A 115,343-nucleotide genomic window follows, 5' to 3' on the forward strand; every position below is an offset into this window, starting at 1 on the left:
GTCGCTGACGCACACCTTCAGATAACTGCTGCAACACCGAGCGCATAGTGGCTTCGAGCAAACTGTTTTTACCACCGAAATAGTGGTTGATGATGGCAGGAGATACACCGGCATAACGGCTAATCATCGCAACACTGGCCTTCTGCAGTCCTACCTCATTAATCGCTTCCATAGTCGCGTCGATTAACTGGGGCTTTCTGATGGCAGGCATTCCGACTTTAGGCATGGGGTAACAGACTCGCTTTACTATTATTATTCTCAGACCTGATTAACCACATCTTTTAAACAGGCATTCAATAATAATTGCCTGTTTCCGCCGTGGTAGTCAAGTCTATGAATAAAATCAATCGCTTCCCGTCGCTCTTAGGCAGCTTTACACTGCCTAAAAACGATTCAGCATGGATGATTTTACTTAGCGGTTTTCTGACGCAGCTTTTTTAACTTACGTTTTTTCGCACGATTGCTTAAACCTTTCGACTGTTTTTTCGATAAGGTCATCAGCTCTTTCTCATCTTTACTGAGAGAAGCACGCACTGATTTTTTCTTCGGATTCACAGCAGGCACTTCAGAATTCACATCCTGATTTTTAGCCGGGCGTTTACGCGGAGCTTTTGCTTCTGCAACCTTACCTTTTGCCGCTTTGTTTTCCGACGGCCAGGCAGAAATCGACTTTTCTGATGCTTTTTCTACAGTGATCGACGGTGCTTCAGAAGCCAGCTGTCCATCACGATCTTCCCGCGCTTTAACAGCTCCCGGATGTGCACGCTTATGACGCTTTTTATCTGACAGCTTCGCCAGTTTAATATCGCCATCACGCAATAATTCCCGCTGACTCCGCTTCTTCTTTGCAGGCTTAGCATCCGGTCGCATGCTGCGGGCAGTTTCTAAAGTTTCACGTAATTCAAAATCAATCTTACGTTCATCAAGATCAACCCGAACAACCTGCACACGTAATTTATCACCCAGACGGAAGCTCTTACCGCTACGCTCACCCTGCAGCCGTTGATGGGCTGCATCATAATGATAATAATCACCCGGTAATGCAGAGATATGAATCAAACCTTCAACATAGGCTTCATCCAGCTCTACAAATAAACCAAAGCCAGTCACTGCCGAAATAACGCCGTCGAAGACGCCGCCTACCTGATCCTGCATGTACTCACATTTCAACCAGGACATTACATCTCGGGTAGCATCATCAGCCCGCCGCTCGGTCATAGAACAGTGTTCACCGAGCTCCAGCACCTGCTCCATAGTGTACTGATGCAGGAATGCTTTATTTTGCTCAAAACCTTCACAACGGTCCAGCTGCTTACTGTCTGTACCGTTATGAATCAGCGCGCGAATTGTGCGGTGTACCAACAGATCAGGATAACGGCGAATTGGCGAAGTAAAATGCGTATACGCAGGATAATTCAGACCAAAGTGACCTTTCTCTTCCGGGCTGTAAACAGCCTGCGACATAGAGCGCAGCATCATAATCTGAATAACATGCTTATCAGCACGACCTTCCAGAGCTTCTGTCAGCTCCTGATAGTCTGTTGGTGTCGGCTCATCGCCACCACCCAACATCAGACCTAACGGACCTAAATAGCTACGCAGCGCTTCAATACGGGCTTCTTTCGGGCCATCATGAACACGGTACAGCGCGGGTTGCTTCAGCTTACGCAATAAACGTGCAGAAGCGACGTTTGCACACAACATACATTCTTCAATGATCTTATGCGCATCATTACGTACCACAGGAATGATCTTTTCGATCTTGCGTTCATCACTGAACAGAATCCGGGTTTCAGTAGTCTCAAAATCAATAGCGCCACGCTCTACACGTGCTTTACGCAAGTCGTGATATAAACCGTACAAGTCTTCCAGATGCGGCACCACAGCAGCGTATTCTTCACGCAACGCTTTGCCGTCATCACTGTCAGCTTCCTGCAACATCGCGCCAACCTTGGTATAGGTCAGGCGAGCATGTGACTGAATTACAGCTTCATAGAATTTATATCCGCTAAGGTTACCAGTGGCACTGATGGTCATTTCACAAACCATTGCCAAACGGTCAACATGTGGATTCAGTGAGCACAGTCCATTGGACAGTAGTTCAGGTAACATAGGTACAACAAACTCAGGGAAATACACTGAGTTACCGCGCTTATGCGCTTCGACATCCAGTGGAGAGTCCGGGCGCACATACCAGGATACATCAGCAATCGCGACCCACAGACGCCAACCGCCAGACTTCTTGGCTTCACAGTAAACAGCATCATCAAAGTCTTTTGCATCTTCACCGTCGATGGTAACCAGTGGCAAATGCCGCAGGTCTATACGGTTACTTTTCGCAGACTCTTCAACTTCAGCGCTGAGCTCAGAGGTTGCCTGGCGAACATCGTCATTCCACTGATCAGGAATATCGTAATTATGAATCGCTACGGTGATTTCCATACCCGGCGCCATATGGTCACCCAGCACTTCCGTAACACGGCCGGTAGGCTTGTTCCGCTTACCTGGCGGCATCACTAATTCCGCAACAACTAACTGACCGTCGCGGTAATCTAATACAGTTTCTTCATTCGGAACTATCTGAATGTCCTGAGTAATACGCTGGTTCTCAGGCACCATATAACCGAAGCTGCCGTTACCCTGATAGCGGCCCACCAACTTGTGAGTATTTCGCTCCAGTACCTCAACGATGGCACCCTCTTTGCGGCCTTTGCGATCTTCACCGCCAACCCGTACTAACGCACGGTCACCATCAAACACCTGACGCATTTCACGGGCGCTGAGAAAAATATCATCTTTACCTTCATCAGGGATAAGAAAGCCAAAGCCGTCGCGGTGACCCTGGATACGCCCACCAACAAGGTCAAGCTTACTTAACAATACATACTGGGCTTTGCGGTTTCGCATCAACTGGCCATCACGCTCCATCGCACGTAGGCGTCGGCGCAGCGCTTCAGAAGCATCTTCGTCCTGAATTTCCAGCAAGGTTTCCAGCTGCCAGCGTGTCAGTGGCTCTCCCTGTTCGTTCAGGGTTTCCATAATCAGTTCGCGGCTTGCGATTGGCTTTTCGTATTTATCCGCTTCTCGGGCAGCGTGTGGGTCAGCCGACACGCCGGCTTCCGGCAATTCTTTTTTAGGCATTACAAGTCTTTAGGTAATTTTGTCTGCATATCAATATAACACCGATCAGCGCTGAAGGGCGTTTAACTTTCAAACAGAAAAACAAAACCGGCCATAGAAGGCCGGTTTGCAATTAATAGTGAAGGACTGGCTCAGGGCCGGTCGTCTTCCTCGTCATCTTCTTTCTCTGGTGGCATCAGATCTTCCTTACAGACACCCATTGCCAGCAGCACGTTAGCAGCTACATAAATAGATGAGTAAGTTCCGACTAACACACCGATCAGCAGTGCAATCGCAAAGCCATGGATCAGCTCGCCACCGAATATAGCCAGCGCACTCAATACCAGCAAGGTCGTCAAGGAAGTAACAATCGTCCGACCCAGCGTCTGGTTCAGAGAGATATTCATAACCTCAACCGACGTTGCCTTACGTATCTTACGGAAGTTCTCACGAATCCGGTCAGATACAACAATAGTATCGTTCAGCGAGTAACCGATAACCGCCAGCAACGCAGCCAGAACTGTCAGATCGAAGTCCAGCTGAAACACAGAGAAGATCCCGAGCACAATCAGTACATCGTGTGCCAATGCCGTTACAGCGCCAACCGAAAACTTCAGCTGGAAGCGGAATGCGACATAAACCATGACCATGAACAGCGCCAGCAACAGGCCTAAACCGCCCTGTTCACGAAGCTCTTCACCAACCTGCGCGCCAACGTATTCGTTACGGCGCAAAGTCAGATTCTGATCTTCTTCGGCTTGCAACGCAGACAGCACTTCGTCACCCAGCTTAGGATCGTGGCTCTGACCCAAACGGATCAGGATATCCACAGGAGAGCCAAAGGTCTGCACAACCGCATCTTCGTAACCCGCATCCTGTAAACGGCCACGAATCTGATTCAGATCCGGTGACTGTTCATAGCCTACTTCCACCAGTGAACCACCGGTAAAGTCGAGGCCGAATTTCAAACCATTAATTGCCAGTGAGGCAACTGATATCAGCAGTATTACAACCGACAGGCCTGCGGCAATCTTACGCAGGGCCATAAAGTTAAAGTTTTTTACACTTGCCATGTTATCCCCTTGGTCAGATCGACAGCTTGTTCAGCGTACGACCGCCGTAGGTTAAATTCACTAACGCACGGGTCACCATAATCGCGGTAAACATCGAGGTCACGATACCCACCGACAGGGTGATAGCAAAACCTTTCACCGGACCGGTACCCATAGCAAACAGGATAACCGCAGCCAGCAAGGTGGTGATGTTGGCATCAAAGATAGTGGTAAAGGCACGCTCAAAACCGGCATTGATTGCCGACTGTGGGGGCAGGCCATTCGCCAGCTCTTCTTTTATTCGCGAGAATATAAGCACGTTGGCATCTACCGCCATACCTACTGTCAGAACGATACCTGCAATACCAGGCAAGGTCAGCGTGGCAGACATAATAGACATCACCGCCAACAGTAATACCAAATTCAGCGTCAGCGCGACGTTTGCCAGCAAACCGAATACGCGGTAGTAAACCAGCATAAACAGCAACACCAGAGCAAAACCAATCTGTACAGAGGTAATACCCAATTCGATGTTTTGCTCACCTAAGCTAGGTCCGACTGTACGTTCTTCTACAAAGTAGATTGGCGCAGCCAGTGCACCGGCACGTAGCAACAGCGCAAGCTCAGATGCTTCACCTGCTCCATCGAGACCTGTAATACGGAAACTGGAACCAAGGATGCTCTGAATCGTCGCCAGAGAGATAATATTTTTCTCTACATAAGGCACACGCTCAGAAACCTGTTCACCGTCTACCGTTTTAATCAGCGTACGGCTCTTGTGCTCAACAAACAGTACCGCCATCCGACGCTTAACCGCGTTACGGGTGGTACGGTTCATCAGCTCACCACCTTTGGAATCCAGACTGATGGAAACCTGTGGCTGTCCATTTTCATCAAAGGCTGACTGCGCATTAGATACGCTGGAACCGGTGATGATGATGTCTTTTTCAAGCGTTGCTTTACGCGGCGAATCGCGGAAGCTGTAGGTTTCAGTTGATGCACTTGATGCATCGGTCTTAGCTTCTAAACGGAATTCCAGGTTCGCTGTTTTACCGATAATCCGCTTAGCTGCTGCTGCATCCTGAATACCTGGCAGCTGTACAACGATACGGTTACGGCCCTGACGCTGTACCAGTGGCTCTGCCACACCCAGCTCGTTCACTCGGTTACGCAGGGTGGTCAGGTTTTGCTTGATCGCATAGTCTTCAATTTCGCGAACTTTGCTTTCCAGAAGACTTACAACCACGTAATACGCGCCGTCAGCATCTTCATCGGTAAGCAAAAATTCTGTGTAATCTTGTTTCAGTAACTGGCTAGCCTGGTCACGTACATCAGCCTTGGAAAATTTTAGTTCCAAACTGCCGTCTTCACGGTGTACTACTGAACGGTAACGCAGTTTTTCAGCACGCAGCTGAGCTTTAATCTCACCTACATACACGTCCAGTCGCTGTGCTACAGCCTGTGCCATATCAACTTCCAGCAGGAAGTGCACACCGCCACGTAAGTCGAGACCCAGCTTCATCGGGCCTGCACCGACAGATGTCAGCCATTCAGGGGTGGTTGGCGCCAGGTTCAGGGCAACGACGTAGTTATCCCCTAAAATACGACTGATTGCTTCTTTTGCTTCCAGCTGGGTACTGCCATCAGCGAAACGTAGCAAACCACTTGCACCATTAATTTCACTGGCCTTAGACACCAGACCTTCGGCCTTCAGCTGCTTAGTCACGCGATCAAGCATTTGCTGATCAACGGTATAGCTGGCACGGGTGCCGGAAACCTGTACTGCAAAATCATCTGGATATAAGTTCGGCGCTGCATACAGACCACCGATAAGCAATATCAGAACGATCAGCGCGTTTTTCCATAACGGATATTTATTGAGCATGCTGCCCTTGCCTTCTGTAATCGAAAACGCCATTACCGGTCAGTAATGGCGTTGCAGTGAACGACTAGATTTCTTTGATAGTGCCTTTTGGCAGCGCCGCACTTACGTGGGTCTTTTGGAAAGTCAGCTCAGTATCACCAGAAACTTCCAGTACAACGTAATCGTCATTCAGACGAATTACCTTACCCAGAATGCCGCCAGCAGTGATTACTTCGTCACCTTTGCTCAGACCAGACAACAATGTTTTATGGTCTTTTGCACGCTTTGCCTGTGGACGCCACATGAAGAAGTAGAAAATCAGACCAAAGCCAACCAGAAAAACAAGGTTGAACATGCTTGGATCCATACCGCCCGGGGCTGCGCCTTCAGCGTATGCTGGTGAGATAAAAAAGCTCATTGGCTTCTCCTAGTTACTGACATTTAAATGTGAATTAATCGTTATTACTGGATTCTGTGTCGGCTATCGGCGGTGTTTCAAGCCCCCGTAACCGGTAGAATTCGTCGACAAAGTCGCTCAATTTACCTTCTTCTATAGCCTTTCGCAAACCGGCCATAAGTTCCTGATAGTAATGCAGGTTGTGGATAGTATTCAGCTGCGAACCCAGGATCTCTTTACACTTATCAAGATGGTGCAAATAAGCACGGCTAAAGTTCTGACAGGTATAGCAGGAACACTCTTCATCCAGCGGCCCGGTATTGGTTTTATTCGCAGCATTACGCAGCTTAACAATACCGTTACGGGTAAACAGGTAGCCGTTACGGGCGTTGCGGGTTGGCATCACGCAGTCAAACATATCCACACCGCGACGCACACCTTCAACCAGATCTTCCGGGCGGCCTACGCCCATCAGATAACGTGGTTTGTCTTCCGGCATTTTCCACGCCAGATGATCCAGAACCTTTTCCATTTCATCTTTTGGCTCACCGACAGACAATCCGCCAATCGCATAGCCATCGAATTCAATTTCGTTCAGCCCTTCCAGTGACTCATCACGCAAATGCGGATACATACCTCCCTGAATAATGCCGAACAGTGCAGACGGGTTATCACCGTGTGCATCTTTAGAGCGTTTCGCCCAGCGTAATGACAAGCGCATAGATTCAGCAGCCTGCACTTCTGTCGCCGGGTAAGGCGTACATTCGTCAAAAATCATCACGATGTCTGAGCCCAGGTCTTTCTGAACCTGCATTGATTCTTCCGGCCCCATAAATACTTTGGAACCATCAACAGGCGACTGAAATGTCACACCTGCTTCCGTGATTTTGCGCATCGCTCCCAGACTGAAAACCTGGAATCCACCGGAGTCGGTCAGAATCGGACCTTTCCAGTTAGTAAAGTCGTGCAGATCACCATGCTGTTTAATAATCTCTGTGCCCGGACGCAGCATCAGATGGAAAGTATTCCCGAGAATAATTTCTGCACCGGTAGCTTCGATATCCCGTGGTGTCATTCCTTTTACGGTGCCATAGGTACCAACAGGCATAAACGCTGGCGTTTCAACATCACCACGGGGAAAGCTCAGACGTCCGCGACGGGCTTTGCCCTCAGTCGCCAAACATTCAAACTTCATAAAACATTCTCTGCTCACGGCAATTCCTACTCGATTCATTGAGCCTGGGAACTTCATCGTCCCGGCAAACTTCCCTTAGATATAAGGGCATATTTATCAATCACAAGGCACCGCCGTAAATACAGCCAGCTGCGCCCTAACTTACAACACCGGGATGACAGTTAAATGGCTTTGATCACCGCCGCCATAAACAGTTTCATCATTCGGCTTAACTTTTATCCTGCTTCTGCAAAAACATCGCATCGCCATAACTGAAAAAACGATACTTTTCTGCCACTGCTTCACTATAAGCAGCCATCATATTGTCGTAACCTGCAAACGCAGACACCAACATTAGCAAGGTTGACTCTGGCAAATGAAAATTAGTCACCAGAGCGTCTACGGTTTTAAATTCATACCCAGGGAAAATGAAGATATCGGTGTCGCCAAAGTAAGGCTCAATCTCACCGTTACGGCTGGCAGTTTCCAAACAACGAACGCTGGTTGTACCTATGGCAATCACGCGGTTGCCCCGTGCTTTCGTTGCTTTTACTGCAGCACATACTTCTTCCGACACTTCGATGTATTCAGCATGCATCTTATGTTCGGCAATCGTATCAACCTTCACCGGACGAAACGTACCGGCACCCACATGCAGCGTCACGAAGGCTTTTTCTACGCCTTTGTCTGTCAGTTTAGCCAGCAGAGCATCATCAAAATGCAGGCCAGCGGTTGGCGCTGCCACAGCACCTGGCTTGACGTTATAAACCGTCTGATAACGTTCCCGGTCAGAAAGTTCGTCTTCACGCTTCATATATGGTGGCAGCGGCATATGGCCAAACTGTTCTAACGCTTCAATCAAATTACCTTCAGTAAGATCAAAGCACAGCTCGAACAAATCATCATGACGGCCAACCATCGTTGCCTTCAAACCACCTTCCAAGGTCAGCTCAGCACCTTCTTTAGGTGAGCGGCTGGAACGGATATGCGCCAGCGCTGACTGTTCATCAAGTACACGCTCAATCAAGACTTCAACTTTACCGCCGGATGCTTTCTGGCCAAACATACGCGCCGGAATAACCCGGGTATTGTTGAAAATCACCAGGTCGCCTTCGTTTAGCAGGTCCAGCACTTCATAGAAATGTCGGTGCGTACGGCTGCCACTATTACCATCAACACAAAGCAAACGGCTGGCGGTGCGGTCTGCCAGTGGATAACGGGCAATTAGCTCATCGGGAAGTTCGAAGTGAAAATCTTTAACTTGCATGACGGGATCTGTCGGAACTGAAAAAAGGACGGCTATCCTAACGGAAAACGAAGTATATTTCAGCGTTCCTGGATGCAAATACTGCAATTATCCGGGCCGGCCTGGCCGTACCCGGTCAATGTTTATCTTTTGACATAAAACTGCGCTTAACACTCGATAGACGGATCAGCCTGCAGGCGCAATAAATTCGACCCGAATTCCTCCCGGAATCAGACACATCATGTGTCGATAAGGTGCTTCTCCCAAGGGCTCCGGAGCAAACTCAACGGATACATCGCCACAGGCCTGAAGCCGCCTATTCAAGTCATCAAGGGTTGCTTCATCCGCTACGGCCAGCGCCACATGGTGTAATCCTATATTCTCATGGCGATTAAAACTCACAGGTGAATCTGTTTTCGCCTGCCAGAGCGTAATCATAGTATGCCCATCACTGACAAAAATGGCCGGATAATCCGGTTTCTCACCTACCTGCTGGAACCCAAGTACCTGCTGAAAAAATTCAGCTGCTGAAACTAAATCTGGCACAGTTAAACCCAAATGATTGATGCCTTGCGTTACCGCCCCAGTATTCTCACGCGTCATGACACACTACTGACTCTTACAACAAAACAAAATGAACAGATCTGTTCACAATAAAAACCAAACTATACTGAACAGATCAGTACACCTCCAGAGAAAAATAACCTCATAAGGGTAAATCAGGCACTGGAACGTACCGCGCGGCTGTCATACACTCTGGCAATCTAAAATACAGTGGACCCCAAAATGGCCAGGGACAAAAAGCAACATCTGATCGAAACAGCCCTGCAACTGTTCAATAAGCACGGATATCACGCCACAGGTATCGACACCATTATGACGGTCTCCGGCGTATCAAAAACCACACTGTATAAATACTTTCGCAGCAAAGAAATTTTGATTTTGGCAGTTCTGGAATATCGCCACCAAAGCTTAGTCGAACTCTTTGAAGCAACAATTCAGGCATCCCGAGAAGCCTACCCACAGGCAGATGAAAGCTATCACTTGCATGCTTTTTTTGATGCTTTACAAGCCTGGTTTAAAGACGACAATTTCTTTGGCTGTAACTTCATTAATGCCAGCGCAGAATTTGCCGACAAAGAACACCCTGTTCATAAGTATGCCTGCCAGCATAAGCACTGGCTTCGTAACTGTCTGAAAACACTTCTGCATGATGGATTACTTGCTGAGCAAGTCATGCTGTTGGTCGACGGTGCAATCGTCACCGCTCAGGTACAAAACGCCCCGCAAGCAGCTGAAACTGCCCGACAACTGGCCTGTCGATTATGTGAGTTGCCCGCACAGCAAGCCAGTACAGCTTAATAAATGAGTCTTAATAGATTGGTCTTAGCAGCTAAGTCTAAAGTCTCAACTAAATAATCTCGCCTTAATAGTTGCATCACTGTTCGTTGAACTACAACCTTATACACTCACTGCCAGCTCAGGCCAGATATGATATCTGCAGAGCAAGAAGCTCTGCATCAAAAGATTTGAAGCGTACTATCAACAACACTAAATCACGTGAAACTCAATCAGGCCCGCTATTGGGTGTTGGTATTATGTATCAGTTTGGTCAGTGGGATCTGCGAGCAGAATACGAACAGGCATAAGACAAAGACAAATTTCAGGTAACAACCCTGAGTGTTGCTTATCGTTTCTAACTCTTCCAAAGAAACTATCCAGGGCAGGTTTATACTTGTCCTATTACCTACTCAAGCCCCGCCTGCAATTCACCCTCAGGCAAAATCACAACTATAGCCTGCATAGCCTGATCTGAAATCGCCGAAATATTCTTCGCCTGCAAAGTCTTACTGTAATAAACACCATTCTGTTGCCAGCTGAGCTCAGCTAAACGCCCCTGTAGTGCCCGTTCAGGAAATCCCAGTGAACATTCACTGTTTTTTAAAATACTGCTACAGCTCACTATCTGCCCGGACTCTGGAATTTTTAGCTTTATCTCATATGCAATCTGAGCAGAGCGATTCTGAATAATCAGCTGATTCACCGTTTGCGGCTGATGTGCGCAGGCCGCTGTAATAACCAGAACAATAATTAACGGGAAATAACGCAGCATAAAAACTCCATGGCAGTCGGCCAACCAGAAACTTCAACAAAAAGTCATAAGTATTAATTTTAGCTGTTAAATCAACACTCTGCGACAATCCGCCACGCGACATCAAGTCACATCCTTCAATGGCAGTCACTTTGTTAGAGTGCCGCGCTGTTAATGTTCAACTCAGGATTCGTTATGTCGCACTCACCTTCACAGCCTGCACGCTATCGCGCTGCCTGGCGCTGGCATATGTATGCCGGTATTTACGTCATTCCTTTCATGCTTATGCTCAGTATCACCGGACTGATTATGTTGTTGTATCAACCAGTTATTGCACCAGCATTCCACAGCAATTTGCTAACAGTACAACCTGCCAACAATGAGTATGTCAGCTGGCAACAACAACTAAACAGAGTAAAAGCAGAATATCCTGAAGCGAGCATCACCCAATTCCGGCTACCTGAATCACCTAGCCAGAGCAGCCACTTCACGGTTAAAAATACCGCTGGTGAAAACATCAATGTTTATGTAAACCCTTATAACAGTGAAATTTTAGGCAGTAACAGTAAAGACCAGAGCCTGTATGCACTGGCAGACGAGATACACGGGACGTTTTTATTCGGCAAAACCGGCGATGCCTTAATCGAACTGGCTGCCGGATACACTCTGGTTCTGATTTTGACCGGATTATTTATGTGGTGGCCCCGTCAGCAAAAACATTGGTACCGCTTATTTTTACCGCAGCTGAATTCGAAAGGAAGATCTCTGTGGAAAGAACTGCACGTCAGCACCGGCGCCTGGCTGGCAGTAGCCTTACTCTTTTTAAGCATTACAGGGTTATCCTGGACAGGAATCTGGGGAGCAAAAATTATTCAACCCTGGAACACCTTTCCAACAGGTGTATTCGGAGGTGTTCCTACTTCTGATAAAACCCACGCCAGCCTTAACCCCGGAGTCATTGAAGAAATTCCATGGAATTTAGAACAGGCACCATTACCTCTTTCAGGCTCTCATGCCGGAACACAGGTTACTCCACCAGGTACAGCGGTGAACCTGGATTCAGTCACTAGTTTTGCGAAGCAACTAAATATGCAGTCTTTCCGGGTTAACCTGCCACGCGATAATGACGGCGTTTACTCCATTGTTGCCGCGACCATGAGTAAAGACCGTATTTCTCCGGTCGACGACCGCACGCTGCATATCGATCAGTACAGCGGTAAATTATTAATGGACATTCAGTTCAAGGACTACAGCCTGATAGCCAAAGCAATGGCAGTTGGTATCCCACTCCATATGGGACTATGGGGTACTGCTAACCTGATTCTGAATATTACTATCTGTGTACTCACTCTGTTCCTTTGCGTCAGTGGCATAGTACTCTGGTGGAAGCGTCGCCCTGCACAATCAGGCTTGAACCTGAATCCACCACCCGCGATTTCTGCAAGCAGATGGAATACAGCATTTGTCATCTGGACAATCATTGCTGTCTGTTTCCCACTGACAGGTGCCAGCCTTATTGTTATCTGGCTACTGGAGCAACTATTCAGCCGGTTATTCAAGCGAACATCGAAACTACAGCGCAGTTAGACATTCAGGGCAGGACTTACTGCTGCCTGTCCAGATTTATACAAATATCTGAATATTTAGGTTTTTTCGGATTATTTCAGTTTCGTGATTGACGCCTATGAAAGGATTCGTATAATACCGTGCACTTACTTACTGTCAGGTGGCTCACCTTAGTGAGTAAGTTGCGAAATGAGATGTGCCGGTGTGGTGAAATTGGTATACACGACGGATTCAAAATCCGTTGCCTTCGGGCGTGGCGGTTCAAGTCCGCCCACCGGTACCACAACTTGATCTCTTAATTGATCGTTGAATCAAACGAAGCGATATCGAAAGATAGTCGCTTTTTTTGTGTCTGAAATTTGTCAAAATACAATGCGGCTAAATTGCTATGCACGACGAATTCAGTTTTCCAAAAACATTTGGCGTGGCGGTTCAAGTCCGCCCACCGGTACCACGACTTAATCAAATCATCGATTAAGTATTAAAGCCCTATTTACGGGATATACAGAGAAGCGGAGCTTACCAGCGACCGCTTTTTTTTATGCCTGAAACTTCTGCGTCCTGTGCATATCCTATATTTTCATGTGGCGATTATGTGCGCAAGTAAATCTATTAAAATCCTCGATCCCCCCCGAATCACAAAGATTCTCTGATGAGATAACTCCCCCGGACACAGACAATCATTAAGGGCCGGCTCAAGCTACTCTTAACTGACTATCGGGGGGGGGGATCAGGGTAAAACCACCTGATTAGTTTCACTTACCGATTGAGCTTTCCGACAATGAATATTTAGCTAATAGCGATAATAAAAAAGCCCGGCTCATGCCGGGCAAAATGACAGCGAAGGGTTTAAGCTGCCATGGACCTTTAGATAAAAAACTATTTAGAGTAAAACCCCTAAATATTTAGCAATACCCCCAACCTTAGGTACAGACCACCCTTTATGTAAGAGTGATCCAAACGGCCTTAGTCTCAAGAAAATACTCAAGCTGCTCCGCACCTAGATCTTTACCTACACCTGACTGTTTATAGCCGCCAAAAGGCATTGCGGGATCAATAGTTCCGTGTCCATTGACATAGACAGACCCCGCTTTTAACTTGGGAATCACCCGGTGTACCCGGGAAAGGCTATTCGAGTAAATGGCAGCAGCTAAGCCGTATATTGAATCATTTGCCAAGTCGATTACCTCCTCCTCCGTCTCAAAAGGGGCTGTGACAAGCACTGGACCAAAGATCTCTTCCCTTACCACAGCCATATCATTACGGCAGTTCGCAAAGATCGTAGGCTCGACAAAAAAACCGGAACCTTCCACTGTTTTTCCACCACAGACGAGTTCTGCACCTTCCGTCTGTCCTGCCTCTATATACTTCATCACCGTTTCTTGTTGTCTGGCCGATACCATAGGGCCAATAAAGCACTCGGGATTAAGCCCTGACGCTATTTTTAACTGCTTGGTATACTTAATCAGTTCAGTAAGAAAACGATCGTATATTGAATGGTGAATATAGGCACGGGAACCAGCATCACACACCTGACCCGAGTTAAAAAAGATGCCGTTGGCTACAGCTTCCGCTGTTTGTTTAAGATCGACATCATCGAAAACAATAACAGGAGACTTTCCGCCTAGCTCCAGCGTCATATGCTTCATGCTCTGAAGCGCAGAGTTACCTACAGTGATCCCAACCTTAGTCGATCCTGTAAAAGTCACTTTATCTATACCCGAGTGAGAAGACATAGCAGCACCTACTTCTTCTCCTAAACCAGTAACAATATTAATCACGCCATCCGGGATACCCGCTTCTTTAGCTAGTTCAGCAAAGCGTAATGCACTCAAGGAGGTTATCTCTGACGGTTTAACAACAACTGTACAACCTACAGCTAAAGCCGCACCGAGCTTCCAAGCCATAGTCTGAAGCGGAAAGTTCCAGGGAATAATAGAACCTACAACACCGACTGCTTCTTTACGTGTATAAGCGACATATTCACCAGGTAACGAAGATTCGCCGGTCCGACCACTTATTTTCGAGGCCCAACCTGCAAAATAACGAAATGTGTCAATCGTACCTTGAATATCTATTTGAGATGCATCATTAACTGATTTTCCGACATCAATTGACTCAATTTCTGCCAACTCAAGTGCATGCTCCTGAAGTACGTCAACAAGCTTATGCAAACGAGTTTCACGCTCAAGCGGCTTCAAACGGCTCCACTCTCCACCGTCAAACTGAGCGCGTGCAGCAGACACTGCTCGATCAACATCCTGTGCAGAGCCTTGTGATATAGTCGTTAACATTCCACCTGTTGAAGGTTCCAATACTTCTAGTCTGGAGCCGTTACTGCCGGCACTCCAGTGCCCATCAATAAAATGTTCATGCTGCCGATTCAAAAACTCAAGCGTGGCATTCGACACTTGATATTGCTGAAGATAACTTTTGACCTTAGCATCCATTTCACTGGTATTTCGTTCTGGGGAGTTCATAGAATATTCCTCAATGCCTCTTATCAAGTGTAATTAGCAGAAAAACTCGCGATTAATTTTATTTTCTGAAAACCACTACACAATTTTCTAGATATCACTGATTCAGAATCAACGTATATCTGATATGAAATTTTGAAACACTTCTGTCTCTGGATGATTAAACATTTTCTCTGGACTGCCCTGCTCGGCAATTCGTCCCTGATTTAGAAAAACAACATTTGTGGAAACTTCACGTGCAAAAGCCATTTCATGAGTAACAACAATCATTGTCCGGCCTTCTTCTGCCAAAGATCGCATTACTTTTAAAACTTCACTGACAAGTTCAGGATCAAGAGCTGAAGTGGGCTCATCAAACAAAATCACATCGGGCTCCATTGCTAGTGCCCTTGCGATAGCCACCCGCTGCTGCTGTCCCCCGGAAAGATGAGCAGGGTACATATTCATACGTTCAGCAAGACCAACTCTCTCCAACAAAGATTCAGCCCTATCTCTAACCTCTGCCCTGTTCTGCTTTAAAACTTGCACAGGGCCTTCCATGACATTTTCGAGTACGGTTCTATGCGTCCATAAATTAAATTGCTGAAAAACCATCCCCATACGCTGACGTAATCTTTCGATTGCTTTACGGTTCACAGGTTTGCCATTACGAAATAAAATTTCCTCTCCGTTCTCTAAAATTGTGCCTGACGTTGGTATTTCTAAAGCATTCAGACATCTTAGAAACGTACTCTTACCCGACCCACTTGAGCCAAGTATAGATATGACATCATGGCTATTGGCTTGTAATGAGATGCCTTTTAATACTTCAGTCGAACCGAACGATTTTTGAATATCAATGGCTTCAAGAACTGCAACCGAATTATTATTTTTCATATTGGTATTCATTTTTTGACCTTTTTTGAGTCGTTAGCCTTTCGCTATAAAAATGAGCGTTGAAATAAACTTCTAGCTTGCGCCACACCCAAACAAGCATCACAACTAACAGCAGATATATAACTGTGGCCCATAAGTATGCAGACAGATCATACGTTTTCGAAAAAATCAGCCGAGTTTTACCCATGAGATCAAAAACAGTGACAACGCTTGCCAGTGCACTAGCCTTAATGAGAAGAATGATTTCATTACCCAAGGCTGGCCAGCTAATCCGGTAGGCATGTGGAAGTATCACACGTCTATACATTGTGAAGCGGCTCATACCTATAGCACTGGCGGCTTCAATTTGCCCATGAGGCACACCGGTCAGCCCACCACGCATTATCTCAATCTGATAAGCGGTAGAGTTAAGGACGAACGTCATCAAAGCACAGTAATATGGATCACGGAAAAATACCCACAAGCCCAGCTCTTCCAGGAGTGGCCGAAACTGCCCCGATCCATAGTAAATTAAAAACAGCTGAGCGAGCATTGGCGTGCCGCGCACAAATGACACATAAACCCTCAATGGCAACTGCAACATCCAGTGTGCATGCAAACGCGCCAAGGCAAGCGGGAGAGATAGCACTCCGGCTAAAAGTGCGCCAATGGCACTCAGTTGAAGGGTAATCATCAGACCGTCGTAATAGTCCATCCAGAAACTACTTATTATTTCTAAAGGATTCATCATCAGGCCCTCTTTACGCCACGGTTTGCCCGTTCTTCCAGCTTCGAAAGAACAATTTCTGACAAGATGCAGATAATCCAGTAAATAAGGCAAGCCGCCAGGTAAAAGTTAAAAGGTAACTTTGTGAAACCGGCTGCCACTTTCGTCATGCGCATCAGGTCATCAAGCGCAATGATCGAAACGAGTGACGTATCTTTAACTAAGTTGATCCACAGGTTGCCTAAGCCTGGTAAAGCGAACCGCCAAACCTGAGGAACCTTAACTCGGATAAAAATTTTCCAAGGCGACATCCCAATAGCAGCTGCAGCTTCCACCTGGCCTTCATCAAGCGACTGAAATGCTCCACGTAGCACCTCTCCCGCAAATGCACCAAAAACTAACCCTAGTGCAATAACACCGGCCAAAAACGGACTAAATTCAACACCACCGCCCTCTGGATTTAAATACCGGGCTGCCAGGTTAAGTAATAAACCCACACCGTTATAGATCACAAATAACGTTAAGATTTCAGGCAAACCTCGCATAACAGTAGTATAAGCTACCCCTATACTTCTAAGCCCTGTTGATTTTGAGAGAGACAGACTGGCAGTCAGAAAACCTAATACCAACCCAAGCGGAAGGGTAACAAAAGCCAGTTGAACGGTGATGAGAAACCCTTTAAGTAACTCATCACCCCACCCTGTTTCCCCGTAAGAAAACAATTCCAACATAAACCTAGCCTTTATTATTCAACTTTCATTGTATAAACATTCAAATCAAAATATTTATCATTAATTTTCTTATAAGTACCGTCGGCAAGAATTTCGGCCAGCGCTTTATTAAGTGCTTTCAGCAATTCTTCATCCTGTTTTCGCACGGCTATACCAACACCCTCTCCAACAAACTCAGGATTAGTAATAGGCTCTCCTGAAATTGTGCAACAAGCACCATCATCTGTTTTTTGAGTCCACTCTTGAAGGGGAATAACATCACCGACCATTACATCAAGACGGCCGCTCGCCATATCCAGATTTACTTCGTCTTGTGTAGAATATAAACGAATATCAGCATCCGGATAGATCTTGCCGATAAAGTCAGCTTGAGTGGTTCCGCTTTGAGCGCCGATAACTTTTCCAGACAGTGCTTCATTATTAAACTCAGTAATGCCAGACTTTTTATCCGTAACATGAGTCATAGCTGCCAAGTAATAAGGATCGGAGAAACTGACTTGCTTCTTACGCGCCTCGGTAATAAACAATGAGGCGACCAGAAAGTCATACTTTTCTGCCAGAAGTCCGGGAATCAGCCCATCATAATCTTGTGCTACTAATTCACATTCCTGCTCTATACGTTTACAAAGCTCTTCTCCGATATCGACATCAAATCCCGCCAACTTACCTGCGGAATCAATATAGTTGAAAGGAGGAAAAGCCCCTTCGGTACCTAAACGGAGCTTATCTCCGGCATTGGCAGAGCTTACAGTAAGTGCAACGGTAGCAACCGCTAAACCAGATAGAATAGATTTACAAAATTTCATAGCAGACTCCTAAAAGTCATAGATTTTGATGAGCTACGCCCATTCATTTTTATTTTCAATAGCTGTACGAGCCTTTATCTGTTAAATATCTCCAGCCAATGACTGCGATATCGATCTGAGTCCAACAGCTAATAAACTCAGTTTTAAAATAATGTTGTTAAGCACCGCCTTTCATATCGATCGGCTTATATGCAACCATCTCTATTTCCACTTTAGCGTCAATTGTCAGACCCGCACAGATAGTCGCTCTCGCAGGATGTTTACCGTCAAAATAGGAAGCATAAACTTCGTTAAACTCATCAAAGTCATCTGGATCAGGCAGACAAATATTGACCTTTACAACGTCAGAAAAAGAACATTGAGCACGCTGCAAAATTTCGCCGGCTGTATCCATCACCTGACGGGTTTCAGCGACAATCCCACCAGTAACGATTTTGCAATCATCGCCAAAACCAACAAGACCGGATAAATACACAAAATCACCAGCACGCACATAGCTCGAATAAGGAAGCCCCTCTTCGCTAGGCGCACCACGCTCCAATGACTGAGTTAAAGATCTCATTTCTGCTCCTCGGTATTATTGAATCGTTCACTACTAATATTTCGCCCACTAATCACCACTGCAATTTTTTGGGCTTCTCGACGTTGAAAATCTGTATGTAGCGCACCAGCTAAAGCACTCGCGCTGCCGCCTTCCATAACTAAACCTTCACTTTCAAATAACAGTTGCATCGCGGGCCTAAGGCTCTCTTCCGAAACTAAAATAGCAGCATCCATGAAGTCGCGAACAATCGGGAAAGTAAATTGATTATTAAGGCCGATACTGCCACCAATAGCGTCGCCTAAGCTTGGAGGCTCTTCTACAGTAACTGGATGCCCTGCCTCGAGGCTCCGGACCATGCCTGGCTCCACCTCCATAGAAGTACCAACAACATTGATGGCCGGTGAAATTGCTTTGGCAGCTAAAGCAATACCAGACAACAGACCGCCGCCAGATAACGGAGCAATAATGGTATCGATATCTGGCTGCTCATTTAGAATATCGAGCGCAATCGTTCCCTGGCCTGCTATTACATCCAGATCATCGTAAGGCGCTATCCAGGTTAACCCTTCTTTATCGATCAAGGAGTCTGCGTACTCTTGCGCATCATCCTGCGTGTTACCGACAACTCTCAAATCGGCACCATAGCTACGTATTGCCTGACGCTTGTTTTCAGGAACTAAATCACACACACAGATGATCGCCCGGATTCCCAGTATCTTGGCAATATAGGCGACTGCACGGCCGTGATTTCCACTAGATACGGCAACCACACCACGCTTCTTTTCCGCTTCGCTAAGTTGCAACATTCGGTTTGATGCTCCACGCAACTTGAAACTTCCTGTTGTCTGAAGTGTTTCCAGTTTCAACCACACTTCACAGCCAACAGCCTCGGAAATAGCACTGGAAAAAATAAGCGGTGTGGGCCTAATGATTGAAGCAATTCGATCTCGCGCCTGTAATACGGTTTGTAATGAAACATAACTATCTGGGCTAACATCTTTGCTATTCATTGGATAACGTCCTCAACTTCTGTTCCTAACCCTTTTGGAAATAGAGATGAATATGCATGAATCATCGAATGAAGCTGATGGCGTTGTACTTCAGGCAACTGTTTAAGTGGAGGACACAGATTCAGCCATTGTGAATCTCCCGACATCATCGCGATAATATCTTTAACCGCTTCGCTAACAGGAAATTTCAATAAGGTTTCTTCCCAAAGCCCGGTTAACGCAATCTGCGCATCCTGCGCATCCTGCGTATTAAGACTCCATCCCTTCTTAACATCTGCCAGTAAATTAGGTGTTAGATTGGCAGTTGCAGTAATAGCCCCATATCCTCCAGCTTCTAGAAGAGGCCAAAGTAGGTGGTCATCACCCGAGAATACTTTCAATTGGGGAAACTGTTTTGCCATCAAGGTCATGCTTTCCAGCGAACCTGTACTGTCTTTCACTCCGGCAATTTCATCAGGGTAAGCCTTTATAAGACGTTCAATCAGAGCCGGGGTCACCGGCGCACCGGTCATTTCAGGAAAATGATAAAGATATATCTGATTTTTCAGTCTTTCGAGCTGCTCAATCAAACGTGAATAAAATGCAAAAATGCCGTCCTCATCCGGAGAATGAAAAAAGAATGGCGGATGCACCAAGATACCATCGCACCCAGAATCAATAGCATGCTGTGATAACCGAAGAGTGTCTGCTACTGAACAGCAGCCAGTACCTACAATGAGACTCTCGGCAGGCACGCCACTATTAAGTAATACATCTAAAGCCTGAATACGCTCAGAAATACCGAAAGAGGCAGACTCGCCGGTTGTGCCAAATAAAACAGCACCATCGCAACCGGATTGAAGTATCCACCGGGTATGTGATGAAAGTTTTAAATGCTCAATTTTCCCCATGCTATCAACGGGCGTTACCAAGGCGGCACAAATTGAAGGAGTGATAGTCATCTCTAGCCTACTATGTCAATTAGATAAGCAAGAAGACTTTTCATAACTTCTCGCCAGTTTCAATCAGCTTATGGCGAAGCGAAGTCAGGACAAATCTAAAAAATGAAAAGTAAACTGAACAAATGCTGACAGTATCGATATCCAGCCATTGCGAAAAAATAAAACAACTCTAAAGACGCGGCTACATATCATTGAAATTTAAATACTTTTATGGTCATCTAATGGCAAATAATCATCATAAAAAGGTGTGGGATAGTCGCTAAAAAACAGTAAATTATTATTTTTGATCACCATCGTCTTCCCTGCAATTGCTTTATAAATACACACTCAAGCAATATAAACAGTATTAATAAAAGTAAATCTATGTACGAACAACTATGCTTTAAATACGCTTACTTTAGGAAGATAGTCAGAACTGGTGAACGCTTGAAAAGTCCAGTTTTATCAAAGAATAAGGGGAGCTAAATATGTCAGTTTCAAAAATTCCTAGTCATCAAATTCAGGAACTCGACCTTAAACTTTTACGCATTTTTTTAACTATTGTTAATAATGGCGGCTTCTCTGCTGCTCAGTATGAGTTAAATATCAGTCTTTCCGCCATCAGTGCAGCAATGACTCAGTTGGAAGGTAGGTTGGGGTTTAAACTCTGCGAACGTGGACGAAGCGGCTTTCAACTAACAGAAGGTGGTAAGGTAATTCATCAGGAATTACTTAAAACTATAGAGGCCATAGATCGATTCCAATCGGTTGCAGAATCATTTAAAGGTGACATGTACGGCCGGATTACGATCGCAATTGACGATGCGATTATGACTAATTCTAAGTGCCCTCTTTTTAAAATCATCAGAGATTTCAGTCAGACGGCTCCTAATCTCAAACTTAACCTCAACATCATATCTGTATCCAGAATGGAAAGGGCCTTATTAGAAAATGAAATAAATATTGCAATCGGACCCTTTCGGGAAATTTCTGACACTCTTACTTTCAAGTTACTCTATGAAGAAACTCAGTATCTATGCGCTGGTAGTGGGCACCCGGCATTTGGTGTTACGAATGTTAAAAAGCTTAAAGAAATTGCTCACGAGTCAAATTACGCCGCGCGAAGCTATAAAGATAGCGCTGCTATGCTTGACGATGCATCTTTCGAGAAAATCACATCAACCTCAAAAATGGAAGCGCTTCTGGCGTATGTTCTAAGTGGTCAATATCTTGGATACTTGCCACGCCATGCTTGTCATGACTGGTTAGAAAAAAATGAAATGTGGGCGCTTGATCCTCATACATTTTCTTATAAAGTTCCCATCAAGGTGGTTTACAAAAGATCTCATGATGACCCCCGAATCTCGCTGTTTTTAGATTCCGTCATAGAACTTGCTGGCAAATAATCCAACGCTCCTATTAAAATTAGCCTGAATCGACCAATTTTTCACAGGTGCTCTATCTCCTGTTTTACTTCTCAGACCGAAAAGATGTGCAGATTCTATACGCTCTACAATATATTTGTACCCGACAATGTTTACTAATTTTCAAAGCTAACAGCTGAACTATGCAACGATATCCATGAAAACATTTGGAAATACAGGTTTTTGAATGCGACTAAAAATCCGCTACCTTCGGGCGTGGCGGTTCAAGTCTGCCCACCGGGGCCACTATATTCCTAGAGAAGAACTTTAGAATCGAACGATGTTTCAGCCTTCGTTTTTTTGTGTCTGAAATTTGCGAATACTGACGATAAACAAAGAAACACGACGGATTCGCTTTCTAAAAATAACCGGCGTTACCTTCGGGCGTGGCGGTTGTTCTTAAATCAGCGCCCACCGGTACCGCTACTCTACTTTAAGAAGAAACTAAGAAATCGAACGCTGTTCCAGCCTTTGGTTTTTTTAGGACGTTGGAGAGCAAACTAAAAATAGCTATCATTTAATTTTACTCTCCCTCCCTGTTAATCCCACCCTATATATCTCCTGAAATATTGTCTGCTGAAGCGCTGGCTACACTCCCGGTGCGGCATACAGAGAATCCCTTTACATGACTATGATCTTGTATTTAAAGTAAGCTTTTAAAACCGGAACCCTGAACCTATGACTGAAATAATCCTGATCGCTATAGTCGTCTGTATTGGCTGGCTGCTGATAAGATCTAAGAAACAAAATAAGCAGTTAGCTGAACAGAACCGTTCTGAAGGTTCTGAGTTTTTGACTCTGAATGCTGACAAACCGGAAGTATCGACAACAGCCAGCGGCCTGCAATATGAAGTTCTGCAATCAGGCAGTGGTTCAGAACATCCGAACGCCTCGGATAAAGTAAAGGTTCACTATCACGGCACCCTGATTGATGGCCGGGTGTTCGACAGTTCAGTTGACCGTGGCGAGCCAATCAGCTTTGTCCTTAATCAGGTCATTAAAGGCTGGACAGAAGGTGTTCAACTGATGGTTGTAGGGGAAAAACGTCGTTTATTTATCCCGGCCGATCTGGCCTACGGGAATGGCTCAGCGGGTATTATTACTCCCGGCTCCACCTTAATTTTTGAGGTTGAACTGCTGGCTATCAACCCCTGATTCCGTTCATATACCTGATAAAGCGGGTGCTGCAGCTTAAACTGACTCCCGCTATCTGACCTTTTTTGAAAATTCAGGGCTTCAGGTAACAACTAGCCTCCTGAATCACCACTCAACCTCATCAAATAACTGAAGAACTTTTCTCTGAACGTATTCTGAAAATGGTTTTCCGGCACGAAAACCCGGCCCATTCAGCGCACCGGATCATCAACCGGGCACTCATTAAGAATACCAATCATATCGGAGATCGCAGTTTTACTCAGACCCGCCTGCTCCCTGTGGCTCAGGCTATATTCCATAACCATTCGGCGGATACCTGCTGCCTGTTCACGCATAGCAATTACTTCATTACTGAGTACCGGTTTACTGATCAAATACCCCTGGATTTCATCACACAGCAGCCCCTGCAGAAAACGTAACTCTTCTTCAGTCTCGACACCTTCCGCAACTACTTGCAGCCCCAGACTATGTCCCATCGCGATAATCGCACTAACAATTGCCTCATCATTCGGTCGTTGCGTTACTCCGGTAATAAAAGACCGATCAATTTTCACCTTACTCAGCGGGAAACGTTTCAAATAACTCAATGATGAATAGCCGGTACCAAAATCATCCAGCGAGAGTTTAAAACCGGCCATACTAAGTATTTCGAGAATAGCGATGGCAGCATCAATACTCTGAATAACCGCAGTTTCAGTTATCTCGATTTCAATAGTACTGGCCGGTACGCCGTAGTCAGCCACTAACGCTATAATCTGTTCACCAAGATTCGGATCTCTGAACTCTACCGGTGACAAGTTAACCGCTACTGTCACCAAACCATGTCCTTCTTTTTGCCAGTTGAGAATCTGTCGGCACACCGTGCGAAAAACCCAGTTACTGATCCGATTTATCAACCCGGTTCGTTCCGCCAACTCAATAAACTCATCCGGGGGCACCAGGCCCAATTGAGGATGTTGCCAACGAATCAGGGCCTCCATACTGTTGATATTACCGCTACGCAGATCAACCTTCGGCTGGTAATACATCACCAGCTCACCTCTTTCGAGCGCCTGATGTAGTTCTGCTTCCATCTCGATCTGCTTTTTCGCCCGCTCAGTATTTTCATTAGAGTAAAAACTGAAATTACTGCCCCCCTGATTTAGCCGGGCCTCGCGCATGGCGTTACTGGCATTCTTCAACAGAGTTTCCGGATCTTCACCATCGGAGGGAAATACACTGATCCCGGTATTCAGGTTTAAATAGTATTCGCCGCCCTCAACCTCAAACGGCTCCATAAAGGCTACTAAGATTCTCTGCAGCACATTAGTAACTACATCCAACTGTTTTACGTCCGTCAGTACCACCGCCACCTTATTACTTTCCAGATGTTGCAATACAAAAGACATTTCATCCTGATCAGTGGTCAGCTCGACACAGGCGTGACGCAGGGTTTGTTTTAGCCGGGTCAAAACAAACTTTACCAGCTTATCGCCTACTGCAAGCCCCAGAGTGTCATACACCCGTTGCAGGGTATCCAGATCAATGACCATCATCGCTACCCGGCTATTATCCCGGCGGGCACGACTAATCCCCTGATCAATGCAATCCAGAAACAACGCATTTGTAGGTAAGCCGCCTATATCGTTGGCTACAGGTCTGACATCCTGCCGGACTTCCTTGCTTGCATGGGCTGGAATTTCTTCGCCTGCAATATCACTGGTAACAATTATTTCCGACTCTGCCGTTAGCACTTCAGTCACTGCCTGCTGAACTTGTGAATCCAGAATATCGCCTAGTTCAGCATCACTATCATTCGACTCAGGTGTCCAGGGGACAACCCGGTTACGGCCATTATTTTTTGCTACGTATAAAGCATTATCAGCTTTCTCTACTAACTCCTGAGGAGTTTCAGCCCCACCAGCCAAGCTGGCTACGCCAAAACTGGCAGTAATCCGCAAATTACCGGGGATGTTTTCATCTCTGGACTCTTCAATCGCCAAACGAATGCGTTCTGCGATGGTAATGCCAATTTTCACATCCGCTTCCGGCAGCACAATACAAAACTCCTCGCCGCCGTAGCGCCCCACCAGATCATGAGCCCTGGAATGTTCTGATAACACTCTTGCTAGCAGCTTAATTACTTCATCCCCTACGGTATGACCGAAATTGTCATTCACTAGTTTAAAGTGATCAATATCCACCATGATGCAACTGAGCTCTTCATCGTCCTGATTGGCTTCAGCCAACAAAGCTTCAAAGCCCTGAAACAGAGAACGTCTGTTCAACACCCCGGTCAATGGATCGTGGGTTGCCAGCACCCGTAGCTCTTTATTTTGCCGGGTTATTTCTTTCTTACTGCTTTCCAGCTTATCCATTGCCCGGTGCAGCTCGGCATTTTTCTGTTCAGCTTCCGTAATATCATTAAAGGTAATCAGTGCTCCCCGTACTTCCCCCTTGTTCGCATTGATCGGTGAGGCATTCACACTGAATGTATACCCTCTTTCCAACCCTTTCTTCAGGCGAATATTTATATCATGAACAGCTCCCAGGCCTTCCAGCACGGAAAACCACGGCAGTGTAAATTTACTGGAATCATGCTCTTCGCCATAGATCTCCCAGTTCAGGGTAGCACTGTCCTTACCCACCAGGTCGCCCGGTTCCATACCCACTACCCGGGCAAACTCAGCATTAGAAAAAACGATGAAGCCTTCATTGTCGATAATCAACAAACCTTCTGACAACGTATCCAACGCCTGACGTACCCGGTCCGGAATAACCTCATCCGGATTCAACTCGTGCATTGCCCGTTTCAGAAATAACAGATATGCCAGAAATCCGACACCACCGATGAAGATAACTAATAATGTGAAGGAGCCATTAAACGAAGCAAACGTTCCCCCAAGCAAGGGCTTAAAAGTAACTTCCACATTGCCCCAACGCCCGTCATCATTAAAAACAGCAACCTGTACCTGAGTTGCAGTTGAGCGTTCGCCAGCTTGTAAATCCCAGTACTGACTATGCCCACCAAACTCCGCTAACAGGTTACCTTCAGCGTTACGTACTGCTGCAGAAGTCATTTTTTCACTACGTTCCACTACCAGTCGGAGAATATTTTCCACACTTTCCAGCCGACGTTCATCGAACCCGGATGACACCTGAATTGCCAAAGATTCAGTTATAACTTTCCGTGACTCAAGTTCCGCTTTACGGGTATCCGGTACCAGGCCCAGCAAGTCCGTCACCAACAGGATGGAGACCGTTAACATGGTCAGGCTGAAACTGAGCCGAACCAGCGGGGAAATAACTAATCTGCGCATAGTCTATTCATCGCCTTTATCAGCCGGCGCTCCCTTCTGGTTAAAAATATTTTCGACCTGAATATCCTGACCATTGTCGCCAGAGACCTGCGTTCCTGTTTTACTCTGTTTGTTTCCTAACACTGGCAACGGATCAAACTGCTTCCATAAAGGTGCCACAGACATAAAACTGGCAATCAGTGAACCTGACTTAAACACCCAGCTAATCACCCCGACAGACAAACTCATTGTCACTCCGATCACAGTTTCATGAACAACAGTATTATTTTGCTGCCGCTCCTCGTGATCAGCATCCAGATCCCGGTTCATCTCAGCCAAACTGTTAATAAAAGCTGTATTTTCAACTTGCGATTGCAAGCGCACATATTCAGCGGCACCGGTTTTATACTCGGCAATTTCAATATTCTTTAAATCGAGGGTTTTCAGTGGTACCTGCTGTTCAAACTGATAACCGGCGCCGCCCGCACCGTCACCCCGTAACTCTTGCTGTTCGTTGGAAAGTACATCCGCCAGCAATGCAGCATCCACTGGCTCCGGTATCAGAATGTCAGAAGCCGGAACCTGTTGCTCACCGTTGCTATCAACCAGCGCTTCTTCTGTGCGGGTTTCTCCAGCCTCAGCAACAGACTCTTCAGACAGTTCATCAATCTGCACTGACGCCGCCTGAACCTCTGGTTCCTCAGTGTTTTCTGAAACAACGTCAGAAATCTCTGGAAGGCTTTCCGGTACAGACTCTGTCGGCTGTGGACTTGAAATAACTGCAGCCGTCTGCACACTGGTTACTGATTCACTGGTGCTATGACCATCGGCATAGGACACCCGCACTGAAATCTGCGAACCAACATCTCCGTCTCCCAGTACATAACCTGTACCGGTCGCACCGCCTATATCACTGCCATCCCGCAGCCACTGATAACTGAAACCGCCCAAACCATCTGCATCAGAAATACCGCCGGTGTCCACGGTTAAAGTCTGATCTTCAGTGACTGTGCCACTGGTTGTTGGTAGCCCCACCGGCAGGTCGTTTACGTTCACCACCGCTGCTGTCTGTATGCTGGTAACCGACTCGTTAGTACTGTGGCCATCGGCATAAGACACCCGCACGGATATCTGCAACCCCACATCGTCATCACCCAACACATAACTTGTACCGGTCGCACCACCTATATCACTGCCATCCCGCAGCCACTGATAACTGAAACCGCCCAAACCATCTGCATCAGAAATGCCACTGGTGTCCACGGTTAAAGTCTGATCTTCAGTGACGGTGCCACTGATCGTCGGCAGGCCCACCGGCAGATCGTTTACGTTCGCCACCGCTGCTGTTAGTACGCTGGTCACCGACTCGTTGGTACTTTGGCCATCGGTATAAGACACCCGCACGGATATCTGTGACCCCACATCGTCATCACCCAACACATAACTTGTACCGGTCGCACCGCCTATATCGCTGCCATCCCGCAGCCACTGGTAACTGAAACCGCCCAAACCATCCGCATCAGAAATGCCACTGGTGTCCACGGTTAAAGTCTGATCTTCAGTGACGGTGCCACTGATTGTTGGTAGCCCCACCGGCAGGTCGTTTACGTTCGCCACCGCTGCTGTTAGTACGCTGGTCACCGACTCGTTGGTACTGTGGCCATCGGCATAAGACACCCGCACGGATATCTGTGACCCCACATCGTCATCACCCAACACATAACTTGTACCGGTCGCACCGCCTATATCACTGCCATCCCGCAGCCACTGATAACTGAAACCGCCCAAACCATCTGCATCAGAAATACCGCCGGTGTCCACGATTAAAGTCTGATCTTCAGTGACGGTGCCACTGATCGTCGGCAGACCCACCGGCAGATCGTTTACGTTCGCCACCGCTGCTGTTAGTACGCTGGTCACCGACTCGTTGGTACTGTGACCATCGGCATAAGACACCCGCACTGAAATCTGCGTTCCAACGTCCCCGTCTCCCAATACATAACTTGTACCGGTCGCACCTCCGACATCACTCCCATCCCGCAGCCACTGGTAACTGAAGCCGCCCAAACCATCCGCATCAGAAATGCCACTGGTGTCCACGGTTAAAGTCTGATCTTCAGTGACGGTGCCACTGATTGTTGGTAGCCCCACCGGCAAATCATTCACGGCAGTCACTGTAATATCACTGCTGGCGGAAGCCGTGCTGAAAGCATTAATGCCGCCAACGCCAGGGCCACCATCGAAGGCAATTTGAAAATCATCAATGGTGAGTTTTTTTGTCGGGTTGGCACTTTCTCCGTTATCGACATAAAACCTCACCTGCAGATTACTGGCGATATAGGCTGATATATCGGTACTGATGGTGCCGGTACCAAAGTTATCCCCCACAGAGAAGGTGTCGATGGCCGTGAAGCTTGCTCCGCCATTCGATGAGACCTGCAAATCCACCTGCTGGGCACCGGCCAGATTATTGTCATAACTGAACGACAGAGTGGCAGTTGTTGCACCGCTCAGATCCCCTTCCCGGTAAATCCAGTCCCCGGTGGTTTCAGAAAAAATTTCCAGCGATTGTACGATTACGCGAAAGTTACCGGTAAACACATCAACCGGACCGTCACTGTCATTTTCCATCCAGTCCGCTGTCCAGGTGGCTGTACCATGGCTAGTACCGTAAGAGGGCGGATTGCTAAACTCATCCCGCAGGGTTGCAATGCCGGAGGTCAGATCCGCAGTACCGCCGGCGGTACCTGTGCTTTGATCCCAGGCATGAAAGGTAATGCCGTTGCTGACGGTACCGTTCCAGTCAGCATCGGGCACAAAACGCACCAAGGTATTGGTATCGCTGGCCAGTAAAACCGCGGCAGAGCTGCTGGGTGAACCAAAGGCCGACCAGCTACCGCCGGCATTAGTCGTGTATTCCCAGCTACCATTGGTATTATCAACAGCAATAACTGCGATCCCGCTGGCATCCGGATCCGGATCAGTCACCTGCCCAGTAATCAGGGCAGACACCAGTGTGCCGGAATTCGCCACCGGATCTTCGTTAATAGTCGTCAAATCATTAGCGCCGGCCAGAACCGGTGCCGTATTTGCCAAAATGCCCTGCCAGCTTTGCAGTCCTTCAGCATTGAACGCAATACTAGCTTCCACACTGCCGCTGCGGTACTCCAGATCCCAGTCGCCTCCCAGACTCCGGCTACCGGTAAGATCATCGGAAGCGGCGACATCAGCACCGGAGAGTCGGGCTAATGCATCAACCAGCTGTTCACCTTCAACACCTGCAGCCAGATCACAACCGTAGATAAGTAAGTCGGCTCCCGGGTGTAAGGCATCGCCCCACCCATTAAGAATCCCGGCCTGTTCAGCCAGACTGCCTGTATTCAACACGTCATTGCCAAGAGTGATCTCGCCAGCCTCGCCATGAGAAACTAAATGTATGGCGGCCACATCCTGATACCCTGATAAGGTCTCGCTGATTACTTCCAGGCCACTTTCCTGAGCATCAATCAAAATCACTGAAAAATTACGTGATGCATCTTCCGCAAGACTATCAATCAGTTGCAGATAATCCGGCGTCCGACTATCGATAAATACCAGCTCTGGCTGCTCTGCGGTCTGCTGTTCCAGCAAACTAACTGTGTCATCCAATAAAGTTTCCAGTGCGTCTACACCGCCACCCACATCCATAGCACCCGCTACTGGATCTGCCGAATAGAGAATTCGAGGTTCCAGCACTTCAATAATCGAGTTGTTACGGCCACGCTGTCTGTCAGTCTGTTTCATATTGCTTCTCCCCTTATGCAGGTAAAGCTTCACTCAACGGCGAACTAATGCCAGCGAACAAGCCTGTGGTTCAAAGGAAGTATCAGGAAACAACGATGCAAGCCTTTCTCCGGGCTTTACGGATGCACCTGCTGCAGGAGTCAGAGCAACGTCCAGCCAGTATTGTTGGGACTCTCTGGTACGTGGAATAATTTCAGTAGCAAAGCCTCTGGCGGCCAGTTTTTTCCGCCATGCGGTAGCAAACGCCAGTTGGTTGTACGCCCCCAGAGAAACACGTCCCATTTTGTCTCCCTTGGTCAGTACATAATGGTCTATCCCCGTTTGCTTCAACCGATTCAGTAACTGCCCAGCTTTCTGCTCACCGGTCTGCTCAGCTGCCAGCACCAGATAACCGTGATCCACTTCAACGGTGGTGGTTTTCAGCCTGGTTGTCACTGCATGCTGCTGCAGCTTTGCAGATAATTGAAATGCCTGGTTTTCATCGGCCATCGGACCAGCGCTATAACAAACCTCTGCAGTCGGCTCCGGAGCTAACCGGACACCAGCTTTTGCAGGATCATGGCCAGAAGCGGATGATTCTGAGGCTTGCGGTACCACACTAACCCGCAACTTTTCTGGCTCACCGACCAACGCTTCGTTTTCTTCCTGAACCGGTAACAGGAAACCTAAGTTACAACGCAGACCGGTAGGAATTTTATAGTCAGGATTCGCCAGACTCAGTCGTACCCCATAAGTGCCACTGGCAGCATCGGCAACACGGTCAACCCGTTCTACCATCGCGATATGCGTTGCCGAACCCGCTAACTTCAGGGTTACCTCGGCTCTCATCCCCTGAACAATCCGCCCCATATAATCCACAGGTACAATAACTTCCACATGCAAAGGATCTAACTGTGCAACCCGAAGTACCGGTTCATCTTCTACATACTCGCCAACCGACTTGAAGCGTTCCATCACCACACCGTCAACTGGACTGCGGATCGTTCGCTGCTGCAGAACGGCTAAGGTCCGCCGATACTCCAGACTGGCGATACGTTTATTATCTTGCTCCTGTTTAACCTGCAATGCGGCAATCCGGGCCTCAGATTTCAGGCGATCCATATCATGGACGGAAATGGCAGATTTGCGGTACAACTCCTGATTCCGTTGATGGGTCAGATTACCGAAAGCTGCATTCTCCTGGCGCCATTTAATGGCGGCATTCTGCCCGGCACGCACCTTTGCCAGCTCCAGCGCAGCGCGCTCCACACTGGATTCCAATTCAACCAGCACGGCACCTTTAGCGATCAAATCGCTACGACCGGCATGGATCGATTCGACAATTCCAGATACAGCACTGCCCAGATCAACTATTTCGCTGGGCTCAATAACGCAATCCAGCTCGGGTAATTCCTGTTCACTACTATTCAACAACAGAGCATCACTTGCTGTAGCACCCGTCATACAAAACAAGCTGACGAAGAGTGCTAACAGATATTTACAATTTAGTGCTTCCATACAAATCACCTGACGGTTGATTTATCGAAGTCCCGCTCAGTTATACACAGCGGTTGTTTATCCTCTGCATCCTTTCTCCGAATCCGAGCAGTAACCCGTTCGGAATATTCCTAAAAAGAGAGCCTGCTCAGCAACAGCTGGCGGGCACTCCGTATCCATTGACTGACCAGTGGCTCGGAACCATGATCAAAGCGCACGTAAGCCCGCTCTCCGATTCCGGTAATGACCAGATCTTCCGGCAATCCGAGATCCACCTGAAAAACCTTTTCCGCGGCTGTAATCCCATCATCACCATTCAGCCTGACAGCAATATTACCCCCACCAGCAGCCCCTAAAGCCCGACTAGGCAAAAGGTTATTACCTGCTGGAATTTCCCGGATAATATGAGCGGTGACCGATTCACCCAGCCGTTCAGCAAAACGAACTTCCACCCGAGCTACCTGTTGGCGTAGCAAGCCAATATCTGACTGGGGCACTATGGTCCTGACAATCAGCCTTTCCGGGCTGACCACATAACCAACTAAATCACCTTTTCGCAGGTAACGGCCTGTGAAACGATGGGCTTCAGGCACCACAAAAACTCCGGTAACTTCACTTCGCAGCAACAGGCCAGCTGACTGTTCCTTAAGTAATGCCAGCTCAGCTTCAACTGTGTGCAATTCGATCCGGGTTATCTCAGACTGCACCCGTTGTTCAATCCGCTCTGCAGCACTGCGTACCGACAGCTCACGTTGCCGGGCCTGTAACTTTAAAATCTCCGTATCCAGCGACGGAGCCTGAAGTTGCACTAAAGGTGTGCCAGGTTCTACCCTGCTACCGGAGGCCACCAGCACTTCAGCAACAACCCCTTCCGTACCGGCATAGATCTGTGCCTGATCCGATACCCAGACAACCCCTTCGGCTTTGGTACTCAGTGATACAGGGCGTAGCATTAGCCCTGCGGCCAGCACACCTATCACCAATACAGTAATGCTCACTGCCCGGAAGCGCTGACCAGTGAGAGCAGGGCCTACCAAGAAAAACCGTAACGCCCGATACAAAGGTAAAAGTAACTGAGATGCTACCGCCCAGGCTCCCAGAGCAACACCGATAAACAGATATTCCTCCGCCAGGAACAAGGCGATCATTACCAGTAATACCAACCGATAAATCAGTGCTGCCAAACCATAAACCACAAACCAGGGAGCTTCTCCATGGGCTGTCACCGGAGAACGGGCCTGTGTAATACCAAACAAATATCGCTGAATCAGATAAAGGTAATAGCGGCCGGAACGGGTATAAAGGTTGGGGATTTCAATCAGATCCTGAAGCACATAGTAGCCATCAAAACGCAGCAGCGGATTGGCATTGAACAATAGAGTCATAACACTGCTGATCAACAGGGCGTCGAATGCCAAATCCTTCACCATTCCAGGCTCAACTGACAACCAGACAAACAACGCCAGAGCAGCAACAAATAACTCCGCAACCACCCCAACTGCTGAGATCAACGCCCGTTTGTATTTACTGCGAAATGCACTGGCAGCAGACGCATCCATATAAGGAACAGGTACCAGCACCAACAGGGTAATGCCCATTTCATGAACTTCCCCTCCCCACATTTTTACCGCAAACGCGTGACCAAACTCATGTATCGTCTTGATCACGATGAAGGCAAGCAACATCATTACCAGATTCGTAGGCAACAACACATCTTTGCCGACCTCTGCCAACAAGGCCTGGTGATGACTCAGAGCTAGCACCCCTGCCACGCACGCCACCAGTAACCAGATAATCACGCCTGCACGGCTGAAAAGAGGCCTGACCCAGGGCATGCAGGTATTTAGTAACGCGTCAGGGTCCATCAACGGTACCCGAATCGCCAGCGGATTCAGTACCGCTCTCTGGCGGCTGTGCTGGTGCTGATTCTGGAATCTTTTCAGGAAGTTTTCTGCCCCATGGGGCATCTCACTGCTGAGCATGTCGATGGTAAATAGTTGAGTAAGAATCTGAATAATCTCACCCTGACTCAGGGCATCACTACCCTGTTTTGCCAGCGTTTCATTCCATATATCTCCGATACTCTGTTCACCGTCCAGCCGGGCAACAAAGTCATAGGCCGGAGCACTGAAGCGCAAATGCCGTCCGCTAGACATATCACGCAGTACATACCAGCGCTCACCGCGGTAAACGTGGGAATAGATGCTGATATGCTGGCGTAGCTGAGGGTGTAACTTAGCCAGCACAAGCCATCGGGAATTAGACGATGTATTTATCAATGCTTAATACCTACCATCCTAAGTACCAGACCCATAGGCGTACGCGATCAATGAACGAATGGGTCCAGATCCAGAGCAGATTACGCTGCCCCATATCCACCTTGGCAACTCCCTGCATACCTGGGAGTAACAAGTGTGAATCAGATGCTGATCCGGTTTTATCCAACGATGCTTCGATCCTGAAGTAGTTACGCTTATCACTGGAAATCGCTACAGGTCCAACTTGCTCAATAACAACGTCGAAAGAAGCGCTTGGTAAGGCGTTGACGATCAACTTACCGGCTTTCCCAGACGTTAGCCCGGACACTTTCTGTTCATCTACTTCCAGCACCACCCGATAATCATTAAGGGGAGCTACTTCATAGAGAACTTGTCCGGTTTTCACCGGAGTACCAAGAGACTGACTGAGATCACCACTTACTACAATCCCTTCGACAGGGGCGAACAACTGCGTACGTTTAATTCTTTCTTCAACCAGCTGAAGCTCGGCAGCCACCTGATCAAGCTGGGCACGCAGTACACTGAGTCTGATGCGCTCTCGCTTCGCCAACGCTTCCTGATATTCTTTTTCCAACTTGATGCCTTCGTTCTGCCATTTCTGGTGCTCCAGCTGTAACTTCCGATCATCCAGAGAGGCAATAAGTTCTCCCTTCTGTACCAGATCACCGGCTCTTACCAGCGCCTGCTTTACATAACCGTCTAACGGAGCGGCCAGTAAATGTCGTACCGTGCCCTGAATACTGGCTGGCGCCGTTACCAGATAAGTGCCATTTGTAACTGAAAGCCCGCTGATCAGCGCTGCACTAGCCAGCAACACCAGTTTCAGTTTTAACCGGGTCGGACCAAAAATACTGGCTATACCTTCCATCAGGGCACCCGCCCCCTTAGCCCAAAAAGAACGATGTTCACGTATTTTCTGTTCCAGAAACGGGCCTAGCAGACGGCCCAGAGACTCGCAAAGTACCAGCACATCATTATCAAAAGGCTGGTTATTACCTTTTTCCAGAGTGATTGCCCCCACCGCGCCATACTGACCCGTCAGGGGCAAGGTGCACACTGCGCCGTTATCCTGTCTGGAAGACAGCTCCGCATGGGCCCGGGTAATAGCTGGCTCTGCGCTCGACCCTACCGGCTGAGAAATAAGCATATTCTGATCAGACGCCTCTTCCATGGCCGCTTCAATTCTGCGCACTAACTGGGTACGGGAATCAAATTGATTGATATTGGAGATAGCTTGTAAACGAATCTGTAAACCCTGACGGAAACCGATACTGACACGCTCACAACCAAACTGATCCGCCAGTTGATTAGCGACTACGACCGCCGCACTCCTGTCATCAGGGCACGCCACCACAGCAGTCATAAGGCTAAGAGAAAAAGCGCCGTACTCCCGTCTGGATGCACACTGTTGATAAATCAGCGTTTCCATCCACAGGCTACCCCACTGCAACAGCTGCAACACTGCATTTTGCTGGGATTCAGAACGGGTGGATATCATAACTGAGACAATCCCAACTGGTTCACTGTCAACCAGCAAAGGACAAGCAATCAGATCACAGGAACGATTATTACTGGGACCATATTGTTGTTGTGCACGCAGAACCCCGGACCTATCAGCCAACGCCCGGGCAGCAATCTCAATTAGCTGGGGTTCTTCTGCGCTGTTAAGCGGCCAGACCGTTAATGCAGAGGTCTTGTTTTCTATATCTGCTGGCAGATAAATAGCACCACTAATCAGACCGGCAACCATCTTACATTGCCAGGCCAGCCAGGTTTGGGCGAGATCTGCCGACAATGATGGCAAACCGGTAACCGCTTCAATATTTACTTTTTGTTTCTGATCCACAGTCAAGGTAGCTACATCAGAAGGCGTACTACTGTTGTCCTCTGAAATCCCTTGATGTACAGCTTGGGGCTCAGCGAGCATGTGTATAGACATAGGATCTCCGTTTCTATTAACAAACGTAGATCACTATTCAAGCGCTCGTAACACAAAATGGGTACATTAGACTATTAACACAGCTCAATCCAAAACACATACAAGTGTTTGAATTAGAAATATTTACTTAATAAACTAAGCAGATTTTTTTACGATGAAATTCACTTCTGCGCTTATTAAAAGGTAGGGTCGTATTCTGTAGATTGTAAGTGCCAGCTTTCACAAAAACGCCGCTCAAATCTGGCTAGCTTAAAGAATTCAGAGCAGCGTCTTTCCGCTTAATTGATGGCATTGAGATCAATAGTGCAAATGGTTATTTACTGGATCAGTTTCTGACCGTTCATACGAATAAAAGAACAGATAGATGTGGTGGCAAACGTGCCAACCGATTAAACCTGCATAAAGAAATAATTGTATTGCCCGCCATGCGGTTGAGACGGGTTCATCGTCGTTGTTCACTTTTCTCAGTGATAAGGGAACGGCTTTTAATACAAGTGGCTAAAAAAGAGGCCTAATTCCGCTATACACTCTAATATATCAGCAACTTATATTTATATTATGTTTACACAACGGAGCATATTACTGACGCACCAGCTTTAACGGAGAGTTGTCACTTTCTGAATTATCAAAAGGAATCTCTAATATTCCTATCATCAAAAATAGTGGAATTAATGACTATTAGTTCCTAATTATATTGGCCAAAAAATGCAGCGGAAATATTTCCCGTTACCTCTATTACCCCTGTTATTCCCGCTCAGCTTTGTGCCAAAGTCAGATATTAAAAGGGCACTACCAGCGCCCTTAAATTCAGGGGTAATACTTACTGGTTTTATTCCGATTTGTCGGGCACTTAGTTAACTGCAGCTTTAATCAGATCTTAACCGGCGATCCGGGGGAGCTCTCTAATCAGAGAATCTTTGTACCTGTCTCTTCGACTCCTGCTTTACCTCCTAGCTGACGTTCAATTTCTTCCTCTATCATCTTTTCAATCTTCATCCGCTCTTCATAAGGCAAGCCCTGCAGGGACTCTTCGGTCAGCCCCATTTCATCAAGCATCTGATAACGGATTAATTCTGCCGGGCTCATAGCGAGCAAACGCATTAACTCATCCCGCGGATTAGCGGCATTCGTCTCTTCGGTATTCTCGACTTGATGAGTTGCAGCAGGCGCCTCTTCCTGTTTGCTTTTACCGGTTTCTGCAAGTTTGGTTACTTGCTCAGTAAGTAAATCCGCAAAGGTAGATGAAGTTGCAGCTTTATTATTACTGGCAGAGCCCGAAGCTATGGACTGGGTAACTGAATCGATCCTGATCATGTCGCTCTCCTGATATTTTATATTGATCAATCAGAGGCAAGTTCCAGGCCAAATCCACAAGCCCATATAATCAGTATTTCATCTGTAGAAGCGGCAACAACAAGCCGATAACAAGATAACGGCATGCAAAGAACTGCAGCCCCTGCCCTTATGTCACATGTAACTGAGCAAACAAACATTTTACGATAAGCCAGGGTCATAACCTAAGCTCTCCCTAAAGAGTTACACCCGTCATCAGATGCACTCCCCTATTCAATGCTTAGCCAGATATGTCCGCGGCTTGAAGTCATTCGGTGAGCTGCGCGGCGGTTCTTCGTTGTACTCCGTCATTCAGCGTCAGCTTGTCGTGCAAAGTAAAAATCCGTTTAATTTATAAGGCCACTCTCATTATTCAAATGAGACTAAGAGACTGAATGCTGCTTCAGCCTTAAGTTTTTAGCCGCAGCAAATACTCGCTGCGGCTCAGCCGGGACCATTACAGTTCGTTAGCGAGCTTTTTATAGCCCTCAACTAAAGCATGGTTTGCGGATACCACTGACTCAGAAAATGAAGAATATTCTGGCGGGACTTTATCGATCAAATTCAAATCGAAGTCAGGCCCAATAGCAGTCATTGGCGGAACATGGAACGTATCCGGTAAATCCCGGCCATCAATTACACAGTTGTGCCTGATCACACAGCCTTCACCGATCTCTGTACGGAAAACCACGCTGTTAAAACCAATGAAGACATCATCCCCAACACTACAAGGTCCGTGAACAATGGAACGATGTGCAATAGAAGTCCGGGCTCCCACGGTCACTGCAGCCCCAGCTTTGGAATGTATAACTACTCCGTCCTGAATATTAGAGCCTTGTTTGATTAAAATAGGCTCCATATTACCCGACTCATCGACTTCATCTGCGCGAATAACCGCATAAGGCCCAACAAAGACATTATCTTCAATAACCACTCGTCCGCAGATGATGGCAGTTGGGTCAATGAAAGCATTTTCCGATACTTCCGGATAGTAACCGGCAGGACATTTTCTAAGCATAATTTCTCCTGATTATGAATGCTGTTTAACTCAATACTTCTTTGCCTGTTAGGGTTATGCCGCACGTTTTAATAATGCGGATAACCTTAATAACTGAAATAACCGTTTTCGTTTTATCGCACCGAATAACCCATAGCGGCATAACAGTCGCAACCGAAACGGAAGCCTATGTGAGAACTTATATAACCCTAGTTCAGTGCGGTAAAACTTCATTATTTTTGAATAGATAAACCACAGGTACGCAGCTATCTGTCAGTCTGTGACTTATGTTAATTATTCACAGCTAACAGGTGCGGTTTCATTTAGTCGGGGTGACTTATCTGGAGGCGTAGCTGCCTGATTTAGATACGCGATCACTGCGTCCAGAGAAAAATCCCCCAGACTGTCACCGTTCAAATGACGTAAGCTGACCATTCCGGTCTCGGCCTCTCTAGCGCCCACGATTGCCATGAAAGGCGTTTTTCTGAGCGTGTACTGGCGGATCTTATGGCCAATTTTTTCCTTACTACAGTCAGCTTCCACGCGGAAACCTGCCTGCCTGAATGATTGGCAGAGACTTTGCGCGTAATCATTAGATTTATCAGATATGGCAAGTACCGCCACCTGAACCGGTGACAGCCAGACAGGCAGTTTGCCGGCGTAGTTTTCAATCAGAATCCCTGTAAAGCGCTCCAGCGAACCAAACAAAGCCCGATGTAACATTACCGGTACCTGGCGTTCGCCCTGCTCATCCACGTACTCAAGATCAAATCGTTTCGGTAAATTCATGTCTACCTGTAAAGTACCGCACTGCCATTCACGGCCAATAGAATCACTCAGCGTAAATTCCAGTTTCGGACCATAAAAGGCACCTTCACCTTCATTCAGCTGATAGGCCAGTGACTCACTTTGCAGTGAAGAGATCAAAGCCGCTTCCAGCACATCCCATGTAGCATCGTCACCAATACGATTATCAGGCCGTGTGGATAATTTGACCTTCACGTTATCAAAACCAAAGTCCCGATAAATTAACAGCACCAGCTTAATAACCCTGACACATTCCTCCTGCATCTGAGCTAAGGTGCAGTAAATATGCGCATCATCCTGTGTGAAGTGACGTACCCTGAGTAAACCATGTAAAGAACCGGACGGCTCATAGCGGTGTACCTTGCCAAATTCAGCCATACGTATTGGCAAGTCACGGTAACTTTTCAGCCCATGGCCATACATCAGTACGCTGCCAGGACAACTCATAGGCTTAAGCGCCAGAGTTCGGCCATCCGGCGTATCTTGTGTGTACATTTGGTCACGATAGTTTTGCCAGTGTCCTGACGTTTCCCACAGGCTTCGGTCCATCAGGTCAGGTGTGTTTACTTCTTCGTAACCTTCGCTCTGCTGCTGACGGCGCATATATTCAATAAGCTGCTGAAACAGTGTCCATCCTTTAGCGTGCCAGAACACAGCTCCCGGGGCTTCATCAGCAAAATGGAACAGATCTAATGCCTTACCTAAACGCCGATGGTCACGCTTCTCAGCTTCTTCCAGCATCGTCAGATGCGCGCGTAACTCTTTTTTGCTTGACCAGGCAGTCCCATAAATCCTCTGCAACTGTTCCTTATCTGAATCCCCTCGCCAGTATGCACCTGATGTTTTAGTCAATTTAAAATGTGGAAGAAAGCGCGTATTGGGAACATGTGGCCCCCGACACATGTCGATATATTCCTGATGGTAGTAAAGCGCCATTGAAGCAACGTCGGGCATATCTTCGACTAACTGAACTTTGTAATCTTCCTGACGGTTTTTAAATACTTCAATCACCTCATCCCGGGGTAAAACCTGCTTCTCAACAGTGTAATTAGCAGCGATCAGAGCCCGCATTCGTGTTTCAATGGTTTCCAGATCTGCCGTCGTAAAAGGTCGCTCTGACCATATGTCATAGTAAAAACCATGTTCAATAACAGGTCCTATAACCATTTTGACGTCTGGAAATAATTGTTTAACTGCCTGGCCCAGCAAGTGTGCGCATGAATGACGAATAATCGCCCGCCCTTCGCTTTCATTTGGGGTAATAATACGCACCCGTGCATCTGTAGTTATCGGATCACAGCTATCAAAAAGCTGGCCATTCACCTCTCCTGCCAAAGTATTTTTAGCCAGCCCTGCGCCGATGCTTTCAGCAATATCCATAACGGTCACGGGTCCGTTAAACGTACGAACTGATTCATCAGGAAGTGTTATAGAAATTAAGGCATTATCGTTTTTCATTATCTGATCTTATTAATTATGTACGTGAATAAATGAGGCTGGCACAGCAACAGTTTTACTCTGCACAGCATCAAATTTGGCACCGTTTTTCAGTTAATGCTTCTTCTGAAACAGGCGGGCAGTTGCAGGCAACTATGCGGCTTAAAACATGGCAACACTGGTGAGTTAACTCAGGAAATGCAGTGGTTTTGCAACTGATGGCAGCGCCGATACCTGTTGGCCGTCATACACCTGTTGGCCATTCACCCAGGTTGCACAGATTTGGGCAGAGAACTCGATACCATCGAATGGCGTCCACCCGCAGTGATACAAGGCACGTTGATGCGACGCAGCTGTCACCTTATTCGGATCAACCAATACGAGATCTGCGTAATAGCCCTCACGAATAAACCCGCGTTCTGAAACCCGATAACGAATAGCCGGGTTATGCGCTACTTTTTCAACCACCTGCTGAATCGTTAAGCGCTTTTGGCGTACATGTTCGAGTAAGCTTAATAAGGCATCCTGAACCAGAGGCAGACCTGCAGGCGACTGCAGATAAGATGTTTGTTTTTCAGCTAATGTATGAGGCGCATGATCTGTCGCGATAATATCGATCTGATTGCTACTTAAAGCCTGAAACAGTGCGCTGCGATCCTGCGGAGACTTAATTGCCGGATTACACTTAATCAGATTGCCTAACTGCTCATAGTCTCTATCCGAAAACCATAAATGATGTGCACAAACTTCCGCGGTAATATTCTTTCTATGCAGAGGACCCGGCTCAAAAAGGCTTAGTTCTTTTTCCGTGGTTATATGCAGCACATGCAGTTGGCTGGCATACTTTTTTGCCAGCTCAACAGCATAAGAAGATGATGTATAACAGGCTTCTGCATCCCGAATAATGGGATGGTCATGAATTGTAATATCACGCCCGGACTGCTGATACTTTTTCAAGTTCTCAGCAATAACCGGCCCACTTTCACAATGGGTTGCAATCAATACAGGACTTTCCCGAAAGATGGCTTCCAGTGCGGTTGGATTTTCAACCAAAAGGTTACCCGTAGAAGCGCCCATAAAAACCTTCACACCGCATGAACGGCTAGGGTCCAGTGCTTTGATCTCATCGAGATTATGTTCGGTAGCTCCTAAGTAAAACGCATAATTGGCGACTGAATTCTGGTTGGCTATCGCACGTTTTTCCTCAATGGCTTCAACCGTTGTAGTGGAAGGGTTTACATTCGGCATTTCCATGTAACTGGTAATACCGCCGGCAACCGCCGCACGAGTCTCAGTAGCAATACAGCCTTTGTGTGTTAATCCAGGCTCGCGGAAATGTACCTGATCATCAATCATTCCGGGTAACAGCCAGCAACCTTTCGCATCGATAACAGTGTCGGTCTGCTGTGCCGGAATATCATCAGCAATGTACTCAATCCGCTGATTCTTTATTCGAATATCAGCTTCACGCACTTCACCCTCGTTGACGATGACTGCATTTTTTATCAGTGTCGTAGCCATGAACTAACTTCCCACCCCAGCAATTCTTTGTATTTCATAGCTATGATTTATTGTCAGATAAAGGCCGTCTTACCGGGAATTATTTCTAATGAATAAAACACCTGGCGATACATCCAACTTTTATCTTCCCGTTGTCATTCTGTTTCTTTAAGTAGATTCATTTTGAAGAAACCAGAATACTGCATTTATGCTATATTATAACATAACAATATCAAGCTATTTCCATTCAAACATAACTCAGCATTGAGTCCTATCTGAAAAAGAAGGAAAGTTTAAGGTGAACACAGAAGAAGCGACTGTCAGACTGACAGCAGGCACGAAATACTCAGAAATTATCTTCGTCAGGAATGACGTATTTAAGCGTTATATTCACAAACATCCGGCCGTTTCTTCCACTCAGAAGGCGGTACTCCGGCACCACGTCTGAAAGCCGAAGCAAATTTAGCCGGATTAGCATAACCAACAGCCAGTGCTGTTTCTGTCACCGATACATTAGCGTTAAGCAACACCTTGGCCCGCTCCATTCGTCGGGTAGTCAGGTAACGATAAGGAGTACAGCCTTTTTCCCGCTTGAAAAGCCGGGTAAAGGTAATAGGTTCCATATCCACAGATGCTGCCAGTTCATTCACATGCAGGTCTTCATCCAGACGTTCATCGATTAGATTTAATACACTGACTAACGGATCATTATGCAGATTACTTAGCGCCGATTCCCGACTATGGGCTTTAGATAATGTAAGTAAACGGTGTATCACTAACGATAAACCGTGATAAAAAAAGCTGGAAAATGATCCGTTCACATCGGCATCGTGTAATAAAGAATGCATCACTGAGGCCACCAGTTCGTCGTCAAACAACTGTCCCTGTACTGACTTCAGGTCATGCATTTGCAGCTTATATCCTTCATAAGCCGGTACTTCATTAATATCAAAAGCAATTGTGATCGAATGCATTTTTGGCGTGTACCCAACAGCTGCACGGCCAGGCAAAATCAATCCGACACGTCCAGGCTTCCAGACATCGTTCAAGCTGCATTGATCATTTTTGCGTAAGGTTGCCCCGCCACCAGCGGTACACAAACACAATACGGTATAAGCCAGTTCCAGCCCCTTCTCTTCAGAATGATCAATCTCAGCACGGTTAACTTTTGCATGCGCAACAACAGTCGAGCCAGAAGTGCTAGAAATAATAATATCTTTTTCTGAACAAAATGCTTTCAGCCTGTTTACGTAAAGTTCCCGATGGTAAAACCAGCTATCCATATCTCTGCAATGCCATGTCTGTTTTGGATTGGTTGCTGACCACTTTGGAGTGGTTATTATCGCAACGCAAAATACAATCATTCTCATAAACTTTCAACTGACAACTGAAAGACTCTTATCCACATCACTCCATAAAGACAGCAGAGTTCAGTAAATGAAGTATAAATTTTCAGATGTTGGCGCCCCCACGCTGGCAGTCGCATTGCTCACGTCCTTCAACACCCAGGCACAGTCAGATGAAACAGATGTCGGTTCACAGAACACTGTCATCATTACGGGAGAACACGTTGACCGAAGCCTGAACGACACTGCTTCCAGTGTGATTGCGCTGGATAAAGGTAAACTGGAAAGCTCCCCCGGCCTGCTAAATTCTGATGACCTGCTGGATAACATTCCCAATATTGTTTCAATCGAACCGGGTAATGAAGCGCCATCAGTGCGGGGACTCGACGGCACAGGACCAGCATCCGGCGCCAACGCATTTCTAGCCGGCACACGCCCACGGCTGAATTATCAGATTGATGGCCGTACACTAGGATTCAATGAAGCTATTTTTCAGACAAATTCTCTCTGGGATGTAGAATAGGTAGAAGTGTTTCGCGGCCCGCAAAGTACCCAACAAGGCCGTAACTCTATTGCCGGGGCTATCATTATTAAAACTGCAGATCCAACATTCGATTGGCAGGGCAAAGTTCGTTCCATCGTTGGAAGTCAGAATACTAAGGTCAATTCTTTTGCTGTTTCAGGCCCTCTTGTTGAGGATGTTCTGGCCTTCCGCCTGGCAGCTGATAAGCAGTCCAGTAATACAGCGGTAAACTTTACATCTTACGCGCAGGAACAGAATCCTGATCTTTATAAAAATGAGACCGTAAGAGGTAAATTACTCTTCACCCCCAATGACGATGTACGCTCATTGCTGACCTTTGGCCGCACCGATGGACAAGCACCACAGTCCGAACATGTCGTAGCGCCCTATTCTCAACGCACCGCAGAATTCCCCAATCAGCCTACCTTTCATTCCCGGAATACCTACGGCATTTTAGATACCCGCTGGAAGATTTCCGATAATGTCAGCACGGAGCTGAATATGTCGTATACGGATTTCCAAACCGTCCGACACGCCTTAGCCGGACAAGGGAACCTGACCATTAATGGTGATGAAACAGTCTTACAGCCAACTATCCGGCTGCAAAACGATGACCAGAGTATCTCCGGGTTTGCAGGGGCTTATATATTCAATACTGAGCAAAACGAAGTCATTGATATTTTTGGCGGCGGTGCATTCCAGGATCAAACCGATAGTCAGGCAGTATTTGGTGAAGTTAACTTGCTATTAAGTGATGAGCACAGCCTGACCCTCGGCGCACGCTACGAAAAAGAGCAGCGGAAAAGATCAGGTAACGCCGGACCGGTAACATTAAACTTTGATGAAACTTACCGGGAGTTTTTACCTAAAGCGACGCTATTCTGGGATTTACATGATGACTGGACAGTCGGTTTTACCGCAGGTAAAGGCTATAACGGTGGCGGTGCAGGTATTACTTTAAGCCCGCCATTTTTAGCGTACACCTATAAACCGGAATATGTCTGGAATTATGAGGCCTTCTTACGCGGTTCAATGCTGGACGGACATTTAGATATCACCGCAAACATCTTCCATAACGACTTCAAAGACATGCAGCTGCCTTTCAATCTGGCCGCTGATTCGACGGTTATCCGCAACGCTGAAGAAGCAACCACATCAGGTATTGAAGCTGGTGCTCGCTATCATTTCTCACCAGGTAATGAAGTCTTTGCGAACTTAGGGCTGCTACAAACCAAAATAAACAAATATTCAGATGCATCAATACAAGGCAAGGATCTGGCACGAGCTCCCGCTTTCAGCCTGGACGTCGGTTTTATCACCACTCCTCTGCCTGACTTCGAAATCAGCGCCAACCTGAAACATTCAGATGCCTATTATTCCGATGCTACTAACTCTCCCCGTGGCAAGGTTGATCCATACACAGTCGCTAATACAAAACTGGCGTATACGATCCAGAATAATCTCAAGATCCATCTAGCCGTCAACAATATTTTCGACAATGAAGATACAGTTTTAATCAACACCAGTCGGAGCAGCGCAACAATTCTGAATCCTCGTATGATCACCGCAGGTATCGAATACAACTTCTAAAATCTGGCAGTAACTACCATCAGGGTTTCCAGCACATAACGGCAAATTAATCGCCTGGAAGCCCTGATAAGACACAACATACATTTCCGGAATCTTGCTAGCTATTAAGCGGTGAAAATGAAAAACAAGCTCACACTCTGGTCAATGCTCGCCAGTATTTATATTACACAATACATCGGCCTGGCTTTTATTATGTCAGCAACCTTTTCCATTCTCAGAGAACAGGGAGTGGAACTTGATAAGCTGGCGCTGTTAAATCTTGCTGCTATCCCTCTGGTATTTAAAATACTTTACGCCCCCCTCATCGATAAGTATCGCTGTTACTTTCAGGGTAAATATCGCAGCTGGCTGATATTCGCTATGACAGCTATGTCAGCACTGCTGGCAATTACCAGTATGCTGAGCTTGCAAAATCATTTCACCTGGCTATTCATAATTCTGACCGTTTACGTACTGGCTACCGGAATACAGGATGTTTCCGTCGATGGTTTGTCCTGCAAACTGTTTAACAAAGACCAGCGTAAGTTCGCCAGTAGCATACAATTTTCAGGAAACTTACTCGGCAATATTATCGGTGGCGGCCTGATTCTGATTTTTTACCCATGGTTACAATGGCAAGGTTCATTACTGTTACTGTCGGGTCTGACCTTTATTTCACTGTTACAGATAATCTGCTTTCAAGAACCAGAAGAAGCCACTTCAAATACTGCCGATAAAAGCCACCTAATGACTCTAACGTTATGGCATGAAGTGCGTTTGTTTATTAAACAGCATCGCTACTGGCTTATTTTTTTAACGGTATATCCCATGGGTTTCAGCAGTGGCACGGCAATATTAAATTCTCTACTGGTTGATAGCGGCTGGGAGTTACCCGAAATAGGCTTTGCCGTCAAAGTTTACGGCTCTGCTATTGGCTTTGCTTCAGCATTACTCGCCACCTTACTCATTAGCACTTTAGGTCGCGCCAAAGCGTTAACGACTATTACCATCATTCAGGCCACAGGGCTTATATGCATTGTACCGGTCACCTTTGGATACACTGACACACTTACTGTTTATGTTGCCATTACCGCTTACTACATCGGCTTTCCGGCAATACTGGTCACGCTTGCCACAATCATTATGGATAAAGCCGCCGTCACACAGAACAAAGCAACACTCTTTACGCTGCAGTTCAGCCTGGTCTCATTGATGGGATTTCTATACTCAGCTCTTAACATGACGTTAGCCAACCTCTGGGGCTACAGCATAATCGCAATTGCCAGCGTAACACTCACCTACGGCGCGGCAGTGTTTTCCTGTTTTGTTCTCAGGCAACAATCTACAGAACAACAAATGCCTGCGGGACATACCGGCTTAGAAAAATCCCTCTGATCAAACCTAAGCATTATTAGTCTCAACACCACTTACTGATAAGACAAACAGCCATGCATACCCCTATTCAAGATATTGACCACAAGATAGATATTATTGATCACGTTAATCAGGACCACACAGAAGAACTGTTAACAATCGCGCACGCACACTCACCTGATCTCAGCATTGAGTCGGTAAAGATCACCGACATTTTTAAAGAAGGTTTACAGGTCAGCATCACCCCGCAAACAGGTAAGCAGGCCAGTGATGTTTTTATTCCTTTTGAAATTGAAGGGGATCTGGAAGAAAAGATTTTATATTCAGCTTATGCAGCTATAGCCAAGCAAGGCAGTGATTTCAGCAGTTCACGTAAACGTTTTTTTGAAGTCACTCACAAACAGCAGTTGAGTAAAAACTTCATTCGGATAACTGTACAGTCCAGCATGGCATTGCCCGGTTATTACCCCGGCTACGCCTATGGTTTTATTTTAAAAACCATCCAAAAGCAGCCGAAAAACTATCAGGATAAAACCACCAAAAGCTGGCTACAGAAAGCCACCAGCCGCTTCTTTATCTGGCTAATGAAACGCTTATCCAGTAACAGCCGCCAGAAAATGCTCACGAATATGAATAAAAATGTTCGTCTTTATACCTTACGAAAATCCTGGAAAAGCAACGACAGCAACGGAATTATCCATCACGGACTGATTGATATATTCACCCATGGCGACAGCCCTGGCAGCATCTGGGCCAACAATTTGAATGCCGGCGATATTATTGCAAGCCGGTCAGAATCTAAAGATAAGCACCCACACTTAGTCACTGGCCAGGCAGTACTCATTGCTGATGAAACAGCATTCCCTGCGCTTGCAGGTATTCTTGAACATTGGCAAAACCCTGTTCCGCCATATGTCGTAATTATCTGCACATCAGCAGACGAACAAAGCTATTTTGACGAAGTTGAACTGCCAGAAAATACAAAAATGCATAAAATTATCTGCCCGGCAGAGCAGCAAGCAGAAGAAGCTTTATCGATTTTAAAACATTTAAACAGCCTCGATGTTGTATGGGCAGCACTGGAAGCAGAAGCAGCCAAAACAATTCGACGCTATTTTCGTAATGACCGCAATATTAGCGGTAAGCACAATCACACCAAAGGTTACTGGCGCTTACGCACCACACAAAACGACTAGAAGAGTTATACCCAAAAGCGGCTCAGCTACTGACCTCAGTGATAAAAATTATCGCCAATGTAGCTGAACCATTAATACCCATAACCTTGAAGATATAAGCCGATAGCGCTGCTGTTAACGCACCACAAAAACGGATACTTTTGCGTGTGAAGCGATATAGCCAGCATGTGCAGGGAAAAAATACTCCATCATCCCCGGGACATGGGTAGACATGACAACCAGATCGATATCGTAATCATCGATAGATTTCATAAGTAACTTGTCTATTTCTGCGCCGGGATCAACAGAATGAATTTCATGGGCAACCGTTTTAATACCATGAGTAGTCTGAAATCTTCTACCAGAGCATTCAATGTCAGTGAACGTTTCGACTCTGTGCGAACCGCTGCATCAGGAAGATTACTGCCAATGCTGACAGCATGTAATTCAGCACCATGTGATTTAGCAACTTCAGTCGCCATAGATAAAGCACGTTGCTGCGCGTCAGTTTCGGTAAAATCCAGTGGGATCAAAATTTTCTTATACATTTTGTCCTCCTTATTTACTTGGATTCTGATATTTCCTTTATGCTCCCCTCACCCTAAGTATAGCAATCACTAAAATTCTCCCATTGAACATCCATTGGTATAATCGAGTTCAGGAGCTTAACGGCGGGTAGCAGACCTATTACTTTTTGAGTTTAGCTGTAAGGAAACCAACATAATCTCAGCATCATCTTTCTCTTTTGCATCTATCAGGTTACAGCCTGGATTTTCTTTAGTAGATTAAGCACTCGTCAACTTTCCGGTTTCATCGCAAAGCAATCATGAAAAGCGCCAAATTTGTTCAGGGCTCTACGCTCAAGCATGTCTCAGTCATGACGATCAGCAGCACCATAGGTTTACTGGCGCTGTTTGCTGTTGATCTGGTCGATATGTATTTTCTCAGTTTGCTCGGTCAGGAAGAATTAGCGGCTGCTATCGGCTTTTCCGGCACACTACTATTCTTTTTAACGTCGGTTGGTATAGGTATTCAAATTGCGATGGGGGCACTGGTGTCCCGGGCTGAAGGCGTCAGCAACCGCGATTTAGTCAGCCAGTATTGCTCCAGCGTACTGCTATTCAGCCTGATTGCCTCAGTAATGGTTACGCTGCCAGCATGGATCTGGCTCGAAGAGCTTCTTATGTTCCTCGGCGCCCGTGATGTAACCCTCAGTCTGGCACTGGATTACAGCCAGATACTATTACCAAGTACCCCGCTACTTGTATGTGGTATGTCTGCTGCAGCCACCCTGAGAGGATTAGGGGATGCCCGAAATGCAATGTATACAACCCTTGGTGCGGCAGTGGTTAATGCCCTGCTGAATCCGCTGTTTATTTTTACCTTTGGGCTGGAGATTCAGGGTGCCGCTATTGCATCAGTACTCTCCAGAGTAGCCCTGGTTGGGATTGCTCTGTACGTCGTTATTCGCCGGCATCATATCCACTGCCGGCCAGACTGGCAGCAAATGCGCAGAGACCTGAGCACAATTCTTCCAATTGCAGTTCCGGCAGTTCTGACTAATCTGGCAACCCCTATTGGTGGCAGTTACGTACTGAAAACCATGGCAAGCTTTGGCGACAGTGCTGTTGCAGGGGCAGCGATTCTGGGACGGGTTACGCCGGTAGCTTTCGCGCTTATTTTTGCTCTCTCCGGAGCAATTGGACCTATTATCGGCCAGAATGCCGGAGCTGATCGCTATGACCGGGTGCGCGCTACTTTACTTAACGCCCTGCTAATCAACTTTGTATATATACTGCTTGTCTGGCTGGTTCTATATCTGACGGGCGATTCAATAATCGCCGCATTTAGCGCCACTGGAGAGGCAGCCTATCTAATTGATTTTTATACGACCTGGTTAGTTATAGGCTTCAGCTTTAACGGGGTTTTATTCATCGCTAATGCCGCTTCAAATAACCTGAATCATGCCACTCAGGCAACCTTGTTTAATTTTGCAAAAGCTTTATTTGGAACGATTCCACTGGTGTATCTGCTATCCCAGTGGTTTGGAGCAGCTGGTGTCTTGGCCGGTGAGCTCGCAGGCGCTGTCGTATGGGGCACTATCGCGCTGGCCGTTGTGATGTGGCAAATCCGTCAGTTAGAACGCCAGCATACTCATATAAGCTGCCGCGAACCGGAAGTATCAGAAGCGATGGCTTCACCCTTCAGCTCTTCGCAATGCCAGTTAGGCTGTACCTATGTGAAAGGCAAAGGTGAAAAATGAAGCTTTATATAAGTGATATGTTCCTAGCTGTTCACACGGGGTTACTTTACTTTCCATCTCGCCTTAGCAGCTCTTTAAATGCCTCTTTAACAAATATCTATTTAATCTATTTTCAAATCTTTGACGGTCTCAAGCAACCAGGTTTTGAAACGTTGACAGTTAACATTGTCGCGGGCGTCTTTTCTGATCGCGATATAATAACTGTCGGTAATCATGGGCGTTTCCGAAGCTTTAACCAAACGTCCGCTATCCAGTTCGATCTGAATCAGATAACCCGGTAACACAGTGATTCCAAGGCCATGTAACGCAGCATCCAATAAAAATTGAAAATGTTCGTACTGCTGGCTGGATAGCGCTGCCATTTCACTATTATTCAGACCGACTGATTTCAGCCATTGCTGGGTGGCAGACAGATCACTGGGGGTATCCGGAGCCATATGGTGCAAAAAGGGATAACGAAGAATATCAGCCTGCTGGACAATTTTGCCGTGTTTTTTCAATAATTCAGGCGCGCAAACAGCAAACATTTGCGGACGCAGTAAAAATTCACAATCAAACTTAGGCCAATAGCCTTTACCGTAAAGAATGGCGATATCAAAACCTAATTTAGCGCCATAAAGATTTTGTATATCGGTCGCAAAATCCAGTTCCACATCAGGGTATTTCTGTTGAAAACCGGTGAGCAACGGTAACAACCAACGCGTCGTTAGCGAAGGCTCTGCACCGACCCGTAACTGTTTCTTCCTTGCAGACTTGAGCTGAGCTGTTGCCCCGTTCAGCAGGCTTAAATACTTAATCACCTGAGCGGCATATTCCTCACCGGCTTCAGTCAGTACTAGGCGCTGCTTTACCCGCAGAAACAAAATGCACTCCAGCTGTTCCTCTAAACGTTTTATTTGCCGGCTAACTGCACTCTGAGTCAGGCATAGCTCTTGCGCTGCCAGGGTGACGCTCAGATGCCGGGCCGTCGAAGCAAAACAACTTAACGCAATAGTCGAAGGTAAATGACTGTTGATCATAGATCATTACAATTTGGAATAATCTATGAAGCATAAGTCGATATCTACCGGTAAACAAGAGGAATATCTTTAGCCAAACAGACACCTAGAGAAACATTAAAATGCAGAATAATATCGAGAAAAAGCAACGAACGGACCTGGCCGCCGCTTATAATTTACTTCATCATTATGGCTGGAGCGATCAGATATTCACTCATATTTCAGTCAAGCTTGAGCGCTCTGAAGCAACATTTTTAATCAACCAGTACGGTTTACTCCCAGAAGAAATCAATGCGTCTAACCTATTGGAAATCGATCTTCAGGGAAGCAAACTCAATAATACGGACGCTGATGTAAATCCCGCTGGCTTCACTATTCACAGCGCTATCCACAGTCACTGCCCTAATGCTCACTGCGTCATTCATACACATACAATGCCGGGTATGGCAATCTCAGCGATGGAAGCCGGATTATTACCTGTTAATCAGACCAATATGGCATTTTACGAAAAAGTTTCTTACTACGATTACGAAGGTATTCCGCAGGATCTGACTGTAAGAAAACGGATCGTCGAAGCCATGGGCAGCAACAACTGTATGATACTGCGTAATCATGGATTGCTAACAACAGGCCGCAGTGTCGCTGAAGCGTTTTTCTATATGTACTACCTGAATGCAGCCTGCGAAATACAACTCAATGCCCTCAGCACAGGCCAGCCTCTCACAACTCCCTCAATAGAACATTGCCGCTTCACAGCCGAGCAGTTTGCTGATCCCTCTTACCATGACCAGAGTGTCAAATTATTCTGGGATGCCCAGCTACGAAAGCTGGACAGATCCGCCAGCCAGTTTCGAAACTGATTTATTAATACACTTCCTGAATCACTTTCCTGGTGATTCGGGGATCCACCATTCATCGCCTCTCACTGTATGGACATATTCCGGCCATCGGAATCCATGAGGAGCTTCATAATCGCACAAAGGTGCAATCCAGTTATCACCTCCGATTCCCCCTGTACGCTGTTGAAACTCCTGCTGAGCCTGCTGTAACAAATCAGATTGGGTCAGTAAGTCGACAATAGTCATACCGATAGTTTTACTGGCGCAATTAATCATAGGATCGATAGTTTCCCGAATACCTCCTAAAGCGTTCATCACCCAGGCTGGATATTTGCTGCCATTTTTCGGTGCGTTTAGTGTCGGACGAGCAATATACAATCGTACCGTCGGGGCATGCCAGCAATATTCGGTATAATCATCTGAAGTGAAGTTTTTCTGCCACTCAGGCAACTGTTTTCGCAATTCACGCTCAGCATCCTGCGGTGAAATAAGCGTTTCACAGGCATCCATAAATGGCTTTTCCATGTCAGGGATACCTAAGTTACGCTGAATCTCCCGCGCTTTATTAACCGCTTCACCCTGATTAAATTTAGGCGGACCAACTAATTCCAAATTCCGATAAGTGAGATCCGCAAGGGTATGATTAGCCAATCCCGGCCGCGATTTACATACCCAGTCACGGCGCCAGCTACAATGGGAAATACCTGCGGCAGCCGCTGCATTCTTATCCAGCACCTGCATCACGGTTTCCGCCATTTCTATCGTCGGTACCCGCATCATGTATTGAATCTGAGCAACCTGCGCCGGCAGATTATCGGCCGTTGCCTGCCCAGCAGTGAGAATACACTCATTCATTGACCAACCAGTACCTGCTGAAACCATAGATTCACGCAGCATTTTAGAGCTAGTGTACATCTGTATCAGTGCGTCATTAGCACCAGGGGCCCTGGCCGATGCATGGGAAGCAGCTATCGGCGAATCTGCTTCGCCATGTTGCGATAACCAGTTCTCAGGATCAGTACATTCGAACGTATAAATCGCAGAATACGCCGCACCACAATGAGTATCCCAACGGGTAGTGTTACACAGCGGGAACATATAAAAGGGATGAAAACTGATCGCTGCATCCAGATCATCGTAATACCCTTTAGCCGCATGAATCGGCTTTGAACCACGAACCTTCTCCGCCGGCTCACCAAAAAACTTTAAGGTGCCGGGAATATTTTGTTGTTGCATCACCGCTTTGGCAGCCAACAAACCTCCTAAAGCACTGATACCCAATGCCGAATGCGGATCTGTATGACCACCTGCATGTTCACTTAAACCGTCACGGGGACGTTGTTTTGTATCTGCAGCCTGACAATTACCCGGCACCGCATCGTATTCCGCATAGCTACCGATCACCGGACCATCACCATTACGCCATACTGCACAAAAGGCCGTTGGCATGCCGCCACTCCCTTCTTCCACCTCAAAACCTTCTGCCCGTAAGCGTTCAACATACCAGGCACAGGATCGATATTCCCGCCATGCTGTCTCGGCATAATCAAAAATAACCTGATGCCAGTCAGACAGTTGTTGTTGATGCTGATCGACCCAATCCAGAACATCATTCTTAGATAACTTAATCATACGACACTCCCAAATCACACTCTAAGCATCTATATAGTCTATTCTGATGGCAGTACACAGGCATCGAATGAGGCCTGCATCTCCGTCTGATCAAAGCTACCGGCAGCACCTATTACAACTAACTCAGTATGTGGTTTCCCCAGCCACCCCTGACTACGGTCCCACTCCTGACGATTACCAACCATCTGTAAAATTAGTCGCGTATCAGCCAACTGCCGGCTATAAACAATGCCCTTAGCACGGTAAATATCGTTTGGAAATTGTTCGATTACAGCGCGTAATTTGTTGATACACACAGCTTCTTCAGTACGCCAGCTCCAAGTTTGAAATAGCTTACTATGATCCTGCTCCTCTGCTTCCGCTGGTCCTTCTGAAAGCTTGCGCAGTGACAAAAAACTGCCTTGTTCAACGCTGCGTTCTTTAACTTCGCCTGTGAATAAAATATCCAACGGTACATTCGCATAACAGGTTTCAATCACACGTGCCGAGGGATATAGCCATTGTTTATGGATTCCATCGAGCATTTCAGCGGAAATACAATCGACTTTATTAATGAGAATAATATCTGCGGCATCGAGTTGCGCCATAGCCAGCTGTTTTACCTGGCCTTCAATCTCATTAATAGACTCGGCATTAACAAGGGTTAGCACAGAGTCAATCTGAAAGCGGTCGCGAAGCTGAGGGTAACGCATCGTGTTGATTATCTTAGTGGGATCAGAAACCCCACTGGTCTCAATGACAATATACTCAGGCGGACCATCTGGCTGATTCAGAAGGTTTTGCAGTTCATAAACTAAATCATTCTGAATACTGCAACAGATACAGCCATTACTAAGACTGATCGTATTAGCTTCCTGTTTTTCCAATAACTGGCTATCAATATTAATTGCGCCGAAGTCATTCACCATGACAGTTATATTAAGACCGTGGTCACCATTGAGTATATGATTCAATAAGGTCGTCTTCCCTGAGCCTAAAAAACCACTGATCACACAGACTGGGATAGCAGGTTGCAGTTTTTGATTATTCATAAACAGACTCGCTTTCAATCAATACATTTAACAGTTGGTGCAAAATCAGAAGTTCGGTAACGATCGCCAGACAGCCCGATTATCAGTATTTTCAAGGCATCCCAGAGCATCCCAAGTACACTGTCCCTCAAGCAAGGTCAGCTCAACACGGGTTTTATGCAACACACCTTTAAGATCAATTTCGAATGGATTCTGATCAAGCACAATCAAATCCGCAGACTTACCCACTTCAATAGAACCGGCCGTTTCTTCCAAGCCCATCGAATAAGCACCATTAAGTGTCATGACACGAATGGCTTCTTCCAAACTTACCGGCTCGCCATGAAATACATCATTTGAAGCACTCATGGGGTTTTGTCGGGTAATCATAGCTTCGAAGCCAACCCATGGATTGATATGCGAAACCGGCCAGTCAGTACCCATAACAGCAATGCCACCTGCGTCCAGTACCCCTTTAAAGTTATACATTCGGGGCCAGCGTTCTTCACCCACATTAAGCCTTGCATCAGCAAAAGGAGATGGATACCACCCAACTGGAGAAAACTCAGCCGTCACATTCAATTCAGCAAAACGTGGCAGATTTTCATCAAGGAGATTGGTTGAATGCGCGCATTGATGCCTGATCCCCTGACCGCCATTACGCTTACGCGCTGCAGCAACCGCATCCAAAAACAGATCAGAAGCACCGTCACCGGTACAATGTGCAATGACACGAATACCTTTGCGGTCCATGTCCGCAACCATATCGGTAATATGTTCAGGAGTCAGATTAAGACCACCCCGCCATTTTTTCTCACCCGGCCAGGGGCTAGAAAGATAAGAAGAACGGGATTCGTGAGTACCATCGAAGTGGAACTTAACTGCATTGGCATTTAAACGGTTACTGCGATAGTAATGCCGTTCACCGGCCAGTAATTCCCAACGGCGCTTCACCGGGAAAATATCATCCTGCCAGCTAATTGCCGCTTCTACCCTGGCGCTCATCAAACCCGCATCATCCACTGCTTTCAGAGCGTTAAGACGATGCTCACAGACATGCACGTATTTGGTACCAACAACTCCCCGCCCAGCCTGATAGTTAAGACCATCCCGGTAGGCACGCTCTAATGCATGTGCCGGTGTGGGCGGCATTGCCTGATAAACCAACGAGTAAGCACCATCCACCAGTATACCGGTAGGTTCACCGGTCAGCGGATCACGCTCAATATATCCATTACCCGGATCTGCTGTATTAGCATCAATTCCCGCTAGCTCTAACGCTTTACTGTTAGCCAGCATACATCCCCAGGAACGGTCATGAATCGCCACCGGACGGTCAGCAATGAAGCTATCCAGCCAGAAGCGGTCAGCAGAAATTCCCGCCTGCTTAAAGGTATAGCGCACAAAAGACTGACCGTAGATCCAGGCATTATCAGTATGCTGTTCACCATACTCAACAATTGCCTGCTTAACCTGCTGTGGCGTAGGGTCTTCCATACCGACATCAAGAAAGCCTGCATACCCTGGTGCCAACGCCAGATCCGGATGGGTATGCATATCGTAAATACCAGGCATTACAAAACGGCCCTGCAAATCAATCATAGCAGTTTGCCCACCCGCCATAGACTCCAAAGCTTCCCGGTTACCAACAGCTACAAACTTGCCTGCCCGAATCGCGACTGCTTCCGCCCAAGGTTGGTCTGGATTCACCGTATATATTTGGCCGTTGACTAACAGCAAATCAATGTCGCCCCCAGGAACTGAGCAGTTGGATGAACTGAAGTCTTGTATGGCTTTCATCAAAAATTCCTCAACAAAAAATGCCCTGACTATCTCCACCCGCGTAGGTAGAAAACTCATCATCAGAGCCGTTTAACTTAAGCTTTTTCTAGCATTTCATTTATTATCAGGCACAGGCCGGGCTGTACCTCAGGCATATAGCAGCACTAGTCCTGATACTTCACTGCAGGCAATACACACAACATCTCATACAGCAGATTAGCGCCCAGCAAGGAAGTATTACCGGTAGTGTCATAAGGCGGAGACACCTCGACCAAATCACCACCAATGACATTCAAACCCCGACTGCCACGGATAATTTCCAGGGCTTGCGGAACAGTTAGCCCGGCAATTTCAGCGGTACCTGTGCCAGGCGCATAGGCCGGATCGATACCATCAATATCGAAGGTGATATACACAGGTCCACCAGCAACCTGTTCACGTACTTCATCCATTAAGCCTGCCAGAGATTTATTCCAGCACTCTTCAGCCTGCACCACTCTGAAGCCCTGCTCTCTCGACCAGTCGAACTCTTCTGAAGAATATCCAGTGCCCCGTAAACCTATCTGGACCACCCGGTTACCATCGAGCAAGCCTTCTTCCATCGCCCGGCGGAACGGCGTGCCGTGGGCAATTTTTTCACCAAACATATGGTCATTGATATCGGCGTGGGCATCGACGTGAATTAATCCGATCGGGCCATGCTTTTTAGCCAGTGCCCGCAGTATCGGCAAGGTAATAGTATGATCCCCCCCCATGGTCAAAGGGATACAGTCATGACTGGCTATCTCTGTATAGGCCTGTTCAATAATTCCCATGCTTTTTTCAAGATTAAAAGTATTGATCGCCACATCCCCAATATCAGCAACCTGAATACTTTCAAATGGCGCCGCACCGGTTGCCACATTGAAGGGTCGCAACATCCGCGATTCATCACGGATCTGGCGAGGAGCTAAACGTGCTCCCGGCCGGTTAGATGTACCTATGTCGAACGGAATACCAACAAAACAGGCATCCAGACCCTCTGCAGTTTCCCGGGATGGCAGCCGTAACATAGTTGCAGGACCACCAAAACGCGGCATTTCATTGCCGCCTAAAGGCTGATTGAATTTCTTTTCAGTCATAAAAACACCTCAACACTACAGCTTTGATAATCAGTCAAAAAAATGATCTGTAGATAATTTTGAAAATGAAAATTTTCCTGCCGTAACGTCCTAGCCAAACAATAGATTAGGCAACCACAAAGCAATCTCAGGAAACATAAAGACCAGTGCCAACCCACCAATTTGCAGCGCGACAAAGGGCAGGGCTGATTTATAAATATCCATAATTGTGATCGATGGCGGAGCAACCGAGCGCATATAAAAGAGATTGAAACCGAAGGGCGGCGTCAGATATGCCGATTGCATACTCAAGATGAACAGCACCGCAAACCAGGTTGTGTCATAGCCCAACTCTCTGACAATTGGGATAAACAGAGGTATGGTGATAAACATGATGGCAAAATCATCCAGGAACATCCCCAGTACGAAAAAGCACACCACCATAGACAGCAACACAAAGGTCGGAGTTAAGGTTGAGTCTTCAATAAACTCGGCCACCAACATACCTGCACCAAGCCCGGTATAAACCTTACTGAAGAACACTGCGACTAATGCTATCCACATCAGCATGCCCATCAGACGAGTCGTCGACAACAACACATCGGTCATCATTTCGCGGTTAACCCGACCATGCAGCGCGGCGATTAACAGAGCGCCACCGGCACCGATCGCGGATGCTTCTGAAGGTGTGGTAATCCCCATGATGATGCAACCTAATACGGTAACTATCAGCAAACCAGGCATTATGAGGTGCTTCAGCGAGCGGAGTTTTTCCGCCAGATCGCCCCGGTCTTCTGCAGCAATAGCAGGCCCTAAAGACGGATTAGCCCGGCAGCGTATCAATACATAGGTGATATAAATAACCGCCAACATCAGACCCGGCACCATGCCTGCGGCAAATAATTTACCGACCGATTCCCGGGCCAGAAACGCATATACGATCATTAAAATGCTGGGAGGGATCAGAAAGCCTAGTGCACCACCGGCCATAATAGTTCCGGTGACCAGTTTTTTATCGTAACCACGTTTCAACATCGCTGGTAAGGCAATGATTCCCAGGCTGACAGTCGCCGCACCGGACACGCCAGCCATTGCAGCGATAAGAGCACAGATAATTACTGTTCCTATACCTAACCCGCCGGGGATTCCCCCCAACAGCTTTTGGATCATAGAAAACAGATCGTCGGTTATTCCCGAACGTTGTAACACCAGCCCCATGAAGATAAACAGTGGCAGTGATACCAGCAGGAAATTATCCATAGCACTGAAAGCTGAATTAACCAGCAGGTCAAGACCTGCAGGGCCCCACATAAAGTATGCCGAACCTGCGCCGGAAATAAGTAATGCCCATGCTAACGGCGTGCCTATCAGCATAAAAAAGAGCATAGATAAAAACATGATAACCGTGACGGTCATCGGATCCAGGCCATCCATCAATGACTCCTGATATATTTATAATTGGGTGGAAAAACGCGGATACGATTAACTATCAGATGCAGCGAGTCTGCTGCGCGGATCATCGATCTCGATGCCGAGCATCTTAGTTATGCTGCGAATAAGTTCAGCGAATAACTGCAAAATAAGCAGGCCAACAGCGACAGGTACTGTTGCTTTAAAAGGGTAAACAGGAGGTTGCCAGGTACTCTTTGAAGAGAACTCTCGGATCTCCCAGGAGGCGATCGCAAAATCCAGCGACAACTTGAAGAACACTAGCATGCAGAGAATAGTCAGCAGCAAACCAAAGGTATCCAGTAAGCCTTTGGTTTTCGTACCTAAATGGCTATAGAGGACATCACTGCGGACATGCGCCTGCTCTTTCAGTGTATAAGCACCCGCCAGAATACAGAATGAGCCATACAACATAGTGCTGCTTTCATGTGCCCATTCGGTTGGAGCCCCCAGCAGATACCGGGAGCCAATTTCAAACAACAGTACTCCGAGCATCAACAGGGTTAGCCAGCGGATCCCCCGCCCGACTAAGTCGGACAGGCCATCCTGGAATTCCAGATATTTGGAAATCATGCTTACAACCGACCTTGCTTCTTAGCATTGTCGCGTAAAATCGCAACTGCTTTAGCATTCCGATCAGAACGTCCCGCCTCTTCATTCCATACTTTCTGCGCTGCGGTGGTGATACGCGTTGAATCTTCATCAGAAAGCGCACTTACAACGAATGTATCCTGCTTGAGGATCTCTTCATCACTACCAGTGAAGACCTGATGGGCATCCTCGGCCATTTGTTTCGTGGCACGGGTCAAAACATCTTTATGTTCATCAGACAAATTATCCCACTTGCTCTGATTCATCATGTATGTCTCGGTCCAGCCCGGCGTCAACATATTCAGTGTCGTATAGTACTTAGCTGTTTCATTCAGTTTCAGTGAAACATAATCGAATGGCCCGCCATAAATAACACCATTAATAACTCCGGTACTCATACCTACATAGAGCTCCTGAGATGGCAGATATACAGACGGAATTTCAAGCTCTTTAAGTACTTTTGCAGCCTGTGGAGATGCCCGGACTTTCATTTTTTTCAGATCATCAAGAGTATTCACCGGATCTTTCGTCAGCAGATCATAACGGCCACCAAAACCGGTTGTAATATAATGCACACCTTTTTCGGCATACGCTTCACTCAAAAGATCTGAGAATCCCTGGTTAAAGAACAGGTCTTTGGCTTCATCAATGGTAGACCAGGCACCGGGCAGACCTGCCTCAAGATTACCTATGTCCATCTGGCCGGACCAGTAAGCTCCGACGCCATGCGCCATATCGATTGTGCCCTTAGACACACTATCGACCATTTGATCACTGCTGACCAACTCACCAGCACGGAACAACTGGATACGCAGAGAACCGCCACTCCACTCTTTGACATTCTTCACAAACGCTTTATTAACCGAATCCATTTCAGTCCCGAAATAAGTCTGAAAACGCAGACGTACTTTGTCTCCTGCGATGGCATTTGATTGAATAAATGTGGAACACACCAGAGCGGCACAGGTACCTATTGCGCCCTGAATAAGCTTACGACGATTCATAATCGACTCCTTAATAATTATTATTGCGGTCTACTGCCTGTGTGCTCTTTATTACCATTCAGGCTGTTCTACTTACCCTACAAAAGGATCCTGAAACTGGATAGCATATAGTTTTCATAAGATCATTCCTTTAAGTCATGACCTATATCACTCACTAGTACAGACTCATATATTCGCGGACCTATACTCCATATCCAGCGACGATCCAAACTTCAAAATTGTCGAAAATTCATATATGTAAGTTGATTTTTAAATCAAGAGCCTGATTTCTTAATCCTTTAAAAACTGCAGAAAACCTCTTATTCTTAGGCTAAAAGTCTTTGATGTAATTCACTGAAGGTGCCTGATGCGTCGTCACATCCCATCGACAACAGCGTTAAGATGTTTTGAATCCGCAGCCAGGCATGAAAGCTTTACCCAGGCAGCAGAAGAGTTATGTCTAACCCAAAGTGCCGTCAGCCGGCAGATCAAAAAACTCGAGGACATGCTTGGCTGCCCATTGTTCGAAAGAGTAAAACAGCGCCTATATCTGACTAAAACTGGCAAAGAATACGAGCAGAAAATTTGCAGTATTCTGGAGCAACTTGATATAGCAACCACAAGCATCAGGCAGAAGATAAAAGGCCGGCTGAGAGTCGGCATCGAAGATTCTCTGATGACCCATTGGCTAATCACAAAATTGAATGACTTACAGCTGCAGTTTCCAGATATTGAAACTGAGTTTATCAGCGATTTGCATCTACTCTATGATCTGCATGAAGGCTTCGATATTGGGATTTTAATGGGCGATGGACAGTGGACTGATCTGGAAGCCTATTATCTAATGCCAGAACAGCTAGTCGCTATTTGCACTCCAGAATTGCTCACTAAATACGGTTCCGTTAGCAGCATGAAAGACATATTGAACTATCCCTTTCTTCATCATACTGCGACTTCTTCCGGAACGGTCATGTGGCTCACTGAAGCGGGTATGACTGAACCGGAAATTCAGGCTTTACCCGGTCCCCGCTTCAGTAATTTCAAATTGTTAGTTAAGGCCGCTAAAGAGGGGCTCGGTCTGACCATTGTTCCTAAGTTTTTAGTGGCGGGGGCGCTACGCAGGAATGAGCTGGTAATGCCGTTCGCAGATGCGATGATCTGTAAAGAAAGTTACTACGTGGTGATTCCAAAAAACCTGGTCAATGAGCATAAAGTCCAGGCATTTGCCGAATGGCTACTGAGCTGGAAATCTGCACCGATCAATCCTAGATAACTTCTGGATAAATATCTGCTATCGCAGCAACGTCCTTACCCAGTCAGAAAAGACCCTCGCCCGGTCTGACAGTAATGAATCCTTCAACGTCAGCAAATAATACTGACTGGAAGATCGTAATCCTTGGTCTGATAACTGTATCAGACTCCCAGACAATAAATCCTCAGCGACTTCCAGATCCTGAGCCAGGGCAATTCCCAATCCCTGCTTGGCAGCAGTCAGCATCGTCACAACATTGGGTAGAAACAGCTGTTCCTGAACAGGACTCAGACCCACACCAGCATCGGTCAACCACTGATTCCAACAGCTACCATCATCGGAATGCAATAAGCGATAAGCTGATAAGTCCCCAGGCTTTAACGAAATAGAAGCACCGGATATAAACCCCGGCGCACAGACCGGATAAAAATGCTGCTGGCGCAACACTTCTGCCTGGTAGGTTCCGGTCGCCGGCAAACCATTAAAAATCCCCACCTCAATATCAGCATCAATCTCGTCACCGGGTTGCAAAGCCAGCAGTTGCAGCTGTATTTCAGGATATCGCTGAATAAAACTCCCTAAAGCAGGCACGAGCCAGTTAGCCGCAGTATCGGCACTGCAACCGACCGTCAGCCGACCCTCAAGACTTTGCGGGTCCAGCGCCAGAGTTGCCTGTACCATATCGTCAAAAATGCGGTGCAACTCATAATAGTAACGCTGTCCCTGAGGGGTAAGTTGCAGCCGATTATGCTCACGAATGAACAATTCAATCCCCAGCCGTTCTTCTAAAGCCCGTACCTGATGACTCACTGCACCATGAGTGACTCCCAGCTCCTGAGCGGCCAGACGCATACTCAAAAGCCGCCCGGTAACTTCAAAAGAGCGAAGCGCATTCAAGGGCAACCCGCGTTTATCAAGCTTCACCATCATATAAAAAAACTCACCAGGAACTATAAAATTACTCGATTGTGTATATTTTTATACAGATCTATTTTCTATCTGGCAAAGCTACACCGATATAAAGCCCCAGAGAGACGACAAGATGGCAAATCCAATCGATAAAACCAAGCTAAAAAAATTGGCCGACATGGCCAATAGATCACTTTATGAAAACTCAGACCCTGCATTCGTTTCTTTCTTCAGCCGTACTATCGAAGAAGGTGTAGAAACCGTTAGTAACGGTTTTAATACCCTGGGGATGTTCCGGGCTCCTCATAGCAAAAAACTCAACGGTGTTGATATTGCTTTAGTCGGCTTACCCTGCGATCTGGGCGTACCTAACCCCCGACCTGGTACTCGGAAAGGCCCTGAAGCGGTGCGTTATTGGTCACTGGACAGAAACATGGTGCATTACGCTTCAAAAATCTGCCCCTTTGAGATCTGTAATGTCATTGATTACGGTGACGTCGAACCTAAAACAGACCAGTACAACCTGGCTTCCTGGCTTGATGCTTTCGCCACGACATATCTGGATTTTAAAGCTAATAACGTAGTTCCCCTCAGCATAGGCGGCGAACATACCTGCACCTATCCTATTCTCAAAGGCCTTTCAGACAACGGCAACCAGCCTTTAGCCTTAATTCATCTGGATGCCCATGCGGATACAGCCACTAATTTTGGCGGTACCCGTGTATCAGATGCCACTGTATTCCAGTGTGCAGCAGTCGATGGATTCATTGATCCAGATAAAACGATACAAATTGGCCTACGCGGTCGTGGGGTTCCCCGAGCTGACTTCTCCCATAAATCAGGTATGCGAGTACTCTATGCTGATGATGTGCAGGACAAAGGTATTCCCTGGGTTCTAAAACAAATTAAAGACGTCATTGGTGATAGCCCCGTATATTTATCAATAGACACTGACGTCTTCGACTGTAGTTGTATGCCAGGTACCACATTGCCCGAACCTTTCGGCCTGACGGGCACTGAAGTGCGCGACATTATCCGGGGTTGTCGTAATTTGGACGTAATCGGTGCTGATCTGATGGAACTCAGTCCACCTTATGACCCAACAGGTATGTCCGCCTGCCTAGCATCAGGTATCGCCTTTGAACAGTTCTGTATATTAGCTGAAGCACGTGCCCGTCGCACCGGAGTAGAAAATAAAACCCACTGGCCCGTCTAATAAACAACATTAACATTCTGCTCTCTGAACATATAAACACTAAAGCTTTCAGATTCAAAAGTTCCTGAAAGCACTCGCAAATACCTTCACGTACTTAATCTAACGATTCAGTACTCTATTTCCACTGGAAATACAGAAAGCGGAGCTTGGTAGCTACCGCTTTTTTGCCTGCAACTGCTCTTTCAATGTATATAAAAGACTGCTCGAAACAATTGTTGTACCGTAAATACTTCGAAAGAAAAACACACTGTCGCTATCTGAAAAAATACTTCGAAGCCTTCACCCTCCAGCTTTTCACTATTTAGAATGTTCAGTCCTAAAGAGCTCAGTTGTTCTATCAACCAATTCCAGGTATCACTTCAGAATTTTATTCTGAGCGAAGCTCCCACACCGCTATTTTCAGAAATATTGATCCGCTCAACCAATGCCCTTACATCCATCTAAACTGCAATATTTTACAAGTCACCATACAAACAGGCTTCTATAGTGCTGTCATCTAAAAGAACCTATCTCAACAAACGATGACTCCTATGACTAAATACAGTTTCCTTGATGATTACAGCGAAGGCTGCCATCCAAACATTCTCAACGCCATGGCCAGTACGAACATGATTCAGCAAACTGCATACGGCCACGATGAATATACTGATAAAGCCAAGGCGCTAATCAAGCGCGACATAGCTTCAGAACAGTCAGAGGTCTATCTGGTGGTAGGCGGTACTCTGGCGAACATCATTATTATGTCGTCCTGCCTGCGTCCTTATGAAGCAGTTGTGTCTGCAGATACAGGTCATATCATGGTACGGGAAACAGGTGCGATTGAAGCGACCGGTCATAAAATTATTGGCATTGAAAACCAGCAAGGCAAGGTCAATGTCGACCAGTTGCAGCAAGTGCTGACTGATCACTCCCATGTGCCTCACATGGTCAAGCCTAAGCTGGTATACCTGTCGAACGCTACCGAATTAGGTACCCTTTATAGCAAGCAGGAACTGACAGATATTTCTGAATTTTGCCGCTGTAATAATCTCTATCTGTTCCTGGACGGTGCTCGTCTTGCAACTGCACTCACCGCAGACACGAATGATCTGACACTGGCAGATATCGCTCAACTGACCGACCTGTTCTCGATGGGTGCTACCAAAAATGGTGCTTTAATCGGTGAGGCGATCATCATCAATAATCCCTCTATTGCTGAAGACTTTGCATTCAACGTTAAGCAACGCGGGGGCATGTTATCTAAAGGCCGCTTATTAGGCATTCAGTTCGTTGAGCTGTTCAAAGACAACCTTTACTTTGAGCTGGCCAAACATGCTAACAAAATGGCCAGAAAACTCTCCGAAGGACTGATTGCCAAAGGCCTGGTACTGGAAGCCGAAACAGAAACTAACCAGATTTTCGCCGTCCTGCCTGATACATTAATTGAACGTTTGCAGGAAAAATTTAACTTCTACGTATGGTGTCGTAAAACATCAGACAGTTCAGTCGTCAGACTGGTCACAGCCTGGGCTACCCCGGAAGAAAAAGTCGACGAACTACTCGCTCTGATCTGATCCCTTCTTTTACAAAAATATCTTTGATAAAAAAGCACAAAAAACGGTGCTCAGGAGCACCGTTCACTGCAAGGCTTTGCGAGATAATCAGAATTTTTCCTAAGTACATTCGTAAATAGAAGGCTAAATCCAGTACTACCTGAAGCCGGAGCTATTTAGCGATATCCACAATCACCCGGCCTTTAATCTTACCGTCAACAATATCAGTGGCTTTCTCAATAATCTGATCAAAGCCAACTGTTTCAGAAAGAAGTTCGAGCTTTTCCAGGTCAAGATCCTGCTGCACACGCGCCCAGGCTTGCTCGCGTACTTCTTTCGCCGCCATTACTGAGTCTATACCCAGTAAAGACACGCCTCGTAAAATGAACGGCATAACGGTTAATGGCAGATCAGCTCCCTGTGCCAGACCACAGCTGGTTACTGCCCCGCCATACTGAGTCTGAGCAATAACATTCGCCAGGGTATAACTACCAATTGAATCTACCGCAGCGCGCCAGCGCTCCTTACCCATAGGACGACCTTTCTCGGACAGCTCAGCCCGATCAATAACTTCACTCGCGCCTAACTGACGCAGAAAATCTGCATGTTCTTTCCGGCCCGTTGATGCAATCACTTCATAGCCAAGCTTAGCCAGAATCGATACCGCGACACTGCCTACGCCGCCACTGGCCCCGGTGACTAAAACAGGCCCTTGTTCGGGTGTAATACCGTAACGCTCCAGTGCCAATACAGATAACATAGCTGTATAGCCTGCAGTACCTACAGCCATACATTGCTTAGCTGTCATTCCTTCCGGCTTCTTAATTAACCAGTCACCTTTTACACGGGCTTCCTCAGCATAAGCACCATAGTGTGCTTCGCCGACACCCCAGCCGTTCAATACAACAGCATCTCCTTTCGAAAACTCCGCATGGTCACTCTCAATAACCGTTCCGGCAAAATCAATGCCCGGTATCATCGGCCACTTTCTCACCACAGGACCTTTACCTGTGATAGCCAGGCCGTCTTTATAATTGATGGTTGAATATTCAACCGTCACCAATACATCACCTGGCATCAAGTCATCTCTGCTCAGCTGTACACTCTCGGTTAATTGCTGATCGCCATCTTTTGAAATCTGTAAAGCTTTAAAAGTATTCATAGTTTATCTCTGGACAGTGCCGCGTTTTCAGTTTTTAAATCTGCCTGGAAACTCTTTACCAAACTGCGGAAAGCAGTATTTGATAAGCGAATTCTATTTGTATGACAAATAATAAAATATTTTAACTAAGGAATGATTGTCAAGCCCGACCAAAGGTTGATACTGTTACCTTAACCACAAAACAGTTAGCAACGCTGCTATAGACTCTACTTCGTAAAGTAAGGAATTTACTTTGTCGTCACCGAAACAAACATCGCCAGCCAGTCCAACTCAGTTTGGCAGTATTGTTACTACCAGCGCGACCAAACAAATTGCTGAGCAGCTACGTCAGGCAATTCTCAGTGGCGAATTAAAAAAAGATGACCGTCTGCCTACTGAATTTGAACTGGCAGCACAATTTAATGTTTCCCGCCCAACCATACGGGAAGCTCTCAAACGTCTGGCCGCGCAAAACCTGATCCGCTCAAAGCGCGGGCCAGCAGGTGGTACGTTTGTGAATGGTTTTGAGATGAAAGACGCCACAGAGTTTTTAGCATCTTCAACGATGCTGATGATCAGTATGGGCTCGGTTGAAATGGATGACATCATTCAGACCCGTAAACTGCTCCAAACCGAATGCTGCAAACTTGCTTTGCAAAACTGGTCTGAAGAATACATGACCGGATTAAACCAGTGCCTGGCCCATCAGCAGAATACGGATTTATCCGACAGTGAATTTTGCGCCGCAGACGTTGCCTTTCACCGTTACATCACCGATGCAACTGAAAACCCAATGCTACAGATGATCATCTATTCCATCATAGATGCGCTGGTTCCTATTATGAATATGACCATAGTGCGCTTGCGCAGCCGGCAAAAAATTATCGCTTATCATCAGCGGATTTGTGAGGCTTTTACCGAGCAAAATCAGGAGCAGTTAATACTCGCATTAGATGAATTACTGGAATACCTGTCTGATACATTTAATAAGCAACATAGCAGTTAACATAGTTAAAATACGGTCAGATGAGTTACATCTGTTAATGAAGGCATCCAAACATCTGACTGAAACATACTGCTAACCTAGTCCGAAAATAACACCGGATCATTCTTCTACCGAATCATCCAGCAATTCAATCAGTAACTGATGCCCTTTATCCTGAGCATGATTCAGCGGGGTTTTACCTTTCTTGTCAGCTATATTCTTATCTGCACCGGCTTCCAGTAATAACTTAACAGCACTGGCATAATTTTCACTGCCATCGCCAAGAATGGCGGCTTCCAATAAAGCAGTCCAGCCCAGATTATTCACTCTGTTAAGCGGTGCACCAGCAGCAATTAGCATCTGCATAATTTCAAGCTCGGCCTGATGGGTCGCATAAATAAGCGCTGAGCCCTGATACACCGACGTCACTAATGTAGGATCCGCTCCGGCCTGCAGTGCCAGTCTGGCAATTTCCGGATTCCTTACTGATATTGCAATATTCAGAATATCCCGACGTTTATGATTCATTGCATTCACATTGGCTCCCTGTTCCAGCAACAGCTTCATCATCGGTAAATTATTCTGCTGTGCTGCAATCAGTAGCGGTGTATAGCCACTCTTATCCCTTGCCTCCAATACTGATGCATCTTTCTGGAGAATTGCTTCAGCGGTATTTAAATCTGCCTGCTGAATACTGCGGAAAAAAGTTTCATCCGCCAGTCCTACATTCGCCCATAGACAGATTCCAATCGTAAAACACACCAAGTTTTGAATTTTCATTTCATCAACCGTTTTTCTTTCTAATTGCTATTGCTGAACGTCAAATATGTGACAATTTTTACTCTATCTAATTCCCCCTGAAAGCGTTGTATTTACTGGAGTTACCAGAGTTGGAGCTACATTTCGCAAGACGTTGGATCTAATTGCCAATAAAAAAATTACCTGATTATCGTTGCCACTCTACCTCTTACGATAGATACATTTAGTCGGTTTTAATCACCGGCTTCACCCTAGGAGCAATACATGAAACATAAAAATAATATCGCTAAAGCTGTATCCCTTGCCGCAGGTCTACTCTTCTCTGCCAGCGCGCTGTCAGCCAACTGGAATATCGCAGTAGGTGACGGTGGCAGCAGTGCTCAGGAAGCGCTGGGACTGAAGTTTATTGAACTTCTGGAAGCAAAAACCGGCGGTAAGCATTCTGCAAAACTGTTCCTTAACGGTCAGTTAGGATCAGAGCAGGATACGGTCAACGACGTTGCTCTGGGCACTACTGATTTCTCTATTCTTGCGAGCAACAACTTAACGCCATTTTCACCAAGCCTGGGGATTTTGTCTCTGCCTTACATCTTCGAAAATCTGGATCAGGCAATCGCTGCAACTGAAGGCTCTATCGCCGACGAGCTAGTCGAAAACACTATCCGTGATTCCAACACCCGTATTCTCGGCTGGACTTACTCCGGTTTCCGCGTACTGAGTAACTCTAAAAAACCCATCCAGAAAATCTCTGACCTGGAAGGTGTAGTTGTACGGGTACCTAAAAATGAGATCATGATCGATACCTATCAGTCCTGGGGTATAAACCCAACGCCAATGGCATGGTCTGAAACCTTTACAGCGCTGCAACAGGGAGTTGTAGATGGTCAGGACACGCCGTACACCACTATCTACGCAATGAAGTTCGGTGAAGTACAAAAGTACATCGCTGATCTGCACTACCTGTTCCTGTTAGAGCCTCTGATCATCTCTGAATCTCTATTCCAGGATCAAGATGCAGCTACTCAAAAAGCTATTCTGGAAGCAGGTAAAGAAGCGACTAAATACAGTATCTCCTGGCTGAAAGAGAAAGAAAGCATCATCAAAGATGAGTTGGTGAACAAGTACAACATGCAGATCGATACCCTGCAGGATGAAGCTGAATGGGCCGCGCGTGCTCAGAAAGCTGTATGGCCGAAATTCTACGAGAGCGTAGGCGGCAAAGACAAAGTGAATGAACTGTTACGTTCACTGGGTCGTGCGGAAATTTAAAGCTCTACCCCGTATGCCCTGCGAGGCATACACCTTGCTTATACCTCTATGCTCGCCGGTCGACTCAATGGGCAATTGATCAGCATATTCAGACATGCAAACCGGCGAACAACTTATTCTTTTCGATTACGGGCATCGATCTCCTGAGTGCCCCATTGATCGAACAAGCCGTTAGTCTTTCAGACTAACGGCTTTTTTATTGTCCGCCTATTTTCTTCGGGCTCACCGATCCACAGCCAACATAATACTGACGTTCAATGAGCAACAGCTTTGAGTGCTATTGATGAAAGTGGTCACAAGAGAGAAAGAAAAGGAACAGAGAGTAGCAAGGCTGGCGTCAGATACTCTCTTCAGTGTCCTGAGCAGCCGCTGAAGACTTCTTAACGCTGTTTTCGATCATAATATCCACTAACAGGTCTGTTATCTGGTCGGCATCCAGCGGGCGCCCAAAATAGTGCCCCTGAAATTCATCACACCCATGCTTACGCAGGAAGTCCGCCTGTTCAGCCGTTTCTACCCCTTCGGCAATTATCCGTAAACCTAAACGCTTACCCATGGATATAATCGTCAGGGTAATTTCTGTCGCGGCATCGTCATTGCCAATTTCACGGGTAAAAGACTGATCGATCTTAAGCCGGTCGAGCGGAAAATGCCGCAGACTGCTCAGTGACGAATAGCCCGTACCAAAATCATCTACCGCCAGATCAACGCCCTGCGCTTTCATCCGCTTCATGATCGTCACGGCCTGATCCATATCCCACATAAGCGAGCCTTCGGTAATCTCTAACTCAAGATCACCGGGAGACACATTCAACTGCTGTACCGTTTGTGCCAACCGGCGCTCTAACTCCGGATCAGCAAACTGCAATGGCGAAACATTAATTGCCAGACGAATACGCGGCAAACCCGCATCATGCCAGTCCTGCAACTGCTCGCAGGCAGTCTTCAGCACCCAACTACCAATCATCGGGATCAGGCCTACATGTTCAGCAACAGGAATGAATATGCCTGGTGGGATACGCCCTAACTGCGGACTATTCCAGCGTAGCAACGCTTCTACACCCACCATCCGGCCGGTATCCGCCCGTACCTGCGGCTGATAATAAATTTCGAATTCACCACGATCCAAAGCATGCACCAGTGCCTGTTCTACCTGTGAACGCAGCTCTAGCTGTAAACCCGCACCCTGTGAATAAATACACAGGCTGTCGCTATCATCGACCCGGGATTTAAACATCGCCGTATAAGCATTACGAATCAGCCCAGCTGCATCAAAACAATCTTCCGGCCACACTGAAGCACCTATGCGAGGAGTCAGTAACAGATAGGACTCGTCATTCATCTTCAAGGGCTGCTGCAATGACGATAACAAACTAACCGCGGCGTCTTTAACGTGCTCTATTTCTTTCAGATCAGTTAACAGAACAGCAAAGTCATCACCGTTCAGATGCGCAATAAAATACTCTTCACTGATGATTTCCCGTAACCGTTTACCAACAAACTGCAGCTGTTTATCATCTACCGGACATTCAAGTGCAGTACTGGCCGAACCAGACCAGTTGAAATGTATCACCAGCAGACCCACACAGGTTTGTGCACCTTCCTGCTCAGCAATTGCCTGGCTCAGACGCTGGCGAAGCATCACTGAATTTGGCAACCCGGTCGCCACATGGTGCTGAACCTGATGCGCCAATTGTTGCAGTAGCTTATGTTTAAGACGGGCATCAATCCCCAGCTGCCAGACATTCCATAACGGCCAGGGTAAAGCGACAATAATCAGTGCGGCTGCCGGCGCAAACCATAACTGCCAGCCAACCAGTAAAGTCAGGCTCAGAACCGGTAATCCCAGCAAAATAGTCAGGGTAAAAATCAATCCTGCCCGTAGCGGTAATAACACGACAGCCAGAGTTACCAGGCAGATAAATGCCAGTGTAACGCCTACATACCAGGCAGGGGTAACCTCACTGATACCTTCTCCCCGCAGCAGCGCATTCAGAATATGCGCATTCAACTCAACACCGGGGATACGTTCATGGGCCGCTGCTGCTGGTGTAGACAGGGCATCGCCCAAACCTGTTGCGGTAGCGCCAACTAAAACGTATTTCCCCTGAATAGCTTCGGCAGGTACCCGGTCAGCAATAATATCCGCCCAGGAATAGGTTTGCGGACGCTCTCCGGTTTTAGCGAAAGGAATCATAATACTCTGGCGGCGTAGCCAGTAATCCGAGCGGATTACCGGGGTGTTTTCCACATTAATCAGTGTTTCTAACTGATCGGTTTCACCATTGACCCGCAACATAGCCATAGCCAATGCTGGCCAGCGGGCATCACCCACCCCGCTGTACAAAAAGAAGCGACGGCATAAACCGTCAACATCTAATTCAACATCTACGTGCCCAATGGCTTCTGCACTGATGGCAAGATCAGGTAAAGGCATCACTTCACTGATCAGTGAACCCGGCATCTGAACACCGGGGGCAATGCTCAGTACACTGCGTCCACTGCGTAGTAGTGCTTCAGAAAAGACATCATCCGCCTCTGGGTCATCTTTCTGTGGCTCGACAAATAAAACATCGATACCAATGACGGCCGCATCCATTTCAGTAAGCTTATACACCAGCTCAGCGTGACGTTTGCGCGACCAGGGCCAGCGACCAAGCTGCTGCAAGCTATAATCATCAATCGCAACAATAACAACCTGATCACTCATACTGACAGCGTGCGCTGGCAGCATCTGGTCATAAATCATCAAATCCAGACGTTCCAGCCCGCGATTAAATGTCAGCCCCAGGCCACTGAATAACAGTAACAGGAACAAACATACCGCATATAGCCGGCTACGATGGGATTCTGACAATCGCATAGGGCTAAAGCAACATCAAAAGCATAGCTCCAGCGGACAACCACAGTGGTGTGTAATCCGGAATCGGCAGAATCCGTTGCACTGTGCCCCACGGGCCAAGATAACCATCAGACTCAATACTGCGCACCCTCAAGTACCGAACCTGCCCTTCTACCGCATCAAAGCTGATACGGGCTTCATTCTGCTGCTGATCCAGTAACAGATTTTCAAATGTTTCTTCCGTTGCTATCTGAACCTGATAACTCTGTTCTTCTGAGCCGGCACGCCATGAAGCAACCAGTTTACCGTCTTCAGAGGCTCCTACTTCAGCTTCAACTTTCTCCGCCGCAGGTTTCACCTGCCAACTACGGGAAATACCCACGGGACCTAACTCACCAGTCGCGGTAATGCTGGTCAGACGCCAGTAATACTTACCCGGGACAGCTAAATCAGCGGTATCAAATCGGGTATCGCTAATGTCACTCTGATCAACAATCGCCTGATCGAAAGCGGCATCAGTCGCAATTTCTAACCGGTAACGTTGGGCTTCTGCTGACTGAGTCCATTGTAATACAGCTGTTTCACCACGTAGCACCTGATCCGGTACCGGCTGTAACTGCAATGGCGGCTGGGGATGTGCATCGAGTAAAAACGGCTGCACACTATTAAGGCCTTCCAACCCTAAAGAATCGATAGCACGAACCCGTAGATAGTAGGCTCCATCGGCAATATCCGGTAAAGCCGCTTTGGCATATTCACTGATTTGCGTCCACTGAACTATATCGAATGCTTCATCAGCAGATACTTCTACACGATACCTTTCTGCTTTCTCGATCACAGGCCAGCTGACTAGCTCACTGATATTACGAATCGGGCCGTTAAAAGCGGATAACTCCGGTGCAGGCAGCAGCTTGCGCGGTTTAATCGGCGCTTTGCCTTCGGCAACCTGGGTACCAAAACCACGTTTTACCAGAGTGTGTTTACCGGCGCCGCTGACCTTTACTTTGCCGTGTAGTACTTCGATGTTGGAGACCTTACCGTCAGCACCGACCAGTGCCCGGTATTCCGTACCCCGTACTGCGCTAATCGCTGAAGGTGTCTGAATTTCGAACCGGGAACCCGGACCTGAAGCAGGTGTAACCCGGGTATCCATACGTCCCTGAATCAGGTTTAAGCGGGAATCAACCATGCCGGTTTTACCGTGCGCACTCAGGTGATCAAACCGAATCAGACTATCCGCATAAAGTGTCAGAATGCTGTCATCCGCAAACCGGATTGCTAATGTGCTTTCGCCGCCAGTTCTTATCTGATCACCAAGATACACTTCATCGCCAGCTTGCAGAGTTACCAGATCACCAGAACCTGCACGCTGTAACTGAGCGTCGCCTAACAACTCATCGATAACTGCCGGTACCGGATTACTGCGAACCCACTTAAGTGGAATACGCAGTTTAATGCCCGGCGGCATTTGCTTTGGATTTTCAATACCATTAAGTTTACGCAGCGCTTCAAAGCGAGAAACCCGGTCCAGATACTGTTCACTCAGGTTCCAGAGGTTATCACCCTTAGTGGTCGTATAAATCCAGTCCTGAGCATAGGAAACTGACGTAATAGAAGACAGTACTAATAATACCGTTGCAGCTAAAATACGGCGGCCAAGCATCGTTATATCCTTCTGTAACTGTGCGATTTCAGCTCCCTGATACTGCTGGACACTGGCACAAGCTATGTATTTAGAGCGACGATATTAAGTTGCTCTGATCACATCAACAGCCTCCACTCTAGCAGCACAATCCCAATTGGCCTACCTGAGACAAGACTGAATATGTCGTTTTGTGGATCAATTTTGATATTCTACAAGAAGTTAGCCTCAGACTGTAGATAAGCGAAGCATAGTGCGGCTTTGAGCATTAAAACCCATCTGCGGGGAACATTAACAGGAATTTACCCCTGTAAATGTTAAATATGTTTTTAACTTTAGCGATAATACTCAACTAAATTTATCTATTTGGTTGTTTAACCACGAGCATTGTTAGCTGATGTAATCATTAATTCTGCTTTAGTATTTTTCAGAGCCTTTATAAATAATTAGCTCTAAGGGTAATTACTTTAAGTACCTCGTTAAGCCTGTTACCTATTCTGATGGGCTACAGCCTTTCACAATAATGAATCTTACTTATAATCAAACAGGTTATATCCGTTTTTGAGGATTCGATGTTCAAACTGAAAAGCCTACGCAAATCAGCAAGACTGCCTGACTTAACTATACAACGCAGATATCCTAAACCGCTTAGGCTTAAAGCTCTTTGCTACAGTTTGCTTTGGCTTTCTCTGATGCTACCCAGCACATCCACTTTAGCTAAAGAATCTCTCACACTTCGAATGCTAACCTGGCAAGGCTACGCGCCAAAATCACAGGTTGAGCAGTTCAAGTCAGATATCAGTCAAAGATACGACGTTAAACTCAATTTTGAGATCAGTTATGTCACATCATCCGACGATTATTTTGATGCCATACGTGCCAACAGAGTGGATATTATTGCGCCCAGTCACAACGTACTGAATGATTCACGCTATAAGTTTCTCGACAGAGCGCTGATAACCCCCGTCAATCTGGACAACATTCCAAACTATGCCAGCCTGATAGCGCGCTTAAAAACACTTAATTACGTCACGGCTACTGACAAAGTCTTCTTTATTCCCCTGACCTACGGCCCATATGGTCTGGCCTATAATCAACAAAGCCTGCCAATTGCTCCTACGTCCTGGAAAAGCTTATGGAATACAGTTTATGCAGGGAAATACACAATCAATTCAGATTACTACGAAGCTAATATTTACATCACGGCCCTCGCTGCCGGCCTGAATATTGAAGACATTAGCAACATAGACAAACTTAATACTCCCGAAATCAAACAAATGCTTAGCCAGCTTGCCAGCAATGCTAATAAGCTTTGGAGCGGTGTAGATACCGCCAGTGACCTGAGTGGACACCAGCTGGCGACGTCCTGGGGGTTTTCTTTTCCGGAATTAAGTCGCCGCGGAGAAAGCTGGAAACTGGCCTGCCCCCAAGAAGGTACAACTATTTGGATTGATGGACATTCACTCAGCAGAACCTTGAAAGAACGCCCGTTACATAAACGTATCGCCGAAGAATGGATAAACTTTACGCTAAGCAAAGAATTCCAGAAAAATGCTATTTACCAACGGCTCAACAGTTTTCCGGCCAACGAAGAAACCTATAGCGCCCTGAAAAAAGCCAAGGCCCTGCCTCATAACGAAGCCTGCATCGACTTTACATTTAGATGGCCAGAACTGAATAGTCGTCAGCGTAACTTCATGAAAAGTATCTGGCAGCAGGCACTGAAACAGGCGAACTCACCGGCTAAACTCAGTGATGATTCCGACGTTCTAAAAGCACAATAACGTCTACTTCTGCTATGCTCGCGGCATTACTTTTTTGCGGAGCCTGTGGCCATGAAATCTTCAACTATTCTGATAACCGGCTGTAATCGCGGTATTGGCCTTGAACTGAGCAAACAGTTCGCGGCGAATAACTGGCGGGTATTAGCCTGTTGTCGGCATCCAGACAGCGCTGATGAATTGCAGGCACTGGCTGCACAACACAGCAATATTGAAATATTCCCACTCGATGTTACCGATTATATCCAGGTAGCCGAACTGTCAGAACAACTCAAAGATACCACTATTGATATCCTACTCAGCAACGCAGGCCTTTATGGACCGAGCAATTACAGCTTCGGTTCTGTAGACCCCCAGGCCTGGCGTGAAGTATTAGAAGTTAATACTCTGGCTCCGTTGATGTTATCTCAGGCATTTGTAAATCAGGTTGCAGCGAGCGAGCATAAACTGATTGCTATCATCAGCAGCAAAGTTGGCAGTATCGCCGACAACCAGGGAGGCGGTGGATATATCTACCGCTCTTCAAAAACAGCCGTTAATCAGGTTGTGAAAAGTATGTCTATCGACTTAGCACCTATGGATATCAATGTTGTAAGCCTTCATCCTGGCTGGGTACAGACAGAAATGGGCGGTCCGAATGCACTCATCAGTACCGCAGAGAGTGTTACAGGATTACAGCAAATTTTAACCCAGGCAGGGCCAGATCAATCGGGCCAGTTCTTCGAATTCAGTGGTAACACCATTCCCTGGTAGTAATCATTTTTTAGCTCCCTTGATAGCCCTTATCCACAGGGTCGTCTGATAATAAAAATCATCAGACAAGAAAAAGCCACCATCCCGTTAAGAATGGTGGCTTTTATATATGGCTTAGATGCTTTCCAAATTACCTGCCGTTAATAACTGTTGCAGGATATCCAGATCGGCATTGCCACCGTTATTGGTCAGGTCAATATTCTGTAAACGAATGACCATGTCGTCCTTAGTACTTTCTTGCGACACTGTATTACCGGCAACATAATCACCATCACTGTTTATATGCACCAGTGTATCGTTACCAACTTTTTCAAAGTTAAGATAAGCATCCAGGTTATTAGCCGTCTCAGCAGTATTCAGCAGGCTAGTCAGATCCAACACATCGCCATCGCCCTGATTAAAATCAAGAATAGTATCTATCTCAACACTGCTGCCTACATCACTGGATAGGTAAGTAAATCGGTCAGCTCCTGCCCCGCCGGATAGCTGATCGGATCCCAGGCCTCCGAAGATAATGTCATCGCCGGCATCCCCCCAGATGATGTCGTTACCACTGCCACCAGTCAGGGTATCGGTACCCGCGCCGCCATGCAGCTGATCATGACCAGCATTACCGTTCAGTGTATCGTTACCAATACCGCCATCAAGAATGTCGTTACCACTGCCGCCATTAAGCGTGTCATTACCGGTACCGCCGGATAACAGGTCATTGCCGTTATTGCCATTGAGGGTATCGTTACCGCCTGAACCATCGATATTATCGTTATTACCGGTACCGTTCAGCGTGTTATTACCCTGATTACCCGCCTGAATATTAGTCGTCTGGGCAATGTTCACAGTAATATTTTCAGTTGCAGTACTGGTCGTTCCGTTACTCTCAGTTGAAGTTGCCGTAACTGTGAGATTGATATTACCGGTAAAACCACTCACCGGCGTTAGCATCAACCCAGCCAACTCAGCCTGTGTCAACGTCCAGACGCCACCACCATTGTTAGTACCCGCACTCAGTGTCGCACCTGTTGGTACACCGCTGACCTGAATAGTCAGAGTTTCAGAGCTGTCTGTCAGACTTGCCGATATTGCTAGTGGTACTGAAGCTTCATTTAGAACGGCACCACCTGACTGCGTTAATTGATACCCGGTAACATTCAGACTTGAATTCACCGCCTGATCCCGGCCATTCATAACAATAAATCCAACCTGATAGGTCCCCGGTACCGTTGCTGCTATTGATTGCGTACCAGATGCACTGCCCGAACCCGCACTTGTCCAGACTTGTTCAGAAGAACTCAGCTGCACAATACTGGTATTACCATTTGGATCAGTAATTACAGCAAAGGCCAGATCGTTAAAGCCCTGGCCGATCTGCCCACCGTTGTTTTCTCCATTATTAAAAGTCCAGTCAAGCGCAAGAGAATCCCCGGCCTGCAACTGAGCTTCATAAGAAACATACTGACCGCGGGTTGCATTCACATTACCGTTATCCGTAACTGCACCGGATGGCGGATTAAAGGTATCCAGGACCCCATTATTCAAGCCAAGACGGCTTTCAATATTATTTTGTGTCACATTTTCAGACGTATTTATCTGCGTCAGCGGCTGATAAACGCCCTGTACATTTGGTACTACCCACAGGTCAGGCGTGTCAGCACTTCGACTCATAGTTAACGAGCTTCCAGCACCGTTATTACCGACAATATCCGCATATGTGTTGTTCGCCACAACTACTGATGGCACTCCAGCGCCGGACTGGGTGAACTCTACCGTATAAGTATTGGCATCCACCTGGACGAAGTTCGCCAGTGTGCCACCGGTTGGCGTGATATCACCGATCGCGAAGTCGCTGACGTCTTCGCTGAACTGGAAGGTCAACACCGTGGTCTCGCCTACCGACAAGTTCGAGTCTGCGGCCGTAATCGCCAAGGTTGGGGCAACCGTATCCACTTCGTAGTTCGCGGAGGTATTACCCGTACCGGTATTCCCCGCCGCATCGGTGTAGCCGTTGCTGACGGTGATTTCGTTGCTGGTGTCTTCGATATTCACGTCTGGCGTGAAGATCGCGGTGTACACCAGTGGGTTGCCAGCATCAACGGTCAGGTTGGTTAATGTGCCGTTCGGTGCAGCCACATCATTCAGGTCGAAGCCGACCGGCGCTTCACTGAACGTGAAGGTTACCGTGCTGGTGTCGCCGATGTTCAGCGCCACGTCGTCCATGGTAATCGCCACAGTCGGTGCGATGATGTCGGCAGAAATTGTCAGGCTGCTGCCCGTGCCATCGTTACCGGCGATGTCCGTGTAACTGTTGTTGGCTACTGCCACGGACGGTGCATCCGCGCCAGACTGGGTGAACGCTACCGTGTAGGTATTGGCATCCACCTGGACGAAGTTGCCCAGTGTGCCACCGGTTGGTGTGATATCGGCCAGCACGAAGTCGCTGACGTCTTCACTAAACTGGAAGGTCAGCACCGTGGTCTCGCCTACCGACAGGTTCGCGTCTGCGGCCGTGATCGCCAAGGTTGGGGCAACCGTATCCACTTCGTAGTTCGCGGAGGTATTCCCGGTGCCGGTGTTCCCCGCCGCATCGGTGTAGCCGTTGCTGACGGTAATTTCGTTAGTGGTGTCTTCGATATTCACAGCGGGTGTGAAGGTCGCGGTGTACACCAGTGGGTTCGACGGATCGACTGCCAGACCGGTTAATGTGCCGTTCGGTGCAGCTACATCATTCAGGTCGAAGCCGACCGGCGCTTCACTGAAGGTGAAGGTTACGGTGCTGGTGTCGCCGATGTTCAGCGCCACGTCATCCAGGGTAATCGCCACGGTCGGTGCGATGATATCTGACGTCAGGCTTAAGCTGTTGCCGGTGCCATCGTTACCCGCGATATCCGTATAAGTCGCGTTCGCGACGCTCACCGAAGGCGCGTCTGCGCCGGACTGGGTGAACTCTACCGTATAGGTATTGGCATCTACCTGGACGAAGTTGCCCAATGTGCCACCGGTGGGCGTGATATCGGCCAGCACGAAGTCGCTGACGTCTTCGCTGAACTGGAAGGTCAGAACAGTCGTCTCGCCTACCGACAGGTTCGCGTCTGCGGCCGTAATCGCCAAGGTTGGTGCCACCGTATCGACTGAATAGTTCGCCGAAGTATTACCCGTGCCGGTGTTCCCTGCTGCATCGGTATAGCCGTTGCTGACGGTAATTTCGTTAGTGGTGTCTTCGATATTCACAGCGGGTGTGAAGGTCGCGGTGTACACCAGCGGGTTCGACGGATCGACTGTTAAGCCACTCAGTACACCATTAGGTGCTGTGATATCGGTGAGATCGAAGCCGACCGGCGCTTCACTGAACGTGAAGGTTACCGTGCTGGTGTCGCCGATGTTCAGGGCATCGTCGTCCATGGTGATCGCCACGGTCGGTGCGATGATATCTGACGTCAGGCTTAAGCTGTTGCCCGTGCCATCGTTACCGGCGGTATCGGTATAGGTCGCGTTCGCGACGCTCACCGAAGGCGCGTCTGCGCCGGACTGGGTGAACTCCACCGTGTAGGTATTCGCATCCACCTGGACGAAGTTCGCCAGTGTGCCACCGGTTGGGGCGATGTCACCGATCGCAAAGTCGCTGACGTCTTCGCTGAACTGGAAGGTCAGCACCGTGGTCTCGCCTACCGACAGGTTCGCGTCTGCGGCCGTGATCGTCAGCGTTGGTGCCACCGTATCGACTGCATAGTTCGCCGAAGTATTTCCGGTGCCAGTGTTCCCTGCTGCATCGGTGTAGCCGTTGCTGACGGTAATTTCATTGGTGGTGTCTTCGATATTCACGTCTGGCGTGAAGGTCGCGGTGTACACCAGCGGGTTCGACGGATCGACTGTTAAGCCACTCAGCACACCATTAGGTGCTGTGATATCGGTGAGATCGAAGCCAACCGGCGCTTCACTGAAGGTGAAGGTTACCGTGCTGGTGTCGCCGATGTTCAGGGCATCGTCGTCCATGGTGATCGCCACGGTCGGTGCGATGATATCTGACGTCAGGCTTAAGCTGTTGCCGGTGCCATCGTTACCGGCGGTATCGGTATAGGTCGCATTCGCGACGCTCACCGAAGGTGCATCGGCGCCGGACTGGGTGAACGCTACCGTGTAAGTATTGGCATCTACCTGGACGAAGTTGGCGACGCTGCCGCCAGTAGGTGTGATGTCACCGAGTGCAAAGTCGCTGACGTCTTCGCTGAACTGGAAGGTCAGAACAGTGGTTTCACCTACCGACAGGTTCGCGTCTGCGGCCGTGATCGCCAAGGTTGGTGCCACCGTATCCACTTCGTAGTTCGCGGAGGTATTACCGGTGCCTGTGTTACCCGCCGCATCGGTGTAGCCGTTGCTGACAGTAATTTCGTTAGTGGTGTCTTCGATATTCACGCCTGGCGTGAAGGTCGCGGTGTACACCAGCGGGTTCGACGGATCGACTGCCAGACCGGTTAATGTGCCGTTCGGGGCAGTGATATCGGTAAGATCGAAACCAACCGGCGCTTCACTGAAGGTGAAGGTTACCGTGCTGGTGTCGCCGATGTTCAGGGCATCGTCGTCCATGGTAATCGCTACCGTGGGTGCAATGATATCTGACGTCAGGCTTAAGCTGTTGCCGGTGCCATCGTTACCGGCGGTATCGGTATAGGTCGCATTCGCGACGCTCACCGAAGGCGCATCCGCGCCGGACTGGGTGAACGCTACCGTGTAGGTATTGGCATCTACCTGGACGAAGTTGCCCAGTGTGCCACCGGTTGGGGAGATATCACCGATCGCAAAGTCGCTGACATCTTCGCTGAACTGGAAGGTCAGCACCGTGGTTTCACCGGTGGATAAGTTGCTGTCCGCTGCCGTGATCGTCAGCGTTGGTGCCACCGTATCGACTGCATAGTTCGCGGAGGTATTACCGGTGCCGGTGTTCCCCGCCGCATCGGTGTAGCCGTTGCTGACGGTAATTTCGTTGGTGGTGTCTTCGATATTCACGCCTGGTGTGAAGGTCGCGGTGTACACCAGTGGGTTCGATGGATCGACCGCCAGACCGGTTAATGTGCCGTTCGGAGCGGTGATATCGGTAAGATCAAAGCCGATCGGTGCTTCACTGAAGGTGAAGGTCACGGTGCTGGTGTCGCCGATGTTCAGCGCCACGTCGTCCATGGTGATCGCCACGGTCGGTGCGATGATGTCGGCAGACATTGTCAGACTATCGCCCGTGCCATCGTTACCCGCGATATCCGTATAGGTCGCGTTCGCGACGCTCACCGAAGGCGCGTCTGCGCCGGACTGGGTGAACTCCACCGTGTAGGTATTCGCATCCACCTGGACGAAGTTCGCCAGTGTGCCACCGGTTGGGGCGATGTCACCGATCGCAAAGTCGCTGACGTCTTCGCTGAACTGGAAGGTCAGCACCGTGGTCTCGCCTACCGACAGGTTCGCGTCTGCGGCCGTGATCGTCAGCGTTGGTGCCACCGTATCGACTGCATAGTTCGCCGAAGTATTTCCGGTGCCAGTGTTCCCTGCTGCATCGGTGTAGCCGTTGCTGACGGTAATTTCATTGGTGGTGTCTTCGATATTCACGTCTGGCGTGAAGGTCGCGGTGTACACCAGCGGGTTCGACGGATCGACTGTTAAGCCACTCAGCACACCATTAGGTGCTGTGATATCGGTGAGATCGAAGCCAACCGGCGCTTCACTGAAGGTGAAGGTTACCGTGCTGGTGTCGCCGATGTTCAGGGCATCGTCGTCCATGGTGATCGCCACGGTCGGTGCGATGATATCTGACGTCAGGCTTAAGCTGTTGCCGGTGCCATCGTTACCGGCGGTATCGGTATAGGTCGCATTCGCGACGCTCACCGAAGGTGCATCGGCGCCGGACTGGGTGAACGCTACCGTGTAAGTATTGGCATCTACCTGGACGAAGTTGGCGACGCTGCCGCCAGTAGGTGTGATGTCACCGAGTGCAAAGTCGCTGACGTCTTCGCTGAACTGGAAGGTCAGAACAGTGGTTTCACCTACCGACAGGTTCGCGTCTGCGGCCGTGATCGCCAAGGTTGGTGCCACCGTATCCACTTCGTAGTTCGCGGAGGTATTACCGGTGCCTGTGTTACCCGCCGCATCGGTGTAGCCGTTGCTGACAGTAATTTCGTTAGTGGTGTCTTCGATATTCACGCCTGGCGTGAAGGTCGCGGTGTACACCAGCGGGTTCGACGGATCGACTGCCAGACCGGTTAATGTGCCGTTCGGGGCAGTGATATCGGTAAGATCGAAACCAACCGGCGCTTCACTGAAGGTGAAGGTTACCGTGCTGGTGTCGCCGATGTTCAGGGCATCGTCGTCCATGGTAATCGCTACCGTGGGTGCAATGATATCTGACGTCAGGCTTAAGCTGTTGCCGGTGCCATCGTTACCGGCGGTATCGGTATAGGTCGCATTCGCGACGCTCACCGAAGGCGCATCCGCGCCGGACTGGGTGAACGCTACCGTGTAGGTATTGGCATCTACCTGGACGAAGTTGCCCAGTGTGCCACCGGTTGGGGAGATATCACCGATCGCAAAGTCGCTGACATCTTCGCTGAACTGGAAGGTCAGCACCGTGGTTTCACCTACCGACAGGTTCGCGTCTGCGGCCGTGATCGCCAAGGTTGGTGCCACCGTATCCACTTCGTAGTTCGCGGAGGTATTACCGGTGCCAGTGTTACCCGCCACATCGGTGTAGCCATTGCTGACGGTAACTTCGTTAGTGGTGTCTTCGATATTCACGCCTGGCGTGAAGGTCGCGGTGTACACCAGTGGGTTCGATGGATCGACTGTTAAGTCACTCAGCACACCGTTCTGTGCAGCCACATCATTCAGGTCGAAGCCGACCGGCGCTTCACTGAAGGTGAAGGTCACCGTGCTGGTGTCGCCGATGTTCAACGCCACGTCATCCATGGTGATGGCCACGGTCGGTGCGATGATATCGGCAGACATTGTCAGGCTATCGCCTGAACCGTTGTTACTCGCGATGTCTGTATAGCTGTTATTGGCAACCGCCACCGAAGGCGCGTCCGCGCCGGACTGAGTGAACGCTACCGTATAGGTATTCGCATCCACCTGGACGAAGTTGCCCAGGGTGCCACCGGTTGGCGTGATGTCACCAAGCACGAAGTCGCTGACATCTTCGCTGAACTGGAAGATCAGTACCGTGGTTTCACCGGTGGATAAGTTGCTGTCCGCTGCCGTGATCGTCAGCGTTGGTGCCACCGTATCGACTGCATAGTTCGCGGAGGTATTACCGGTGCCGGTGTTCCCCGCCGCATCGGTGTAGCCGTTGCTGACGGTAATTTCGTTGGTGGTGTCTTCGATATTCACGCCTGGTGTGAAGGTCGCGGTGTACACCAGTGGGTTCGATGGATCGACCGCCAGACCGGTTAATGTGCCGTTCGGAGCGGTGATATCGGTAAGATCAAAGCCGATCGGTGCTTCACTGAAGGTGAAGGTCACGGTGCTGGTGTCGCCGATGTTCAGCGCCACGTCGTCCATGGTGATCGCCACGGTCGGTGCGATGATGTCGGCAGACATTGTCAGACTATCGCCCGTGCCATCGTTACCCGCGATATCCGTATAGGTCGCGTTCGCGACGCTCACCGAAGGCGCGTCTGCGCCGGACTGGGTGAACTCCACCGTGTAGGTATTCGCATCCACCTGGACGAAGTTCGCCAGTGTGCCACCGGTTGGGGCGATGTCACCGATCGCAAAGTCGCTGACGTCTTCGCTGAACTGGAAGGTCAGCACCGTGGTCTCGCCTACCGACAGGTTCGCGTCTGCGGCCGTGATCGTCAGCGTTGGTGCCACCGTATCGACTGCATAGTTCGCCGAAGTATTTCCGGTGCCAGTGTTCCCTGCTGCATCGGTGTAGCCGTTGCTGACGGTAATTTCATTGGTGGTGTCTTCGATATTCACGTCTGGCGTGAAGGTCGCGGTGTACACCAGCGGGTTCGACGGATCGACTGTTAAGCCACTCAGCACACCATTAGGTGCTGTGATATCGGTGAGATCGAAGCCAACCGGCGCTTCACTGAAGGTGAAGGTTACCGTGCTGGTGTCGCCGATGTTCAGGGCATCGTCGTCCATGGTGATCGCCACGGTCGGTGCGATGATATCTGACGTCAGGCTTAAGCTGTTGCCGGTGCCATCGTTACCGGCGGTATCGGTATAGGTCGCATTCGCGACGCTCACCGAAGGTGCATCGGCGCCGGACTGGGTGAACGCTACCGTGTAAGTATTGGCATCTACCTGGACGAAGTTGGCGACGCTGCCGCCAGTAGGTGTGATGTCACCGAGTGCAAAGTCGCTGACGTCTTCGCTGAACTGGAAGGTCAGAACAGTGGTTTCACCTACCGACAGGTTCGCGTCTGCGGCCGTGATCGCCAAGGTTGGTGCCACCGTATCCACTTCGTAGTTCGCGGAGGTATTACCGGTGCCTGTGTTACCCGCCGCATCGGTGTAGCCGTTGCTGACAGTAATTTCGTTAGTGGTGTCTTCGATATTCACGCCTGGCGTGAAGGTCGCGGTGTACACCAGCGGGTTCGACGGATCGACTGCCAGACCGGTTAATGTGCCGTTCGGGGCAGTGATATCGGTAAGATCGAAACCAACCGGCGCTTCACTGAAGGTGAAGGTTACCGTGCTGGTGTCGCCGATGTTCAGGGCATCGTCGTCCATGGTAATCGCTACCGTGGGTGCAATGATATCTGACGTCAGGCTTAAGCTGTTGCCGGTGCCATCGTTACCGGCGGTATCGGTATAGGTCGCATTCGCGACGCTCACCGAAGGCGCATCCGCGCCGGACTGGGTGAACGCTACCGTGTAGGTATTGGCATCTACCTGGACGAAGTTGCCCAGTGTGCCACCGGTTGGGGAGATATCACCGATCGCAAAGTCGCTGACATCTTCGCTGAACTGGAAGGTCAGCACCGTGGTTTCACCTACCGACAGGTTCGCGTCTGCGGCCGTGATCGCCAAGGTTGGTGCCACCGTATCCACTTCGTAGTTCGCGGAGGTATTACCGGTGCCAGTGTTACCCGCCACATCGGTGTAGCCATTGCTGACGGTAACTTCGTTAGTGGTGTCTTCGATATTCACGCCTGGCGTGAAGGTCGCGGTGTACACCAGTGGGTTCGATGGATCGACTGTTAAGTCACTCAGCACACCGTTCTGTGCAGCCACATCATTCAGGTCGAAGCCGACCGGCGCTTCACTGAAGGTGAAGGTCACCGTGCTGGTGTCGCCGATGTTCAACGCCACGTCATCCATGGTGATGGCCACGGTCGGTGCGATGATATCGGCAGACATTGTCAGGCTATCGCCTGAACCGTTGTTACTCGCGATGTCTGTATAGCTGTTATTGGCAACCGCCACCGAAGGCGCGTCCGCGCCGGACTGAGTGAACGCTACCGTATAGGTATTCGCATCCACCTGGACGAAGTTGCCCAGGGTGCCACCGGTTGGCGTGATGTCACCAAGCACGAAGTCGCTGACATCTTCGCTGAACTGGAAGATCAGTACCGTGGTTTCACCGGTGGATAAGTTGCTGTCCGCTGCCGTGATCGTCAGCGTTGGTGCCACCGTATCGACTGCATAGTTCGCGGAGGTATTACCGGTGCCGGTGTTCCCCGCCGCATCGGTGTAGCCGTTGCTGACGGTAATTTCGTTGGTGGTGTCTTCGATATTCACGCCTGGTGTGAAGGTCGCGGTGTACACCAGTGGGTTCGATGGATCGACCGCCAGACCGGTTAATGTGCCGTTCGGAGCGGTGATATCGGTAAGATCAAAGCCGATCGGTGCTTCACTGAAGGTGAAGGTCACGGTGCTGGTGTCGCCGATGTTCAGCGCCACGTCGTCCATGGTGATCGCCACGGTCGGTGCGATGATGTCGGCAGACATTGTCAGACTATCGCCCGTGCCATCGTTACCCGCGATATCCGTATAGGTCGCGTTCGCGACGCTCACCGAAGGCGCGTCTGCGCCGGACTGGGTGAACTCCACCGTGTAGGTATTCGCATCCACCTGGACGAAGTTCGCCAGTGTGCCACCGGTTGGGGCGATGTCACCGATCGCAAAGTCGCTGACGTCTTCGCTGAACTGGAAGGTCAGCACCGTGGTCTCGCCTACCGACAGGTTCGCGTCTGCGGCCGTGATCGTCAGCGTTGGTGCCACCGTATCGACTGCATAGTTCGCCGAAGTATTTCCGGTGCCAGTGTTCCCTGCTGCATCGGTGTAGCCGTTGCTGACGGTAATTTCATTGGTGGTGTCTTCGATATTCACGTCTGGCGTGAAGGTCGCGGTGTACACCAGCGGGTTCGACGGATCGACTGTTAAGCCACTCAGCACACCATTAGGTGCTGTGATATCGGTGAGATCGAAGCCAACCGGCGCTTCACTGAAGGTGAAGGTTACCGTGCTGGTGTCGCCGATGTTCAGGGCATCGTCGTCCAGGGTGATCGCCACGGTGGGCGCGATGATGTCGGCAGACATTGTCAGGCTATTGCCCGTGCCATCGTTACCCGCGATGTCCGTGTAACTGTTGTTGGCGACTGCCACGGACGGTGCATCCGCGCCGGACTGGGTGAACTCTACCGTGTAGGTATTGGCATCCACCTGGACGAAGTTGGCCAGTGTGCCACCGGTTGGCGTGATGTCGGCCAGCACGAAGTCGCTGACATCTTCGCTGAACTGGAAGGTCAGCACCGTGGTTTCACCGGTGGATAAGTTACTGTCTGCGGCCGTAATCGTCAGCGTTGGTGCCACCGTATCGACTGCATAGTTCGCCGATGTATTACCGGTGCCGGTGTTACCCGCCACATCGGTGTAGCCGTTGCTGACGGTGATTTCGTTAGTGGTGTCTTCGATATTCACGTCTGGCGTGAAGGTCGCGGTGTACACCAGTGGATTCGACGGATCGACCGCCAGACCGGTTAATGTGCCGCTCTGTGCAGCCACATCATTCAGGTCGAAGCCGACCGGCGCTTCACTGAAGGTGAAGGTTACGGTGCTGGTGTCGCCGATGTTCAGCGCCACGTCATCCAGGGTGATTGCCACGGTGGGCGCGATGATGTCCGATGTCAGGCTTAAGCTATCACCGGTACCATCGTTACCCGCGATGTCGGTATAGCTGTTGTTGGCAACCGCCACCGAAGGCGCGTCCGCGCCAGACTGGGTGAACTCTACCGTATAGGTATTCGCATCCACCTGGACGAAGTTCGCCAGTGTGCCACCGGTTGGGGAGATATCACCGATCGCAAAGTCGCTGACGTCTTCGCTGAACTGGAAGGTCAGCACCGTGGTCTCGCCTACCGACAGGTTCGAGTCTACGGCCGTAATGACCAGGCTTGGGGCAACCGTATCCACTTCATAGTTCGCCGAGGTATTACCCGTACCGGTGTTCCCCGCCGCATCGGTGTAGCCATTGCTGACGGTAATTTCGTTGCTGGTGTCTTCGATATTCACGTCTGGCGTGAAGGTCGCGGTGTACACCAGTGGGTTCAACGGATCGACTGTTAAGTCACTCAGCGCACCGTTCTGTGCAGCCACATCATTCAGGTCGAAGCCGACCGGCGCTTCACTGAAGGTGAAGGTTACGGTGCTGGTGTCGCCGATGTTCAGCGCCACGTCATCCAGGGTGATCGCCACGGTCGGTGCAATGATGTCTGACGTCAGGTTTAAGCTGTTGCCCGTACCATCGTTACCCACAATATCCGTATAGCTGTTATTGGCAACCGCCACCAAAGGCGCGTCCGCGCCGGACTGGGTGAACGCTACCGTATAGGTATTGGCATCCACCTGGACGAAGTTGCCCAGGGTGCCACCGGTTGGCGTGATATCGGCCAGCACGAAGTCGCTGACGTCTTCGCTGAACTGGAAGGTCAGGACCGTGGTTTCACCGGTGGATAAGTTACTGTCTGCGGCCGTAATGACCAGGCTTGGGGCAACCGTATCCACTTCATAGTTCGCGGAGGTATTCCCGGTACCGGTGTTCCCCGCCGCATCTGTGTAGCCGTTGCTGACGGTAATTTCGTTGCTGGTGTCTTCGATATTCACGTCTGGCGTGAAGGTCGCGGTGTACACCAGTGGGTTCGACGGATCGACTGTTAAGTCACTCAGCGCACCGTTCTGTGCAGCCACATCATTCAGGTCGAAGCCGACCGGCGCTTCACTGAAGGTGAAGGTTACGGTGCTGGTGTCGCCGATGTTCAGCGCCACGTCGTCCATGGTGATTGCCACGGTCGGTGCGATGATATCTGACGTCAGGCTTAAGCTGTTGCCGGTGCCATCGTTACCCGCGATATCCGTATAGGTCGCGTTCGCGACGCTCACCGAAGGCGCGTCTGCGCCGGACTGGGTGAACGCTACCGTGTAGGTATTGGCATCCACCTGAACGAAGTTGCCCAGCGTGCCACCGGTTGGCGTGATATCGGCCAGCACGAAGTCGCTGACATCTTCGCTGAACTGGAAGGTCAGGACCGTGGTTTCACCGGTGGATAAGTTACTATCCGCTGCCGTGATCGTCAGCGTTGGTGCCACCGTATCAACTTCATAGTTCACCGAGGTATTACCCGTACCGGTGTTCCCCGCCGCATCGGTGTAGCCATTGCTGACGGTAATTTCGTTGGTGGTATCTTCGATATTCACAGCGGGTGTGAAGGTCGCGGTGTACACCAGCGGGTTCGACGGATCGACTGTTAAGTCACTCAGCACACCGTTCTGTGCAGCCACATCATTCAGGTCGAAGCCGACCGGCGCTTCACTGAAGGTGAAGGTTACCGTGCTGGTGTCGCCGATGTTCAGCGCCACGTCATCCATGGTGATGGCCACGGTGGGCGCGATGATGTCGGCAGACATTGTTAGGCTGTTGCCCGTGCCATCGTTACCGGCGATGTCCGTGTAACTGTTGTTGGCGACTGCCACGGACGGTGCATCCGCGCCGGACTGGGTGAACTCTACCGTATAGGTATTGGCATCTACCTGGACGAAGTTGCCCAGTGTGCCACCGGTTGGCGTGATGTCACCGATCGCGAAGTCGCTGACATCTTCGCTGAACTGGAAGGTCAGCACCGTGGTTTCACCGGTGGATAAGTTACTGTCTGCGGCCGTGATCGCCAAGGTTGGTGCCACCGTATCCACTTCATAGTTCGCCGAAGTATTACCGGTGCCGGTGTTCCCTGCTGCATCGGTGTAGCCGTTGCTGACGGTAATTTCGTTAGTGGTGTCTTCGATATTCACGCCTGGTGTGAAGGTCGCGGTGTACACCAGTGGGTTCGATGGATCGACCGCCAGACCGGTTAACGTGCCGTTCGGTGCCGTCACATCTGCCAGATCAAAGCCGACCGGCGCTTCACTGAAGGTGAAGGTCACCGTGCTGGTGTCGCCGATATTCAGGGCATCGTCGTCCAGGGTAATAGCCACGGTCGGTGCAATGATGTCTGACGTCAGGCTTAAGCTGTTGCCGGTGCCATCGTTACCCGCGATATCCGTGTAGGTCGCGTTCGCGACGCTCACCGAAGGCGCATCTGCGCCGGACTGGGTGAACTCTACCGTATAGGTATTGGCATCCACCTGGACGAAGTTAGCGACGCTGCCGCCAGTAGGCGTGATATCACCGATCGCGAAGTCGCTAACATCTTCACTGAACTGGAAGGTCAGCACCGTGGTCTCGCCTACCGACAGGTTCGCGTCTGCGGCCGTGATCGTCAGCGTTGGTGCCACCGTATCGACTTCATAGTTCGCCGAAGTATTTCCGGTGCCAGTGTTCCCTGCTGCATCGGTGTAGCCGTTGCTGACGGAAATTTCGTTAGTGGTGTCTTCAATATTCACGCCTGGCGTGAAGGTCGCGGTGTACACCAGTGGGTTCGATGGATCGACCGCCAGATCGGTTAATGTGCCGTTCGGGGCAGTGATATCGGTAAGATCGAAGCCAACCGGCGCTTCACTAAAGGTGAAGGTTACCGTGCTGGTGTCGCCGATGTTCAGGGCATCATCGTCCATGGTGATCGCCACGGTCGGTGCGATGATGTCGGCAGACATTGTCAGGCTATCGCCCGTGCCATCGTTACCCGCGATATCGGTATAGCTGTTGTTGGCAACCGCCACCGAAGGCGCGTCCGCGCCGGACTGGGTGAACGCTACCGTGTAGGTATTCGCATCCACCTGGACGAAGCTCGCCAGTGTGCCACCGGTTGGCGTGATATCGGCCAGCACGAAGTCGCTAACATCTTCGCTGAACTGGAAGGTCAGCACCGTAGTTTCACCTACCGACAGGTTCGAGTCTGCGGCCGTGATCGCCAAGGTTGGTGCCACCGTATCGACTTCATAGTTCGCCGAAGTATTACCCGTACCGGTGTTCCCCGCCGCATCGGTGTAGCCATTGCTGACGGTAATTTCGTTAGTGGTGTCTTCGATATTCACGTCTGGCGTGAAGGTCGCGGTGTACACCAGTGGGTTCGACGGATCGACTGTTAAGTCACTCAGCGCACCGTTCTGTGCAGCCACATCATTCAGGTCGAAGCCGACCGGCGCTTCACTGAAGGTGAAGGTCACTGTGCTGGTCTCACCGATGTTCAGTGCCACGTCATCCATGGTGATTGCCACGGTGGGCGCGATGATGTCCGATGTCAGGCTTAAGCTATCACCGGTGCCATCGTTACCCGCGATGTCGGTGTAGCTGTTATTAGCAACCGCCACGGACGGCGCGTCCGCGCCGGACTGGGTGAGCTCTACCGTATAGGTATTCGCATCTACCTGGACGAAGTTCGCCAGTGTGCCACCGGTTGGCGTAATGTCGGCCAGCATGAAGTCGCTGACGTCTTCGCTGAACTGGAAGGTCAACACCGTGGTTTCACCTACCGACAGGTTCGAGTCTGCGGCCGTAATGACCAGGCTTGGGGCAATCGTATCCACGGCGTAGTTCGCCGAGGTATTACCCGTGCCGGTGTTCCCCGCCGCATCGGTGTAGCCATTGCTGACGGTAATTTCATTGCTGGTGTCTTCGATATTCACGCCTGGCGTGAAGGTCGCGGTGTACACCAGAGGGTTCGACGGATCGACCGCCAGACCGGTTAATGTGCCGTTCGGGGCCGTCACATCTGCCAGATCAAAGCCGACCGGCGCTTCACTGAAGGTGAAGGTTACTGTGCTGGTGTCGCCGATATTCAGCGCCACGTCGTCCAGGGTGATCGCCACGGTGGGCGCGATGATGTCGGCAGACATTGTCAGGCTATTGCCCGTGCCATCGTTACCCGCGATGTCCGTGTAACTGTTGTTGGCGACTGCCACGGACGGTGCATCCGCGCCGGACTGGGTGAACTCTACCGTGTAGGTATTGGCATCCACCTGGACGAAGTTGGCCAGTGTGCCACCGGTTGGCGTGATGTCGGCCAGCACGAAGTCGCTGACATCTTCGCTGAACTGGAAGGTCAGCACCGTGGTTTCACCGGTGGATAAGTTACTGTCTGCGGCCGTGATCGCCAGCGTTGGGGCAACCGTATCCACTTCGTAGTTCGCCGAGGTATTACCGGTGCCAGTGTTCCCCGCCGCATCGGTATAGCCGTTGCTGACAGTAATTTCGTTAGTGGTGTCTTCGATATTCACGTCTGGCGTGAAGGTCGCGGTGTACACCAGTGGGTTCGATGGATCAACTGTCAGACCGGTTAATGTGCCGTTCGGGGCCGTCACATCTGCCAGATCAAAGCCGACCGGCGCTTCACTGAACGTGAAGGTCACGGTGCTGGTGTCGCCGATGTTCAGCGCCACGTCATCTAGGGTGATCGCCACGGTCGGTGCGATGATATCTGACGTCAGATTTAAGCTGTTGCCGGTGCCATCGTTACCCGCGATATCCGTATAGGTCGCGTTCGCGACGCTTACCGAAGGCGCGTCTGCGCCGGACTGGGTGAACACTACCGTATAAGTATTGGCATCCACCTGGACGAAGTTGCCCAGCGTGCCTCCGGTTGGGACGATGTCACCGATCGCAAAGTCGCTGACGTCTTCGCTGAACTGGAAGGTCAGCACCGTGGTTTCACCGGTGGATAAGTTACTGTCCGCGGCCGTGATCGCCAGCGTTGGTGCCACCGTATCGACTGCATAGTTCGCCGAGGTATTACCCGTACCGGTGTTCCCCGCCGCATCGGTGTAGCCGTTGCTGACAGTAATTTCGTTGCTGGTGTCTTCGATATTCACGTCTGGCGTGAAGGTCGCGGTGTACACCAGTGGATTGCCAGCATCGACGGTCAGGTTGGTTAATGTGCCGTTCGGGGCAGTAATGTCTGTAAGATCGAAGCCGACCGGCGCTTCACTGAAGGTGAAGGTTACGGTGCTGGTGTCGCCGATGTTCAGGGCATCGTCGTCCATGGTGATCGCCACGGTCGGTGCGATGATATCGGCAGACATTGTCAGGCTATCGCCCGTGCCATCGTTACCCGCGATATCCGTATAGGTCGCGTTCGCGACGCTTACCGAAGGCGCGTCTGCGCCGGACTGGGTGAACTCTACCGTATAAGTATTGGCATCCACCTGGACGAAGTTGCCCAGCGTGCCTCCGGTTGGGACGATGTCACCGATCGCAAAGTCGCTGACGTCTTCGCTGAACTGGAAGGTCAGCACCGTGGTCTCGCCTGCTGACAGGTTCGCGTCTGCGGCCGTAATGATCAGGCTTGGAGCAACCGTATCGACTTCATAGTTCGCCGAAGTATTACCAGTACCGGTGTTACCCGCCGCATCGGTGTAGCCGTTGCTGACGGTTATTTCGTTGCTGGTGTCTTCGATCGCCGCGTTCGGTGTGAAGGTCGCGGTGTACACCCGTGGGTTCGATGGATCGACTGTTAAGTCACTCAGTACACCGTTCGGTGCAGTAATGTCTGCGAGATCAAAGCCGACCGGCGCTTCACTGAAGGTGAAGGTCACCGTGCTGGTGTCGCCGATGTTCAGCGCCACGTCGTCCATGGTGATCGCCACGGTCGGTGCAATGATGTCTGACGTCAAGCTTAAGCTGTTGCCCGTGCCATCGTTACCGGCGATGTCTGTATAACTGTTATTGGCAACCGACACTGAAGGCGCATCCGCGCCGGACTGGGTGAACGCTACCGTATAAGTATTGGCATCCACCTGGACGAAGTTGCCCAGGGTGCCACCGGTTGGCGTGATGTCGGCCAGCACGAAGTCGCTAACATCTTCGCTGAACTGGAAGGTCAGCACCGTGGTTTCACCTACCGACAGGTTCGCGTCTGCGGCCGTGATCGCCAAGGTTGGTGCCACCGTATCCACTGCATAGTTCGCCGAAGTATTACCCGTACCGGTGTTCCCCGCCGCATCGGTGTAGCCATTGCTGACGGTAATTTCGTTAGTGGTGTCTTCGATATTCACGCCTGGCGTGAAGGTCGCGGTGTACACCAGTGGGTTCGATGGATCGACCGCCAGACCGGTTAATGTGCCGTTCGGGGCTGTGATATCGGTAAGATCGAAGCCGACCGGCGCTTCACTGAAGGTGAAGGTTACAGTGCTGGTGTCGCCGATGTTCAGGGCATCGTCGTCCATGGTGATCGCCACGGTCGGTGCGATGATGTCGGCAGACATTGTCAGGCTGTTGCCCGTGCCATCGTTACCCGCGATATCGGTGTAGGTCGCGTTCGCGACGCTCACCGAAGGCGCGTCTGCGCCGGACTGGGTGAACGCTACCGTATAGGTATTGGCATCCACCTGAACGAAGTTCGCCAGTGTGCCACCGGTTGGGGAGATATCACCGATCGCGAAGTCGCTGACATCTTCGCTGAACTGGAAGGTCAGCACCGTAGTTTCACCTACCGACAGGTTCGCGTCTGCGGCCGTGATCGCCAAGGTTGGTGCCACCGTATCCACTTCGTAGTTCGCCGAGGTATTACCCGTGCCAGTGTTACCCGCCGCATCGGTGTAGCCGTTGCTGACAGTGATTTCGTTAGTGGTGTCTTCGATATTCACAGCGGGTGTGAAGGTCGCGGTGTACACCAGCGGGTTCGACGGATCGACCGCCAGACCGGTTAATGTGCCGTTCGGGGCCGTCACATCTGCCAGACCAAAGCCGACCGGCGCTTCACTGAACGTGAAGGTTACTGTGCTGGTGTCGCCGATGTTCAGCGCCACGTCATCCAGGGTAATCGCCACGGTCGGTGCCAATGTATCGACAGTAACCGAAGCTGTACCTGGAGCAGAAATAAAACCTTGCTGATTTGTCAAAGTTGCTGAGACATTTAACTCCGACCCACTAGCAGGTACTGCAAAGCCGGTACTAACCTGGCCTAAAGCAATATCGGCAGCACTGACAATCAATGTTTGAGTAGTCGTACCATCCGTCACAGTAAGTAGATTACCGATTGCTGCTCCGACGGGTAAACCAATTACTACATCTACTAAACCGGATAACTCATTACTATTTAAAACACCATCACCATTGGCATCTTCACTTATAGTAACGGTGGGCGCACCAGTCGCCGTAAATACCGGCTGCAGATTATTAATATCTACAAACTCAGTATTATCTCCTTGCGCAGCATTAGGATTAGCCGTCGACTGACTTTCAAAGCCGGAGGTCGCTAAAACCGATTCGCCGCTACGGCTGATCTCTCCCAGAGAATCAAAACCACCCGCGCTGGCAGGTCCGTTACCGCTCTGCGGACCAGCAGCAGTTTCTTCAAGTAATTCGGTAGGGTCAGCACCCGCCAGAATCAACTGCTCAATCGCGGACAGTTCACCATTAATTTCAGACTGGTCAGATAGCCTCTGAATATTCAGCCTGACTTCGCCAGTTTCCGGATCAATCACAACCAGAGCAGAGCTATCTGAGGGTATACGCTCGTCAGCACCATTAAGATTCACCACTACAGCACTGTTATCTGCAGCGATAATCTTTTCACCAGGAAAAACCAGTTCTTCAGCCACAGCAACTCTGAGTGTGCCCTCTTCGGACAGCAAAACAACATCACCTTCTACACTGAGAATAGTTACATCAATCCTGGTATTTTCCATACCGACCTCACTTGAATACCTAACAGGTATATCTGAACAGTTATGACAATTTCCAAAAAGAATGCATAAAGCATTCCGAACGATAGGAAACTCAAATAAAACAACTATATAAACAACGCATTAGAAAATAATATCAGGCAGCAGCGGCAATGCGTTGTAGCACGTGTCATTTTGAGACACATTTTTACTACAAAAGTGCTTGATACAAGATGAATAGAGCCATCAAACGATGAGTTTTTACCCGTTGATAATGCGCACAGATATTAACAAAATTCCGACCTGCACAACACATAATCCACAACGTCCATCTTCTCTTGAAAAGCACCTGAAAACATAGGCTTTCATCTAACCACTGAAATCTGAATCTTGTCTGAAAACAACGACAACTAACAAATGATTCAGGAACTTAAAACAGACCCAGACAAATCTGCACAGCAACTGAACTATTACGAATAATCATTCACTCTGTTCACTCATAATCAGGTCATTTATTAACCTCTCAAACGTTAGCCTAACGCCCAGCCGTTATAACCTGTTAAGAGTAAATATAAGGTTAACAGCTAACCCTCTTCCATCTTTGTATACGCCACTTCATACTGTTGAAAAATTTAGGTAAATTAGCGTCAGAAGACGCTTCTTTCTATTCATATTCTGAGGTAATCCGTACTAATGCCTTTGATCTTCAAAATTAAAAAGGCCTTTCTCCGACATTTTATGGATTTGCGGTGGTACAGCATTGTGCTGGCTATCACCTTCTATATCGGGCTTAGCTGGGGGTTACTTCAGCTTGCAGGGGAGCAGGCTCTGCTCAATGGGGCAGACTTCATTTACTGGATGATAGTGACAGCTTCGACTGTTGGTTACGGGGATTATTCGCCAACGACCGCAGCGGGTAAATACATCGTATCTCTGTTTGTAATTCCGTTCGGCTTAGGGCTGTTCGGTCTGGCTGTCGGCAGACTGGCCGCATTTGTTTCATTCCAATGGCGTAAGGGGTTGAAAGGTTTGAAAACGTTAGATTACACCAAACATATTCTGATCATCGGTTGGAATAATGACCGTACCCTGCAGCTTATCCAGCTACTGCTGAGGGAAATTGAATATCATCATGACAATCAGCGTGTCGCTCTATGCGTGAAAGCTGACATAGAAAATCCATTACCGGATCAAATTGGCTTCATCAAAGTAAACAGTTTCAACAATGATGAACAGATGGCCCGCGCAGCATTACAGGACGCCAGCTGTATTATCATCGATAATCCTGAAGATGATCTGACGATGACGACAGCGCTGTACTGTTCTGCTCAGAATCCTGATGCGCATATCATTGCCTACTTTAAAGAAGAAAGCCTGGGTAAGCTCCTCAAGGCGCATTGCCCAAATGTTGAATGTATGCCTTCGGTTGCCATTGAAATGTTGGCTAAATCGGCCATGGATCCAGGTTCAAGTGCACTGCACCATCAGCTGTTGGACGTACATAGTGGAATGACCCAATATTCCATGCAATACGGCGCAGACAAAGCCGTCACTGTTCGGGATATATTCCTAAAACTGAAAGAACAGTACTCCGCTACGCTAATAGGAATTTCAAGCAGCGGCTACGACTCTATTGAATTAAATCCCGCACTGGAACAATCCGTTTCGCCGGGAAGCACTCTGTATTACATAGCCGACGAACGGATTAACCAGCTTAACTGGAATACGTTTTAAGCCATACAGCTAAAGGATTAATGCATGCTCACATCACTCGCCGGACTCACCAACTTTGCGCTCTATTTTGCCGTCGCTATCGGCTTATTACTGGCGTTCAAATTTATTTATGCACTGATCACCCCTTACGATGAATGGAAACTTGTAAGAGAAGAACAAAACGTTGCTGCCGCCACCGGGTTCACAGGGGCAATTATCGGTTTCTCTCTGGCACTGGCGAGCGCAGCGGCAAACTCAATCTCACTACTAGACTTTGCCATTTGGGGCGTCATCGGACTGGTTGCCCAAATTCTTGCATTCATGATTCTTCGCTTTGTATTCATGCCAAAACTGGTACAGCGTATCAAAGACAACGAGATTTCAGCTGGCATCATGCTCGGTGGTTTGTCGGTTGCGGTTGGTTTATTAAATGCGGCCTGCATGACTTACTAAAGGACACAGACATGAAACGGACCCAAGCCATAAACCTGCAACGGATGCGTAAGCGCTTAAAGCCGCGCCTTAAACCGCTGGTTGTCGCTGTATCTTCAGTCATGTTGGTGTCCTGTAGCGACGTAGATGTTGAAGTCTATGAAACGGTTGCTCAGTGCATTGCCGAGAATCCTCTGATGCTTCAGGACTGTGAAGCTGCTCATCGCCATGCCCAGTCAGAATCTTTTCGTACCGGGCCTAAATACCAGACAGAGCCAGCCTGTGAAGAAGAGTTTGGCGACGAACAATGCATCCCTTACAACGTACTAAACAATCAGACCTGGTTCATGCCTGTCATGGCAGGATTTCTGTTCTATAACGGTAATGACTGGGACGATGATGATTACATCTCAAGCCCGTTATATAGCTCAAAGTCCCGCCGCTCCAAAGTGTTTGGTAAATGGACCAGTGCCGATGGCATCGTTTATGGAAAAAAACGCTTTGGCACAATCAGCGTAGATAAAAGCAGCTTTAAGTTAAAACCTACGACTACCCGGACGCTTTCCCGGGGAGGATTCGGTCTGAGTGTCGCTTCCCGTTCCAGCCGGGGAGGCTGATATGCAGCGTCATCTAAGCAAGGAACGCCCTGGCTGGCAAAGCAGAGCAGCTGAATTTGGTTTTACGTTTCACACTATGTATGGCGAACCATACTGGGATGAATCCGTGTATTACCAATTCAACCTGCGTCAGATCGAAAATCATATTGAAGACCCTACAGAAGAACTCCACCAGATGTGTCTTGCAGCGGTGGACAAAGTAGTCGCCAGCGAAGAACTTATGACCAAGTTTCAGATTCCCAGCACCTACTGGGACTGGATCAGAAACTCATGGTTACGTAACGACCCAAGTTTGTATTCCCGTATGGATCTGGCATACAACGGACAGGGTCCGGCAAAACTTTATGAAAATAACGCCGATACGCCAACCAGTTTATACGAAACCGGCTTTTGGCAATGGCTCTGGCTGGAAGATAAAATAAACAGCGGTGACTTACCCAAACAGGCTGATCAGTATAACTCTCTTCAGGAAAATCTCATCGGACAATTCCGGGAAATTCGTCAGTCCCGCCTGGATTCAACACTGCACTTTGCCTGCGCCAAAGATACCGATGAAGACCGCGGCACAGTGCAATATCTGCAAGACTGCGCCAGTGAAGCAGGCATTCGCAATACATTCACCTATATAGAAGATATTGGCCACGGTGTAGGCGACGTTTTTACCGATATCAACAGCGAACAGATTCGCTGGATGTTTAAACTCTACCCATGGGAATTTATGTTACGGGAAGAGTTTGGCGACTTATTGCAAAAGTCTGCAGTCTCCTGGCTGGAACCGCCCTGGAAAGCCCTAATATCCAACAAAGCGATTCTGCCACTGCTGTGGAAAATGTTTCCTGAGCATCCGAATTTGCTGGCATCATATTTCGAAGAAGATATGCCATCATCCGGGCTAACCCGTTATGTGCGGAAACCTATTTTTGCCAGAGAAGGCGCTAATGTCAGCATACATATAGATGGCAAACAGACCGAAGCATCGGAAGGCCCTTACGGCGAAGAAGGTTTTATTTATCAGGAATACGCCCCTCTGCCCCGCTTTGCAGATAATCACACTCTTATCGGCTCCTGGCTGGTTAATGACAAACCCGCCGGCATGTCTGTGCGGGAAGATGCCAGCCAGATTACTCAGGACTTATCCCGTTTTGTACCACACATCATTCTCGACTGAACTCCCACTTTAGATGCCCCTTCAAGCTTTAGTTACCTGTTGTGACTGACGCCATTGTCCTGGGTTTGCACCAGTTAATCGCAAAAACTCCCGGTTGAAATTAGATTTCGTCACATACCCAACGGCGAGCATCACCTGGGTGATGCTTTGCTCAGTGCTTTTAAGTAACTCACAGGCAGCGCGTATTCGGTAGCCATTCACGTATTGAGATACATTTTTCTGCGTTTGCTTGTTGATCGCCCTGGAAATTTGTCGCGCAGGCACTCCACATTTGCGCGCCAGCATATTCAGATTTAGCTGTTCATCCTGATATAACAACTGAGTTTGCATCTGAAACTCTACCTGAGTGAATATAGCCGCCAGATTTACATCATCTGTTACATCTTTAGCCTCTGAGCATGGCAGTTCAATACCTTCATCAGACTGCCCAACATTATTCCCCGCTAAACTGGCCGCAAAACTCAGTAATAACAGAGCAGGTAAATTAGCCAGGGCAACAATCAACCCTGCACTGTTACCCTCGTAAAAACGGAAATCTATCGATACTGCGCTATCAACTAAGACAAAAAACACCATCATCACAGCAGTCACCTGCAGAGCCCGATAGCTGGATATAGCCTCAGAAAAGCGCACCGCCTTCAAGGAATTGGGCCCCGCTAACATCAAACGAAACAGCAACACCGCATAAAAGCTGAAAATCCCGATTAACGTAATATCAATCCACGCCGGATAAAAAGCGATTAAACACAGAATAAGAAATACCGGAATACTATGTTGCCAATCTGCGGCAATAAGCTGACTGTTTGCCTGCGATAAACGACGAAAACTCAGCCAGGCCAAAGGCCCCCACAAAGACGCCAATAAAGACTGCAAGGGCAAAACACTCAACATGTCATAACCCCAACGCAGACCAATTAACACCGACGAAACGGCATACAAAACCAACAATGCAGTAAATCCATGATCCGCAGAGAGCCACTTTTTACCTCCCTGAGAGGTATATAGCTTTTGCAATAACAAAATGCAGATCACAACAGTAATCACAAAAGGAACAGGGATAAATAACATATACGCCTCAATAGAACAGGGAGCTAACAAGCCCGTAAACATAGCCTGAAACAGGTTTCAGGACGACCTGAATCATGAATCAGGACGTACAAAAGCATCAATACATGAATACTACAGGCTGATTCAATCAATCAGGTAGCAGCTATTATGTTCAAAAAAATAATGCTGATTAGCAGTATAATCATCATGTTTAATCCGCCACTGATGGCAAGTGGATTTCAGCAAACAATAATCTATGATCCGGCTGATACAGCATTCACAATTGGAATCTGGTATCCATCATCCCAAACAGCTCCCACAAAAATTAACACGCCGTTTCGTCAAAAACTTGCTCTAAACGCGCCATTACAAACAGGCCATTACCCGCTAATAGTTATGTCTCACGGCTATGGTGGCTGGCTGGGCAGTCATGCTGCCACCGCAAAAGCGGTAAGTGACGCAGGGTACATAGTGGTAGCTCCGACCCACACCGGTAATAATTATCAGGATGAAAGCTACCCTCCGTCCCGATGGATGCAAGATCGCCCCCGGCATATCAGCCTGACGCTAGACTATATGACAAAGCAGTGGCCTGACCGACAGCAATTAGATACAAAAAAGATAGGTATTTTTGGTTTTTCAGCAGGAGGATATACCGCACTGGTCAGCAGCGGTGCTATACCGGATATTCGCGAAATTCAGCGCTACTGTGCGGACAGAAATATTCCACTAACGGAAACAGTCTGCCATTTGGGAATACGCTCAGATACAAACCTATCTCACCACAACTTTAGCAATGCGCTGAGTGACTCAAGAATTACCGCTGCCGTTGTAGCGGCTCCCGCATTAGGATTTGGCTTCACGAAAGAAAGTCTGGAAAACATCCATATTCCCATACAGATCTGGGCTGCACAGAATGATCAAAACGTGCCTTTCGTCAGCAATATTCAACCCTTAGAAAACATGCTGAGCAGCAACGCTGAGTTCATAACGATTGATCATGCTGGTCACTTTATTTTTATCCCACCCTGCAATCCCGAATTAAGCACCGCCAATCCAGCTGTCTGGAAGATGGTATGCACTGACGACCCCAAAATTAATCGCACATCTTTCCATAATGACTTCAACCGTCAACTAATCAGTTTTTTTGCTAAGCAACTGTAATAAAAAGGCGACCGGTAACGGTCGCCCCAAAAACACCTGCCTGAGCATTAAAACTCGTAACGGGCCGTCATGTAAAAGGTACGGGGATTACCCACATTAATCCGGTACGCGTCTCCGCTGCCATTAGCAAGAAAGTGCTTTTTGTCTGTCAGGTTTTTAATACCCGCCTGTAACCGCAAAGTCTGCTCATTACCTAATGGGATGTAATACCAGCTAGCGGTATCAAAAATCGTGTAAGAAGGTACCTTAAAGGTGTTGGCATCGTTACCGAAACGCTCACCAACGTGTTCCATTCCCAATCCAAAACCAAGTCCGGCCCAGTCTCCCCCCTGAACTTCGTAAGATCCCCAAATCCGTGCTTTGTGTTGCGGGATGCTGTAAGGACGATTTCCTTCATTAGCCGTAGACGTACCACTGACGCGTACAATCTCACTGTCCATATAAGAATAAGAAGCCAGTACATTCAGGCCCGGAACAAACTGCATAGTACTGCTGATATCCAGGCCGCGAGTTTGCTCTTCACCATTAAGATACGCCACCAGATTTTCGTATCTGAGCACATTCTCACGCGTCAGATCATATGCAGCTGCAGTAAAACGCAGTTTGTCATCCATAAAACTGGTTTTAACCCCCAGCTCGATCTGCGATGAGTCTTCCGGTGCAAGTGATTCAGACGACGCAGCAGATCCCGCTGTAACACCAATATAGTTAGGCGTAAAAGATTCACTATAAGATGCATACACCGCAACCTCGTCGGTAATATCGAACATCAGCCCCGCCTGAGTACTGATGTTGTCATTATTGGTTTGAGTACGGCTGACTTCCGGCGTTGCCAACTTATCAAACCCTTGCTGGCCAGAGTTACGGGCCCGGTAATAAGTCGTGCTGGTTTCATCAATTTCAAACCGGTCATAACGGATACCTGTCAGTAGGTTCAACCTGTCTGTTAGGTGTGCCAGGTTTTGCATCGAAAGACCAAATTCATCAATGGTTTCTTCGCTGTCGTTTAGCAGTGTCTGTGCCAATTTCTGATTAGCAGGCTGTACAGAACTGTTAATATCTATCACCGACAGGTCATACACATATGCACCAAAACCGCCGGGAATCAGCGCCGCCGGAGTATCCGTTAGTGCTGCACCATCGGCATCCTTTACCTTCCGGCGGGTAAAATTCCCTCCCAGATACAAAGTATTTTCGATTCCACCAATCTGATAATCCCCACTAAGGCTGTTAGACAGGAACAAATCACTTTCTTTAACATTCGGGTTAGTATCGGAAATACGTACTAACTGCCCGTTAGATTGAACAGAATTTCGATTCAGCCCCGCCAACGCAACATTCAGAAAACCACTACCCGCAGGTACGGAATTCAGACCGGCAACCGGTCGAGTCTGATAATCATCAAATTTCTTTTCGTAATAGCCAAGCTTCAGACGGTTCGTCCAGCCATTATCCAGCTCGTGATCCCAGTCGAGCTGAATGCGGCTATCTTCACTTTCCCGCTTATCGTGCTCACTGCCCAAACGGCGCTCAATGGGAATATCCGCAATGCTGATATTGCCGCTGGCATCTGCCACCGCTACGGTACCCCGGTCAATTGGCAGCTCCTGTTTGGCGTAATTCAGCCGCAAAGTATAGGTATTCTGATCATCAGGTGTGTAGCTGATAGATGGAGATATGCTGAAACTCTGTCGTTCGGAAGGGAAGGTCCCTTCTGTAGTTGTTACTTCCCGAAAAGTTTCGGTCTCTTCTCCAGACATTATCAAGCGATACTGCAGGTCTTCCGATAGCGACCCTGTGCTATCAAGTACCAGTTTTTGCTTTCCGTATTCATCTAGCTCCAGCTGAATAGAGTTTGCCTGTTCCACTTCCGGTTTCTTGGTAATGATATTCACCAGACCACCCGGACTTACCTGCCCGTGCAGTACCGAAGCAGGGCCTAAAATGACTTCTGTGCTTTCAACATTTGCTAAATCAATGTTGTAACGGTTACTAACCGGATTCCCATCAACAAACAAATGGCTGCTGGTAAAGCCGCGGATATTTACCTGGGTCTCGGTTCCCCCGAACCCATGAGCCCGGGTGACACCTGCCGCATTCACCAGCAGTTCATTCAGATCATTTGCATTCTGGTCCAGTACCAGTTGCTCCGGCAATACCTGAACTGTCCGTGGCAACTCATCAATATCCGCAGGAAATCCTGTTGCAGATGAGGCTTCATCAAACTCATAACGGCTTAGTGCAGTACCATATATCACCGCCACATCAGCTTCGTTTGCTACATTTTTGCTATTCTGAACAGCAGCATCTACAGGCGTAATGATCAGCTGCTTGCCATCATTAATCTGAAACCGAAACCCGGTATTTTTCAGTAAATGTTCCAGCGCCTGCCCAACAGTCATATCCGCATCAAGTGCTACAGCCTCTTCCTGAAACTGCCCGGCAGGCATCAGCACAATCAAACCTGCCTGTTCGGCGACATTGATTAAGGAGCGCTGCAAACTCTGCACGGGTACAGCATTCTGCAGTTGATGGATTAACACATCCTCTTGCTGTGCCGAAACCTGAGACGAAACGCCCAGAATTATTGCTGAGCACAGCAATGAACGCATAAAACTTTTCCGCAAAACAGCCTTTCGCAAAGAACCTGATGCAGATGAAACATTTACAGAAATCTGGCTGGGTGCCATGACCTGAAACTCCTGACAACAAAATAAATATCAAAAATACAAATACAAACAATTCGCATTACTTAATATTAAGTACGTTGCCGAGTTACAGTTACCCAACCCTATACAGAAAAAAATTTAACGGTGTAATAAAACCAATGACTCTGAGAACGCTACGTGCCTGATCCCCAGTATTTTCTGCAACATTTCCAGTGTTGTCGACAGATCATCAAGGGGTAATATCCCACTCACTCTGGCATCCAGTAAACGGGGATCAACGGAACGGATTACCGCTGAATAATGGCGGTTAAGCAAGGTAACCAGTTCACTGACTGGCATATCCTCAACACTGACAGTCCCCCGCCTCCAGGCAGGCCAGTACCTTGTACTTCCTGCCTGCACCTCTATTACTCCCTTACGATAGAGCAGCTCCTGACCTGCAGTTAGCCTTACCTGATTAGCGCCAGCCCCGGCATCCACAACACCTTCGGTCAGAGTCACTATTACCTGTGATGCACTCAGACTGACGTTAAACGCAGTGCCTACTGCAGTCGTCAGCGTATCCCCGGCCTGCACCTGAAAAGGCCGTAACGGATCATTAGCCACTTCAAAAAAAGCCTCGCCCCGATGTAACGTGATCGTTCTGCCGGTTGGAGTCATTCCCACGTCTACTGCTGAGCCACCACTCATATAAAGACGACTGCCATCTTCCAGCAAATACATGTCCTGCCGGCCACTGGCAGTCATATAATCAGCATCATTAAGAGGCACTAATGCAGCGCCGGGTATAAATACCATCAACACCAACATTACAAAGCACAACAGAGCTCCTGCTCCATAATAAAATTTCCGTGGCCGCACCCTGTCTGCAAAACCGGCAACATTTACACTTTCGGGCAACACAGTCGCAGCAGCTTCATCTACCCGATCAATATTATCCCAGAGCAATAACACCTCCAGGTAACGACTTTCATTTTCCGGATGACTATCTTTCCAGGCAGAAAAAGCTTGTTTAAGGCGAACATTATCCGGGTCAGTCTGCAATTTGAGAAACCAGCCCAGTGCTTCGTCCTGACTGGCTGTGTCGTCTTTATGACTGGCTTGCGCAGAAGCGTTTATCTGTGACATTTGGCGTCCCTTAATTCAGATCTTTCAACAACGCGTGACGACATTTCTGCAGCGCGTTTTTTAAATGCTTTTCAACCATAGTTTGCGAAATCCCCAACTCCCTGGCGACCTCACGTAGTGGCATTTCCCTGAACCGGGCCAACAATAGCGTTTCTTTACTGCGGGGCGGTAACTGCTCAATAGCTGCATGTAAGCAATCAATTTCCCGCTGCTGAGTAATCTTTTCCAGCATTCCCGGGTCATCAGACACCCATTCTTCCAGTATCTCATCAGATTCAGTTTCAGGCTGGCGCTGGCTGGCACGCAAATAATCCACAGTAACATTACTGGCTACTTTGTGAATGAATGGCTTTACCTGACGAATGGTATCCAACGCTGGCATACGAGATAAACGAATAAATGTTTCATGCAGTAATTCTTCAGCGATATGGCGATGCTTTACCTGCCTTTGAATCTGTAACAGTAATGACTGCCGGTATTGCCGATACCAACTGTCCAACGCGCCGCCTTGCTGGCTTACCTCTTCAGGAGGCTTATCCAGCACGACATTATATGATTGACTGCCCATTCGCTTATTACCAAACCCAATACAGAGTTGCGATACAACATCGCAGCGGCGCACCCAAAAGTAATAGACTCGGTTACCGGGCGCTGTGATTTTTTAAATTCGGCGCACAGGATACAAGAGAGCAATTCACAAATCATCAAAAATGATAACCATTAGCATATGCAACAGATAATCAATTCTTTTAAAATCTTCAAAATTTAACACTTAACCGACATTCAATGTGCAGATCATGCCCAAACTGGGGTTTTATCATTGAGTATTATTAAAATCGGCCGTTAATATGAACATAGAATGAATAGAATATACGTAAATAATAATAATTATCCGGCTCTCACCTCTGCGTTCTTTCAGTTGTAGTGCCCAGAAATAGTACCCAGGTGTACAGCTGATGGCCGGACCATAAGCAGAATCTGCATGACAAACACAACAGATGAGCACGTAAAGCAAAAAGTTACGCATAAAGATGTAAAAGCTGGTGAGGCATTAAGCTGGGATATCTTTTCCGCTGGCGGATCTTTACTGCTATCTAAAGGGCATGTCATTAAAAGTGATGACCAGATAGGTCAGCTGATCGCCCGGGGAGCTTGCTACTACTGCTCCCCTGAAGAAGTGACAGCAACTAAACAACAGGGCCGTGATCCGAACGAACCCGCGGTGAGTTTTCTCATCATCGATACCCTGCTCAATCATCTTAACGGTGCGTTTAGTATCCTGCACGAGCCAGACGATTCTACCTTTATAAACCGGATAATGCGTATTGCACTGGACATACAGTACGCCTGTGATGAAAACACCGATGCAATGGTAGGCAGTATTCAGCTTAATCAGGTAGCGCCCAACTATCTCGCGCATCCTCTGCACAACGCAATCCTCTGCGAAGCAGCCTGTCGACGTCAGGGTAAAGGCCCTCTGGATCGCTTACCTATTCTCGTCGCCGCCCTGACTCAAAATATAGGGATGCTGGAAATTCAGGAAAAAGTTTTTCATCAGGAAGAAGCACTAACAGCTGAGCAGAAAAATATTATCGATGCACATCCGGAACGTGGGCATGAGTTACTCGTACAGCATGGTGTTACAGAAAAACGCTGGCTCACTGCTATTTATCAACACCACGAACGTATTGATGGCAGCGGCTACCCAAACGGCATCAGCGGTGAAGAACTGAGTGAAGACGCCAAGTTGCTGGCAATCACCGATAACTACACCGCCCTGATTCGTCCCCGCTCTTACCGTAGCCGGATTCTTCACAAAGACGCACTTCGCCAAATACTGCAACAACGCGGCAGTTCAATTGACGGGGATCTTGTCACCCTGTTAATCAATGCTATTGGTATCTACTCACCAGGCAGCCTCATCATCCTGAACAGCGGAGAAATAGGCATAGTTACCCGGTTGACCAAGAAACTTGATGAACCGCTGATTCGCCTGATCAGTAACGCACAGGCGGAATCTGTTGAAATAGGTGATGAAATGGCAACAGGTGGCGAGACCGGCGTCATCGTCAAGAATATGCTCTGTGCTAAAGAACATCAGCACCTGCTAAAAGATCTGGGAACAGTCTGGCCAATGCAACACCCCTTAGCCAGAGATGAAATGTAGTTATCAGATCGCTCATCCCCCCTCCCCTTAAGATGCTTAAAAATCGTAAATATACCCATCAAATAAGCCTGCACATCACTTCTGAGCCCCTCCCCCAAGCGGAGAAAAAGCAGATGTAAAAAGCCCGCACAGGTAAAACCAGTGCGGGCTTTTTTATCAGTGTTAGTTAGCCGCTATAGTTAGCGGCTCTTCCACTAAGAGAATGAAGACTTAGCTCAAAACTCTTCCCATTCATTACCCGCGTTCTGTGCAAAATCAACCGGACGGCTGGTTTTAGCCTTCACCGGTGATTCAACAACCCGCTGTTCATTGGCCGATCCCATCAGCTTACTCAGCGCTTCGCTCTGAGGTACCGCAGCCGTCTGATCATTTCCACCTACCGAGAAGAAGGCAATCAGATCCATCATCTGTTGTGCCTGCTGGTTGACCGACTCACTCGCCGCTGCGGTTTGTTCCACCAGCGCTGCATTCTGCTGAGTGCCTTCATCCATTGAGCCAATGGCAATATTTACCTGCTCGATACCACTTGCCTGCTCCTGGCTGGCAGCAGCAATTTCAGCAACGATATCGCTTACTTCTTTAATAGATTTCACAATCTGTTCCAGTGATTCTCCGGACTCACCAACCAGGCGGGTACCTTCCTCCACTTTCACAACACTTTCGTTAATCAGATCTTTAATATCTTTTGCTGCACTGGCGCTACGCTGTGCCAAACTGCGCACTTCCGATGCAACCACAGCAAAACCTCGTCCCTGCTCACCGGCACGGGCAGCCTCAACCGCTGCATTCAGTGCCAGCAGGTTAGTCTGGAATGCGATTTCATCAATAACGCCGATAATTTCAACAATTTGCTTACTGCTCTGATTAATCGTCGACATTGCTTCAGCAGACTCACCGGCAACCCGGCCACCCTGCTCGGCCTGATCTCGCGCACCACTGGCAAGCTCGTTTGCCCGACGCGCATTATCAGCATTCTGTTTCACTGTGGCAGTCATCTCTTCCATACTGGAAGCGGTTTCTTCCAGGCTCGCAGCCTGATCCTCAGTACGCTGACTCAGTACCGTATTACCCTGGGCAATTTCACCGGCACCGTGATTTATTTGCTGACCACTGGAACGGATATTCATCACCGTACCACTCAGTTGATCCATAGTGGCGTTCAGTGCCTGATCAAGCGCCTCAAACTCGCCCTGGAACTCGCCTTCCATACGCTCCTGCAGGTTACCTTCCGCCAGCTCAGACAGTACCCGACGTACCTCCTTAATTGGCACCACAACAGTATCAAGCATCTGGTTTACACCATCACTGATGGTTTTCATGAAACCGTCGTAGCTTGTGGTATCTAAACGATCATCCAGCTCACCGGCAACTGAACGGGCAATCAGTGCTTCGATCTGTTTCTCGGCATCCAACTGTTCAGTGATATCGCTCCATTCAACAACAGTACCTAAACGCTGGCCTACTTCATTCACAACAGGATTAGCAATCAGGCTGAAATGACGATCTCCAATCTGAATATTTTTGCGATAAGTAGAGGTAACTTTCTCTAACACCTGACCTTGCTGGTCAGAGCCTTTAAAGAACATCTCGAACTTAGCACCCTGCAAAGCATCCACATCGAAGTCTGGTAATTCCTGACGTATCGCTTCTTCAGCATTACGCATCATGCTAACGACAGCAGGGTTAACATAAATGAGCTCACCGCTGTTATCCGCCAGCATGACATTACTGGATACGTTATCCAGAGCAACTTTCACACGCAGAGCTGCTTCAGCTTTTGCCCGGCTCTCATTCAGTTCACAGCCCAGTTTAATTTGCATACTGGTCAGGGCACGCAATACATCGCCAGTTTCATCCTTCTGGCTCCGGTCTACCTGAGTCGTGAAATTGCCACCGGAAATCGCTTCGAACATATTAATAGCAGTACTCAGTGGCTGAGTAATGCCCCGCACTGTCCGCCAGTAAAGGAATAAGGCTAACCCGATAATCAGCATTACCACACCCAGCTCAATGCCCTGAGTTATGCGCAAATTATTTACCCGGTCAGTAAGCAAGTAATTCAATTGATGTTCAGATTCATCAAACAGAGCAAATACATGATCAATGACCTCAGTACCCTGAGAGAAGTAAGCAGTACTGGCAATGCTCATCCGTTGCGACAGTACCTGCTCATCAACAAGTTTCAGGTATTCTGTCGCTTCACGCACAACTTCATCCACATCACCTTTAAGAAGTGTTTTCAGCTGAGGGTTCGCTTTAAACAGTGACTGATAACGGTCTTCCATATCATGAACCGTTTTTTCAGCCTGGCCGTGCATGACCAGAATTGCATCGCGTTGGGATTCACTCATAACCCCGCTGGCAATCGCAGCACTGCCTGTTCCGCGCATAATACCGAGTGTATTCGTCAGTGGTAACAATTCATTCACTGTCAAAGTAATCAACAATGAAGAATCCTGGTTTGGATCAACAACCATTCCCGACTTATCCGAAATATGTACGACAAAATCAAATAGTGAATTGATAATGGCACTATGGCTGGCAAAACTTTGCTGAGCATTCAGACTACTCAAACGATTTTCCAACGCAGACCATTGCGCTTTAAGCGACTGCCACTCAGTGCTTAACTTCAGTTCAGAACCGTATTCAGCATTCACTGTATCAATGGCGGTAATACTGCTGGCGATACTATTTTTCAATTCTGCCAGCCGCCCTGACTGACTGACATCCCCAGCAAGATAGGCAGCGGTTCGTCCGCGATGCTCAGCTATATTTTGCTGCAAAGTACGTAATGGCAAAATAAATTCAACGCCGTGTACTTCATCCTGTGCTTTAGTAATTTCATGGTTTTGATCGACCACCACCATGAACAGCAGCGCCAACAATGGAATCAACACCATTGCCAGAGAAAATGATAATTTCTGGAACAATCTCCAACGGGAGAAAAAATTAAAACGCTGCCAGCGACGGGCTGCATGTAAAGTGGCTTTACCGGCATTGATATTGCGGTACAGAGTATCTGCTTCGTCTATCTGCTGGCGGCTGGGTTTAGAACGCACAGACATATAGCCACTGACATGGCCATTTTCTTTAATCGGTGTCACGTTAGCCTGAACCCAGTAATAATCACCGTTTTTACAACGGTTTTTTACCATACCGATCCAGGGCTCCTCTGAATGGAGAGTGTCCCATAAATCCTGAAATGCAGCAGGCGGCATATCCGGATGCCTAACCACATTGTGGCTTTGGCCAATCAGTTCATCTAGCGTGAATCCACTAACATCCACGAAGTCCTGATTACATTCGGTTATGACTCCCTTCAGATCAGTCTTGGAGACCAGCTCCTGACCTTCCTGCATTACGACTTCCGTTTCAGTAACCGGCATATTGATCTTCATGCACACTCTCCCATGCGTTTTCCCAGCAATCAGTCCAGACTTATTTTTTCTGCTTCCGTATCCCTGAAGGAACATCGTCCAGAGCATCTTTTACGATATGATCAGGCTTCACCTGAACCCGGCTTACTCCGGTCATCCCGGGTAAACAACGGTTCACATCCGCATACAGCATAGGAGGGTTAACGTCGCTTTGAATAGCAACATAACCATTTGATTGACCATTTTGAGGGGAGAAGTTTATTTTTACTGAGTTTTGTTAACTTAGCCTTACAAATCATCAAGGTAAATCAACTCATTCTGATGACGAAAAAGTCCATTTACAAAGCATCCTTCAATTCTCAGCACAGCATTACCAAAGCAAAACAAAATAAAACAACGGGTTTCGTAATCAAGAACCATCTGGTAATAACACTTTATATGCCTGCAACGCATCACTGACATCCTGACGGGGATTACTGGCCATTCGCTGATAATGATCCAACGTCTGTTGCAGATAAGCCATATGCATATCATCACTGAAATCCCACATGCTATCCCCAACCAAACTTATCGGCTGGCCGGCATTTACTGCCACATGCATAATTTCATAATAATGCTGTTTTTCCTTAAGCAAACATTCACTGACCATCCCCAGAGAGAGCCCTGCCAGTGCCTGCCGAACTTTATAGTTGTGATATACAGGACAAAGCAAAAACTCCAACGGTAAATGTGGATGAGCCTGTCGAATTGCAGACACTAGCTCTATCAGTAAATCACCACCCACACCGGCAATAATAATTAACTGTGGCTGCTTATTCTTTGCATGTTTTTCCAATGGTAAGTCAGCAACATCCATACAATGTACTTGCCAGTTCTGATCCGCGTAATACTGCTGAAGCCTTGTTTCCAGTTTTGTCATTAATGCAGGCACTACATCCACAAAATGAACACAGTCAGCGCGACCGCCATCCAGTAATAACTGTCCCAGAAATCCATGATCACAGCAGCAGTCCCAGATATGCGAATACCGCTCACGAACCATTAAATTTAGTTGTTGAATACGCAGGCTGATTTTCACCGGGAATTACCATTAAACAATACAAAAAGGCGCGTCAGTTTAACTCAGTCAGGCGGGCACGTCATAAACCGATTCAAAGAAGGTATGTAACAGCACACCCATCAAGCTGCAGAGTAAACAAACCAGTAACAGGCATTCAACTTTAGTCGATACAATTTGACTTTAATCAAAAATTGAGCGGCAAAATCATGTCACAATTATCTAATACGTATTGTTTTATAAGAACTTTTTAAACTGAACACGAACAAACACAATTTGAGTAATAAACGTACAATCAACAATTTAAATGCACTATATATAATGTATTATTTTGCTATGTAGCACGCTAAGTAACGTTGGTACCTCACGACCAGCCAAACCTATGCAGTCCAACACAATCAACATGTTGTTTTCATAGATTAGGGCAATTCCCCCTCCCTAAGGAGCTGTTATGTCATTTTTCAGAAACCTTTCGATCCGATCAAAACTACAGATCATTATATTGCTTCCCTTAAGTATTCTGTGCCTGTGTATGATCAGTATTCTGAGCGATAAATACACTGTCGCAGAAGATTATGAGGAAACCGCACATTTGATAGAGCTATCTGTCGCGGCAAGTGAGCTGGTCCACGAGATCCAAAAAGAACGGGGCGCTACCGCTATTTATCTGGGTAGCCAGGGTAAACGGTTTAAAACTGAATTGGGTAATCAGCGTCGTCTGACTAATACAGCGATGAAGGCCTACAGACAGGTTGCTACTAAAACGCTTGACGAGTACCAGGAAGACTCATTACAGCAGCCATTAAATGCCATAAGTTCTGATCTGACCCAGCTAGAGAGCTTACGCGGAAAGATTTCATCATTGAATGTGCCGGCGCCTCAGGCAATTGGTTTCCTGACAGCCCTGAACGGCAAGATGCTGGCAATTACATCAGACCTGTCTGGTATGGTTGACGACGTTACTATCTCGAACCGCGCTTCCGCCTATTACTACATGATGCAAAGCAAAGAACGCGCAGGCATCGAGCGTGCAGTATTAAGCGGTGTATTCGTTAGAGACACAGCCACCGCTAAACAAAAAGAAAAGTACATTTCCCTGGCTGTTGAACAGAACGCACTGATGCAGGTTTTCCAAAAATTCGCCACTCAGTCTAATCAGCAAACAGTAAACCGCTTATTGCAAAACCCTGCTGTGGCAGAAGTTAACCGGATGCGTCAGGCAGCCTGGGCAGCTGATAGCGGCTTCGGAATTGATGCTAATGCCTGGTTTAAGCAATCAACCGCGCGTATCAATCTGCTGAAGCAGGCAGAAGATGTGCTTTCAGGTGGCCTGATTACACTTGTGACAGATAAACAATATGCGGCTAATAGTACACTCTACAGCGTACTGGCTGCCGCTTTACTGATCATCAGTGCAACCATTGCACTGAGTGTAATGACGCAACGTCAGATAGCACTGCAGTTAAAAGACATTATTGAAGGCCTGACCCAGTTAGGCGAGCACTCCAACCTGCGGGTTAAAGTTACTCCGCGCAGTGAAGATGACCTGGGCCGCCTGGCAGTCATTTTCAATAACATGGTTGATGGCATCCGCAAACTGGTAGATGACATTCAGCAAGCCGGCCACAGTATGCAAAACACTGTTGATACCATGCAGAATGTATCCTCTGATGTACGCACCCAGATGGTCAGCGGTCAGGATCAGACCAACATGGTTGCAGCAGCCATGTATGAAATGGCAACTTCAATCCAGGAAGTCGCCACTAACTGCTCTATGGCTGCAGATCAGTCTAATGCAACCAACATTTCTGCAGAATCCGGCAAGCAGTTGCTGCAAAAAACCCGTGAAGACGTTAACACTCTGGACGGCACTTTACTTGAGACCCGAGACATTATTGGGCAGGTCGCCAGTGATAGTGAAGAAATCGGCAGTGTACTGGATGTCATCAAAGGCGTTTCTGAACAGACAAACCTGTTGGCACTGAATGCCGCAATCGAAGCAGCCCGAGCCGGTGAACAGGGCCGCGGCTTTGCAGTCGTCGCTGATGAAGTCCGTACACTGGCACAACGCACCCGCGAATCAACCATTCGTATTGAAGAAATGATCGACAAGCTACAAAACGGCAGCCAGAAAGCCGTTAACGCTATGACTCAGAGCCAGGAAAAAGCGGTCGCGACCCATACAAGTATTGGTTCTCTCGTAGAGCAGCTCACCGCCATCATCGATCAGATATCTACAATCAATGATATGAATACCCAAAATGCGGCAGCAACTGAAGAGCAGTCAGCCACTGTTAATGAAATTAACGACAATATTCAAGAGATTCAGCAACGTTATAATGACAGCGCCGATAGTATGACTCAGCTAAGCAGCAGCTCTGATGGTGTACAGGACACATCTCAACAGCTCACTGCCAGCGTACAACGTTTTCAGGTATAAACGGGTAACTTATTGAATACGCACATGAATACCCAAACTGGGCTATTCATGTGCTTAAAATACCAGATTTTATTGGGCAACATTACCTGTACACTTTGCGCGGGTATTGAGTCATTCCTTCAGACACTAACCAGTACGGTTAACCTGACGTGGAAAATTCCTGATAGCGTTTCTAATCTGAATAGATACACCGAACAGCTAACTGCCAGGCAGACGCTCTTCAAACGGGTTACAGCGGAGTTTACGTAACCAGATGTCGTCCCGACATAAACAATACCGCAGTATGGATACTGATCAGTTTAAACCGATAAATATTACTGACACATACGGATCATCAATTGCGGCAGAGAGAACTACCCCTAATCTCCCTGATATGGATATTGGCTTTACAGCTTTTACTGGCTGGGCTTAGCCATGCCCGCGAACCGCTTGCTCCGATTCAGCTACCTCAAACAGTCACACCAGAGATGTTGCTCGGTAAGCAACTCTTCTTTGATCAAACTTTATCTGCAGACAGCAAGACAAACTGTGCAAGCTGCCATCTGTTTAACCATGGCGGTAGCTATCCTAAAGACAAAACGCCGATGCATGACGGCAGCAAAAGCCGATATAACTCTCCATCTATTTTTAATTTATCGCAA

General features: G+C 48.2%; 76 protein-coding genes and 1 tRNA gene (2 of these 77 only partly in view). 28 read left to right on the forward strand and 49 right to left on the reverse strand.

All coding sequences use genetic code 11. The features are described 5' to 3' along the window. The 8 genes from betI to OCU49_RS19245 all read right to left on the reverse strand — a co-directional run. Positions 1-226, reverse strand: partial view of a transcriptional regulator BetI gene (gene betI / locus OCU49_RS19210; RefSeq protein ID WP_261842157.1) — the beginning only. It extends 380 nt beyond the left edge of the window; only the first 226 of its 606 coding nucleotides appear in the window; it begins with the start codon at positions 224-226; the stop codon falls past the left edge of the window. Positions 227-408: 182 nt separating this feature from the next. Next, positions 409-3,141, reverse strand: a complete 2,733-nt coding sequence (rnr, locus tag OCU49_RS19215) for a ribonuclease R (RefSeq protein ID WP_261842158.1) — start codon at positions 3,139-3,141, stop codon at positions 409-411. Positions 3,142-3,272: 131 nt separating this feature from the next. Next, on the reverse strand, positions 3,273-4,193 hold the full coding sequence (gene secF, locus OCU49_RS19220; protein ID WP_261842159.1) for a protein translocase subunit SecF: 921 nt from the start codon (positions 4,191-4,193) through the stop codon (positions 3,273-3,275). Between the two features lie 13 nt (positions 4,194-4,206). Then, positions 4,207-6,057: a protein translocase subunit SecD gene (gene secD / locus OCU49_RS19225; RefSeq protein WP_261842160.1), complete on the reverse strand. Its 1,851-nt coding sequence runs from the start codon at positions 6,055-6,057 to the stop codon at positions 4,207-4,209. A gap of 64 nt (positions 6,058-6,121) precedes the next feature. After that, entirely contained in the window at positions 6,122-6,454 is a 333-nt protein-coding gene (gene yajC, locus OCU49_RS19230; protein WP_261842161.1) for a preprotein translocase subunit YajC, read from the reverse strand. A 34-nt stretch (positions 6,455-6,488) separates the two neighbouring features. Continuing rightward, positions 6,489-7,628 (reverse strand): tRNA guanosine(34) transglycosylase Tgt, encoded by a 1,140-nt coding sequence (tgt, locus tag OCU49_RS19235; protein WP_446680416.1) that lies wholly within the window; start codon positions 7,626-7,628, stop codon positions 6,489-6,491. A 208-nt stretch (positions 7,629-7,836) separates the two neighbouring features. Further along, positions 7,837-8,874, reverse strand: coding sequence for a tRNA preQ1(34) S-adenosylmethionine ribosyltransferase-isomerase QueA (queA, locus tag OCU49_RS19240; protein WP_261842163.1), 1,038 nt, complete (start codon positions 8,872-8,874; stop codon positions 7,837-7,839). 165 nt (positions 8,875-9,039) lie between these two features. After that, positions 9,040-9,456, reverse strand: coding sequence for a VOC family protein (locus OCU49_RS19245; protein ID WP_261842164.1), 417 nt, complete (start codon positions 9,454-9,456; stop codon positions 9,040-9,042). A gap of 183 nt (positions 9,457-9,639) precedes the next feature. Here OCU49_RS19245 and OCU49_RS19250 point away from each other — a divergent pair, with 183 nt between their 5' ends. Beyond that, positions 9,640-10,215, forward strand: coding sequence for a TetR/AcrR family transcriptional regulator (locus OCU49_RS19250; RefSeq protein ID WP_261842165.1), 576 nt, complete (start codon positions 9,640-9,642; stop codon positions 10,213-10,215). A gap of 167 nt (positions 10,216-10,382) precedes the next feature. After that, positions 10,383-10,502 carry a porin family protein gene (locus OCU49_RS19255; RefSeq protein WP_261842166.1) on the forward strand — a complete coding sequence of 40 codons (120 nt, stop codon included), beginning with the start codon at positions 10,383-10,385 and terminating at the stop codon, positions 10,500-10,502. Between the two features lie 98 nt (positions 10,503-10,600). Here OCU49_RS19255 and OCU49_RS19260 read toward each other — a convergent pair whose 3' ends face one another. Further along, on the reverse strand, positions 10,601-10,966 hold the full coding sequence (locus tag OCU49_RS19260; RefSeq protein WP_261842167.1) for a hypothetical protein: 366 nt from the start codon (positions 10,964-10,966) through the stop codon (positions 10,601-10,603). 174 nt (positions 10,967-11,140) lie between these two features. Here OCU49_RS19260 and OCU49_RS19265 point away from each other — a divergent pair, with 174 nt between their 5' ends. Both OCU49_RS19265 and OCU49_RS19270 read left to right on the forward strand, forming a co-directional pair. Then, complete coding sequence (locus tag OCU49_RS19265) at positions 11,141-12,532, forward strand: PepSY-associated TM helix domain-containing protein (RefSeq protein WP_261842168.1); 1,392 nt, start codon at positions 11,141-11,143, stop codon at positions 12,530-12,532. 177 nt (positions 12,533-12,709) lie between these two features. Next, positions 12,710-12,794: transfer RNA gene (locus tag OCU49_RS19270), tRNA-Leu, on the forward strand. Positions 12,795-13,452: 658 nt separating this feature from the next. On the opposite strand, the gene OCU49_RS19275 is transcribed toward OCU49_RS19270, so the two are convergent. The 8 genes from OCU49_RS19275 to OCU49_RS19310 all read right to left on the reverse strand — a co-directional run bounded on the left by OCU49_RS19275 (position 13,453) and on the right by OCU49_RS19310 (position 20,602). Beyond that, positions 13,453-14,991, reverse strand: a complete 1,539-nt coding sequence (locus tag OCU49_RS19275) for an aldehyde dehydrogenase family protein (RefSeq protein ID WP_261842169.1) — start codon at positions 14,989-14,991, stop codon at positions 13,453-13,455. Between the two features lie 108 nt (positions 14,992-15,099). Further along, a complete protein-coding gene (locus OCU49_RS19280; protein ID WP_272885301.1) occupies positions 15,100-15,876 on the reverse strand; it encodes an ABC transporter ATP-binding protein in 777 nt (258 codons plus the stop codon). Next, positions 15,854-16,594, reverse strand: coding sequence for an ABC transporter permease (locus OCU49_RS19285; protein ID WP_261842170.1), 741 nt, complete (start codon positions 16,592-16,594; stop codon positions 15,854-15,856). Before OCU49_RS19285 ends, OCU49_RS19280 begins: the two co-directional genes overlap by 23 nt. Beyond that, a complete protein-coding gene (locus OCU49_RS19290; RefSeq protein ID WP_261842171.1) occupies positions 16,594-17,301 on the reverse strand; it encodes an ABC transporter permease in 708 nt (235 codons plus the stop codon). The genes OCU49_RS19285 and OCU49_RS19290 overlap by 1 nt, the downstream gene beginning before the upstream one ends. 14 nt (positions 17,302-17,315) lie before the next feature. After that, positions 17,316-18,107, reverse strand: a complete 792-nt coding sequence (locus OCU49_RS19295; protein ID WP_261842172.1) for a transporter substrate-binding domain-containing protein — start codon at positions 18,105-18,107, stop codon at positions 17,316-17,318. Between the two features lie 157 nt (positions 18,108-18,264). Further along, on the reverse strand, positions 18,265-18,669 hold the full coding sequence (locus tag OCU49_RS19300; protein WP_261842173.1) for a RidA family protein: 405 nt from the start codon (positions 18,667-18,669) through the stop codon (positions 18,265-18,267). Continuing rightward, positions 18,666-19,661: a threonine/serine dehydratase gene (locus OCU49_RS19305; RefSeq protein ID WP_261842174.1), complete on the reverse strand. Its 996-nt coding sequence runs from the start codon at positions 19,659-19,661 to the stop codon at positions 18,666-18,668. The genes OCU49_RS19300 and OCU49_RS19305 overlap by 4 nt, the downstream gene beginning before the upstream one ends. Further along, complete coding sequence (locus OCU49_RS19310) at positions 19,658-20,602, reverse strand: dihydrodipicolinate synthase family protein (protein ID WP_261842175.1); 945 nt, start codon at positions 20,600-20,602, stop codon at positions 19,658-19,660. The genes OCU49_RS19305 and OCU49_RS19310 overlap by 4 nt, the downstream gene beginning before the upstream one ends. Before the next feature lie 467 nt (positions 20,603-21,069). On the opposite strand from OCU49_RS19310, the gene OCU49_RS19315 reads away from it, so the two are divergent. Both OCU49_RS19315 and bamJ read left to right on the forward strand, forming a co-directional pair. Then, on the forward strand, positions 21,070-21,987 hold the full coding sequence (locus tag OCU49_RS19315; RefSeq protein ID WP_261842176.1) for a LysR family transcriptional regulator: 918 nt from the start codon (positions 21,070-21,072) through the stop codon (positions 21,985-21,987). Positions 21,988-22,683: 696 nt separating this feature from the next. Next, positions 22,684-23,160 carry a BamJ family beta-barrel-assembly machinery protein gene (gene bamJ, locus OCU49_RS19320; protein WP_261842177.1) on the forward strand — a complete coding sequence of 159 codons (477 nt, stop codon included), beginning with the start codon at positions 22,684-22,686 and terminating at the stop codon, positions 23,158-23,160. Positions 23,161-23,351: 191 nt separating this feature from the next. Here bamJ and OCU49_RS19325 read toward each other — a convergent pair whose 3' ends face one another. From OCU49_RS19325 to OCU49_RS19345, 5 genes are all read right to left on the reverse strand, one after another. Next, a complete protein-coding gene (locus OCU49_RS19325; RefSeq protein ID WP_261842178.1) occupies positions 23,352-26,459 on the reverse strand; it encodes an EAL domain-containing protein in 3,108 nt (1,035 codons plus the stop codon). Between the two features lie 3 nt (positions 26,460-26,462). After that, a complete protein-coding gene (locus OCU49_RS19330; protein WP_261842179.1) occupies positions 26,463-30,221 on the reverse strand; it encodes a DUF4347 domain-containing protein in 3,759 nt (1,252 codons plus the stop codon). 33 nt (positions 30,222-30,254) lie between these two features. Beyond that, a complete protein-coding gene (locus OCU49_RS19335; protein ID WP_261842180.1) occupies positions 30,255-31,718 on the reverse strand; it encodes an efflux RND transporter periplasmic adaptor subunit in 1,464 nt (487 codons plus the stop codon). A gap of 110 nt (positions 31,719-31,828) precedes the next feature. Then, entirely contained in the window at positions 31,829-33,943 is a 2,115-nt protein-coding gene (locus OCU49_RS19340) for a hypothetical protein (RefSeq protein ID WP_261842181.1), read from the reverse strand. A 43-nt stretch (positions 33,944-33,986) separates the two neighbouring features. Continuing rightward, a complete protein-coding gene (locus tag OCU49_RS19345; RefSeq protein ID WP_261842182.1) occupies positions 33,987-35,915 on the reverse strand; it encodes an efflux RND transporter periplasmic adaptor subunit in 1,929 nt (642 codons plus the stop codon). A 290-nt stretch (positions 35,916-36,205) separates the two neighbouring features. Between OCU49_RS19345 and OCU49_RS19350 the strand changes: the two genes are divergently transcribed. After that, positions 36,206-36,430, forward strand: coding sequence for an oxidoreductase (locus OCU49_RS19350; protein WP_261845266.1), 225 nt, complete (start codon positions 36,206-36,208; stop codon positions 36,428-36,430). A gap of 391 nt (positions 36,431-36,821) precedes the next feature. Here OCU49_RS19350 and OCU49_RS19355 read toward each other — a convergent pair whose 3' ends face one another. From OCU49_RS19355 to OCU49_RS19375, 5 genes are all read right to left on the reverse strand, one after another. Then, positions 36,822-37,229 carry a hypothetical protein gene (locus OCU49_RS19355; RefSeq protein ID WP_261842183.1) on the reverse strand — a complete coding sequence of 136 codons (408 nt, stop codon included), beginning with the start codon at positions 37,227-37,229 and terminating at the stop codon, positions 36,822-36,824. Between the two features lie 475 nt (positions 37,230-37,704). After that, positions 37,705-38,265, reverse strand: coding sequence for a DapH/DapD/GlmU-related protein (locus tag OCU49_RS19360; protein WP_261842184.1), 561 nt, complete (start codon positions 38,263-38,265; stop codon positions 37,705-37,707). Positions 38,266-38,538: 273 nt separating this feature from the next. After that, a complete protein-coding gene (thrS, locus tag OCU49_RS19365) occupies positions 38,539-40,509 on the reverse strand; it encodes a threonine--tRNA ligase (RefSeq protein WP_261842185.1) in 1,971 nt (656 codons plus the stop codon). Positions 40,510-40,674: 165 nt separating this feature from the next. Next, on the reverse strand, positions 40,675-42,009 hold the full coding sequence (locus OCU49_RS19370) for a dihydroorotase (protein WP_261842186.1): 1,335 nt from the start codon (positions 42,007-42,009) through the stop codon (positions 40,675-40,677). A 356-nt stretch (positions 42,010-42,365) separates the two neighbouring features. Continuing rightward, positions 42,366-43,271, reverse strand: a complete 906-nt coding sequence (locus tag OCU49_RS19375) for a helix-turn-helix domain-containing protein (protein ID WP_261842187.1) — start codon at positions 43,269-43,271, stop codon at positions 42,366-42,368. A 154-nt stretch (positions 43,272-43,425) separates the two neighbouring features. Here OCU49_RS19375 and OCU49_RS19380 point away from each other — a divergent pair, with 154 nt between their 5' ends. From OCU49_RS19380 to OCU49_RS19395, 4 genes are all read left to right on the forward strand, one after another. Beyond that, positions 43,426-43,857, forward strand: a complete 432-nt coding sequence (locus OCU49_RS19380) for a hypothetical protein (RefSeq protein WP_261842188.1) — start codon at positions 43,426-43,428, stop codon at positions 43,855-43,857. Between the two features lie 6 nt (positions 43,858-43,863). Then, a complete protein-coding gene (locus OCU49_RS19385; protein WP_261842189.1) occupies positions 43,864-45,447 on the forward strand; it encodes a TonB-dependent receptor in 1,584 nt (527 codons plus the stop codon). A gap of 117 nt (positions 45,448-45,564) precedes the next feature. Next, the gene (locus OCU49_RS19390) at positions 45,565-46,821 is read left to right on the forward strand and encodes an MFS transporter (RefSeq protein WP_261842190.1); all 1,257 of its coding nucleotides are present in this window, start codon (positions 45,565-45,567) and stop codon (positions 46,819-46,821) included. A 53-nt stretch (positions 46,822-46,874) separates the two neighbouring features. Beyond that, a complete protein-coding gene (locus OCU49_RS19395; protein ID WP_261842191.1) occupies positions 46,875-47,996 on the forward strand; it encodes a siderophore-interacting protein in 1,122 nt (373 codons plus the stop codon). 114 nt (positions 47,997-48,110) lie between these two features. Here the strand turns inward: OCU49_RS19395 and OCU49_RS19400 are convergent, their stop codons facing one another. Next, positions 48,111-48,350 carry a universal stress protein gene (locus OCU49_RS19400; RefSeq protein WP_336605391.1) on the reverse strand — a complete coding sequence of 80 codons (240 nt, stop codon included), beginning with the start codon at positions 48,348-48,350 and terminating at the stop codon, positions 48,111-48,113. Beyond that, a complete protein-coding gene (locus OCU49_RS19405) occupies positions 48,260-48,523 on the reverse strand; it encodes a universal stress protein (protein ID WP_261842192.1) in 264 nt (87 codons plus the stop codon). The genes OCU49_RS19400 and OCU49_RS19405 overlap by 91 nt, the downstream gene beginning before the upstream one ends. A 278-nt stretch (positions 48,524-48,801) precedes the next feature. Between OCU49_RS19405 and OCU49_RS19410 the strand changes: the two genes are divergently transcribed. Further along, entirely contained in the window at positions 48,802-50,238 is a 1,437-nt protein-coding gene (locus tag OCU49_RS19410; protein WP_261842193.1) for an MATE family efflux transporter, read from the forward strand. A 101-nt stretch (positions 50,239-50,339) separates the two neighbouring features. Here the strand turns inward: OCU49_RS19410 and OCU49_RS19415 are convergent, their stop codons facing one another. Continuing rightward, a complete protein-coding gene (locus OCU49_RS19415; protein WP_261842194.1) occupies positions 50,340-51,257 on the reverse strand; it encodes a LysR substrate-binding domain-containing protein in 918 nt (305 codons plus the stop codon). Positions 51,258-51,358: 101 nt separating this feature from the next. On the opposite strand from OCU49_RS19415, the gene OCU49_RS19420 reads away from it, so the two are divergent. Then, positions 51,359-52,096, forward strand: a complete 738-nt coding sequence (locus OCU49_RS19420; protein WP_261842195.1) for a class II aldolase/adducin family protein — start codon at positions 51,359-51,361, stop codon at positions 52,094-52,096. A gap of 21 nt (positions 52,097-52,117) precedes the next feature. Here the strand turns inward: OCU49_RS19420 and OCU49_RS19425 are convergent, their stop codons facing one another. The 7 genes from OCU49_RS19425 to dctP all read right to left on the reverse strand — a co-directional run bounded on the left by OCU49_RS19425 (position 52,118) and on the right by dctP (position 60,643). Beyond that, positions 52,118-53,707: a zinc-binding metallopeptidase family protein gene (locus OCU49_RS19425; protein ID WP_261842196.1), complete on the reverse strand. Its 1,590-nt coding sequence runs from the start codon at positions 53,705-53,707 to the stop codon at positions 52,118-52,120. A 38-nt stretch (positions 53,708-53,745) separates the two neighbouring features. Continuing rightward, positions 53,746-54,738: a CobW family GTP-binding protein gene (locus tag OCU49_RS19430; protein WP_261842197.1), complete on the reverse strand. Its 993-nt coding sequence runs from the start codon at positions 54,736-54,738 to the stop codon at positions 53,746-53,748. 45 nt (positions 54,739-54,783) lie between these two features. Continuing rightward, positions 54,784-56,517, reverse strand: coding sequence for an amidohydrolase (locus tag OCU49_RS19435; protein ID WP_261842198.1), 1,734 nt, complete (start codon positions 56,515-56,517; stop codon positions 54,784-54,786). A 146-nt stretch (positions 56,518-56,663) separates the two neighbouring features. Further along, positions 56,664-57,620: an agmatinase gene (gene speB, locus OCU49_RS19440; RefSeq protein ID WP_261842199.1), complete on the reverse strand. Its 957-nt coding sequence runs from the start codon at positions 57,618-57,620 to the stop codon at positions 56,664-56,666. Positions 57,621-57,710: 90 nt separating this feature from the next. Beyond that, positions 57,711-59,033: a TRAP transporter large permease gene (locus OCU49_RS19445; RefSeq protein ID WP_261842200.1), complete on the reverse strand. Its 1,323-nt coding sequence runs from the start codon at positions 59,031-59,033 to the stop codon at positions 57,711-57,713. 48 nt (positions 59,034-59,081) lie between these two features. Next, positions 59,082-59,621, reverse strand: a complete 540-nt coding sequence (locus OCU49_RS19450; RefSeq protein ID WP_261842201.1) for a TRAP transporter small permease subunit — start codon at positions 59,619-59,621, stop codon at positions 59,082-59,084. A 2-nt stretch (positions 59,622-59,623) separates the two neighbouring features. Beyond that, entirely contained in the window at positions 59,624-60,643 is a 1,020-nt protein-coding gene (gene dctP, locus OCU49_RS19455; RefSeq protein WP_261842202.1) for a TRAP transporter substrate-binding protein DctP, read from the reverse strand. Positions 60,644-60,989: 346 nt separating this feature from the next. On the opposite strand from dctP, the gene OCU49_RS19460 reads away from it, so the two are divergent. Next, complete coding sequence (locus OCU49_RS19460; protein WP_261842203.1) at positions 60,990-61,895, forward strand: LysR substrate-binding domain-containing protein; 906 nt, start codon at positions 60,990-60,992, stop codon at positions 61,893-61,895. Between the two features lie 18 nt (positions 61,896-61,913). Here the strand turns inward: OCU49_RS19460 and OCU49_RS19465 are convergent, their stop codons facing one another. Further along, entirely contained in the window at positions 61,914-62,804 is an 891-nt protein-coding gene (locus OCU49_RS19465) for a LysR substrate-binding domain-containing protein (protein ID WP_261842204.1), read from the reverse strand. 112 nt (positions 62,805-62,916) lie between these two features. Here OCU49_RS19465 and OCU49_RS19470 point away from each other — a divergent pair, with 112 nt between their 5' ends. After that, positions 62,917-63,999: an arginase family protein gene (locus tag OCU49_RS19470; protein ID WP_261842205.1), complete on the forward strand. Its 1,083-nt coding sequence runs from the start codon at positions 62,917-62,919 to the stop codon at positions 63,997-63,999. A gap of 530 nt (positions 64,000-64,529) precedes the next feature. Then, complete coding sequence (locus tag OCU49_RS19475; RefSeq protein WP_261842206.1) at positions 64,530-65,552, forward strand: threonine aldolase family protein; 1,023 nt, start codon at positions 64,530-64,532, stop codon at positions 65,550-65,552. A 151-nt stretch (positions 65,553-65,703) separates the two neighbouring features. Here the strand turns inward: OCU49_RS19475 and acuI are convergent, their stop codons facing one another. Continuing rightward, positions 65,704-66,693 (reverse strand): acrylyl-CoA reductase (NADPH), encoded by a 990-nt coding sequence (acuI, locus tag OCU49_RS19480; protein WP_261842207.1) that lies wholly within the window; start codon positions 66,691-66,693, stop codon positions 65,704-65,706. A 232-nt stretch (positions 66,694-66,925) separates the two neighbouring features. Here acuI and OCU49_RS19485 point away from each other — a divergent pair, with 232 nt between their 5' ends. Continuing rightward, positions 66,926-67,678, forward strand: coding sequence for a FadR/GntR family transcriptional regulator (locus OCU49_RS19485; protein ID WP_261842208.1), 753 nt, complete (start codon positions 66,926-66,928; stop codon positions 67,676-67,678). A 99-nt stretch (positions 67,679-67,777) separates the two neighbouring features. Here OCU49_RS19485 and OCU49_RS19490 read toward each other — a convergent pair whose 3' ends face one another. Continuing rightward, the gene (locus tag OCU49_RS19490; protein WP_261842209.1) at positions 67,778-68,437 is read right to left on the reverse strand and encodes an ankyrin repeat domain-containing protein; all 660 of its coding nucleotides are present in this window, start codon (positions 68,435-68,437) and stop codon (positions 67,778-67,780) included. 243 nt (positions 68,438-68,680) lie between these two features. Here OCU49_RS19490 and OCU49_RS19495 point away from each other — a divergent pair, with 243 nt between their 5' ends. Next, the gene (locus OCU49_RS19495) at positions 68,681-69,685 is read left to right on the forward strand and encodes a TRAP transporter substrate-binding protein (RefSeq protein ID WP_261842210.1); all 1,005 of its coding nucleotides are present in this window, start codon (positions 68,681-68,683) and stop codon (positions 69,683-69,685) included. A gap of 337 nt (positions 69,686-70,022) precedes the next feature. Here the strand turns inward: OCU49_RS19495 and OCU49_RS19500 are convergent, their stop codons facing one another. Next, positions 70,023-72,548, reverse strand: a complete 2,526-nt coding sequence (locus tag OCU49_RS19500; RefSeq protein ID WP_261842211.1) for a putative bifunctional diguanylate cyclase/phosphodiesterase — start codon at positions 72,546-72,548, stop codon at positions 70,023-70,025. A 4-nt stretch (positions 72,549-72,552) separates the two neighbouring features. Then, positions 72,553-74,190, reverse strand: a complete 1,638-nt coding sequence (locus OCU49_RS19505) for a FecR domain-containing protein (protein ID WP_261842212.1) — start codon at positions 74,188-74,190, stop codon at positions 72,553-72,555. Positions 74,191-74,861: 671 nt separating this feature from the next. On the opposite strand from OCU49_RS19505, the gene OCU49_RS19510 reads away from it, so the two are divergent. Together OCU49_RS19510 and OCU49_RS19515 are read left to right on the forward strand one after the other, a co-directional pair. Further along, positions 74,862-75,953, forward strand: a complete 1,092-nt coding sequence (locus OCU49_RS19510; RefSeq protein ID WP_261842213.1) for an ABC transporter substrate-binding protein — start codon at positions 74,862-74,864, stop codon at positions 75,951-75,953. A gap of 51 nt (positions 75,954-76,004) precedes the next feature. Beyond that, the gene (locus tag OCU49_RS19515; RefSeq protein WP_261842214.1) at positions 76,005-76,703 is read left to right on the forward strand and encodes an SDR family oxidoreductase; all 699 of its coding nucleotides are present in this window, start codon (positions 76,005-76,007) and stop codon (positions 76,701-76,703) included. 114 nt (positions 76,704-76,817) lie between these two features. On the opposite strand, the gene OCU49_RS19520 is transcribed toward OCU49_RS19515, so the two are convergent. Then, positions 76,818-95,747 carry an Ig-like domain-containing protein gene (locus OCU49_RS19520; protein WP_261842215.1) on the reverse strand — a complete coding sequence of 6,310 codons (18,930 nt, stop codon included), beginning with the start codon at positions 95,745-95,747 and terminating at the stop codon, positions 76,818-76,820. 738 nt (positions 95,748-96,485) lie between these two features. On the opposite strand from OCU49_RS19520, the gene OCU49_RS19525 reads away from it, so the two are divergent. From OCU49_RS19525 to OCU49_RS19540, 4 genes are read left to right on the forward strand one after another with little or no spacing between them, the layout of a single operon-like run. Beyond that, positions 96,486-97,457 (forward strand): potassium channel family protein, encoded by a 972-nt coding sequence (locus OCU49_RS19525; RefSeq protein WP_261842216.1) that lies wholly within the window; start codon positions 96,486-96,488, stop codon positions 97,455-97,457. Positions 97,458-97,481: 24 nt separating this feature from the next. Continuing rightward, on the forward strand, positions 97,482-97,889 hold the full coding sequence (locus OCU49_RS19530; protein WP_261842217.1) for a DUF350 domain-containing protein: 408 nt from the start codon (positions 97,482-97,484) through the stop codon (positions 97,887-97,889). Positions 97,890-97,900: 11 nt separating this feature from the next. Further along, on the forward strand, positions 97,901-98,485 hold the full coding sequence (locus OCU49_RS19535; RefSeq protein WP_261842218.1) for a DUF1190 domain-containing protein: 585 nt from the start codon (positions 97,901-97,903) through the stop codon (positions 98,483-98,485). A 1-nt stretch (position 98,486) separates the two neighbouring features. After that, on the forward strand, positions 98,487-99,653 hold the full coding sequence (locus OCU49_RS19540) for a glutathionylspermidine synthase family protein (protein ID WP_261842219.1): 1,167 nt from the start codon (positions 98,487-98,489) through the stop codon (positions 99,651-99,653). 21 nt (positions 99,654-99,674) lie between these two features. Here OCU49_RS19540 and OCU49_RS19545 read toward each other — a convergent pair whose 3' ends face one another. Beyond that, positions 99,675-100,721, reverse strand: a complete 1,047-nt coding sequence (locus tag OCU49_RS19545) for a helix-turn-helix domain-containing protein (protein ID WP_261842220.1) — start codon at positions 100,719-100,721, stop codon at positions 99,675-99,677. Between the two features lie 147 nt (positions 100,722-100,868). On the opposite strand from OCU49_RS19545, the gene OCU49_RS19550 reads away from it, so the two are divergent. Continuing rightward, positions 100,869-101,864 carry an alpha/beta hydrolase family protein gene (locus OCU49_RS19550; RefSeq protein WP_261842221.1) on the forward strand — a complete coding sequence of 332 codons (996 nt, stop codon included), beginning with the start codon at positions 100,869-100,871 and terminating at the stop codon, positions 101,862-101,864. A 47-nt stretch (positions 101,865-101,911) separates the two neighbouring features. Here OCU49_RS19550 and OCU49_RS19555 read toward each other — a convergent pair whose 3' ends face one another. The 3 genes from OCU49_RS19555 to OCU49_RS19565 all read right to left on the reverse strand — a co-directional run bounded on the left by OCU49_RS19555 (position 101,912) and on the right by OCU49_RS19565 (position 106,229). Next, a complete protein-coding gene (locus OCU49_RS19555) occupies positions 101,912-104,476 on the reverse strand; it encodes a TonB-dependent siderophore receptor (RefSeq protein ID WP_261842222.1) in 2,565 nt (854 codons plus the stop codon). A gap of 195 nt (positions 104,477-104,671) precedes the next feature. After that, entirely contained in the window at positions 104,672-105,661 is a 990-nt protein-coding gene (locus tag OCU49_RS19560) for a FecR family protein (protein WP_261842223.1), read from the reverse strand. Between the two features lie 10 nt (positions 105,662-105,671). Continuing rightward, entirely contained in the window at positions 105,672-106,229 is a 558-nt protein-coding gene (locus OCU49_RS19565; protein ID WP_261842224.1) for an RNA polymerase sigma factor, read from the reverse strand. A gap of 414 nt (positions 106,230-106,643) precedes the next feature. On the opposite strand from OCU49_RS19565, the gene OCU49_RS19570 reads away from it, so the two are divergent. Further along, on the forward strand, positions 106,644-107,828 hold the full coding sequence (locus OCU49_RS19570) for an HD-GYP domain-containing protein (RefSeq protein ID WP_261842225.1): 1,185 nt from the start codon (positions 106,644-106,646) through the stop codon (positions 107,826-107,828). 215 nt (positions 107,829-108,043) lie between these two features. Here OCU49_RS19570 and OCU49_RS19575 read toward each other — a convergent pair whose 3' ends face one another. Then, positions 108,044-111,226 carry a methyl-accepting chemotaxis protein gene (locus OCU49_RS19575; protein ID WP_261842226.1) on the reverse strand — a complete coding sequence of 1,061 codons (3,183 nt, stop codon included), beginning with the start codon at positions 111,224-111,226 and terminating at the stop codon, positions 108,044-108,046. 388 nt (positions 111,227-111,614) lie between these two features. Then, the gene (locus OCU49_RS19580; protein WP_261842227.1) at positions 111,615-112,283 is read right to left on the reverse strand and encodes a tRNA (adenine(22)-N(1))-methyltransferase; all 669 of its coding nucleotides are present in this window, start codon (positions 112,281-112,283) and stop codon (positions 111,615-111,617) included. Positions 112,284-112,713: 430 nt separating this feature from the next. Here OCU49_RS19580 and OCU49_RS19585 point away from each other — a divergent pair, with 430 nt between their 5' ends. Then, a complete protein-coding gene (locus tag OCU49_RS19585) occupies positions 112,714-114,702 on the forward strand; it encodes a methyl-accepting chemotaxis protein (RefSeq protein WP_261842228.1) in 1,989 nt (662 codons plus the stop codon). Positions 114,703-115,082: 380 nt separating this feature from the next. After that, a protein-coding gene (locus OCU49_RS19590) for a cytochrome-c peroxidase (RefSeq protein ID WP_261842229.1) crosses the window boundary here: on the forward strand, positions 115,083-115,343 show its 5' end (the start). The gene runs 660 nt beyond the window's last position; 261 of the gene's 921 nt are visible here — the first part of the coding sequence; the start codon lies at positions 115,083-115,085; its stop codon lies beyond the right edge, outside the window.

The organism is Aliamphritea ceti, from assembly GCF_024347215.1.
Taxonomy (GTDB): Bacteria; Pseudomonadota; Gammaproteobacteria; order Pseudomonadales; family Balneatricaceae; genus Amphritea; species Amphritea ceti.

Coding starts and splice junctions, on each gene's coding strand:
- OCU49_RS19475 (WP_261842206.1), top strand. CDS start 64,530: ATGACTAAATACAGTTTCCTTGATGATTACAGCGAAGGCTGCCATCCA.
- OCU49_RS19405 (WP_261842192.1), bottom strand. CDS start 48,523: ATGTATAAGAAAATTTTGATCCCACTGGATTTTACCGAAACTGACGCG.
- OCU49_RS19585 (WP_261842228.1), top strand. CDS start 112,714: ATGTCATTTTTCAGAAACCTTTCGATCCGATCAAAACTACAGATCATT.
- OCU49_RS19410 (WP_261842193.1), top strand. CDS start 48,802: ATGAAAAGCGCCAAATTTGTTCAGGGCTCTACGCTCAAGCATGTCTCA.
- OCU49_RS19305 (WP_261842174.1), bottom strand. CDS start 19,661: ATGAATAGCAAAGATGTTAGCCCAGATAGTTATGTTTCATTACAAACC.
- OCU49_RS19355 (WP_261842183.1), bottom strand. CDS start 37,229: ATGATCAGGATCGATTCAGTTACCCAGTCCATAGCTTCGGGCTCTGCC.
- OCU49_RS19415 (WP_261842194.1), bottom strand. CDS start 51,257: ATGATCAACAGTCATTTACCTTCGACTATTGCGTTAAGTTGTTTTGCT.
- OCU49_RS19465 (WP_261842204.1), bottom strand. CDS start 62,804: ATGATGGTGAAGCTTGATAAACGCGGGTTGCCCTTGAATGCGCTTCGC.
- OCU49_RS19380 (WP_261842188.1), top strand. CDS start 43,426: ATGAAGTATAAATTTTCAGATGTTGGCGCCCCCACGCTGGCAGTCGCA.
- OCU49_RS19260 (WP_261842167.1), bottom strand. CDS start 10,966: ATGCTGCGTTATTTCCCGTTAATTATTGTTCTGGTTATTACAGCGGCC.
- OCU49_RS19510 (WP_261842213.1), top strand. CDS start 74,862: ATGCTACCCAGCACATCCACTTTAGCTAAAGAATCTCTCACACTTCGA.
- OCU49_RS19435 (WP_261842198.1), bottom strand. CDS start 56,517: ATGAAAGCCATACAAGACTTCAGTTCATCCAACTGCTCAGTTCCTGGG.
- OCU49_RS19370 (WP_261842186.1), bottom strand. CDS start 42,009: ATGGCTACGACACTGATAAAAAATGCAGTCATCGTCAACGAGGGTGAA.
- OCU49_RS19575 (WP_261842226.1), bottom strand. CDS start 111,226: ATGAAGATCAATATGCCGGTTACTGAAACGGAAGTCGTAATGCAGGAA.
- OCU49_RS19445 (WP_261842200.1), bottom strand. CDS start 59,033: ATGGATGGCCTGGATCCGATGACCGTCACGGTTATCATGTTTTTATCT.
- OCU49_RS19490 (WP_261842209.1), bottom strand. CDS start 68,437: ATGAAAATTCAAAACTTGGTGTGTTTTACGATTGGAATCTGTCTATGG.
- dctP (WP_261842202.1), bottom strand. CDS start 60,643: ATGAATCGTCGTAAGCTTATTCAGGGCGCAATAGGTACCTGTGCCGCT.
- OCU49_RS19450 (WP_261842201.1), bottom strand. CDS start 59,621: ATGATTTCCAAATATCTGGAATTCCAGGATGGCCTGTCCGACTTAGTC.
- secD (WP_261842160.1), bottom strand. CDS start 6,057: ATGCTCAATAAATATCCGTTATGGAAAAACGCGCTGATCGTTCTGATA.
- secF (WP_261842159.1), bottom strand. CDS start 4,193: ATGGCAAGTGTAAAAAACTTTAACTTTATGGCCCTGCGTAAGATTGCC.
- OCU49_RS19535 (WP_261842218.1), top strand. CDS start 97,901: ATGAAACGGACCCAAGCCATAAACCTGCAACGGATGCGTAAGCGCTTA.
- OCU49_RS19420 (WP_261842195.1), top strand. CDS start 51,359: ATGCAGAATAATATCGAGAAAAAGCAACGAACGGACCTGGCCGCCGCT.
- OCU49_RS19470 (WP_261842205.1), top strand. CDS start 62,917: ATGGCAAATCCAATCGATAAAACCAAGCTAAAAAAATTGGCCGACATG.
- OCU49_RS19280 (WP_272885301.1), bottom strand. CDS start 15,876: ATGAATACCAATATGAAAAATAATAATTCGGTTGCAGTTCTTGAAGCC.
- OCU49_RS19430 (WP_261842197.1), bottom strand. CDS start 54,738: ATGAATAATCAAAAACTGCAACCTGCTATCCCAGTCTGTGTGATCAGT.
- speB (WP_261842199.1), bottom strand. CDS start 57,620: ATGACTGAAAAGAAATTCAATCAGCCTTTAGGCGGCAATGAAATGCCG.
- OCU49_RS19300 (WP_261842173.1), bottom strand. CDS start 18,669: ATGAGATCTTTAACTCAGTCATTGGAGCGTGGTGCGCCTAGCGAAGAG.
- OCU49_RS19550 (WP_261842221.1), top strand. CDS start 100,869: ATGTTCAAAAAAATAATGCTGATTAGCAGTATAATCATCATGTTTAAT.
- OCU49_RS19390 (WP_261842190.1), top strand. CDS start 45,565: ATGAAAAACAAGCTCACACTCTGGTCAATGCTCGCCAGTATTTATATT.
- OCU49_RS19530 (WP_261842217.1), top strand. CDS start 97,482: ATGCTCACATCACTCGCCGGACTCACCAACTTTGCGCTCTATTTTGCC.
- OCU49_RS19570 (WP_261842225.1), top strand. CDS start 106,644: ATGACAAACACAACAGATGAGCACGTAAAGCAAAAAGTTACGCATAAA.
- OCU49_RS19360 (WP_261842184.1), bottom strand. CDS start 38,265: ATGCTTAGAAAATGTCCTGCCGGTTACTATCCGGAAGTATCGGAAAAT.
- OCU49_RS19245 (WP_261842164.1), bottom strand. CDS start 9,456: ATGACGCGTGAGAATACTGGGGCGGTAACGCAAGGCATCAATCATTTG.
- acuI (WP_261842207.1), bottom strand. CDS start 66,693: ATGAATACTTTTAAAGCTTTACAGATTTCAAAAGATGGCGATCAGCAA.
- rnr (WP_261842158.1), bottom strand. CDS start 3,141: ATGCCTAAAAAAGAATTGCCGGAAGCCGGCGTGTCGGCTGACCCACAC.
- OCU49_RS19345 (WP_261842182.1), bottom strand. CDS start 35,915: ATGTCTATACACATGCTCGCTGAGCCCCAAGCTGTACATCAAGGGATT.
- bamJ (WP_261842177.1), top strand. CDS start 22,684: ATGACTGAAATAATCCTGATCGCTATAGTCGTCTGTATTGGCTGGCTG.
- OCU49_RS19310 (WP_261842175.1), bottom strand. CDS start 20,602: ATGACTATCACTCCTTCAATTTGTGCCGCCTTGGTAACGCCCGTTGAT.
- OCU49_RS19285 (WP_261842170.1), bottom strand. CDS start 16,594: ATGATGAATCCTTTAGAAATAATAAGTAGTTTCTGGATGGACTATTAC.
- OCU49_RS19315 (WP_261842176.1), top strand. CDS start 21,070: ATGTCAGTTTCAAAAATTCCTAGTCATCAAATTCAGGAACTCGACCTT.
- OCU49_RS19290 (WP_261842171.1), bottom strand. CDS start 17,301: ATGTTGGAATTGTTTTCTTACGGGGAAACAGGGTGGGGTGATGAGTTA.
- OCU49_RS19505 (WP_261842212.1), bottom strand. CDS start 74,190: ATGCTTGGCCGCCGTATTTTAGCTGCAACGGTATTATTAGTACTGTCT.
- yajC (WP_261842161.1), bottom strand. CDS start 6,454: ATGAGCTTTTTTATCTCACCAGCATACGCTGAAGGCGCAGCCCCGGGC.
- OCU49_RS19250 (WP_261842165.1), top strand. CDS start 9,640: ATGGCCAGGGACAAAAAGCAACATCTGATCGAAACAGCCCTGCAACTG.
- OCU49_RS19335 (WP_261842180.1), bottom strand. CDS start 31,718: ATGGAAGCACTAAATTGTAAATATCTGTTAGCACTCTTCGTCAGCTTG.
- OCU49_RS19495 (WP_261842210.1), top strand. CDS start 68,681: ATGAAACATAAAAATAATATCGCTAAAGCTGTATCCCTTGCCGCAGGT.
- OCU49_RS19395 (WP_261842191.1), top strand. CDS start 46,875: ATGCATACCCCTATTCAAGATATTGACCACAAGATAGATATTATTGAT.
- OCU49_RS19520 (WP_261842215.1), bottom strand. CDS start 95,747: ATGGAAAATACCAGGATTGATGTAACTATTCTCAGTGTAGAAGGTGAT.
- OCU49_RS19515 (WP_261842214.1), top strand. CDS start 76,005: ATGAAATCTTCAACTATTCTGATAACCGGCTGTAATCGCGGTATTGGC.
- OCU49_RS19265 (WP_261842168.1), top strand. CDS start 11,141: ATGTCGCACTCACCTTCACAGCCTGCACGCTATCGCGCTGCCTGGCGC.
- OCU49_RS19295 (WP_261842172.1), bottom strand. CDS start 18,107: ATGAAATTTTGTAAATCTATTCTATCTGGTTTAGCGGTTGCTACCGTT.
- OCU49_RS19560 (WP_261842223.1), bottom strand. CDS start 105,661: ATGTCACAGATAAACGCTTCTGCGCAAGCCAGTCATAAAGACGACACA.
- thrS (WP_261842185.1), bottom strand. CDS start 40,509: ATGAAAAACGATAATGCCTTAATTTCTATAACACTTCCTGATGAATCA.
- OCU49_RS19545 (WP_261842220.1), bottom strand. CDS start 100,721: ATGTTATTTATCCCTGTTCCTTTTGTGATTACTGTTGTGATCTGCATT.
- OCU49_RS19325 (WP_261842178.1), bottom strand. CDS start 26,459: ATGCGCAGATTAGTTATTTCCCCGCTGGTTCGGCTCAGTTTCAGCCTG.
- tgt (WP_446680416.1), bottom strand. CDS start 7,628: ATGAAGTTTGAATGTTTGGCGACTGAGGGCAAAGCCCGTCGCGGACGT.
- OCU49_RS19375 (WP_261842187.1), bottom strand. CDS start 43,271: ATGGATAGCTGGTTTTACCATCGGGAACTTTACGTAAACAGGCTGAAA.
- OCU49_RS19540 (WP_261842219.1), top strand. CDS start 98,487: ATGCAGCGTCATCTAAGCAAGGAACGCCCTGGCTGGCAAAGCAGAGCA.
- OCU49_RS19275 (WP_261842169.1), bottom strand. CDS start 14,991: ATGAACTCCCCAGAACGAAATACCAGTGAAATGGATGCTAAGGTCAAA.
- OCU49_RS19460 (WP_261842203.1), top strand. CDS start 60,990: ATGCGTCGTCACATCCCATCGACAACAGCGTTAAGATGTTTTGAATCC.
- OCU49_RS19555 (WP_261842222.1), bottom strand. CDS start 104,476: ATGCGTTCATTGCTGTGCTCAGCAATAATTCTGGGCGTTTCGTCTCAG.
- OCU49_RS19425 (WP_261842196.1), bottom strand. CDS start 53,707: ATGATTAAGTTATCTAAGAATGATGTTCTGGATTGGGTCGATCAGCAT.
- OCU49_RS19330 (WP_261842179.1), bottom strand. CDS start 30,221: ATGAAACAGACTGACAGACAGCGTGGCCGTAACAACTCGATTATTGAA.
- OCU49_RS19500 (WP_261842211.1), bottom strand. CDS start 72,548: ATGCGATTGTCAGAATCCCATCGTAGCCGGCTATATGCGGTATGTTTG.
- OCU49_RS19565 (WP_261842224.1), bottom strand. CDS start 106,229: ATGGGCAGTCAATCATATAATGTCGTGCTGGATAAGCCTCCTGAAGAG.
- queA (WP_261842163.1), bottom strand. CDS start 8,874: ATGCAAGTTAAAGATTTTCACTTCGAACTTCCCGATGAGCTAATTGCC.